A 115,343-nucleotide genomic window follows, 5' to 3' on the forward strand; every position below is an offset into this window, starting at 1 on the left:
TATAGACGGAGCATCCCAACCTTCTCCTAACAACGATTTTGTACCTATTAAAACCTTAATATGTCCTAATTCAAATAACTTAGTAATTACTTCTACAGTGTTTTTTGAAGATGATGAAGTACTGCTTACTAGCACATAATTGCTATCCGATTCTAGGTAAGAAAACTTATAATCTTCAATGCTGTCAATCTGCTCTATTTGTTCAATTAAGGATTGATGAATAATAACAATTGAACCTGATAATACAGCTAGACCTTTAGGGTAAAAAACTTGATTTTTGAGCTGAAGAAATATTGGAATTACTCCAATTTTATCGATTGAGTTAATATTGCTGGTTGGAATATTCAAGTATTCTTTCCTTATATAATCAGTTAGGATAACACAGCGTAACTCTTCCTGTAAATTCTTTTGTTCTTGACGAACAATATCAATAATGCTTTTTAATTTACTCGGACTATTACTTAACGATTTGAATAATTCTTCATTTCCATTTAGATAAACTTTATTCTTGCTAAAGGCTGAAAGTTTTCTCAGTTTTTTTTCGAGTGCTTCCAAGTACACTTCATGTTGTTCGAGGTTTTCTCTATCAGTAACTAATATGCCTTCTAGTAAATTTTCTATCCATTCATAAGATACTTCAGGGAAATCAACATCTTCAGCTTCATCAAAACCTAAAAGTTGAAGTTTGTCTTGAGAAATTTCAATTTTTAATCCATTTAAGAAAATAAGCAGAGCAGAGAAAAAGTCAGGGTTTTTGTATATTTCTTCAAGATAGCTTTCCGTATACTTTATGAAGCGATGATTTTTAATTAATTCTATAAACTCGGTTTCATGAAATAAAGAATAGACAAACTCTTTAATTTTTTCTTTAAAATTTGTAATGTAAATGGACTCATCAGATTCAGGTTTTGAAAGATATATTAAATCTTGATGAGGAGCCAAATTCTTCTCTTTCACTAAATCAGGTATAACAATCTCATCATCAATTTCACCACACAGTTTAAAGTACTTTATAATTTCCGATTTATCGCTATCGTAAGGCGGAGTTGCGGTTAATGCTACTACTGTTTGTAAATGTTGTTCTTTTAAGTCGTATAAACATTTCCACCAAGCATTTTTTAAATGATGTGCTTCATCCAATAGCAAGACTTCTATTTCATGTTTCTTAAAAAAAGTATAGTAATCTTCTTCCTTTTCAAAAGTTTTATAAAAGGTGTGTAAAGCTTGATACGTTGAAAATGTAATATCAGATGGTTCTTTTAAATTAAAAGAAAAATTTTTAAAGTTTTGATGCTCAGTAAAAAAGGTTTGCAAACGATTTTCCCACTGATTTCGGATTGTTAATGTAGGAGCCAAAACCAATGTTTTTTTATGTAGTCGCTTTACAATTTCAATACCTAAAATAGTTTTACCAGATCCAGGAGGAGCAACAATATGAAAATGATTATCCTCAATATGGCTATCAAAGTTTTCAAGTACCGTGGCTTGGTAAGGTCTCCATTTTAGTTTGAAAATTAAATTTTTAAATATCATAGCAAATTTTGTCACAGCATTTTCTTAAACCTTCAGTTTGTTCTGAATAGCAGTATATATAAGTTCTATAGTTTGTTCGAGCGGGTTCTCTTCCTTGATTTCTAAAAATGGATTTTCAGGAACTTCATAAGGCGCATCAATTCCTGTCATATTTTTTATTTCTCCTTTTTTTGCTTTTTCATACAACCCTTTTACATCTCTTTTGATACAAGTATCCAAGCTTGTATTTACAAAAATTTCAAGGTAGTTTTCTTTCCCAACTATTTCTTTAATAACATTTCTACTCTCTTTGTAGGGAGTAATAAATGCAGATAGTACTATAAAGCCTGCATCTAAAAATAAAGAGGCTATTTCAGCCATTCTTCGTAAGTTTTCTTTTCTGTCTTCAGGAGAGAATGATAAATCCTTATTGATTCCTTTTCTTAATATATCTCCATCTAACAAATAGGAAGAAAAGCCATCAGTTTCTAATTTAGATTGTAATGCATTAGCGATGGTAGATTTTCCAGCTCCAGATAAGCCTGTAAAAAGAATTAAAAAAGGATGATATGATTTATTTTGATGCATTGATTAATGTATAGTATTTGGTCAAATATATTAAATCAAAAAAGAAGCTAGATAAAAATACTTTACATAGTAAATTTATATGCATGCTTCTTATGTTAATGCTAGGTTAATGGGAAAGTTGAGTTTCGGAATGTCAAAAACTCGTTTTATTTTTGAAAGATGTCTAGAAAAATTATTCTTCTTATTACAGCTTCTGTTTTTGGCTTAATAGCACTTTCGTTTATTCAAGCTTATTTGATAAAAAACACCTATTATTTAAGGAAGGAAGCTTTTATAGATAAAGCAAACGATCAAGTTACTAAAATAGGAAGCTATGGTACTCCTATTGATTCTATTTTCGATGCCATATCAGATACTTTCATAAAAGATCTTGATAAATACAATGTGAAGAAAGTTTCTAAGGAAGAATTGTTAGATCGTTTGAGACACATATCAGATTCATTAAATCCTAGGTTTATAAAAGAATATGAGAAAGAAATTAATTTTAAAGAGATTGGTTACAATTTAAAATATCATAGACAGCTAAAAGACCTTGTAATACTTGATAGTTTACGAACGGATACAATTTTTAATAATAATAGCGGAAAGGCATTAAAATTAGTAGGTCATAGTTTTGATAGTAATCCGGAATTACTAATTGGAAATTCTACATGGGAAACTAGCAGAACATTTGAAGAAAGAGTTCAAGGGCGAATACAGAAGATTAAGTATCATTTGATTTTTGAAACCTCGAACTATATTAACATAGACGATTGGAAGAAAATCATTTTAAACGAAATGAGAAGTCTATTACTTTTTTCATTTTGCATCTTTATTTTCGTCATAGCACTTTTCTATTATTCAATTAAAAATTTAATCACTCAAAAGAAAATCTCTGATATTAAAACAGATTTCATCAATAATATTACTCACGAATTAAAAACACCGTTATCTACACTTTCATTAGCTACTAAAATCTTAAAGAAGGAAGATAATAATGCATCAGTTATTGAAAATACAATCAATACTATTGAACGACAAAACCTTCGTTTACAGAAATTAATAGATCAAGTACTAAATAACAGTTTAGGCTATCAAGATCTTGAATTACATAAGCTAACAGTAAAAAGTGTTCCTCTTATTTCGGAAATAGTAAACGATTTTAAGATAGCGCATGAAGAAACTATTTTGTTAGACTTAGATGTTTCAGAGGAAAATAATACTCTTAATTTGGATAAATTTTACATTACCACAGCCATTGTAAATATATTAGAGAATGCCGTAAAGTATGGAGCTACAGAAATTAAGGTTTCTAGTTTTGTGAAAAACAATTACTGGAATCTCGAAATTAATGATAATGGTATTGGGATTTCTAAAAAGAATCAAAAACTGATTTTTAATAAATTTTTTAGAGCAGAAAACAAAGATGTTCACAACGTAAAAGGATTAGGATTAGGATTGTATTATACACATCAAATTCTAAAAGCTCATAATGGTTCCATATCTGTAAATAGTGAAAAAGGTAAAGGAACAAGATTCACAATTGTATTACCTATAAATAAGTTATAACTATGAAACAAAATCATGTTTTGTTAGCTGAAGACGATGTAGATTTTGGAAACCTACTACAACAATATTTAGAGATGTCTGGTTATAGAGTTACTTGGGTTAAAGACGGTGAAGAAGCTCTTATCGTATTTAAGCAAGCAGCCTTTGATATTTGTGTGTTGGATGTAATGATACCAAAAAAAGACGGTTTTACATTAGCAGAAGATATTATAAATGAGAATCCAGAAATTCCGTTTGTATTTCTAACGGCAAGAAAATTAAAAGAAGATAAAATTAAAGGGTTAAAACTTGGAGCAGATGATTATATCGTAAAGCCTTTTGATGCAGATGAGTTGGTTTTACGATTAAAAAATATTATTAAAAGAGCTAATAACTCTGTAACTACAATCATCAAAGAAGAGTCAATTGAAATTGGAGCCTATACTTTTAACCAAAGACGTTTAGAGTTAATTTATCAAGATGAAATTCAACAACTAACAGAAAAAGAAGCCAATCTAATACTATTCTTATTCGAGCATAAAAATCAAATGTTGAAACGAGAAGAGATCTTAAAAGAGGTATGGAAAAATGAAGATTATTTCTCAGGAAGAAGTATGGACGTGTTTATTAGTAGACTACGTAAATATTTCAAAAAAGACACCACTATATGTATTGAAAGTTCTAGAGGTATCGGACTAGAATTCAAAGTCTCTTGATAACTAAAGTTAATTGTATAGCATTAACGGTTAATCGAAAGTTAACGAATTAAGATTACTAGTTTTTAGAGTGTTGTCGAACTAATTTTGAGGTATAAATTTTAAAACTATACAATATGAAATTAGTAAGATTAACAACAGGATTAATTTTTATTACGTTAGCGGCTTGTGCACAAACTCCAAGAGTACCAACACCACCACCAACACCAAATACACCTGGTTCTTCGCAAACAGAAGTAGTAACATCATCATCTTCAAGAGTTAACAGTTCTACTAGTGTGTCTGATGCAAACTCTAGTTATAAGTTTCGGTCTAAATTTCATTCTTCAAAAAGAAAGGGAATAGAAGACATTTTGGTAAAAGCTTTAGATGGTATTGAAATGAAAAAGAGAAATAATCGATTAGAATGGGAAATTTTGCAAGAAGGAGAAATTTTATTTGAATGTAGTTTAACTCAGAATAGACTGTCTATTTACGTTAATAAAGAATTGTCTACAGGGAAATTTAATACGATCATCAAGCAATTAGGAGAGGATTTACAAGATTATATATCATCTTACAAATCTCGAAAATATGTAAGTAGAAGTGCTAGTCTAATCTCCAGAGCAGAAGAACGATTAGAAAGAGCAAAATTAGAAATGGAGCGATCTATTAAGAATTTAGAAGAAGTTAGAAGAGAGAATGAACAATAAGCTATGAAATTTTGGTTATTTAGTTACTTGCTTGTTTTTGCTATCTCAGTAAACTCACAATGTAATCAATTTAAAATGTATGAGCATTTTAAAATAATTGAACACAATGATACAATTAATTATCATGCATTTACTCCAGGAGGATTAATAAGCAAGCAAAATTTACTCGTATTTATTCACGGATCAGGAGCACGACCTTTTTTTGAGTTTTTTACTGAGAAAGGAAAAAAATATAGAGGAAGTTCGATGCCATTTAAAGTAGAATCGATTCCTAATGATTATGCTTTTGTAATTATCTCAAAAAAAGGAATTCCTTTTTGTAGTGATTCAGAAGAAGAGTTTAAAGCTTCTGATGCCTATCATGTAAATCTATCATTACAATACAGAGTATTACAGGTAGATAAAGTTATCAATGATATTGTGAAGAATTACATTCCTAAGCCCAAGAAAATAGTTGTAATAGGTCATTCTGAAGGAAGTGATGTTGTAGCAAAACTAGGAACATTAAACTCAAAAATTACGCATATAGGTTTTTGGTCGGGAAGTGGAAATTCTCAATTGTACGATTTTCCATTGTTTATAAGAAAAGACGTTCTTCAAGGTAAATTAACCGAAGAAGAAGGTTTAGTACAAATGGATTCATTATTTACACAATACAAGGCAATGATGAATGATAAAGATGCAGTAGATAAGAAATGGTACGGACACGCGTACAAGCGATGGGTAAATTTTTCGGAACCACCGATTAAGAATTTACTACAGATTAATATTCCGCTATATGTTGCAATGGGAGCAAAAGATACGTCTGTACCAATTGAGTCGACTTATTTGATTCCAGTTGAGTTTATTAGAAATGGTAAAGAGAACTTGACATTTAAAGTATATCCAAATTTAGATCATAGTTTTAATGAACAATTAGTGGATGGTAAAAAGAAAAGACATTGGAATAATGTTTTTGTAGAATTTATGAACTGGGTAAACAAGAATTAAACACCTTTTTCTAATTTGTGTAATTTCTTAAAAAACAGAGATATAAAAGACAGTGAGTTTCTCAATTCATTGTCTTTTAACACATTAAAAATCAACTTTTCCTTGAATAATACATAAAAAACATGTACTCTAAACGATGTTTTTTATAGTTTTCGTAAAAAAAACTAACTTTCTCAATTGATATAATAATAAATAAATCAAATTTATTTACTATTTTTGTGAGGCAATAAAAATCAATCAATAGTATGGCAAGATTTGAATTAAAGCTTCCTAAAATGGGCGAAAGCGTTGCAGAAGCAACAATTACTTCTTGGATAAAAGAAGTAGGAGACATGGTTGAAATGGATGATACCGTTGTGGAAGTAGCTACAGATAAAGTAGATAGCGAAGTACCTAGTGAAGTGGAAGGAAAACTTGTTGAGATTTTATTTCAAAAGGATGATGTAGTTCAAGTAGGTCAAACAATTGCTATTATTGAAACCGAAGGTGAAGAAGGTGCTGAGGTTGTTTCTCAACAAACGGCAAAAGAGGTAGTAACTGAAACTCCAGTAGCTGCAAAAGAAATCGAAAATACCATTGCAGAAGTAAAAGAATCTGTTTCTTCTTTAGATACTTCTTCAAGCGAACGTTTTTACTCTCCTTTAGTAAAGAGTATAGCACAAACTGAAGGAATTTCTTTAGAAGAGCTTGAAAGTGTTCAAGGAACAGGCAAAAAAGGTAGAGTTACTAAGAGCGATATTCTAGGTTATTTAGAAAACAGAGGTAATCAACCAACAAAAACTTCAAGTGCTCCTTCAATTCAGTTTGATATTGAAAAACCTAAGAAAGTTGAAGCTGCTCCAGTTTCTATATCTGGAAAAGATGAAATTATTGAAATGAGTAGAATGGGAAAACTGATTTCAAAGCACATGGTTGCTTCAGTTCAAACATCAGCTCACGTACAATCGTTTATAGAAGTAGATGTTACTAATGTTGTAAACTGGAGAAATAAAGTTAAAAACGCCTATCAAAAAAGAGAAGGAGAGAAGTTAACTTTTACTCCAATCTTTATGCAAGCTGTAGCGCAAACTATAAAAAAGCATCCACTAATAAATATTTCTGTAGATGGCGATAAGATTATCAAAAGAGGAAATATTAACTTAGGAATGGCAGCTGCTTTACCTGATGGAAATTTAATAGTTCCTGTTATTAAGAATGCAGATCAATTAAGTTTGGTTGGTATGACAAAACAGGTAAATGATTTAGCGCAAAGAGCAAGAGCTAATAAATTAAAGCCAGATGAAATACAAGACGGGACTTACACTGTTACTAATGTTGGAAGTTTTGGAAGTATTACAGGAACTCCGATTATTAATCAGCCTCAAGTAGCGATTTTAGCATTAGGTGCTATTATAAAAAAACCAGCTGTAATTGAAACCCCAGAAGGAGATTTAATTGGTATCCGTCACAAAATGATTGTATCTCATTCATATGACCACAGAGTGGTAAACGGAGCTTTAGGTGGAATGTTTATTAAAACGTTTAAAGATATTATCGAAGCTTGGGATGTAAATCAAGATTTTTAGATAAATAATACATGATATTTATAAAAAGGTTTAGAATTTTTTCTAAACCTTTTTTTATTTTGATCTAAAATAGAATTAAAAACTTGTCCCAGAATTAATAAATTTTATCCCTAATATGTTATTATGAAATGTAGAATAAAATAATTTCATAGCTATTTTCCAAGAATACGGCACATTCGTAATTGATAAGTTATAAGTGATTTTTTTAAAGTATAATTTTAGGTTCACCAATTAATCTAAAATATGTTACATATGAAAAAGTATTTCAAATTAGCTTTATCTTTTTTATTTATTAGTTTTTATGGATGTGATAAACAAATAGAAGATTTATCAATAAGTGAATCTGTTTATGTAGAAAAAGGAATTTTAACTTTTGATTCTGAAGCTTCTTTTTTAAACACATTGAAACATTTAAAAGGCTTCTCTGATAATGAAATTTATCTTTGGTTAGATACTATAGGTTTTTCAAATTCTCATTTTCTGTTGCAGTCTTATTATGATCAACTACCAACAGAAGAAGATATTACATTACAAGAGAAACTTGAAGAAGAAAATATATTGTTCATTCCTAGTCCAGCATTTTCAGCTATAATTAATCAAGAAGGTATTTACAAAGTTGGAAATGAGTTTCATAGGATTACAGAAGATATTGAATATATATCAAATGATTATCAAGCATTACTAAGAAGTGATCTTAACAAGAAGCCAACTTCTAAAGTTCAATTATTTTATCTAAAGAAATATGATAATGCCAGTTTGGAGCAAAAGCTAAACTTAAACGGACAAACATTATGTGCAAAGTATCCGGAAAACTCTTATACGGGAACTGGGTTTTATGGAGGTAATTATTTTAATAAATATCATCCCTATCCAGACGACTTTTTTACTTGTGGAGGAGGTATTTACAGTTTTCATACTCAAACCTGGTACATTGCTTACTCTAATTACTTTAGTGTAGGAACTTGGATAAAAGGGAGAAAATATAAAAGGAAAGGACTTAGTACCAAGTGGAGAGATGATACAATGTCCTTTGCTAAAATAAATAATACTTCAGCAACTAATGTAACGAGACATACAGTTTACTTTAATGAACCTAAAGAACTATATGTTCCAGCTATTCAAACTTTCCGAATCGTTTATCAATACAATGATGAAGGTAAAGGATTACGCCAAGTAAACATGACACTTCAAAGTATACCATAAAAAACGGATTTTCCGTAATCTATTTATTATTAATCTAAAACTTAAAATTATGTTAGAAAACATTTTAAAAATTAACGGTGTTCAAAAATTAGAAGGAAGCACACAAAAAAACATTAAAGGAGGCACAAGATTTAATACCAATGGAATTTGTCCTCAAGAGGGAGATTATTGTAATCTAGACATTGGTGCTGATGAAGTACGTTGTCTTGCAGGACCATTTAATCTACAATGTGTTAATAATGTATGGGTAGCACTTCCTAATACTTGTAATACTTGTGCATAAAATAATATAACCTTTTTTAATAGTTATATTGAAGATTTTCATTAATTATCAAACTACTCAAAGTTTAAATTTGGGTAGTTTTTTTATGCAAGAAACTTTCCTTTTGTAGTTGTTTTAATTACCAGTCATCATTTGTGTAATTGATTTAAAATAACTATTTTCCTTTTTGAAAAAGAAAAATATCTCAAACCTCCCACTACCATGGAAATATTGACTAGCTTTAACTCAAAAAGAGTAAAAAATTGTTGTTGCTTATATCAAATTTTTTGTTTTTTTCTGCTTTTTGCAAATTTTACTAATTTAAACTCTCAAAACCAACTTTTTAAGAATTTTACCGCTATAGACGGATTATCTAGTTCTGAGGTGTATGATATAACTCAGGATAATATGGGGTATTTATGGTTTGCTACAGATAGAGGTTTAACACGCTATGATGGAAAAATATTCAAACGTTATTCAATATCAGAAGGATTATTAGATAATACAATTTTAAATTTTTACGAACAGCAAGATGGTACTATTTGGTGTTCAACCTTGAATCATAAAATTTTTTATTTCAAAAATGAAAAAGAAGGATTTAAAGCTTATTCATATAATCAAGTAATAGAAGAAAGTATTCCAAACAATTTTGTAATCAATAATTTAGTAGTCTCAGAAGATAAATCTTTGTTTCTTACATTTAACAATAAATATTTGTTTTTAGAGATTGATGCTAATGGAAAAGTTTTAAGTAAACCTATAAAAGGAAATAAAACAGACAAACAAAAGTTGATTTTAAAAGCGCTAAAAAAAGTTCCAAATTTTATATTTCGTGATAATTTAAATCTTCATAATTCGAATATAGATTTTAGTATAAATACTACTTACTTATTAGGAGCTTCTAGTTTTATTCGAGTACTAAATGATACAAAAAATAAAAGACGATGTGTTTTTTATAAAAATAGATACTTTTTTATTTCACCCGATGGTACTCACGTAACTAATAAAGTGCCAAATGATTCTAGTTTAGCAATTATGGCAGATAAACTAGATGAAGATTATTTTTGGATAGGTTATCAATACGGAGGAGCCATTATTTTAGATACTCAAGGAAACATAAAGTATCATTTTCTTAAAGATGAATCTGTTACAAAAGTATTTAAAGATCATGAGGGAGGTTTATGGATTAGTACTTTAAACTCAGGTGTTTTTTATAATAAAGAACCTATGATTAATCATTATGAATTTGATAGTTTTCCTACAGAATTAGACAAAGACAATGATAATGGTTTATTTATAGCTTTTCATAACGGTATTGTTAGAAAAAAGATTGAGAAAAGTGAAGAATTTTCAAAGTTATATTCTTCAAATAAAAAACATTCTGTATTTATTGGGTTTGACAAGACCGAGAATTATCTATATATAGAGGAATTATATTCAAAAAAAGAACTTGTTAAAGATAATAAAGCATATATAGATCAAGTTTTTGGAATATCAGATGATGAATTTTTTACCAATGGCTTCAGTAAAAGTCATATAAGTTTTTTAGAAGATACTATAAAAAAAGTGGTAAAAGTTCCAGAGCGTATTTATGATATTTCAAAAATAAATGATGCTATCTTAATTGGTACTCAGGGAGGGCTGTACGAGTATAAAAATGATAGTTTAAAATCATTAAAAGACAATTCTTCATTTTTTAATAATCGAATATCTGATATTGATACTGATGATAATCAGGCTGTAATTACTACTATGGGAAACGGTTTAATAGTTAAGAAAAAAGACACCATTTTTTCTATTAATAGTAGAAATGGTTTGTTAAGTGATATTTGTACTGAAGTTTATATAGAAGATTCTTATACTTTATGGGTAGGTACAAATAGAGGTGTTAATAGAGTAACGTTATATAAAAATAACACATTTGATATTGATACTTTATCTCATAAAGAAGGTCTCATTTGCAGCGAAATTTTAGATATTGAGATTGTAAATGGTTTCGTTTGGTTAGCATCAAGAGAAGGTCTTTTTCGTTTTAGTAAAAGTATTTTTGAGAAGGTAAATTCAAGTTATAAAAAATGGTTACACCTAGATAAGGTGATTGTGAATAATAAACCTTTTGCAAAGAATGATGAAATTGTTCTACAATCGCCAGAGTCTAGCTTAAAAGTTTACTACAATACAGTTTCCTTCAAAAACGGAGGTTATAATGAGTACCGTTATAAAATAAAGGACAAAGAAGAATGGAATTACACCACAAATACAGCTATTGATTTGTCTCATTTAACTTATGGAAGTTATCAATTTAGGCTTCAAGTAAAAAATGAAAATCAAGAATGGATTGAGACAATTGAGAAAAATATTCTTGTTGTTTTACCTTTTTGGAAATCAAGTTGGTTTATAAGTTTGATTTTAATATTAATAGGATTATTTATTTTTCTTTTCTTTAGGTTTAGGGTTTTAGTTTTTAATAAAAAACATTTTACAATAATTTATCATGGAATCTTAAATAAATTAAGGCGAAACCAAGAAGAATTATCTGTGTCTATTAAGTCAAATGGTAATACTATAAGATTAATAACAAGTGAAATTGGTTATTTTAAATCTTCTAGAAACTATGTTGAAATTTTTACAGAAGGGAAAAAATATTTAATTAGAAAAAAAATAGACGAGTTTTTTCAAGAGTTACCAGACACTATAGAGTTCTTGAAAGTGCATAGATCTTATTATATAAGAATTGATAAAATTAAAGAGATAAAGGGAAATAAAGAAGTTGTGATATTTGATGTACAAATACCTATAAGTAAGACTTACTTGGAGAATATCAAAAGAACCTTAAAACATAATTTTGGTATTTAGAGAAAATCTCTCTATTAAATTATGAATATTTTACAAGCCTTTTGTTTTTATATATTTGTAGCAACTTAAATTAATAAAAATGAAAAAAATAGCAATTGCATTATTATTGTTGGTTTCAACAATTACGTATGGTCAAGAAAAAGTAAAAATACGTCTTAAGTTTGATAAAGGAGATATCTATAAAACTCATATGGTGATGAAACAAGATATGGGTATGGTAGTAATGGATATGGAAATGTCTATGGAAATGTTAGTGCAAGATGTAAAAGATCAAGATTATAACGTAAAAAATAATTTCACTTATTTCTCAACAAAAATTGAACAAGAAGATAAAAAGTTAAATTATAACTCTAACATGAAGGATGAAGAGTTAGACGATGAAACTAAGGAATTCGCTGATAAAATGAAGCCGTTATTAGAAACTACTATTTTTCTTAGTATGGATAAGCTAGGTAAGAGTAAGTTACTAAAATTAGTGCCTGAGGTAACCGGTGTTACCAAATTAAAGGATCAAATGAGTTCTGTTATTTATCCTGAAGAAGAGGTATCTGTAGGTTCTTATTGGACCAATACTCAAAATACTGAAGGTATTGAAATGGAAACAACTTATAAAGTTACTCAAATCACAGATGATTTTGTTATTGCAGATATATCAGGAAAAATGAGTTTAGTACCAAATGCAAAAATTAATGGTAATGTTAAAATTAATAGAAGCACCGGAATGGTAAGCACCATGAAAATGAACATTGATATAAATATGATGGGTGTTGTGATGAAAACTAATTCTGAAATAACAGTGGAAAAAATTTAATCACTTTGTAACGAGATTTAAAAAAGACCTAACTAAAGCTAGGTCTTTTTTTATGTGTAAATGGCATAAAGCGCCTTTTCTAAATTCTCATATTTATAGTTGTAAGATGCAGTTGTTTTTTCCGCTGAAACTCTACTACCTTCCAACACAATAGCAGCTAATTCTCCTAAAACTATTTTTAATATAAAACCAGGAGCATTTATAGGAAGTACTGGTTTTTTTACAACCTTTGCTAAGGTTTTGGTAAAATCGTTATTTGTTTTGTGTTCTGGAGCTACTGCATTATAGATACCCGTAAAACTATCGTCTTCGATAGCTTTTACATATAAGTTACATAAATCATCTATATGAATCCAAGGAATATATTGTTTTCCTGTACCGAGAGCAGATAAAAACAAAGGAGTATTCATCTTTTTTAAAGCACCACCGTTGCTAGATAAAACAACACCTGTTCTTAGAATTGTAACAGGTATATTAAGTGTTTTAAATTGATTAGCAGCTGCTTCCCATTCAATACATATTTTAGCAATAAAATCATCTGCTGGTTGGTCTTCTTCTGAATAAATTTTAGAGGAAGTTATAGCTCCATAATAACCAATTCCAGAAGCACTGATAAATCCTTTTAAGGGTATATTTAGTTCTTTAATTTTAGAAAATAATAAACCTGAAGATTCAACTCTACTGTTAATTAATACTTGTTTTCTTTCATCAGTCCATCGTTTATCAGCAATACCAGCTCCCGCTAGATGAATTATATAATCAAGGTTGTCAAAAACTTTTTCATCAATATAATTAGCTTTTATGTCCCACTTAAAATGATTGTCAAGTTTTGGTGAACGTGTTAAAATTCTAACTTTATGATTGTTGTTTTCAAGTTGTTTTTGAAGAGTTTGACCAATGAGTCCAGTTCCTCCAGTAAGTAAGATTATAGCCATAGTATAAAAATAAAAAAACCGTGACAATTAGTTATCACGGTTTTAGTTTTATTTCTTTTGAAGAAGATTATTTAACTTCTTTTAAAGTATTTGTGATTAATGTTTTTAATTGAGCTTTGTGCGCTTTTGTCATTACATCACCAGTTCCATTACCTACCCAAGTTTTAATTTTGTTTAGGTTGTATAAAGCCATAGCTTTTGAAGCGTTTGTAAATCTATTTTTGCTTTTACCATCTACCATACTTAAAAGCATTTTTGTATACTGCATTTGTAAGTTTTGACGGAAAGAATTTACAGAACCGTAAATATCAGCTTTAAAAATAGCGTCATTTAATTCAGTCATAAATTCAGAAAGCTTGTATTTGTTTCCGTATAACTCAGAATCTGAAATTCTTTGTAATGTATTTGGGTGTAAAATATGATTAAGTACTCTAGTTTGATAACCTAAAACTTGTGCGTGAATTTTTGGATCTTCAGGTCCACCAAAGAAATTATATCCTCTACGTTGTCTCGCTAAATAAGCGTATAAATCGCTTGGAGCTTTAAAAGCATTTGGAGCAAAAATATACGTTTTTAAAGCATTCATAGCTCTCTTTTGATCTGCATAGCTTACAGGAGTATAAGGTTGTGTAGCTCCTTCTTGACCTTGCATAGCTCTATCAACATATACACCACCAATAAATCTTGAAATCACATCCCCAGCTCTAGCAGATTGTCCGTTTAATACATAATATGCATTGCGTAATTCTTCATACGACTCTCCAGTTTTAGCCATGCTAGACTTTAATTTTCGCATCATGTTGTTTACTAACTTGAATCTGTCTATAGAATAACCAATTTGATCATTAGATAAATCACCAGTCATAACTCTAGGATCAATAGCTTTTCCTGGAGAACGCATATCATCTGCATCATTACCAAAAATTAACTCTGGTTTTGTAGATTGTGCTAGTAAGGCATCCATTTCTGTTTTATTGGTAAATGGAGTATAACCAAATTGAATTGCCCAAATATCATAAGGACCAACAGCCATATCATAATATTGCCCTTGTTTAGTTCTATCTAAAGTTAAGTTGATTCCTGCATAATCCATTACAGAACCAGTTAAACATTTTCCTCTAATTAATTCTGGATTCGCTAGTTCTTCAGGACTAAATAATTGGCTGGCTTTCATGTTGTGGTTTAAACCTAACGTGTGTCCAACCTCATGCATTATTAGCGATTTCATAGCTTCTTTTTTCATTCCTTCCATCTCCATATCTGAAGCGCCAGTAGCAGCTAAAACCGTTTTTCCAAACATCGTGTTTTCATGCATTAAATGTCCTGCAGAACAGAATAGGTGATTATCTTGATTTAAGAACGCATGTTTCATTGTTTCTTCTTCGTTCTCAAAGCTAGATACACTACTTATTATTCTATCTAATTTTACTCTGTTAGTAAAATGAACATATTCTAACATGATATCAGCTCCAAGAATTTCACCTGTTCTAGGATTTACAAAACTTGGCCCATAACCACCGAATGGAGGGTTAGGAGAAGAAGTCCAACGTAAAACATTATAACGAACATCTCCAGCATCCCAATCAGCATCATCTGGTTGTACTTTTACTACCATTGCATTTTTAAAACCAGCTTTTTCAAAAGCTTCATTCCAAGCTAACACTCCTTCAGTAATAGTTTGTCTCCATTCTAGTGGAGTAGAGTTTTCAATCCACCACGTAATAGGAGTTACAGGCTCAGAAACAGCAGCAGTAGGGTCTTTTTTTACTAATCTCCAACGGTGTACTAAATCTCTATAATTAATAGTTTCAGTACTTGTCATATCATTTACTTGAGTAGTAAAGAAACCAACTCTTGGATCATCAAAACGAACTTCATACCCATCTTCTGGTATGTTCATAAAAGTATGGAATACCTTAATAGAAACATATCTACCATCTTTTATTGCTCTAGAACCACCACCTAATATTGTTGGATTGTTGAATACATATTCAGTTTTAATGTTGGTGTTTTCAGGATAGTTCTTAATGTTATTAATTTTAGATTTCTTCTTGTCAAATCTTCCTAGTTTAAAAGCGAAAGGAGATCCGCCAGGAAAGCTAGGTTGCTTAACTCTAGTTAACGTTTCTGATAAAAATAAGTCATTAGCATCGATTAAATACTCACCTTTTTCATCGTCTGAAGCTAAAATTTTAGAACTCTCAATTAATGCATCACTAGTGTTTGCTTCTGCAGATCTAGAGATAGCGTTGTTCTCATCAAAATAAAAAGAAGTATTTGGAGCTACAAATTCGATCTTGTTGAAGTGTTTGTTGATGTGAAAAACCGTAGAACCTCTATAAGAACCTCTAAAGGCATTTGCTTCTGTAACACCATCAGCAATTTGAGAGAAGTAAATAAAGTCTTTATTTAATTGGTCTTTTTTTACTAGTAATTTTACATCACCAGATACAGAATCTTGATAAATAGTAAAAAGCCCTTCAATTTTTGCACTTTTCTTAGTTAAGTCGGCAATTGTTTTTTCAGGCTTTTCTTTTTTCTTAGGCATTTCAGTTTTAGCCTTACTGTCTTTTTCTTTTTTCTTTTTTCTTCTTTGCGCATTTATATCAGAAACACTCAACATAAAAAGCGCCAAGAATGTAGTTAAAACCACTCTTGGTTTGTAGGTAAGCATGTTTACAAATTTTAGTTATTGATTATTAAAACGTGAATTTATTATTATTTTATTTGTTAAGATGTTAACGATTTTATAAATAAATTTAACTACGCTCTTTTTTATTCGCTTCGCATAAAGAAATAATTTCTTCGATTCTTTTAATACGAGTAGTTTTTCGTTTTGCACTATGAAGCCAATAGAGGTAACTTTTTCTATATGAGGGAGCAAAGTTTTTGTAATTGTTATAGGCCTCAACATTTTTATCAAAATGTAATTGAAGGTCTTCAGGAATAACCAAATTTTCCACATGATCTAAATCAAACCAAGCCCCATTTTTTTGGGCTATTTGAATTGAGTTCAATCCGCTTTCATGAATTAAATTCTGAGAAAGAAGTTCTTCTATATAAGTTTTGTTGAGCTTGCTCCAAGCACTTTTGGGCTTTCTAGGGCAAAAATATTGTTGTCTTTTACCGTTACCTAGACTTTTTACGGTGGAATCAATCCAGCCGAAACATAAAGCTACTTTTACAGCTTCTTCCCAAGTCATAGAAGCTTCTATAGCATCTTTTTTATAGAAAATTAAATACGCGCCGCTAAATTGGTTATGATTAAGTATTAACCAATCATACCAATCTATATCGCGCTCAAAATATAGTGTTGGCTTTTCCAATAGGATTATCTAATAATTCTTGAAGGAAAACTAACTAAACTCTCATGTCCATCTTCTCCAACGGCACTTACTCCGAAGAAGAAATTATCAAGAACAATACCTTCTAGTGTATATTCTGTAACGTTTTCAACATATTTGAAGTGATCCCAAGTTGGTGAAGTAGTATCACGCCAATAAATTTTATAACCTTTAGCTCCATCTACTTTTTCCCATGAAAACTTTGCAGAAGCTTCAACAATCCCTCCAATTCCTACATTTTTTGGAGCAAGAGGAGCAGAGGCAATACTAGCTAAATTTATGGCATTTACAGCAGTTAGTTTTTTAGCGTAATCAAAATTTACAAATTTTAATTTATCACCATACTCAATCCCATTTTCAGTTCTAATATCTTGGTGTTGTTGTGTGTAGTTCTCGTGCGCTTCCATAATTCTGATACCTGCAAAACCAGCGTCATTAAAAGGACGGTGATGTCCACCACGTCCAAAGCGATCCAATCTGTAAATCATTTTCGGATTCATCTCAGGCATATAGGTTTTAGTAGTCTTATGAATGTAGCGTGCTAATTGTCTAGAAATCCCATCAACTTCACCACCATAAAAACGTCGAGCAGCTCGTTGTCTTTCTGTTTCAGTTGGAGGTGTTGGTTCTGAAAAAATTCTAAAAGTACGATTGTCAATAACTCCATCCACTCCTTTAATATTTCCAATCATGTCATTGTTCATAACGCCAATAATATCCCAACCTTTTTCTTTAGCATAATTGGCTAAACCTTTTCCACCAAACAAGCCTTGTTCTTCACCAGATAAGCCAACATAAATAATACTATTGTCAAATTTATAGTTGCTCAAAACTCTTGCTGCTTCTATTGAACCTGCCATTCCTGTTGCGTTGTCGTTAGCTCCTGGAGCATCATTTGTAAAATCATTAGGATCAGAAATACGAGAATCGATATCTCCACTCATAATTATAAAGCTATTAGGGTTTTTAGTTCCTCTTTGAATAGCAACTACATTAACAACCCATACATCTTTAGTAATTCTTTTATTAGCACCTTTTTTTACCAAGTCTTTTTGATAAAAAACTTCTAAGCAATTATTACAATCACTAGAAATTTGTTCAAATTCTTTTTTAATCCAGCGTCTAGCAGCACCAATTCCTCTAGTATTAGAAACAGTATCACTTAATGTATGTCGAGTACCAAAATTAGCAAGCTTTGTAATGTCTTTTTCAATCCTTTCTGATGAAATAGTATTTATAATATCATAAATTTTGGGATCAGTTTGTCCGTAACTGTTAGAGATAAAAGTTATAAGAAGCAAAAAAAAAGTAATTGGTTTCATAAGAGTAGTTTGTTTAAATGGTTTGATGTAATAATTAATAATACTTTTCAAAGATTAATCTTTGTAGTACCAAAATGGAATAATTACATCGGTTATTTTAAGCGTATCTTTATCTTTTATATATTTTCTTTTTAATTTCAGAATATGTTTCCCATCAGAGAGGCCTTTGGTTGGAATGAAAGTTTGAAAACCTGTTTGATTCTTTTTGTTTTTAGAAATCAAAAAATCTGAATTAAACTTTGTCGAATCAATAGTTACCTCATACATCTCGTTAAACACTTCAACATATTTTCTAGCTAGACTGTCCCTTTCTTTTCTAGGAATTTTGATGTTATTATTAGAGGTTAGATTGATGCCAGTTTGAAAACCTCTCTTATCTTCTTTTGGCTTCAAAGAAGGATGATAGCTGTAAATCCTATCTTCAACACTTTCATTAAAAACTTTAAAAAACTCAACATACGGAATAGTGATAACTTTTGATTGAATACTGGCAACTTTCACTAAATCTGTCTCTTCTGTTAGTAAATCTTCATATTCTTTATTGTCTAAATAAATATTGGAGTTTAGCTTGGTAAGGTCTAAATAATTAGAAGTTTGAAACTTCACAGAGCTTATAAATGTTATTAATATGTATATAGGAACAAGTAAAAAACTGATTCTTTTTGTGAATTTATTATCTAAAAAATTATAGACTAAAGGACGGTATAAAAATGATAAAGTGATAAAACTAAAAATCCAATAAAAAGGAAAATAGATTCTAGACAACCATTTTTTCTTTTTTAAATATCCTTGCGTAATAAAATCAATAAAAACTAAAATTGAGCCGAATATAATTGTAAATAAAAAAATGATACCAAAAGCAATTCGAAGTCCTTTTGAAATAGCATCATTATCAATTAAATATGTAATTACTGTTAAAAGTAATACTATAATAATTGTTATAGATATTACATAAAAAATCAGTAAGAAAGAAACTGCAAATAAAACACTACAATAATTTTCAAGTATTGCAACATATTTGTCAAAAGAAACAATTTTCTTCTCTAGATAATTTTTAAAGCGGTCGCTATAATTAAGTGTTTCAAAATCAATGTCTCCAGAAACATATCGTAAACCAAGAGCACCAATCCAGAGTCCTCTTAAAGTTACATGAAATAATAAATTAAAGATAAGGATATAACAGGCAATTAAAGCAACTACAGAGATTACAAGAGTTACAACTTGTTTTTCATTTCCTGCAACAGTTAATGCTAAATTAATTTTTGGTAATGCAGTAAATAAACCAAAAATGGCAAAACCAGAAATAATAAGTTCTAATTGCCAACTATCTTGTTGTAAACGATCTAATAATTCTTGAAATTTCTTATTCTTAAAATTATCACTCATGAAGTATGTATTAAACTAAAGGTATAGACTATTTCTTCAAAAATAACAAAAAACCACTTCTCATAAGAAGTGGTTTTCTATTAATGTTACTTTATGTTGTTTTTTTAGCTTTCTTGCTCTAGCTTTTTAGTTAAGAAAAAACCTGAAAATAAGCCTAAACCACCAATTAAGAATATCATTGCTGGATATACAGCTTCTTCATCTAATTGAGTATAGGTAGTTAATAATAAAGCGATGAAAACACCTAATCCAATTCCCATTAACAATAAAGACAGGTTTAAAATAATCATTCTTCCAGTTAAGGTTGTTTTTTTTCTTTCTCCTTGCATAAAGATTTTAGCATCAACTCCTTTTTCTATTAATGCTAATCGTTCTTTGTTTCTTGTTGAATAGAATAAATAAAAGATTCCAAAAATTACCGCGAATAAGAACATAAATACAATTGCTACTTCCATATTATTGTTTTTTTAATATTATTTTTAATGTGTTTGCAGGTATGACAGCTTACTTTCAAAAAAGGTTACAGTTTTTTTAAAAAAAATATTTTTTCAGATTTTTTGTAACCTTTTTTCAAAAAGAGATGTCATAAATAAAAATGACAACTATCAACGATCAAACATACATAGATAAGGTATTAAAAGGAGATACAAATGCTTTTGCTTTTTTAGTAGAAAAGTATAAGGTTATGGTGTTTAGTTTGGCTATGAAAATGTTGAAGAGTAGAGAAGAGGCTGAGGAAATATCACAGGACACGTTCATTAAAGCCTATAAAAATTTGTCTAAATTTAAAGGAGATTCTAAGTTTTCAACATGGTTATATAAAATAGCCTACCGAAACTGCTTAGATAATTTAAAAAAGAATAAAGAGAAATATCAGCTAGATACTATAGATGAAATTACAATAAAAAAGATTCATAGTACTGATACTATTTTAGAGGAAATTTCTCAAAAAGAGAGGGCGATTTTAATGAAAGATTGCCTAAATAAACTGCCGGAAGAAGAAAGAACATTATTGTGGATGTTTTATTACGATGAGCTAAGTTTAAAAGAGATCATTGAAATAACAGAATTATCAGAGTCAAATCTTAAAGTGCGATTACACAGAGCAAGAAAAAGACTTTTAACAATTGTAGAAAAAAATATAGAACCAGAATTCATTAGTCATTATGGGAGAAAATAAACATATTGAAGAATTAGATGCGTTTGCAAAAAAATATATTAAAGAAGCCGATCAAGAAGTACCTTCTTTAAACTTTACATCTAGCATTATGGATGTTATAGCTGAAACTCAAAACAAGAAAGTTTTTAAGCCCAACCCTTTAATTTCCATAAAAGGATGGATTTTATTATTTTCATTACTTACGGTGTGTATTCTTTATGTTTCAAAAGGGAAATCAATATTTGAAACATGGAAACTACCTGAAAAATACAAGTATACTCCAATATTTGAGTTTCCAGATTTGTTTAAGAATATAAGCGTATCTAATACAATGCTAACAGCTTGTTTCTTTTTTACATTACTAATCTTTATACAGATGTATTTGTTTAAAACCAGGTTTGATGAGAAATTGAATTCATAAACTTTAAGTTTCTCAAAAGTTCGAAAAAAATTTATACTTTTAGAGTACTTAAAATTAAAATGTTATGAAAATTCACAAAATTTTAATTGCTTTTGTAGTTGTTGTTTCAGCTAATAGTTTAATTGCTCAAGAATCAGAGAAGCAGCAATATGATGTAATTGAAGCTATAGTCCAAAATAGGTTAAAAGAGAGATGGGAGAGCTTACAATTCTGTGAAAAAATGAATGCAGAAGCAATGGATTTAGTTCAAAAAACAATGAAGCATTTGGTATCTCAAAAAAAATCTGGAGAAATATCTGAAGCAGAATACAATGTAAAAATGAAAAAAGTTAAAGAGTTAGATCTCCGCATAAAAAAGAATCACGATAAGCTTTTTAAGTTGCAATCTAATGTTTTAATTAGTCAAAGGCAAATGAGACGTATGAACGCTGAGATTTCTTTAACTACATATTAAAAAATAAATGGTTTTGCTGTTTATTTTAAACGAACTTCTGCAGTAATAGCTAATTTCGTTCCAATACTATTAACTGTTATTCTAGATATGTTATTGATGTTTTCATCTGAAAACCTATGAAATAACGACCAGTTTTTGTCTTTTGAAGGGTTAAATTGGTAGATAGCATTATTATTAGGAATTAAAATACTTCCGTTTGGTAACCAACAAATATCTTGTGTTTTTCCTGTTGAGGTGATAAATTTAGTTTCTTTACTATCAGGATTTAACGACCAAATTTCCCAGTTTTCACCATTTTTTTTCATAAAGCTAACCAACTTAGAATTTGGAATTTTATGAAAAGAACGACCAACTTCTTTAGCGATTAAAGTATTCGTTTTCTTTTTAATATCACTTACAAATAACTGTAAACTATCATTTACAATAGCTGAACATATTACAGTATTCTTATCATACCACATCGGATATGCAACAACTAAATCTTTAATAAGTTCTTTATCTTTTCCTGTCTTAAAGTTGTATTCATAAAAACGCTGTTTACCATCATTATCTAAACGAACAGCAGAAACATTTTTCGAGTTAGGGATTTTTTGAGGAGAATATTCACCTCCTTGTGGAGTGTTATTTATATAAGATAATTTACTATCTCTAATATTATATTTGGCAATATCTGTTTGTCCGTTTCTAGTTGAGGCAAACAAAACCAAGTTATCATTATAAAAATGAGGTTGACTATCATATCCTTCATTATTAGAAATGTTTTTTCCATTAACAACTTTAAGTTCTCCATTTTCTGAAGTAATATCAAACAAATGGATTTCTGTATTGGTTTGTGCCCAAGAAAGAACGGGAAATAGTAATAGCCCTAGAATTTTTTTCATGATGTGTTATTTGGTGGAATTAAAAGTACAAAAAAACCACTCTGTGAAGTAACGGAGTGGTTTTTATTATTATGATTCGATAGATATTACTTTAAAGAAGCAATCCATTTATCGATTTTGTTTTCTAGTAAAGCTAAAGGAATACAACCAGTTTCTAATACTTGATTATGAAATTCACGAATATCGAATTTATCTCCTAAAGCATCTTTCGCTTTTTTACGAAGTTCTCTAATTTTTAATTGTCCGATTTTATACGATAATGCCTGACCAGGATTTGCCATGTAACGCTCAATTTCAGAAATAATGCTTGCTTCGCTTTCTGCTTCGTTATCTAATGAATATTGAATGGCTTTTTCACGACTCCATCCTTTCGCATGCATACCAGTATCTACTACTAAACGAATAGCTCTATGCATTTCCATTCCTAACATTCCGAAATACTGATATGGATCTGTGTACAATCCTAATTCTTTTCCTAAGTTTTCTGTATATAAAGCCCAACCTTCACCGTAAGCACTGTACCAAAGTGTTTTTCTAAAACCAGGTAAATCTTTATTCTCTTGCGTTAATGAAATTTGATAATGATGTCCTGGAATTGCTTCGTGTAAGAACAATGCTTCATCAGAAAATACATTATATTTTGTGGCGTCTGGAATAGGAGTATAAAATACACCTGGACGAGTTCCGTCTAAAGAACCAGGATTGTATTCTGCACTTGCAGAAGCCTCTCTGAATTTCTCCGTTTGCTTCACAATAAAAGGAGTTTTAGGTTTGTTACCAAATAACTTCTCTAATTGTGGTTTCATTTTTTCATGAATAGCGTTGAAGTTGTCAATAATTTGTTGAGGTTCTGTGTATGGCATTAACTCTTTGTTGTTTCTAACAAAATCAAAAAATGATTTTAAATCACCTTCAAAACCAACTTGCTGTTTTACTTTTTCCATTTCAGATAAAATACGAGCGACTTCTTTTAATCCTAACTCATGAATTTCATCAGCAGTCATGTTCGTAGTTGTATAATTTTTAATGGAATGTTGATAGTATTCTTTTCCTTGAGGAACAGCATCAATACCGCTAACTTCTAATCCAGCATTTAAATAGTCAGATGATAAAAACTCATGTAAAGCTTTGAAAGAAGGAATTAACTTCTCTTCTAAAATATTAGAGTACTGCTTTTCTAATGCTTTTTTGTCCTCGTCAGAAAAGTCAGCAGGAAAGTTGTTGATTGGAGAATAAAATAAGTGCTCTTTTAACGGAGTTTCAGCTAATCCTTGAAACTGAGGAATTACTTTGTTAATTAACGATTTTGGTAATACATATCCTTCTTTAATTCCTTGTTCCATTCTTGATTTAGCAGATTGAAGCCAAGTATTGAACTTGTCTAATCTACTAAACCAATTTTCATAATCTTTTACAGTATTAAAAGGCTGTGCGCTGCTTCCACTTGCTAACTGTCCCATAGTCAAGTTCACAGTCCACATTTGGTTGATTGGCAATAATTGGTCGTTTTTAAAACTTCCTTGAGCTAAAGCCATATCACAATCCCAAGCCAAAACGGCTTTACTCATTTGTTGGCTTTCAGTTAACTGATCGTCAGAAAAGCCCTCAAGTTTAGCTTTGTAATTAGTGAAAAAATCTTTTGATTCTAAAGCGTATTCATCAGACAAAAAGTTTGGAAACTGATCGTTAAATCTGTTATCACCAGCAAAAGTTGCATTTAAAGGATTTAATTTAAGTTTTCCTTCGTTATAATCTACCAATAACTTTTCAAATTCTTGATTGGTTTCAACTTCTTTTTTAGGTTCTTCTTTTTTACAAGAAGTTAATAATGTAGCTGCAGCTACAATAGTTAAAAAGATTTTTTTCATGTGTGTTCTTGATTTTAAACAAATATACCAAAAAGAACCTCGATGTATATAAAAACAAAAACCTCTCTGTTTTCACAAAGAGGTTTAATAATATATTTTGGTGAATGATTATTTTATTAAATCATAAGAACGTTTTATGAAGTTTGTTAATTCTTCACCGTGTAATAAATTCTGAGATAATTTAGCTAAATCAAATGCTTGAGAAATTAACTGTTTTTGTTTGTCCTCATTGGCATTTAAAATATCTGAAACTAACTCATGGTTTGTGTTTACTACAAGATTGTACATTTCTGGTAAATTACCCATTCCCATCATTCCACCACCAGTAGCTTGCATTTCTTTCATTCTACGCATAAATTCTGGAACAGTAATTAAGAATGGAGAAGCTTTAGAATCCATAGCTTCTAATTGAACAGTATAGCTAGAATTATTTACAGCTCCTTCAATAACCGGTTTTAATTTCTCTTTTTCTTCGTCAGAAAGTTTAGAAGTTACTGTATCATCTTTCTTTATTAAATTATCAATATGATCAGCATCTACACGTTTAAATTGAACTTTAGCGTCACCAGATTCCATCTCTAATTTTTGCATTAAATGCGGAACAATAGGAGAGTCTAGTAACAATACTTCATATCCTTTTGCTTTTGCTTCTTCAATGTAACTGTGTTGTGCATCTTTGTTTGCTGCATAAAGAATTACATGATTTCCATCTTTATCTGTCTGAGAGTCTTTTGTTTTTTCAACTAATTCATCAAACGTAAAAAACGAATTATTTACCGTTGGATATAAAGCAAACTTTTTGGCTTTATCAAAGAATTTCTCTTCAGATAACATTCCATATTCGATTATAACCTTGATGTCGTTCCATTTTTGTTCGAAATCTTCACGATTATTTTTAAATAAAGATGAAAGTTTATCTCCTACTTTTTTAGTGATGTATCCAGAGATTTTCTTTACAGCTCCGTCAGCTTGTAAATACGAACGAGAAACATTTAAAGGAATGTCTGGAGAATCAATTACCCCTTTAAGCATCTGTAAGAAGTCAGGAACAATTCCTTCCACGTTATCTGTAACAAAAACTTGGTTTTGATATAATTGAATCTTATCTTTTTGAATATCCATATTTTGTGTCAAACGAGGGAAGTATAAAATCCCCGTTAAGTTGAATGGATAATCAACATTCAAATGAATGTGGAATAAAGGCTCTTCGAATTGCATAGGATACAATTCTCTGTAGAATGTTTTGTAATCCTCTGCTTCTAAGTCAGCAGGTTTTTTAGTCCAAGCAGGCTCAGTATTGTTAATAATGTTATCTACTTCTTTTGTTTCAGGTTTCGCATCTTCAGCTGCATCTTCTGGAAGCGGTAACGTCTCTGTTTTTGTGCCAAATTTAATCGGAATTTGATTAAAGCGATTGTATTTTTTTAGTAAACCAGAGATTTTCGAATCTTCTAAGAAATCTTTTTCATCCTCAGAGATGTGTAAGATAATTTCAGTTCCTCTTTCTTTTTTATCGTGTGCTTCTAATGTGTACTCAGGAGAACCATCACAAATCCAATGTGCAGCAGGTTCATCTTTATAAGATTTAGTAATAATTTCAACCTTATCTGCCACCATAAACGCAGAGTAGAAACCTAAACCAAAGTGACCAATAACTCCAGTTTCGTTATTTGAGTCTTTGTATTTTTCTAAAAATTCTTCAGCACCAGAAAAGGCAATTTGATTGATGTATTTTTCTACTTCATCAGCAGTCATACCTAAACCTTGGTCTGTAATGTGAAGCGTTTTGTTTTCTTTGTTGATTTTGATTTCAATCTGTGGATTACCATACTCAACTTTAGCTTCACCAATAGAAATTAAGTGTTTTAATTTTGTGGTTGCATCTGTAGCATTCGAAATTAATTCACGAAGAAATATTTCGTGATCGGAATACAAGAATTTTTTAATTAATGGAAAAATATTTTCAACCGATACATTAATACTTCCTTTACTCATAATATAATATTTTGATTTTTTAGTCAATGTTAACGGACTACGTTAGTCAAAAAAAATACCAAAAGCTAAAATATGTCAGGATGTCAGAAATGTACTTTTTGATTTAAAAGAGTTGTTCAAGACAATAGAAGCCAATAAACCAATTAGCGAACTTACTAAGAAGAAAATAAATAAATATTGATATCCTAAAGTTCCTCCAACTTCATCTAAGTAATATCCTTCTATAGGACCTAAAAAAATGTCTGGTGAAAAACCTATTACAGAAACAATACCGACAACGGTTCCTGTCATTGTTATAGGGATTTTAGCCTGTTCTAACACGGTGAAATACAACACTCTTAAAGTATAAGCTCCCATTAAAGAACATACTAATGGAATCAATAAAGAAAAACGTAAAAAATCAACATTAAAAATAAATAATAAACTGCCTAAAGTCATCATTGAAAAACCAATGATTAGCCATTTTGAAGGGTTTGAGTTCTTAGCAAAGAAAATAACAAACAGACAAATTAAAGGTCTCATATATGAAAAGTATGTACCCAACTCAGCTGATTCTTTCGAATTATATCCATATATCTCACTGGCGTACTGAGTAAATACATCAGCAACTCTGTAGCCAATATATGAAGTTAAAATGATAATCATTAAGATCCAAACTATAGGATAGCCCAAAGTTCTTGAAATATTTTTTCGGATACTACTTTTGGTTATAATCTTAGAAGGGTTTCCAAAATTTGGTAGAAATAGTACTAAAAAAGCAATTAGCATGGTTAGTATCGAAGTAATTAAATATACTTGATTCATTGCATTTTGGACTACAATTTTAGAATAGTTATCAACTTCAGAAATTGAAGAGATAATATAAACTCCGATAGAACCTATTACAGCAGCTACTAATCCTCTTCCTCCTTCTAGAATACCGAATGCATAAATTTGTTCTTTGTCTCCCCATAACCTCGTAGCTTTAACCAAAGGCGACCAAAAAAGCATAATTGTGGTAAAACCCCAGTACACATATAATGCATAAAGAGTTGGTAAAGAAGGATACATAACCCACACAAAACCACCTATACTTGTTAGAAATAATGCAATACCCATTAAGTATTTGGAAGGAAATCGATCTGCTATTAAGCCACCTATAAAATAGGACACCATAGCTGTTACACCATACAATGTATAACAGAACCCAATATTTTTGTTAGTTATGTCGAACGCACTTAAAAAAGTAGGACGAAAAATTCGTACTAGCACAAAAGGTAATGCATAAATAATTTCTGCTGCTAAAATTAAAAAAGTAATTTGGAGGGCTCTTTTATATTTCATGTAGCACGATAGAATAGTTTAGTATAGTTAGTTTTTCAGGAGTGTTTGGTTGTTTAACTTCTGTTATAAACTAAAAAGGTAAGTATTTTTTAGAGATATTATTTAAAAAAAACACTACTTTTTCTCTTTTGATAAGAACTTAGTTCAGATTGAGACTTTTATATAAGTAGTATATTAAAAGTAGCTACCAAAATGACATGATGACATTCACGGAATATTAATAGCATCCAATTTTGTACAAAAATGATAAAATTCATACTTTTACAGGCTGATAATTTGAAAACAACTAAATTATAACCAATATATATTATGTATAGTTCAAAAATTACTGGTTTAGGTTATTACGTTCCAGATAATGTAGTTACAAATAATGATTTAACCCAGTGGATGGAAACTAGTGACGAATGGATTCAAGAACGAACTGGAATCAAAGAGCGTCGTTGGATTGATCCGAAAACAGAAGACACTACTGCTGTAATGGGAGCTAAAGCTGCTAGGATAGCTATCGAAAGAGCTGGGTTAACTAAGGACGATATCGATTTTATTGTTTTTGCTACGTTAAGTCCTGATATGTATTTCCCTGGAGGAGGAGTACAAATACAAGATATTTTAGATATGCCAACTATTGGAGCATTAGATGTACGTAATCAATGTTCTGGTTTTATCTACTCACTATCTGTTGCGGACCAGTTTATTAAAACAGGTATGTATAAAAACATATTGGTTATTGGTTCAGAAAATCATTCTGGAGGATTAGAAAGATCAACTAGAGGTAGAGGGGTTACTGTAATTTTTGGTGATGGAGCAGGAGCGGCAGTGCTTTCTAGATGTGAAGAAGAAGGGAAAGGGATTTTATCGTCTCACTTACATTCTGAAGGGAAGCATGCGGAAGAGTTAGCGTTAATAGGACCATCAACAAATCGTTGGGTTCCTGAAATTATAGAAGCAAATGATCCAGACGATACTTCATATTTTCCACATATGAATGGACAGTTTGTTTTTAAACATGCTGTAGTTCGTTTTTCAGAAGCAATTGTTGAAGGTTTACAAGCAAACGGTTTAGAAAAGGATGACATCGATATGTTAATTCCTCATCAAGCAAACTTAAGAATTGCACAGTTTATTCAGAAAAAATTTCAGTTACCTGATGATAAGGTTTATAATAACATTATGCGTTACGGGAATACAACTGCCGCATCAATTATTATAGCATTAACTGAAGCATGGGAAGAAGGAAAAATTAAAGACAATGATTTAGTTGTTTTAGCAGCGTTTGGTAGCGGATTCACCTGGGGATCGGTAGTTATTCGTTGGTAAACTTTCCTTTTGTAAGATATTATTTAGCCGAAGATAGTTCTTCGGCTTTTTTTATTCAAAAACAGCAACAGCTCTTACAGGGGAACCGGTTCCTCCTCTTATTTTTAAGGGCAAGCCAATAAAACGAAAACGACCACGACCAATCAGTTTGTAGAGATTAATCATATTTTCATAATGTGTAAAACCTAGCTCACCACAAATATGATGTACTTCTTTATTAGATATTTTAGGAACTCCAGGAGACATAGTTTCTACCCCGAAGGCGACAATTTTTTGGTTTCCCAACCATCGTGCACATTCAGCTGTAATTCCTGGTCCTTTACTCCAGTTTTCTGTATTAAATGCTTTTCTGTAATGATCTGTATATAACAGAACAGTATCTCCTTGTTTAATTTGTAAATTATCTTTTAACAGCGCTTCTTTTATATCTTCAGTACTTATCAGTTCTTGAAAACCTTTATGAGATACATCAATACAAATTCCTTCTGTGTAAAACATAGATAATGGCATAGTATCAATAGATTGTCCTCTATATTGTTTAGCCATATGATTGATAGCATCTACATGAGTACCAGTATGTTCACCCATTTGAATTTTATAAACTGCTGGCGTTTTAGTAGTTGGGTTTATTTCATTATCCCATTCTTCATGGGTATTATGGACTTCCATGGTAACTTGTGGTAAGCTTTTATAAACAGGCATACCTTCATAGATTTCCTGACTTAAATCAATTATCTCCTTCATTTATTGCTATCTTGACATTGTAATTTTCGAGATCTTTTAAATATGTATCTGGAATAAAATCTTCATGATCAAACTCTAATTTTCTGTTTTCTTTCATTTCAATTCTTTTGATAGCTTTTAGAAATCGCCTGATCTCTAAGTCGTTTTTAATGATTAATCCAGGAACGGGAACACTTTTTCCTTCATCATTTTTAGCAACCATTGTAAAATAAGATGAATTACAATGATTTACTTTACCAGTTTGTATATTTTGAGATTCTACTCTAATACCAACCACCATTGATGTTCTACCTACATAATTAATGGATGCTTTCATGGTAACAAGTTCTCCAACTTCAATAGGATTTAAAAAATCAACTGTATCAACAGATGCAGTTACGCAATAAGTGCCAGAATATTTCGCAGCACAAGCAAAAGCAATTTGGTCCATTAGATTTAAAATATAACCTCCATGTATTTTACCACTAAAATTTGTGTGTGATGGGAGCATTAACTCGGAAATAGTAATTCGAGTGTCTTCAACAGCTTTATAATTATTCTTCATCTTTTTTCGATCTTAGTCCACTGAAATGTGGAGAGTTTTCCTCTTCAACTTTGGTTATAAAATATTTAGTATCACCTAACCAAAATAACTTATCAAATCGTTCTATGTAGGTTAATTTTACGTAACGACCTTGAAACTTTTGTAAGTTTTCAACAACCTCTTTTTCTTTGTCTTCAACAGAAAATTTAAAAATTTGAGCTCCAGATATACCTTGGCTAATTTCACCTTCCCATGTTTTAATTAGGATACCTTTTCTACTAAATTTAATAAGTTCACCTGATCTTTCCCCTTTACTGTAAGTTCCATAATACACAATTGCGTAGTAGGCTGCAGCCATCAAAAAGATTCCAATGAGGATATAAGCTAGTACTTTTTTCATGCTAACAAAATTACAATTAAAAAATTTCTCAAGTAAATGGTAATATTTAAATATTCATCAGAGATGTTCAGTTTACTTGTTTTTTTAAAGGATTATTTTCCTTTTCAGCACTGTTTTTTCCTTTTTCAATCTATTTAAAAGTATACAACCGATTAAATGTGTAGTTATTTGTTATAGATACAAATGCTTAAATCGAAAATTATGACTCCAAAAAAAATGGCACTACTATTTTTGTTTGTTTCCGTTTCAGGAATGACACAAGAGAATAAAGCGAATGAAATATTTGATATTGCTCGCAGCGGATCCCTCCAAGAATTAAAAGAATTATTGAAAATTCACCCTCTTTCTATTGATATGCCCAATGAAGCAGGTTATAATGCTCTAACATTAGCTTGTTATAATAGTAATAATGAAGTTGCTAAGTATATTGTAGAAAACACTAAAGATATCAATGCAAATAACGGTTATGGAACTGCACTAATGGCAGCCACCGTAAAAGGTAATGTGGAGTTGGTGGAGTACTTAGTTCAACATAATGCAGATATAGATGTTTCTGACACCAATGGAAAAACTGCCTTACACTATGCTGTAGTTTTCAACTCTTATGAAATTGTGGAGTTTTTAATAAAGTCAGGTGCAAAATTTGATTTAAAAGATAATAGAGGAAACACTGCTAAAGATTACGCAAAATTAAAAAGTAATAAAAGAATATTAACCTTATTTAAAATCTAAACATATTATGAAAACAAAACTACTCTTGGTTTTTGTGTTGGCAAGTTACTGTTTGTCTGCACAAGTATTTTCAACAGGAACACAGACATTAAAGGATAATTTAAGTGTGAATTTAGAGATTGACGGAACAACTACTACATTAACTTTAAATGGTCCTTCAAATGCTTGGTTTGCTATAGGCTTTGATAATGGAGCTACTAATATGTTTAGTAGTACCGATGTTTTTAGAACCGATGGAACTACTATTACAGACGCGACAACAGCAGGTAATCAATTGCCTCCAGCAGATGCTAGTCAAGATTGGAATTTAGTATCAAATACAGTTTCAGGGAACATAAGAACTATCGTAGCAACAAGACCTAACAATTCTGGAGATGCAAGCGATTTTGTTTTTAGTAACTCAGCAGGTAGTATAGATGTTATTTGGGCTTTTGGAAGTTCAACAACTTATGCCTATCATGGAGGCTCTAATAGAGGGGCAACAACGCTTGGAGTAACGTTAAGTACTAAGAAGTTTGAAACATTAGATTTTGTTGTTTCTCCAAATCCTATTTCTAACAATGTGAAAATTCAATTACCAACCTCTGTAGAGAATGCAGATATAAGCTTTTACGATTTATCCGGTAGATTATTGAAAAAGGAAGAAGCTACTTTGTTTAGTAATAATGAGTTTGCTTTAGATGAATTTGGAAGTGGAGTATACTTCATAAAAGTAAGCGCAGAGGGAAAAATTGGAAGTAAAATGATTGTAAAAAGATAACATTCAAAAATAGATTTCAAGAACCGATTGCTTTTATTGTAATCGGTTTTTTGTTGTATGTTTGTGTTGCTTCAAAAAAAACAAAAATGAACTATATTTTATTTGATGGAGATGTTAGAACATCTTTATTACCATTTACGTTTACACGTCCAGTAGCCGATATCAGAGTTGGGATTTTAACAATTCGTGAGAAATGGGAAAAGTATCTGGGGTTAACAACTACCACTATTACTGAAGAGTATTTGGAAGAAAAATTTCCAATGGTAGAAATGGAAGAGAATATTATGATAAATGCTTCGTTTTTACCAGTTCCTGAGTTAATAGAAATGGTAAAAGGATTAAAAAAGAATGAAGCTATTTTTAAAGGTGAAGATGTGATAGCTTTCTATACCTCTCAGGAGCAAGAAGAGGTTGATTTCGATCAATATACTCAAATAGAATTTGAAGAAGATATTATTCAGATTAAAAACACGTGGGATATCTTCTCTAAAAATGATGAAGCTATTCGTCAGGATTTTAAATTACTTACAGAAGGAAGAACATCCCAACCAATTCCAGAGACCGTAAATTGTATTGGTAGAGAACATATTTTTATTGAAGAAGGGGCAAAGCTGACTTTTGCCACTTTAAATGCTACTACTGGTCCTATTTATATTGGAAAAGATGCTGAAATTATGGAAGGTGTTGTGGTTAGAGGTGCATTAGCTATGTGTGAAAATTCAGTTTTAAAATTAGGAGCAAAAATTTATGGAGCAACAACTTTAGGTCCTTATTGTAAAGTAGGAGGAGAGGTTAATAATTCTGTTTTATTTGGGTATTCTAACAAAGGACACGATGGTTTCTTAGGAAACTCAGTTTTAGGAGAGTGGTGTAATTTGGGAGCAGATACGAATAACTCTAATCTTAAAAATAATTATGCTGAGGTAAAATTATGGAATTATGAAACTGGCAGATTCGCAAAAACAGGATTACAGTTTTGTGGATTAATGATGGGTGATCATTCTAAATGTGGTATAAATACGATGTTTAATACAGGAACAGTAATTGGAGTTTCTGCTAATATTTTTGGTAGCGGATTTCCTAGGAACTTTGTGCCATCATTTAGCTGGGGAGGAGCTTCCGGATTTACGGAATATAAAATGAATAAAGTAAGCGAAGTTGCTAATGAGGTTATGAAAAGAAGAAATCTTGAATATAATGAATTAGAAGAAAAAATTCTATCTGCGATTTTTGAAGAGACTAAGAAGTATAGGAATTACTAGGTTTTTCTAGGGGAATAGAATTTTTTAAACATACTGTTAATATCTAAAAGCCAATAATTTGTTCGAAAAATTATTGGCTTTTAAATATAATATATATTTTTGCCCCGAGGAAAAATTTTAGGAATAAATTGTTTATGAAAAGATATTTATATCTAATACTATGCGTATTAATTAGTTCTTGCTATGTATTACCACAAAAAAATAAATTATACCAAGCTTACAGTTCTGTTGACTTGGGTGTTTTAGGTGAACAAAAGAAAACCGTTAGAAAAAATAGTTTTGAGGTTGTTGGAATACCTACATATTTTCATCCTATTAAATTAGATTTTACATCGAGAGAATTTAATAATCAAAACTTCAAGAGTTATCAACGTTTTTTAGAATCTACTACAAAAAAAGATATCATTGTTTATGATGATTCTTTAAAAGTAAAACCAAATTATTTTGAATTAAAAATCAATGATAAAGTTTCTGTTATTGATGAAATTAATAATAGAGGATTTAATCATAAAGTAAAAAACTATCTCTATTATAATCCTGAATTAACTTTGGTTACGCAAATTAAATTTGTGGCTCAACCAAAAGTGTTACAATATTTAAAACAAGCAGATGCTCTGTATTTGTTTACTAAAGATAACAATCAGTCTTACATCTTACTATATAAAGAAGGAAAAGTTATTCATGAATTAAACTCTTCTGAATTACAAGTGTTTCAGTATGAGGTTTCCTCTTTTTGTTGGAATGTTCATAAAATGGGAGGGGCTCGTATTGTAGGATTAGTTGATGAAGGAGAACTATGTGAAAATGGAGCCGCTAGAAATCCAATTAAAGAGATTTATAAAAGAGAAAAACAAAAAATAAATCATTATTAAATCAAGTAAATTAGATTGTATTATGAAAAAGATATTACTAGTATTTTTTATACTTACCACTGCAATCACATTTTCTCAAAATTACAATCCTGTAATTAACTATTACATAAATGGAACTCCAACAAATGGAGTAAAGATTAATACTAACTTACCATTTGCAGACGGATATGGAATGCCTACATTAATAATCGAAGGTTATGATTATCATTCAGGAAACACCATAGGTCTAATTTTAACTTATTACGTTTATAATAATATTTTTTTAAAGAAATCTGTTTCTTCTTTTGGAGGATTTACACCTGAAATAAAGTTGTTTAATGAAAATGGTAAAGTCATAATTTTCATAAATGAGAAAAGATATTTTAGTCGTTTTTCTATAAGAGCTTATGAAAAAGGAAAAGGATTAAATGATACTCATTTTCAAAATTGGACAATAACTGATGAATTACCAACCGGAACAAATGAAACAATTGTACCCTATCAAAATAAATTTGATGGAGATGTTAGGTTTAAAGACGGAATTTGGGATGGTTCAGGTAATGTAGGAATTGGTACTAACACACCAGATAGAAATTTGACCGTTCAAGGGCACGTAAATATCGGCGGTACGACCAATGGACATTTATGGGTTCGTCATATAAATGGTAAAGAGCCGACAACAGCTAATGATGGTAATTTATATTTAAATTATAGTAACGGAAAGAATGTTTGGATTGGTGGTGCTTCTGGATCTGATTTTGTAGTTCCAAAAGGGAGAATTATGATAGGAAGAACATCTGCTGATGCACCTTTAACAGTAAGAGGTACTACTGAAGATATTTTAGGAAGGTTTGAAACAGCAACACCTTCTGATAAAGTGAAAGGTATCAGAATAAATGCTAAAACTACCGGTGATGTGTTTAAATATTTTGATATAGCCTTAGATGCCGAAAGTGATAAAGCCGGCTTAGGTATAGGAACTTCAAGTGGTAATTTGCCTATTGGAAAGACAAACCTAGATGTAGCTCAAATTGTTATTGATAAAAACGGAGGTAAAGTTGGAATTGGAACGTCTAACCCTGATGCAAAATTGGCGGTGAATGGAACTGTTCATGCTAAAGAAGTGAGAGTAGATTTAAATAACTGGCCAGATTATGTTTTCGAAAACAACTATAACCTACCAACATTAGAGGAAGTTGAAAAGCAAATTAAAGAGAAAGGTCATTTACCAAATATTCCTTCTGCAGAAGAAGTGAAAAAAAATGGAGTACAACTTGGAGAAATGAACAAGAAGTTGTTAGAAAAAATTGAAGAGTTGACGTTATATACGATTCAGCAAGAAAAAGATAATAAAAAGTTATTGTCAATTATTAAAAAATTAGAAGAGAGAATATCAAAATTAGAAAATAAATAATGAAGAAGCTCAGTTTAACATTTTTGGTAACAATTTTAGGTTTAACCAGTTTTGCGCAAACCTATACTAGTAATACACATGCAGTGGGGTTAGAGCATAATATGCTATTTAATGCACATAACAGGTATACTGTAACTCAAACAGGAGGGGCTACTTTAAATTTAAGCACTTTATTTGATGGGATATTTGTGCCATCATATACAGCAATTGCACCTTCTATAACTTCACCCACAGAAATATTAATAGAAGGTTTACCAGCAATACATGTTCAAAGTGGAGGTTGGGTTGGATGGTCAACTAGATATTGGCAAGCGAAAAGGTTTAAAATAGAAGGGTATGATCAATATTCAGGAGCAAGTGTATGGAAGACTATTGCAGATTATTCAAATACTGACTATACTGGAGCAACATCTTTCATTAAAAAAATGCCTTCAGGAGCTTACACGAAATTAAAATTTACTTTCTATACTACTCATGGGTTGAATGGAAGATTAGGAGTTTCGGAATTATTCTTTTTGCATCCTGAAGCAACTGCTCCTTATCAAGGTTTATCAGAGAGTTACTGGGAAAAAGCAGGAGATAAATTAGTTCATAATGGACATGTAAATATAGGTGGAACAGTAAATGGACAATTGTGGGTTAGAAATATAAACGGAAAGGAACCAACAACAGACAAACATGATAATTTACATTTAAATTACAGTAACGGAAAGGATGTTTACATTGGAGGGTCATCCTCTGCATCAGGATCTGATTTGTTTATTCCTAAAGGGAATGTAGGAATAGGAACATCTGATACAAAAGGATATAATTTAGCGATAGCAGGAAAGGCAATTGCAGAAGAGGTAGTTGTAAAATTGCAGTCAGCTTGGCCAGACTACGTTTTCGAAAACAATTATAAGTTACCAACTTTGGAAGAGGTTGAAAAACAAATAAAAGAGAAAGGTCATCTATCTAACATTCCTTCTGCTGAAGAAGTAGAAAAAAATGGAGTACAACTTGGAGAAATGAACAAGAAGTTGTTAGAAAAAATTGAAGAATTGACGTTATATACAATTCAGCAAGAGAAAAGAATTAAAGAATTAGAAAAACAACAGGAGAAAATAAGAGAATTAGAGCTTACTATAAAAGCACTATTAAAAAAATAAACTGTTAATAATTAAGATAAAAGAAGTTATAAATAAGGAAATGTAAACAGTACATTTGCCAACTTTTTAAAGGGACATATATAAAATTTAAATCATGAAGAAAATTGCTTTAGTAGTAGCAGTCTTAGCTTTAATAGCATCAATTGCTACATTTTTTTACTCGCAAGAAAAATCAAGCTTAGTTTATGTGGATGTAAATAAATTATTAGAAGGTTACAACAGGACGAAAGTAGTAAGAGCAGAGTTTGAGAAAAAGGCAAAGCTTTTAAGGTCTAACGTAGATAGTTTGGTTACAGATTGGCAAAAAGAATTAAAACTATATGAAAAAGAGCGTTCTAGTTACTCTAAGAAGGAATTAAAGCTGAAACAAGAATTATTGTCTAACAAACAACAACAGATTAATAATTATCAACAAGCTGTTCAGAAACAAATTCAAGAGGAGGATAAAAAATCTACTCAAACGGTTATCAACGATATTAATGATTTCGTAACAGAATACGGAAAGAAAAAGGGTTACAAAATGATTTTTGGTGCTAGTGGAGGTGGAAACATTATGTATGCTGATAAAAGTGCCGATTTAACTGAAAAAGTTTTAGAAGGTTTAAATGCCGAGTTTGAAGGAAAATAGTTGAAATAAACACCATGTTTGACTAAGAAATAATGAATGCAAAACGGAAGTGCTAAGCAAAGCTTTAAGCATGGAGTTTGAAAATGAATGATACAAAGTAATTTCCTGAGTCAAACTTGATTTTTTCGTTTCATTTTTCTCAAAAAAAGAAAAGTAGTTTAATAAAAGGCTATGAAAAATAAGATTTCAATACTAATTTTTAGTATAGTTTTTATGAGTTGTTCGAATACATCTTTCGACAGTAAGGAAAAACTATGGGAGTATCTTAGAGATGTTGATAATGGTTATTTACATCAAAAAAATGTAAATGGCTATGATTTTAGTCTGCTTTACAAACCCACAGATTTATTAGTTACTCAAGAGTTAAATAGTTCTTATACTGAAGAAGATGTTAAGAAGCTTCGAACTAAGTATAAAAACTATATCTACTTCACTTTGTCTATGGCAAAAAACAATAAAGAATTGTTAAGTACAACTCCAAAAAACAGACAAGAGTTTGGCGCTATGGTAAATAACTTAGCTTTTGGTATGGGAGAAAAAGTACATGTATATACAGCAAAAAAAGACACACTAGAACTATTAGATTACGTATATCCAAGAATGTATGGAATGAGTAGATCAACAGATATGTTGTTTGTGTACCCAAGAGATAAAAAGTATTTACAAGACGAATATATAAATATAACAATTGGAGATTTAGGAACCTATACGGGAGAAGTAAAGTTTAAAATACCAACACAAAAAATCAAAAACGAACCAAAAATAAATTTTTAACGTCATTACGAAGGAGGAAACGACTGAAGTAATCTCTTAAAAAGAAATAGTAAATTATGATAAAGAACCTTTTAGAAAAAATTGTAATAATAGGAATACTTATTTTATCAACAAGTAAACTTATTGCTCAAGGTCCAATTGCTCCTGAAGCTGGTACTTTTGAACCATTAGATGCTACTGATATGGTAAATTTGTTAACTGGAGATTTAAGTTATGTTTTGCCTCTTATGGAAGTACCTAGTCCTGAAGGAGGATATCCAATTACCTTAAATTATCACGCAGGAATTTCACTTGATCAAGACGCCTCATGGGTAGGATTAGGATGGAATATCAACCCAGGAGCTATAAATAGAAATATAATTGGAGTGCCTGATGATTGGAATGATGCATTGAATTCATCTATTTCAAGAAGTGTAGGAGGAACTGTTAGAAATACTCAAATTTTTGCAGGAGTAGGATGGGGAGATGATGATAGTAATTCGATAGGACTGCATGCCAATATACAATCACATAAAGCTTTTGGTGGAGAAACCTCTTATGACTACAGTATAGGTATTCAAGCAAATATTGCGGGGCAAAGGTATGGTGCTAGTTACGCAAGTAATGGGTCTTGGGGTATAGATTATAATAGCTTAAGCTATAGTTCGAAATCAGGCTTAGGGTTAAATTTATCATTACCAATAATGGAAAATGAGGTATATGCGGATTTATCTTTATCAGCTAAAGGAGGGTTAGGTATAAGTTTGAGATCTCCAGGAAATGGCTCAGTTAATTTAACAGGAAACGAAGGAGGTAATTCGGGAACAGCTGTAAGTGCTACAAGTAGAGATTATGGAGATATGTTCAGTGTAAATTTGAATTTAGGTTTTTTAAAAATTGGAGCTAAAACTCAAGAGTATGATTATTGGCATTTTGATGAAAAGACATATGGTAGTACTGGGGCTTTATATGTTGGAAAAATGGGACAAACTCTAGATAATAAAATTTTACCTAGATTTCATCAGTTTGATGCTTCTCAAAGTTTAGATGAGTTTAATAGAGTAATAGAAGCTACACAAAATAATTTAACTTATATGTCTTATGACCAGTATAATGTAAATGGGCAAGGGATATCAGGTTCTATTTCTCCCTACTTATTTGATAGCGGTTTTCTCCATTTACCGGCAAGTTACTATATTTTGAGAAAAACAAATCTTTATGGTCAAAACACGGAATTAACACATCAATTTTATGATATTCCAGAATACTACAAGAATTCCATTTCAAAAAGTATAGATAATAGTGAAGGAAGTAGTTCTATTTCTTTTTATTTCAATAATGAATATAGTTCATATGCTAGATTTAAACCTTCAGGCAATAGTTCTTGGACGAATGAAGATAATAACAGAGAGGGGAAAATCATTGAATCAATTCGTATCGAAGGAGAGACCGATGAAAGTGAAGGATTTTATTCAAGAAAGAATAGATTAAAAAGAGGATCATATATAGAAACGTATACAAATAAACAATTACTAGGTAATACGTTTTATAATAGAGGAATCGATCGAACTAAATTAGAAGAAGACGGAATAGGTGCTTTTAAAATTACTAAATCAGACGGAGTAACTTATCATTATGCTATACCAGTATACCAAAAAGAAAAAATTAGTAGAGTTACACAATATGATGAAAATATTAATGATAAGTATACAGAGGAGCAAACTTTAACTCCATACGCTACTCACTGGTTATTAACAGCTATAACTGGTCCTGATTATTTCGATAAAAATAATAACGGATTACTTGATGAAGATGACTATGGATATTGGGTACAGTTCGATTATGGGAAATGGTCTGACGGTTTCGCATGGAGAATACCTAAAAGAGGTTATAATTATGGAGAAGGTTCTAAGAGTTTTTCATGGGGGCTTAAAGAAGTATATTATTTAAATAGTATTAAAACCAGAACTCACACAGCATTATTTGTAAAAGGTAATCGTTTAGATGCTAAATCTACTGCCACAAATCATTATAATTCAACGAGGAACGGATTAAGATATTATGAAGCTCAGTACAATACTTTAGATCAGAATTTACCTAGATATGGAGGTGTCGATGGTAAAACTTATTACCCAGGGGTTTATTCTACTATAGCTCCTGAAGATCTAGCAGAGTATTGGACAACATATAGTATTATTAATATAAAAAATGGAATGTATGCCCAAAGTTTTTCTCAAGAATCTTTGAAGCTTAAGAAGATTATTTTGTTAAAAAATGAGGATATACCGACTAGTTTGACTACTCATTCTGATGGGAAACTTGCTTCAAAATTAGTTTCTGATATTTTCTTTACTGAAAGAACAATTATCGTAAACGACGGACCAGGTTCTGATGATTGGAATTCTGGTTGGATGGATTATGTAGATTCTAAACATTACGGTGAATATTATCATAAATTGTATGATGAACATGACTCATATTTTAACATAGAAGAAAAGGCTATAAAAATTATTGATTTTGACTATGATTATTCTCTTGCAAAAGGATATGATAACACAGGAAGATTAACTTTAAAAAATGTCAATGTAAGAGGTAAGGGAGGAGCTAAAACAATTCCTCCTTACACATTTAATTATGAACAAAATAATATTCCATATCAAAATAATGACAATCAAAACTCTTGGGGGCACTATAAAAACTCTCCTTCTATTTGGAGTTTGAATAAAATTACGACTCCAGTAGGAGCACAAATCAATGTCGAATATGAAAGTGATGATTATTCCAGTGAGGCGGCATTAAAAAGAATTTTCTTTGATAAAAATTTGGAGATAAAATTTGACGAGAATGGTAATGGTGAAAAGTTAGTCAAGTTTAGAAATGCAGTTGATAATGATGCACGTCAGAATATTGTTTTTTCTGATTATTTTAAATTAGGAAAAAGTGAATATCTAGATTTTATTTATTGGCAAAATGATTATATTGTAGACATTGCTGCAGAATGTGAAGTAACTAATGTAGTTAATAATGAAGTTGTATTCAAATTACCAAATTTAAATACAAAAACAGATGTTAGGAAAGATTATACTTGTAGTGAGAAGTCATGGGTCTTTATAAAAAATTACCAGGGAGCTATAGATAGAACATTAAACTGGAAAGAAGAGCTTAATGTAAATCAATGTGATAGTAGGGGGGAAAGAATTAAAATAAGATTGTCATCTTCTTTACAAAGAGAGAATGTTAAAGGAGGTGGAGTAAGAGTTAAGAAGATTGATATAAATGGTAAATATCCAACACAGTATTTTTACAGTAAAAACAATCTTTATGAAAGTACGGATAGTAATTATAAGTCTTCAGGAGTTACAAGTTTCGCGCCGTCTAAACAATTTAAAGAAATCCCATTCAAAGAGCATGTTTCTTCACCTATTGTAATGTATGAAAATGTAGCGGTTTTAAAAGATGATGGTACTATTAAAAAGTATAAATTTAATGTATTAAAGCCTTTTACAATTCAAGGCAACAATTATAAACTAGGGAATTTCTTAGAGGTAACGAAGAGTAATCCAATTATGCAAGATATTCCTAGACATTACATTAATGATTATAGATTTTATAGCGGTTATACCATAAATAAGCAAAATTTTGAAGTAAAGTCAAATTTTGGTTCGTTAGGAGCATTGATTTCCAGTCAAATAACTAATAATAAAGGACAATTACTTAGCAAAACGGAGAACAAATTTAAAAGTCTTACCGATAGCGATATAGGTGTAATTCAGGAGAATTTTTCTAATGTAGAGGAAATACTAGGGTATTATAATAGTAATACTGGAGTAGCTATTAATATTGGGAATACTACAAAATTAAGTTATCCAAGTGTAATTGAAAGTACTTCCCAAACTTCTGGTGGTTTAACAACTACAATGATGTATGATAAATTTGATTTAACTACTGGTGAACCATTAGAAACTATTGTATATGATAGTGAAGGGCGCAAAATAAAGACTGAAAGAGTACCTGCAAATTATGGCTATAGAGAAATGGGATCCAAAGTGGAGGATTATAACTATAAGAACATGCTGTCTCAAAATGCCGCAGAATATGTTTCTGTCTATAAAAATGGGTTTTGGAAACCTTTCGCTGCAAATGTCATCACGTGGAAAAATAATTGGGATTACTCTTTTATTGATGGAAGTGTAACAAATAATAATGACACATGGAGAAAGCATAAAGCCTATATTTGGAATGGAGAAATTGATCAAAACGGAACCTATTTAAACTTTAATACTTTTCAATTCTCAGATACAGCAATGAATGAAAATTGGCTGGAGATTAGTGAAGTTAAAAGATATAATCAATTTTCGCAACCATTAGAGGTTAAGGATATTAATAATAATTACGTTTCTAAGAAATTAGGAGACAATTATACAAAAGTAATTACTAAAGCAAATGCGGCTTATGATGATATGTATTATTCCGGAGCAGAATATCAATATGGTAATTATTTTGATTCTAGAATTTCATCTAATGGGGTTAAATATGTTGGTGAAAAAGAAGCTCATACGGGTGACTATGTAGTAGAGGTCTATCCACAGTCTGGTTTTAACATTCAAGTCCCAGCTAGAAATGGACGTAATACATCATTAAAGCAACGTTTTAAAGTTTCAGTATGGGTTAAAAAAGGAGGAGAAAATAGTGTTTTAATTTATTTAAATAATAACCAAAGAATACCTTTTAAAACTGAAGAAAATGTTTTTGCCGGTGACTGGGTGTTATTAAATGGATATATCAATATTGATGAATTAGGAGCAAGTGTTGGTATTGTATCGACCGAACCTGTTGTATTGGATGATTTTAGATTATATCCAGCCATATCTTCAATGACAAGTTATGTGTATAATAAATGGGATGAGGTTACTCATATCATTGGAGCGAATGGATTAGCTACTCATTATATTTATGATGAATCTGGTAGGTTAATTGAAACTCAAACAGAGTTAGCTGACAAAGTTCCAGGAGATGGTTCAGGCGGTTTTAAAAGAACAAGCACTAATTCATATAATTATAAAAGAAACAACCAATAAGAAATGAAAAAGAAAATTTTAAGTATACTAGGATTCTTTATTTTAGGTATGAATATCTTGGGTGCTCAAACAATTATAACTCAAGAAGGAGGAAATTGTACTGCAACGGTGTCATACAATGGTCAACCAGTTTCGTTAATGGTAGATGTTACAAGTCAGGCTCATAGTTTATATTTTACCGTACAAACTGATTGTCTTTTCTTAAAAGCAACAAGTGCTAACAACCCTAATTGGATAATGCTACCTTCAAACATAGGAAATAATTTTACAATTGGAGTTCAAGAAAATCAAACCCCAAACCTAAGATATGATGTTATTCGTATTGTAGATCGAGATGATAATTTAATTGTAAACTTTAAAATAGAGCAATCTGGAAATCCTGCCTATATAGCATATTATCAAGATTCTGATAGTGATGGTTTTGGAGATTTTAATGCGGAACCAGTATTTGCTATCTCCCAGCCTGCTGGTTTAGTAAATAATAATTATGATTTTTGTCCTAATGAACCAAGTTCAACAAATAATGGTTGTATTGATGCTTCAGGGGATGTATTTATAAATTGGACGAAATCACATATTTATGATAGAGAAGGGAAATTAGTAGGTGCTTCTAAAGGATATTTTGATGATTTAGGCAAGGCTACTCAAGCTCAATCTTATGACATAAAAAAGAAACGCATCTGGGCAACAGAAACACGTTATGATAGTCAAGGAAGACCTGTTTTGAGTACGTTAGGTGCTCCAATTACAAATGAAGTAACTGAAGTTTCTTTTGGGTATAATAGTAATTTTATTAAGAAATCCGATGGTTCTGACTTTACTCCTTCGGACTATGAAATTACTGATACAGACCCACCTGTACTAGGAACTGAGAACCTAACCTTGGGAAGGTACTATAGTGCTGCCAATACAGATGAAAAATTACGTGATATAACCGATCGTCCTTATTCAATATCTAGTTATAGTGATTTGTATCCAGGAACATTAAAAGATGCTAAGGGAGGAAATAAGATTAACGGAGAATGGAAGAAAGGTTATAGTTTCACAATGTCTGCTGCTCAAGAACCGTATTATGTATTAGGATATGATCATTTTGAAACTAACCCAGAAATAGCAAGTACTTATGAAAATATTAGTTCAATAGTAAATGATAATACAAAGCAAATAGTTTGGTTGAAAGCTTCAAAATCGGTTTCTCAAAGTGTTGAAGGAGTTGAGGTAGTTGCTTTTACAGATGTAGACGGAAAGGCTATTGGAGCAGCTCGTTCTGGAGGAGCTAAACAATATGAAGTGCTATCTCTTATTGGAGAACAAAAGTTTATGGATATTCATATTCCAATTGGTTGTGAAAATACAGCAAGTTTACTAACAAGTGTTTCTGATTATAGAATATTTGATTTAAAAACAGAAGAAATTGTTACTGCGGCTGAATTACAAAATGCGGGTTTTTACAGGATAGAATATATCGGTGCAAAAGCATTTACCAAAGTGTCTAATTTATCTTACATAGATAAACAATCAGGAACTATCCAACCTGTAGAAAGCGATGCAGTAGGAGTTCGCTATAAAGTAAATTATTATGATTTTAGCTTAAATGAATATGATGCCGTTGGTCGTTTAACAAAATCATTACAACCTTTAGGGTTTAATGATGCTTGCTTAGATAATTTATCTGCAACAGTGAATCATAATGAAAATTTAAAATCTACTTTTACCTATAATACATTAGGTCAGTTAGTGTCAACAACGAGTCCAGATGAAGGAACAGCTAATTTTAAGTACCGTAAAGATGGTCAAATTCGTTTTTCTCAAAATTCAAAACAATCTCAACCTTCTGTTGGGGAATTTTCATATACCAATTATGATGAGTTAGGTCGTCCTTTTGAAAGTGGTATTTGTATAGGTGATTTTACAAGTTTAAATCCTGATGGCGATAATAATTTTACGGGTACAAGAAAAGAACAGCATTTTACGAAATATGATTTTTTATCAGATAATAGTGAATTAACAATTATTAAAGACAAGGATGATTCTAGTAAAGAACCTTATGCTAGTCCTTCATTTTTATCGGGAAATGTTGCTAAGACCTATAATTTAGATAACGAAGGAAATGAAATATCTGCCACTTATTATAGTTATGATGTATATGGAAGAGTACAATGGATAGTACAAAAAATTCAAGGTGCCGTAGATGCAAAATTGGTTACTATAGATTATGAATACGACCCAACAACAAGTCAAGTAACTAAAGTAATCTTTCAAAAAAACGTACCTAGTGAATTGTTTGTGCACAGATATTCGTACCATGTTGATACCAATGAGTTGATAAAAGTAGAAACATCTACAGATAATACTTCATTTATAACTCATGCAGCGTATGAGTATTATGAAAGTGGAGCGTTAAAAAGAACTACCTTGGCAGAAGGTATTCAGGATATTGATTATGTCTATAATTTTAACGGACAGTTAAAAGCAATAAACCACCCGAGTTTAGCTACTGACCCAGAAATCAATCCGAATGGGACGGATTTATTTGGGATGTCTTTAGATTATTATACAAATGATTATCGTAGAGATGCTAAATTTATTGAGTTTAGCGCAGGACAAGATCAGTATAATGGAAACATTAAAAGTATGACTTGGAATACCGATGTATTGCAAAACGGTCAATCGAGTCCTTTGCAATATAGCTATGAATATGATAAGAACAATTGGTTAACCGCTGCTACTTTCGCGAGTACCAATAATAATTTACCAAGTTCTTTAGTATTGAACCAAGCTATAACTATTTCGGAACATAAAAAAGCGGCAAATAGTATTGTGTTGCAACCTGGTTTTTCAGCGACAGCAACGAGTAGCTTAACATTTAAAGCAGAGGTAACAGGTTCTTCTACCGAATTTGGAGTAAACGATTACAATGTTTCTAACATTACCTATGATGCCAATGGTAATATTGAAAGTTTACATCGTAATAAGAATACAGAGAACGGTACTAACCGAATGGATGAATTGTCATATACTTATAAACAAGATAAGCCGAATCAGTTAGATCATGTTACAGATGCTGCAGGTAATGTAGGAGTTCAAGATATAGGCTCTCAGAATCCTGAAAATTATAAATATAACAAGATAGGACAATTAATAGAAGATTTTGAAAATGTACCTTTAGCAGAAAAACAAGCTTATGAAAACAACCCATCTCAAATTCCAAGTAATCTGATTCGTTACGTATATAATGTATCTGGATTAGTTACTGAAATTAAAAAAGGTCAAAACTTACTAGTTGAATTTGTATATAACGATAAAAACTTTAGAACTAAAAAAATTAGTTACCAAGAAGATGGTGAAACACCACAACAAATAACTGACTATATTAGAGATGCTGCTGGTAGTGTAATGGCAATATATGAAAATGGTGATTTAAAAGAATTACCTATTTATGGAGCAAGCAGATTAGGAGTTTATAATAAAACAACCAATACCAGCGTTTATCAATTAACAGACCATTTAGGAAATGTACGTGCAGTAATTGCAAAACAAGGTACAAATGCAATTGCACTAACTAGTACTACTGATTATTACCCATTTGGAATGCCAATGCCAGGGAGAATAACTCAAGATGGTGAAGTTTATCGCTACGGTTACCAAGGGCAAGAAGTTGATCAAGAGACTGGAAAACCTGCCTTTCAATTACGTTTATGGGATGCTCGAATTGGTAGGTGGCTCAGTCCAGATCCTTATAATCAGTTTTGGTCACCTTATTTAGGTATGGGAAATAATCCTACAAACAAGATTGATCCAGATGGCGGTTTTACTGATTATATTTGGACAGATAGTGAAGGAAATGAACATATAACCCATGTTAACGATGGAATTAATCAAGTAGTCAGAATTGATGGAGCATTAGGTTTTTTAGCTTTAGGTTTATCTAAAAGTGGTATTGAAGACCCAATAAATAAAAGGTTGAATAAAGCTTTGATGGAATTAGGTACAAAAATTAGCAGTACATCCTTTTCATTCAATCAATCAGATATTGAATCTGCATTTAATTATTTTAAAAGAAATATTGCTTTAACATGGGAAAAGAAAGATGAAGAAGATGATTGTTTAACATCAGTTTGTAGAGCCACAAGTAAAATCTTTAAAGGTAAAAAATTAAGATTATATAAGGCCAAGGACATTGATTTACCTGGAAATAAGCCGCATAAAAATAATATGAATAAAACAATGCAGCATTTAATTAATATTGGATTAGCTTCGAGTTCTCAGATAGAAGTTTTTGATGAAGGAGAAGGATATGGTGATATGGCAGGGAGTTTAGTTTACAGAACTGTACCTAATAGTATTTCGATATGGGGTTTAGCGTTGACAAATGCTTACCATAGTGCTATGGTTTTTGTTGATACAACTGGTGACCATCTAAAGATACACTTGGTAGATCAATTTCATATAAAAACATTTAACTCTGAAAGTGAATTTAATAAAGAAATTAATAATCACTGGGTTCATAAATATAAACAAGAAAGAATAAATGGGTTTACTCAATATCAACATTAATTTTATAAAATTATTTAGCGTATTTTTTTTATTTATAATGTTTTCATGTAAAGAAAAAAACGAAACTGAAGATCAAGCGGATGAAATAAAAATAAAAGAAAAATTAAAAACAGTTAAAACAAAAGAAAAGGACTTTTTTCTACAGATAGAAGACTCTATTAAAAAACGTGTTAAAAATATTAGGTTAATTGATATTTTTAATCATAAAAAGCAGAGTTTTAAAAGAAATAAAGGGGGAGCTTTAAGTTATTTTGAAGATAAATTTAAGCTTGATATAAATAAGAATATTTTATCAAGTAGAGAAGCCGTTTTTTTATTTGAGGATAATAATAAGGTGTACATCAGAGAGTTTTTATTTTTTGAAGAGAAGAAGCTTCTAAAATTAAAATTAGAATTTGACGAAAAATTTGATGATTTTGGTCCAATTATTAAAGCTCCTTATTTTAGTTTTTCAAGAAATAAGACTCTCTATATAGTATATGTTGAGGCTGAATTTAACAGAGAAAAACTATCTTTTTTTAGATTTTTGCTTTAAACTCTGCCCCCCCAGCTGGCGCGCGAATGATTGATGGCTAGCGCTCGAATCCCCCCGCTCGCGCTCGAATGAATAAAAGAAAAGGCTAGTGCTCGATTGTATCGAGTACCGTACGAGTTTAGCAAAATAATATATAGAGCTACCTTAATATAAATAATTGAGGTAGTTTTTTGTTTTAGGGTTAAAATGTTGAGATTTTTTCATTACGTACGCAATGACGTTCCGTTTCCGTCATTACGAGGAGGAATCGACGAAGTAATCTTTCTATTCTGAGTTCTACATGTTGAGATTGCTTCACTGCGTTCGCAATGACGTTCAGTTACGGTCATTGCGAGGAATGAAATGCCGAAGTAATCTCCCCCGCTCACGCCCGAATGAATAAAAAGTATTGGCTAGTGCTCGATTGTATCGAGTACCGTACTACCCCGCTCGCGCTCGAATAAATAAAAGAAATGGATAGAACTCGATTATATCGAGTACTGTACCAGTTTGTCAAAACAATATAAAGAACTACCTTAACATAAATAATTGAGGTAGTTTTTTGTTTTAAGTAAGAAACATTAAGATTGCTGCACTACGTTAGTAATGACGTTTTGTTCTCGTCATTACGAGGTATGTACCAAACTTGGTTTGGTAACTAGCCGAAGTAATCTCATTTTCGATTTACAGATTGCTTCATTCCACTGCGTTTCATTCACCCGCTCGCGCTCGAATAAATAAACGTAGCGGTTAGTGCCCCCCGCTGGCGCCAGAATAAATAAAAGTTGCGGCTAGTGCTCGACTCTGTCGAGTACCGTATATGTCAAGCAAAAAAACATAAGTAAACTACCTTAATATACATAATTGAGGTAGTTTTCTGTTTTAAATAAGAAACATTAAGATTGCTTACCCGCTCGCGCTCGAATGAATAAAAGAAATGGCTAGTGCTCGATTGTATCGAGTACTGTACCAGTTTGTCAAAACAATATAAAGAACTACCTTAATATAAATAATTGAGGTAGTTTTTTGTTTTAGGGTTAAAATGTTGAGATTTTTTCATTACGTTCCCCCCGCTCGCGCTCGAACGAATAAAAGAAACGGCTAGTGCTCGATTGTATCGAGTACCGTACCAGCTGAGCAAAGTAAAATAATAATAAATAGGAGCTACCTTAATATTAATAATTGAGGTAGTTTTTATGTTGATAGTAGAAATAATATCACTCGACGGGAGTCGAGCGAGAGCTCTTAGTTTAGCATTACTATTTATATAATTTTTATATATTTAGCAAAGCTATGAGTAGAAAATATAAATTTCACAACAAATCGGGGTTATATTTCGTTAGTTTCGCTACAGTTTATTGGATAGATGTATTTACAAGACAATTATATTTTAATGTATTAGTAAACAGCATAAATTATTGTAGAAAAGAAAAAGGTATGGAATTATACTGTTATTGTTTTATGCCAAGTCATATCCATTTAATATTTCGTTCTTTAAATGACAAGCCAATGGAATTATTAAGAGATTTTAAACGGTATACTTCTAAGTTACTTGTTAATGAAATAACTAATAATCCTCAAGAAAGTAGAAAAGAGTGGTTATTATGGATGTTTAAAAGGGCAGGAAATAAAAAGAGTAACGTTAAGAAATATCAATTTTGGCAACACAATAATCAACCGATAGAATTGTGGAGTGAAAAAGTTATTAAACAAAAGATAGACTAAATACATACTAACCCTGTTAAAAGTGGTTTTGTAACAAACCCTGAAGATTGGAAGTATAGTAGTGCGAGAAATTTTCAAGATGATGATACAGTTTTAGAAATAGATAAGATAGGGTTTATGAATTAGAGTTTATAATATCACCCGAAAGGATTCGGGCGCTAGCGATGAGACAACCAGATTGCTTCATTCCACTTCGTTTCATTTGCAATGACGAGTGTATTTCTTCATGATTTTAGCTTTCGTCATTACGAGGAATGAAATGACGAAGTAATCTTTCTATTCTGAGTTCGGAATGTTAAGATTGCTTCATTTCACTTAGTTTCATTCGCAATGACGTTAGTTTATATTGAAAACCCAATCAACAGCAAGATCAAGCCAATCTGGATTTAAAGTATTAATTAATTGTTCTTTTCTTTTTCTGTTACCAGCTTTTAATTGCTTTTCTCTAATTATAGCTTCTTTTATAGAATTATATTCTTCAAAATATACTAGTTTTTCACAATTGTATTTTGATGTAAAGCCTTTTCTAGTTTTAGTTTTGTGTTCATAAACCCTTTTCTTTAGGTTTGTAGTTACCCCAATATAAATAACTGAGTTATTTTTATTGGTAATAAAATATACATAGCTCTTTTTCATTAATCTAAATTAATAAATTTTCCCGTCATTACGAGGAATGAAATGACGAAGTAATCTTTCTATAGTGAGTTTGAAACATTAAGATTTCTCAATGACGTTGAGTTTCCGTCATTACGAGGAATGTACCAAACTTGGTTTGGTAACTCGACGAAGTAATCTCACTATCGATTTACAGATTGCTTCATTCCACTGCGTTTCATTCGCAATGACTTAATAAAAAAACCGAAACTAGCATGTTTCGGTTTTCTGGTTTTGTAACCTTTTCTTTTGTAATTCATAGCAATCTCCCCCTCAATTTACTTAAAATAGTAAATGATAATTGCATAATAGTAGTTTTTCTGTTAAATAAAAGTTAACAAGAATGATGCCGAAAATCTATTTTTATTAAATAATAGCTGTTAAAAATATCAATTTAATTATAATCAATTGATTTTCTTTTTTTTAATGTATTGTTTAAAGCTGTGTTTTTTTAATGTTTATTATTTAACAATTTAAAAATGAAAAATTACAATCATTTTAGGTGTTTTTAAATGGTATTATTATATTTAAGTTGTATTTATTGAAATATACCAAATAAAAAATCTAAAAATTTATTATTATGTTAAAAAACATTCAAAATTTAGGAAAGTCCCTTAGTAAAAAAGAGCAAAAACAAGTTAGCGGTGGCTGGGGAACAGTTTACTGTAACTCAAACAGAGATTGTTGGGATGCATATCCATTTTTAGGTCCTGGAGACGTTTCTTGTAGAGATAGCGTTTATGGCTGGGGCCAAAGAGTTTGCATCTTCAATTAATGGATAGTCCTCAAAAGTAAAAACCTCGCAATTTGCGAGGTTTCTTTATATAGTAGTAGATGTTTTAAACTTAGTATTTAAAGATTTGGAATAACCAATTCTTGTCCTGGATGAATTAAATCTGCAGATTTTAAAATGTTTGTATTCGCTTCAAAAATCTGTTTGTACTTCATAGCATCACCATAATAATGCTTGGCGATTTTTCCAAGTGTTTCCCCACTTTTCACAGTATGATTAGCATATACTGAGGTATCTGCAACTTTAATATCAGCTACAATATCACTCGGGTTTTCTCCACCAACCTTTTTAATTTCATCCCATAAAAGGTTTTTTTCATACTGATTTTTAGCAGTTCCCGAAACATGTAAAACGCCATTTTCTTCTTTTACATCTCCATTTTGGATTTCTAATTGTTCTCCTAAGTTTAAAACACTTTGATATTTTGCTTTCATTTTATTAAATTTTATTTCACTTAAATATATAAAAAAACCTCGCAATTTACGAGGTTTTGGTGTAGTAAGTTTTAATTTCTATAATTTAAAATCTATACGATAAAGAAAGCTGGGCAGGACTGTTTCCAAAACCAAAGTTATATCCTGAAATATCTCCATTTGTCACAACAGTATTATTGGTTTCAGTAAAGTCTCCAGTACGATAACTGAATCTTGGTAATAACTCTACACCAAAAGCCAAATTATCGTTAAATACGTAATTAACGCCAATTACGCCTGCTACAGAAGGTGTATATACAGTGCTTTCTCGTTCAAAAGAATCAGTAGCTGTAGAATTAGAACTTTTTAAATGCGTGTAGCTAAATGCTACATCAAAACCATATCTAAATTCAAGATTTTTGGTAATGGCTTTACGAAATTCTTTACCTATACTAATCTGAGCACCAATATTACTTTGATCATTTCCAGTTACGTTATCGTCATTTTCTGTTTCAAAACTATTAATGTTTAATGCTAACACATTAAAACGCCATAAATTTTTAGATGTTCCAGTCTTGTAAGTGAATCCAAATGAATTTAATGAAGAAAAGTTGATTCCAACTTCTTGTCTTTTTTCTTCTTCTTGAGCAAATGCTGTGGTAATTGTAGCACCTAATAGCAATAGACTTAATAAAGTTTTTTTCATAATTTCTGGTTTTTAAATTTATTTTATGATTAAGCCTAGAATGGAGCAAGAATAGTACCAAAGAATTCTTTTTTTGAGCTATTGTTTAAGTTTAACAAATTATTATAGTAGAAGTTTTTTTATGCATTTATAAACTAGTTAAATACATGAAAAAAAAGTCATCAAATTTAATTGATGACTTTTAAATATTTTATTGAAATTTATTTCTATTATAAGTGTATTACTTCATCGTATGCATCAGCGACAGCTTCCATAACAGCTTCACTCATTGTTGGGTGAGGGTGAATTGCTTTTAATACTTCATGACCTGTAGTTTCTAATTTTCTACCTAAAACAGCTTCTGCAATCATATCAGTAACTCCAGCACCAATCATATGGCAACCTAACCATTCACCATATTTAGCATCAAAAATTACTTTCACAAATCCTTCAGGAGTTCCAGCAGCTTTTGCTTTACCAGATGCAGAGAACGGGAATTTACCAACTTTAATATCGTAACCAGCTTCTTTTGCTTTTTCCTCTGTTAATCCAACTGAAGCAATTTCTGGAGTTGCATATGTACAACCAGGAATATTTCCATAGTCAATAGATTCTGTATGTAAACCAGCGATTTTTTCAACACAAGTAATTCCTTCAGCAGAAGCAACGTGTGCTAACGCAGGACCAGGAGTTACATCTCCAATAGCATAATATCCAGGAATATTTGTTTGATACCAATCGTTTACTAAAATCTTATCTCTATCTGTTACAATTCCAACATCTTCTAATCCGATATTTTCAATATTGGTTTTAATTCCAACTGCAGATAAAACGATGTCTGCTTCTAAAACTTCTTCTCCTTTTTTAGTTTTAACAGTTGCTTTTACTCCCTCTCCAGAAGTATCAACAGACTCTACAGAAGAATTTGTCATTACTTTAATTCCTGCTTTCTTAAAAGAACGTTCCATTTGTTTAGAAACATCAATATCTTCAACAGGAACAATGTTTGGCATATATTCTACAATAGTAACTTCTGTTCCCATTGAATTGTAAAAGTGTGCAAACTCAACTCCAATTGCACCAGAACCTACAACAATCATAGATTTTGGTTGAGAAGGTAAGCTCATAGCTTCACGATAACCAATTACTTTTTTCCCATCTTGTGGTAAGTTAGGTAATTCACGAGAACGTGCTCCAGTAGCAATGATTATATGATCCGCTGAATACTCAGTTACAGTTCCATCTTCAGCAGTAACATCAACTTTTTTTCCAGTTTTTACTTTTCCAAAACCATCTATTATATCAATTTTATTTTTCTTCATTAAAAACTGAACACCTTTACTCATTCCTTCAGCAACACCACGACTTCTCTTGATTACCGCTTCAAAGTCTTTATCAATAGCTTCGGCTTTTAAACCGTACTCATCAACATGCTTTAAATAATCATATACCTGAGCAGATTTTAATAAAGCTTTTGTTGGGATACATCCCCAGTTTAAGCAAATACCACCTAAACTTTCTTTCTCAATTACTGCTGTTTTAAAACCTAGTTGAGAAGCTCTAATAGCTGTAACATAACCTCCAGGTCCCGAACCGATTACAATGATGTCGTATTTCATATTTTATATTTTATCTATTAGTTGTTTATTTTTATATTCTTATGGATTAAAAACAATGTCTTTTATACCTGATTTTTTAGTGAAAAAGCTAAGTATATTATGAATTGTAAAATGTATTATGATTAAAGCTGCTATAGCTATTAAAGGCACTCCAAAGACTTTATAAGGTAAATGATATGTCCACGTGCCCAAGTTAATTGCTATCATTTCACCAAAAGCTGGAAATAATGCTACAATTATTAATGTTATGTATAGTTTAATATTATCAGATAACTCAGGTAATTCTTTGTAAATCTGCATTTTGATTTGGTAAGTGGTTATAAAAGCACCTCCCCAAGCAAAAAATAACCAAGCAGGAACTTGTCTACTAATATCATGGTATTCCCAATATTTATAAGATGTACCAATATATTCAAAGAATAAACCTACAGCTCCCGTTACTATAAAACCAATTAAAAACATAATGCTAAAAGTATCAGCTTTATAATTTCTATGAAAAGTATGAATTAACTTTAAGAAAATTAATAACGCAATTATCAAATCGTATTTATGTAAAAAGCCTATTAACAATCCAGCAATAATTAATTTGACGGTATTTTTAAATAATATTTTTTGCACTAGTTATTTTAATTTTTCATTGTCATTACGATAAGCGAAATAAAATGTAGCGAAGAAGTAATCTGTTTATCTGAAAAGGAAAGATTGCTTCTTTCGTACCTCAATCGCAATGACTTACATTTAATTACTACATTCTCTCAGGAACATTAATTCCTAATAAACTAAATGCTGATTTAATTGTATCCGCTACTTTCTTAGATAATTGAACTCTAAATACTTTTTTAGCATCATCCTCTTCACCTAAAATTGACACGTTTTGATAAAATGAGTTGAATTCTTTTACCAAATCATAAGTGTAATTAGCAACTAATGCAGGTGAGTAATTTGCCGCAGCTTGCTGAATTACTTCAGGATACAATTCTAACTGCTTAATCAATTCTTTTTCTTTGATATGTAAAGACACTTCGACTCCGCTTAGTGTCCTAGTATAATCAAAATCAGCTTTTCTTAAAATTGACTGAATTCTTGCATACGTATACTGAACAAAAGGTCCTGTATTACCTTGAAAGTCTACAGAAGCTTGAGGGTCGAATAAAATTCTCTTTTTAGGATCTACCTTTAAAATGAAATATTTTAACGCTCCCAATCCAATGATTTTGTACAAGGATTCTTTTTCTTCGTTAGAATAACCTTCAAGTTTTCCTAATTCTTGAGAAATATCACGCGCTGTATTGGTCATTTCATCCATTAAATCATCAGCATCTACCACTGTTCCTTCACGTGATTTCATTTTACCAGATGGTAAATCTACCATCCCATAGCTTAAGTGATATAATTGATCTGCCCAGCTATAACCTAACTTTTTTAAGATTAAGAATAAAACTTTAAAGTGATAATCTTGCTCGTTACCAACGGTATAAACCATTCCGTTTAAATCTGAAAAATCTTTAGCACGTTGTATGGCAGTTCCTATATCTTGCGTCATATAAACAGCTGTTCCGTCTGAACGTAATACTAATTTCTCATCTAATCCGTCTTCTGTTAAATCACACCAAACAGAACCGTCTTCTTTTTTAAAGAAAACACCATTTTCTAAACCTTGTTCAATAATATCTTTTCCTAATAAATAAGTATCACTTTCGTAATACAATTTATCGAAGTCAACTCCAATATTTTTATAGGTTACATCAAATCCTTCATACACCCATCCATTCATCATTTTCCATAGATCAACAGTTTCTGAGTCTCCAGATTCCCATTTACGTAACATTTCTTGAGCTTCAACAAAAATTGGAGCTTGCTTTTTAGCGTCATCTTCAGAAATTCCTTGATTTACTAAATAAGCAATTTCTTTCTTATATTCTTGATCGAATTTTACGTAATAGTTACCAACTAATTTATCTCCTTTTAATCCAGTAGATTCTGGAGTTTCTCCATTTCCAAATCGTTTCCAAGCCAACATCGACTTACAAATATGGATTCCACGGTCGTTGATAATTTGAGTTTTGTATACCTTATGTCCGGCAGCTTTTAAAATTTCTGAAACAGAATATCCTAACAACACATTTCTAACATGTCCTAAGTGTAAAGGCTTGTTTGTGTTAGGTGATGAATATTCAACCATTCTAGCATCAGCGTCAGAACTTACAAAGCCATAAGTTTCGTTTTTAGAAATGTCATTAAAGAAATTGACGTAAAAACTATCATCAATAACTAAGTTTAAAAACCCTTTAACTACGTTGAATTTAGAAACTTCTTGAATGTTTTCAACTAAGTAATTTCCTAAATCTTCACCAATTTGTACTGGATTCCCTTTTTTGTATCGAAGTAATGGAAAAATTACCACGGTAATATCTCCTTCAAAATCTTTTCGTGTTGCTTGAAATTCTACAGACGGGATTTCAGTATCGTATAATTTTTTAAATCCTTCTTTAACGTTCGCTTCTAATAACGATTGTATGCTCATCAGTTGACCTATTTCATTTAAATCGAGTAGCAAAATTACATAATTTTATTGGTTTATGTGGTCGATTTCAATTCATATTCCCGTAGCTTTGCAATATGGATAAAGACCTTGAAAATCTTAAAGAACTGTCGCAAGAAAAGCTTGCCGAAAACAAGAAATATTTTCAAAAATTAAAAAAGCGTACACCGAAACGCCTTGATTTAGTTATGCAAGAGTTGCATGATGAAGAATTTGAGCGTACTGATTGCTTGAATTGTGGGAATTGTTGCAAAACAACTAGTCCGATGTTTTCTTACAAAGACATAGAGCGTATTGCAAAGCATTTAAAAATGAAAGTACCAGATTTTGTTGCTCAATATTTACGTATAGATGAAGATGATTTTCACGTGTTACAAACTTCACCTTGTCCGTTTTTAGATTTGAATGATAACACCTGTTTTATTTATGATGTACGTCCAAAAGCTTGTGCAGAATATCCACATACAAACAGAAAAAAGTTCATTCAATTAACAAACTTAACTATTAAAAACACAGAAATCTGTCCGGCTACTTATAGAATTGTAGAGGAATTAAAGAAGAAATTACCAATCTCTTAGTTTTATTAACGTATTTATATCAAAAAACGGCTGTTTTTTAGTAAACTTGTTATGTAAATAAACATAGCATGGAAGTAATAAAAGCATATTTTGAAAATATGCCAACTGTACATAGAAGTATGTTGTTGGTTGGTGGAATTTCATTTTTTTGGTTATTAGAGAGCGGAGTTCCGTTGTTTAAATTTGGATATAATAAGTGGAAACATGCTTGGCCAAATTTATTTTTTACAGGAACCACAGTAATTATCAATTTCGCATTGGCCTTTTTATTACTACAAACTTCTTATTGGGTAGAAGAAAATCAATTCGGATTGATCAATTGGTTACCAGAAATGCCTCTATGGGCTTATATTATTTTGGGAGTTTTATTCTTAGATTTTTTCGGAGCCTATTTAGCACATTTGGTGGAGCATAAGTTTATTCCATTATGGATGGTTCATTTAGTGCATCATACAGATCATAAAGTAGATACAACAACAGCAAACCGACATCATCCTATTGAAAGTGTAATTCGTTTTGCCTTTACGTTGTTAGGTGTATTTTTGGTGGGAACACCATTTTATATTATCATGTTATATCAATCTTTATCATTGGTGTTTACTCAGTTCAATCATGCGAATTTAAAAATGCCTAGAAAATTAGATAAGATATTGAGTTATGTGATTGTTTCTCCAGATATGCACAAAGTACATCATCATAACCTATTACCATATACCGATTCTAATTTTGGAAATATTTTTTCTATTTGGGATCGTTTGTTAGGAACTTATATGGAATTAGACAGAGATAAAATAGTGTATGGAGTAGATACATTTCCTGATGAAGTAAAAAATTCTAGTTTAACAGAACTCTTGAAACAACCCTTTCAAGGATATCGAAAGCCTACCAATTTAGATGAGTTAAAATAAAAAGAGCGAGCTTTTAAGCTCGCTTTTCATTTTTAGAGTTTAAAACAGATATAACGTCTATCGGTTAAACTTAAATTGGTTTCAGATTTAAAGTATTGTATGTGGTTGTAAGAGGCAGTACCAGATGAATAACACATCCATTGCCAATTTGGTAAGGCTGGACCTTCTGGATTTAACGGTTCCAAAGGTGTTGTATCTATTAGACTTCCATGTGATCCACCTCCTCGGATTTTCTTTTGATTGTTTGATGAAATTACTTCCACTCCCTTTACGTTTAAAATGCTTTTTTTCATTATTTGATTTTTTAATTAATATTGGTTGCAAGATATAATGAGATGAAAGCTAAAGCGCAAGGTGTTTTCCTTAATAAGTATTGGAGAAATCTCCAGTTTTTATGGAGTTAAAAAAGAGAACTTATAGGTTTATTAACTCCGTTCTAATTTTGGCTTTTTTCTTTTTTCCAATCGATTGTAGTTCTTGAGTAAGATGTAAATAATCTTCAATAGGTAAATCAAGGTCAATACTTACTAGATAATGAGAATTTGGTTTGATAGAATTTAATTTTTTGAAGTCTTGTTTTGATTTCATGGTTATGATATCAGGATTGAATTTTGCTAAATAGTCTTTTCTAGAAATATCATGTGGTGCAGGAGGTGGACCATTTTTTAGAAGTTTTTCTTTAAATAAATCAACTCTTATGTTGTAATAATGAAAGAGTCTGTTTGGAAAATCATAATGAGAAAAAACTTTTATTTTTCGAAGGTTTATGACATTCAAATAAACATAAATTTTAGATAAATCTAGAACTGTTATAGCCTTTCCTAAAATTAAATAGGGCTCATAATAATTTGTTGAGTTACCACCAAAACAGTTTCTTACTATGAGAAAAGCAGGTAAATCTTCAGTGGTAGTTACTTTACCATTTAATATTAATTTTAATTCATCACTTTTATTTTTGAATGCTAGAAAAATACTAGAATTAATATTTAAACTATCAGAATGTATGGTTTTTTTGGATTTAATATTTATTAAGTCAAATTTTGTGTGAACCCTTTCTGATGAATCTAAAGAACTAAACCTTTTGTAATATTTAGCATTCTTATATATTAGTAATGAATCCTTTGAATTATATTTCAAATAATCAACCTTAACATTTCCTTCAAAATAAATTATAATGCTATCTTTTTTTAATTCATAGCTTCCAGTATATGGAAGTCCATATCCGTTATCTATTGTAATTGAGTCGTTTTTAAAAGAAAGTTCTCCGTTTCCAGTTCCATCAAAAAACCACCAAACTCCTTCCAAATCTTTTTTTGAAACTTCCTGAGAACATGAAATTAAGATTAAAGCAAATAATAAGAAGAGCAATTTTTTCATTTTCGTAATTTTATCAGAAATATACAAAAACACCATAAAAAAAGCGAACCAAATAGTTCGCTTAAAAAAACTTATAGTTATGAAACTTAAAATTCAGAATAATAACTAGAACGATAACATTTAATATTGTCTCCATTTGACTCATCAATACTTGAGTAATGAGAAAAATACAATGTTGGTCCAATATGTGTAAAATAGCATTCGTATTTTTTATTAGGGTCTCCAACATCTGTTTTACCTGGTGTCAAACTAGTAGCCGAAGTTGCTAAATTACGACCACCTTCAATTTCAATTTGCTCAAACTTTGTTAATTGCTTAACTCCTTTTAAATTTAAAATGTCTTTTTTCATTATTGATATATTTTATGGTTAACACCTTAAAGATATATTCAAGAGAGAGTGGAAGTAGTTATGATTTTCTGAAAAGCTGTTAAGAGTTTCTGATTGGTGGAATTTTTAAGATAATCTATGTTTTTCAAGTAACTCTAGTACTTTTTTTCCTCTTGCTGTACAGCCTTTACCTTCATGAATTACTTTAGTTCTAATAATATGTTCTAATTCAGTATGTACCCAATCTCGATATTTTCCAAATAAAAATAAACTTGTCATTGTATATGCTTTAACGGCTATTTTTTTATCAGTTAACAACCAATCAAAGCCAACTTCAATAATTTGATTAATATGGTTGTCAATAAGAAATTGCTTTGTTTTATTATCTTCTTTGTTAGAATAAGCATGTGCTAAATGTTCACAAATTTTAGCGCTAGTTCTAACTGCTCCGTCTAAATATAAGTTTGGTAAACCGTTAGTAAAAGTCGTTAAATAAGGTAAAATATAATCAATACTATAATGAGTACAAATCCATTCTAAAATCCATGCAGCTTTAATTGATAGTTTATCGTCTACTCTAAAAGTTAAATCTACTAGATGTTTAAACAATTCGGGTTGCTCTAACACAATAATTGCTGCTTTATTTCGATTTATCTTTTTAGGATTTTCTATACTCTGTAAAACAGAAATTAAAAAATCAATACTCATATTGGTATGGTTTATGTACTTTTACATTTATAATTATTAAATATACGGACAAAAGAAAAAAAGAATGGTAAAAGTTAACTTGTTAATTATCTTAAGTTTCGTAGTAAGCTCATTCATTGCATTTAGCCAAAAAACTAATCAGTTGGATGCTAATGGAAAACGCGATGGAATTTGGCGTAAGTTTTATGATAATGGAGACATTAGGTATGAAGGAGAGTTTCAAAATGGAAAAGAAATAGGCACATTTACTTTTTACAACCAGGGTTCTTCATATCCATCAATAGTGAAAATTTTCTCGAAAAAATCTGATACAGCTACTGTAAAATTTTTCAATAAAAGTAGAGTAAAAACTACTGGTAAAATGGTTGGAAAAAAAAGGGTAGGTAAATGGATTTATTATTTTGAAGATGGTAAACGTGTTTTTTCAGAAGAAAACTATAAAGATGGACTTTTGAATGGTGTTGTAAAAAATTTCTACGATAATGGTAATGTTACTGAAGAAACTCATTATAAAGAAGGAAAAAAACATGGTTCTTCTAAAATTTACACTGAAAATGGAGTGTTAATTGAAGATGTAAATTATGTAGATGGTAAGTTGAATGGTTTAGCAAAGTATTTCGATATTAAAGGTGTTATTAAAGAAAAAGGAATCTATGCAGATGGTGCTAGAGCAGGGAAGTGGGAGTATTACATCGATGGCGAAGTTTCTGAAAAAGGAAGACCGAGAAAGAACATGCTAAAAAATGATGAAAAACCTGAAGAAGAGGAAGAGTAATCTAAAAATCTACCGATAACTTTATTCTATAAGCTTATCAATATTACCCATATAAAAAAACAGATTCTTATTCGTAAATTTGCACCCTAAATTTGGCAATATATGAAAAGAGTAGTAGTTGGACTTTCAGGCGGAGTAGATAGTAGTGTTACTGCTTACTTATTACAAGAGCAAGGGTATGAAGTCATTGGGTTATTCATGAAAAATTGGCATGATGATTCTGTTACCATTTCTGATGAATGTCCATGGCTTGAAGACAGTAATGATGCTATGATTGTTGCTGAAAAACTTGGAATTCCTTTTCAAACGGTTGATTTAAGTGAACAATACAAAGAGCGTATTGTAGATTACATGTTTGATGAATATGAAAAAGGAAGAACACCTAATCCAGATGTTTTATGTAATAGAGAAATTAAGTTTGATGTATTTATGGATATTGCATTGAGCTTAGGAGCTGATTATGTTGCAACGGGTCATTATTGTAGAAAAGAAGAGGAAATAATTGATGGAAAACCTGTTTATAAATTATTGGCAGGAAAGGATGGGAATAAAGATCAGTCTTATTTCTTATGTCAGTTATCGCAAGAACAATTATCAAAAGCCTTATTTCCAATTGGAGAGTTAACCAAACCTGAGGTTAGAGAAATTGCTAAAGAAGCGGATTTAATTACAGCTGAAAAGAAAGACTCACAAGGGTTATGTTTTATTGGAAAAGTAAGATTACCAGATTTTCTTCAACAAAAATTACAACCTAAAGAAGGTGTAATTGTACAGGTTCCAAGTTCTTTTGAGGCTTATAACAAACCATTACCAAGATTTGAAAATAAGCAAGCTGAATTGACATACAAATCAAAGAAGTTTGAATATTTAGTTTCTGACGGGAAAGTTGTAGGAAAGCATCAAGGAGCGCATTATTTTACGAAAGGACAACGTAAAGGTTTAGCTGTTGGCGGAACCAAAGAACCACTTTTTGTAATTGAAACAGATGTAGATGAAAATGTAATTTTTACAGGAGAAGGTAAAGATCATAAAGGTTTGTATAGAAACGTATTGTTTGTTTCTAATGAGGAATTGCACTGGGTTCGAGAAGATTTAGCATTACAAACAGATGAAATTATGGAGGTTGAGGCTAGAATACGCTACCGTCAACCTTTAGAAAAAGCAACATTATATAAGGTTGAGAATGGTTTGTTTGTTGAGTTTGAAAATCCACAATCAGCTATTCAAGAAGGACAATTTGTTGCTTGGTATCGTAAGGAAGAACTTTTAGGTTCGGGCGTTATTTCGTAGTTTCGCTATATGCAAAACAAGATTACACAACTTTTTAATATACAATATCCAATTATTCAAGGTGGAATGATTTGGGTATCAGGATGGAAACTAGCTTCAGCGGTTTCTAATGCTGGAGGTTTAGGTTTAATTGGTGCAGGATCTATGTATCCTGAGGTGTTACGAGAGCACATCCAGAAATGTAAAAAAGCAACTGATAAACCTTTTGGGGTTAACGTACCAATGTTGTATCCAGATATTGAAAAAATCATGGATATAATTGTAGAAGAAGGGGTGAAAATCGTTTTTACTTCAGCGGGGAATCCAAAAACATGGACTTCCTTTCTTAAGGAAAAAGGAATTACGGTGGTTCATGTTGTTAGCTCTGTGAAATTTGCATTAAAAGCAGAAGCAGCTGGAGTTGACGCTGTAGTTTGCGAAGGTTTTGAAGCTGGAGGTCATAACGGTAGAGAAGAAACAACAACCTTTACGTTAATTCCAATGGTGAAAGAACAGGTTAAAATCCCTGTAATATCTGCTGGAGGAATAGGATCGGGGAGAGGAATGTTAGCTGCTATGGTTTTGGGTGCGGATGGTGTTCAAATTGGTAGTAGATTTGCAGCTACTGTAGAATCTTCTGCACACGACCATTTTAAAGATACAATTGTAAAGGTTAAAGATGGAGATACCTATGTAACATTAAAAGAGTTAGCTCCAGTTCGTTTGGTACGAAATAAGTTTTTTAATGATGTACAAGAGTTATATCAAAAAGGACCTAGTGTTGAAGAACTAAAAGCTTTATTAGGTAGAGCAAGAGCGAAACGCGGAATGTTTGAAGGAGATTTAGAAGAAGGCGAATTAGAAATTGGTCAAATTGCAGGATTAATTCATGAAATAAAACCTGCTAAACAAGTTTTAGACGAAATTATAACAGAATACCTAGAGGTAAAAAATAACTTATAAAAAAAGAGCTTCATTTAGAAGCTCTTTTTATTTATTAAAAGTTTACGTAATCTACAATTTCTAATCCGTAACCTATCATACCTACACGTTTTTCTTGCTTTGTATTAGACACTAATCGAAGTTTATGAATATTTAAATCGTGTAATATTTGGGCACCAATACCAAAATCTTTATTATCAAAAGCAATGGCAGGAGCTTTCATTTCTCCATTTTCTTGATTTTCTTTCAACCCTTTTAATCGATTCAATAAGTTTAAAGACTGATTTTGTTGATTGATAAATAAAATTGCTCCACGTCCGTCTTCATTAATCACATTAAACATTCTGTCTAATTTCTTATCAGCATCATTGGTTAATGTTCCTAAAATATCGTTGTTTACTAGGTTTGAGTTTACACGAGTAATAATTGGTTCGTTTTTACCCCAAGTACCTCGAGTTAAAGCAATATGAATTTGTTTGTTTGTAGTTTGTTCATAAGCTCTTAATCTAAATTCTCCAAAGCGTGTTTGCACCATAAAGTCTTCTTTCTTTTCAATTAAAGAATCATGTTCCATTCGGTACGCAACTAAATCTTCAATAGAAACAATTTTTAAATCAAACTTTTTTGCAACTTTAATCAACTGCGGCAAACGTGCCATTGTTCCATCTTCATTCATTATTTCCACAATAACACCAGCTGGTTGTAATCCAGCTAATCTAGCAAAATCAATAGCAGCTTCAGTATGTCCAGTTCTACGTAAAACCCCACCATCTTTTGCTTTTAGAGGGAAAATATGTCCTGGTCTAGCTAAATCAAAAGGCTTAGTATCTTTATTTATAAGCGCTTCTATAGTTTTAGCTCTATCAGATGCGGAAATTCCAGTGGTAACACCTTTACCTCTTAAATCAACAGAAACAGTAAAAGCTGTTTCCATTGGATCGGTATTGTTGTTTACCATCATTTCTAACTCTAAATCTTTACACCTATTTTCTGTTAAAGGAGTACAAATTAATCCTCTACCGTGAGTTGCCATGAAATTAATCATTTCTGGAGTAACTTTCTCAGCAGCAGCTAGAAAATCACCTTCGTTTTCACGATCCTCATCATCAACTACAATAATTACTTTTCCAGCTCTTATATCATTGATAGCTTCTTCAATGGTGTTTAATTGAATTTTTTGAGTAGTTTGTGTTGTCATGGTTTTATGATGTTTTCCTTTTTACAGGAAATATTTTGATAAAAAAGTTCTTTATTCGTACAAAAAAGCTGTTGATATCAAACAGTCCTTTGTCTTGTGTTGCTCTAATTGTTAAAATAAGTGCCAAAGGTAGCATAATACAAACAGCTAGCCAAGATCCCGCTATAGCAGATAATGTACTTTCCTCTGCCATATTTCTACCAAAAGTATTGGTGAAAAAATATAGAACATAAATTCCGATAGCTAAAATCATTGGCAACCCCATACCTCCTTTACGAATTATGGAACCTAAAGGTGCACCTATAAAGAATAAAATTAAACAGGATAATGAAAAGGCTACACGATTGTAAAATTCGATATCATATAGGTTTAAAACTTTTCTTCTATATTTAAATGAATTCTTATTGGCACTGTAATTATTAATGGTTCTGTCTATTTTAGATATTGCAGAATTGATAATATCTCGTTGTTTTAAAGGTTCAAAATTGTCTAAAACAGTACTAGATAGCTTTTTATTAATTAAAGAATCAGGTAATCGATATAAATCTTCAGCTTCGCTATTTCTATATAAACTCTTAGCTCTTGAATCCACATATTCATCATAAATATTTTTCAATTTAGGTAAGGTGTCTTTTAGCTGTTTTAAGCTAAGCATATTAAAGTTTTTTGTATGGTTGATTTCATCCAAACGATCATCAGTAAAAGCAGAAATATCAATATTTAAAATATACTCATCAAAATCAGCATACGAAGCTTTCATTCTAAAGCGATCTTTATAGGCAGACTTATCGTTTACATGGTGTTCATAAAAATGACCGTCATTTAACTTTAATGTCATGTATCGGCTACCTTCTTCAGAGATTAATTCTCCGTGCTTAGCTGAAATAATTTTATTATTTCCTTTTTTTGCCGATAGGTCATAAATTAGAACATTTTTTAGCAAATTATTTTCTTCGCCATATTTCTCATCAAACTTAATTTGATAGTTAGGTATATCAGCATTAAAACTACCAGGAACTAAGGCTAAGGCAGGTTGTTTTTTTCGAATATTTATTTTAAGGTTGATTTGCTTTAAAATCGCATAAGGATATACGTAGTTTAAAAACACAAAATTAAGTCCACTCATTATAATAGCAAAAAACACCAAAGGACGAATCATTCTTTGTAATGAAACCCCTGCAGATTTTGCGGCAGCAAATTCATAGTTTTCAGATAAACTACCGAGTGTCATAATTGAAGAGAGTAAAACACCGATAGGCAATGCTTGTGGAGCCACAATAAGTGTGGTATACCATAAAAATTTCAAGATAATTGCAATGCTAATTCCTTTACCGGCTAAATCATCAAAAGCCAACCATAAAGCCTGCATTACCAATACAAACAGAATGATAAAGAAGGTAGCTAAAAAAGGAATTAAAAAACTTTTTAATATATACTTATCGAGTCTTTTCACGAATACAAATGTAATGAGCTTAGCTGTAATAAACACAAAAGTTTTGTTAATTGCCCAAAAAGCTATTAACAAAACTTTGTTAATGTATTTTAAAAGTTGTTAATCTACTAAATAACCTAACTTTTCATACTTCTCTTTATCAAAAGAAAATAAGTTTTCCGATATTGGTTGATTACTTTTAAACTTGTTAATGGTAAAAGTGGTAACGGCTCCGTTCGAACCTATTTGTATTAACTTGTAGATGTGTTTTGTTTTAGCATCAATACCTAATTGAACTTTAACAATATCAGAGTTACTATCTATAGGAGTTAAATCTACATACTGAACCTGACGTCCATTATTATTTTTAATTTCTCCCATTTTATAATTGTAACCATCTTTGTAAAATGTTAACAGCTTAGAAGGATAAATAAAACCATCCTCTTCTTCTAAATCTCCATTTGTTATGGTTACTTCTTTTTCTTCTTTATTAATAACAACCAATTTCTTCCCATTAAACACAAAGTTGTTTCCTAAGTAATCAAGATTGTATTTTTCCCCTGCAATTGTAATATTTCCTCGAATAGGAGGGTCGTTTGTAATACCTGCTTCTTCATTGACTAAAGTAGAAGTAAACCCAATCATCATGTTTTTATAAGCTCCCATCTTAGAAGATACTTCATCTAATAAAGCCTTTGCTGACTCAGAGTTATCCTGCGCTCTAGAAGTAATTCCAATTAATAATGCTATTACTAATAATCCTATTTTTCTCATCGTATTTTGTTTCTTAAAATGGTCTATTTACTTTTCTCGTTTTCTAATAATTGTTCTAAAGCTATTAAATCAGGAACAAGTACTTGCCTTGCTTTACTTCCTTCGAAAGGGCCAACAATTCCTGCCGCTTCTAATTGATCTATTAGCCTTCCAGCTCTATTGTAACCTAGCTTTAATTTTCTTTGCAATAAGGAAGCTGATCCTTGTTGCGCAGTTACAATAACTTCGGCTGCTTCGTTAAATAATTTATCTCGATCTTCAATGTCTATATCAAGATTTGTGCCACCTTCTTCACCAACATATTCTGGAAGTAGATATGCTTCAGGATAAGCTCGTTGCGATCCAATAAAATCTGTAATTTTTTCAACTTCCGGAGTATCTACAAAAGCACATTGAATACGAATTAAATCATTTCCACCAGAAAATAACATATCTCCACGTCCTATTAATTGATCAGCTCCTGGCGCATCCAAAATAGTTCTACTATCTATTTTTGATGTTACTCTAAATGCAATACGAGCAGGGAAGTTTGCTTTAATAATACCGGTAATTACATTTACAGACGGACGTTGAGTTGCTACAATTAAATGAATACCAATAGCTCTAGCTAACTGTGCTAAACGAGCAATTGGAGTTTCTACTTCCTTACCAGCGGTCATAATTAAGTCTGCAAATTCATCAATAACCAATACAATGTAAGGTAAAAATTGATGTCCATTTTCAGGATTTAATTTCCTAGCTTTAAACTTTGCATTGTATTCTTTAATGTTTCTAACCATTGCTAATTTTAGTAAATCATAACGGTTATCCATCTCAATACATAGAGAATTCAGCGTGTTTACAACTTTTGAAGTATCAGTAATAATAGCTTCATCGGTATCTGGAAGTTTTGCCAAATAATGACGCTCAATTTTATTAAATAAAGTAAGTTCTACTTTTTTAGGATCTACTAATACAAACTTTACTTCGGCAGGGTGTTTTCTGTAAAGTAAAGAAGTTAGAATGGCATTTAATCCAACAGATTTACCTTGTCCTGTTGCTCCCGCCATTAATAAGTGAGGCATTTTAGCTAAATCTACCACAAAAGTTTCATTAGAAATAGTTTTACCTAAGGCTAAAGGCAATTGCATTTGACTTTCTTGAAACTTTTTAGAAGTTATTGCCGATTGCATTGAAACTGTTGTAGCTTTTTTATTAGGAACTTCAATACCAATAGTTCCTTTACCAGGTATAGGTGCAATAATACGAATACCTAATGCCGATAATGATAACGCGATATCATCTTCTAAATTTTTAATTTTTGAAATTCTAACGCCGGCTTCTGGTACAATTTCATATAATGTAATCGTTGGACCTACAGTTGCTTTTATTTGAGCAATCCCTATTTTATAATTTTTTAACGTCTCAACAATTTGATTTTTATTGGCTTCTAATTCTTCCTGATCGATAGAAATACTGTCGTTGTATTGCTTTAACAAATTAAAAGTAGGAAAACGGTATTGAGCTAGTTCAAGAGTAGGGTCGAACTCTCCAAAGTCTTTTACTAATCTTTCCGATAAGTTTTCGGTTACGCTTTTTTCCTCAGAAATCTTTTCTATAGCAATTTCAACTTGATTTTCTTCTGCTACAACTTTTTCAGTTTTTTGAATGTTCAATAAATCGTCTTCATCCTCTTTTTTAATTTCCTCTTTAGGAATGCTAGAATGATTACTTATAGTGGGTTGTAAATTTTCTACAGATAATTTGAACTCAGATTTATCTTCTTTGATAGGCTCTTCTTCAATTATTGTATTAGTTTCTATATTTTCAGAAGTCAAATCTCCTTCATTAGTCAATTTTTCATCCTTTTTTAATTTTTCTCCGATTTTCTCAGGAGTAAGTTTGAAACGAACAACTAAATAAGAGATTAAGAAAAAGGCCAATACAATAGCTAGTCCAGTTCTTCCAATAAAAGCTCTTAAATATTCATTTAATTCAAAGCCAACAACACCAGAAAGTAACGCATATTTTTTTTCAACGAAACCTAAGGCAATCGATATCCAAAGCATATTGAATAATCCCCAATTCCATTTGGTTACCATGCTTTTAATGCCTTTTTGTAATAAAAAACTAATACCAGTTAAAAAAATAAGAAAAGGAAGTATAAAAGCAGCTAAACCAAAACCATTGTAGATGAAAATATGACTCAATTTTGAACCAATTTTTCCTAAAAGGTTTTTAGCTTTTAGTTGTTTATTAGAAAATTCACTTAAAATACTTTGATCATCTTGCCATGAAAAGAAAAAAGAAATAAAAGCAATGCATAGGAAAGCAGCAAATAACACAAAAAATGCTCCTAATATGGTTTGCGTTTGTCTGTTTTTAAAGAATTCAGTTAACTGAGTAAAAACAGATGGTTTACTTATTTTTTTTGTCTTTTTTGAAACGTTTTTTTTAGTCATTAAAATTTAAAAAATTAGACCGGTAAATATAGAAATATTACAAAAATAAGGCGATTATTTTTGGAACGTATATAATAGAACCTACAATTAACGAAATTATTGCAGCAAAACCAGCAGCACCTGCAGCAACATCTTTTATAGTGCCAATTTTGTTATGAAATTCAGGATGAATAAAATCGGCAATTTTTTCAACAGCTGTATTAAGAGCTTCAGCAACTAGTACCAATCCAGTAACAGTTAATTGAATCATCCATTCAGTTGCTGAAATATTAAAAACAAACCCCAAGATAACGGCAAAAAGCCCAATAAAAAATTGGGCTTTGATACTATCTTCGGTAGTTGCAAGAATCAGAATACCTTTCAGAGCATACTTAACTCCTTTAATTCTTCTCTTGATAAAACCATCTTTTGTTTCTTTCATTTATAAAGCTTTTAAAGCCTTTTCGTAATTTGGTTCATCAACAATTTCAGGAACTTGTTCTGTATGCGTAATTTCTCCGTTTTCGTTAATTACAACGATACATCGAGAATGTAATCCATTTAAAGGACCATCTATAAATTCTAATCCATATTCTTTTCCAAAGTCTCCTGAAACAAAATCAGATAACATTTCAACATTTTCAATACCTTCAGCACCACAAAAACGACCTTGAGCAAAAGGTAAATCTCTAGAAATACAAAGTACTTTTGTGTTTTCTAATTCAGAAGCTTCTTTGTTAAAATTTCTTACAGAAGTTGCACAGGTTCCGGTATCAACACTAGGAAAAATATTTAAAATTAACTTTTTTCCTTTATAATCATTTAATGTTTTTACTGATAAATCTGTAGCAACTAATTTAAAATCAGGTGCCTTTGAATTAACTTCTGGTAATGTTCCGTTTGTATTTGCTTTACTTCCTTGTAAGGTTACTGTAGCCATGTTTTAGTTTTTTTATTCCAATCAAAAATAACTAAAATCTACTAACTTTAAACTATCTTCGCCTACTTATTGCAAGGAAAAAAATCAGTGAATTTATCAAACTACACATCAGAATTTAAATATAATTGGAAGTTAGCTGCTCCCGTAATGTTAGGGATGTTAGGCCATACTTTTGTAAGTTTTATTGATAATATAATGGTAGGGCAATTAGGAACAGCAGAGTTAGCTGCGGTTTCTTTAGGCAATAGTTTTATGTTTATAGCGATGTCTTTAGGGATAGGTTTTTCAACTGCTATTACACCTTTAATTGCGGAAGCTGATGCAGCTGAAAACTTTAGTCAAGCAAAATCTACATTTAAACATGGTTTATTTCTTTGTACAAGTTTGGGAATATTGATGTTTTTAATGGTTTTCTTTTCGAAACCTTTGTTGTACTTCATGAAGCAGCCTGTTGAAGTAGTTGAGCTAGCGATTCCTTATTTAAACTTAGTTGCTTTTTCATTAATTCCTTTGATTGTTTTTCAGGCCTTTAAGCAGTTTAGTGATGGAATGTCCATGACACGTTATCCTATGTATGCTACTATTGTTGCAAATATTGCTAATGTAGTTTTAAACTACCTTCTGATTTTTGGGAAATTTGGATTTCCTGAGTTAGGAATAGTAGGAGCAGCCTATGGAACCTTATTATCACGTTTTATAATGGTAATCTATTTATGGTGGCTTTTAACCTTAAAAGAGAGAACTAAAAAATTGGTTACTAACATAAAAATAGTTGTCTTAGACAGTAAAATGTTAAGGAAAATAATCAATTTAGGAGCGCCAAGTGCCATGCAAATGTTTTTTGAAGTGGCTATTTTTACAGCAGCTATTTGGTTAAGTGGATTACTTGGAAAAAATCCTCAAGCAGCTAATCAAATTGCATTAAATTTATCGTCCATGACTTTTATGATAGCGATGGGATTAAGTGTGGCAGCAATGGTAAGAGTAGGGAACCAGAAGGGATTGAAAGATTATATTGAGCTACGAAGAATTGCTTTCTCTATCTTTTTATTGGGAGTTTTATTAGCTATTGGTTTTGCAATTATCTTTTTTGTTTTTCATAAGAGTTTACCAAGTATATATGTTGATTTAAATGATGCAAAGAACTACACTGATAATATGGAGGTGCTAAAAATTGCTTCAACATTATTAATTGCAGCAGCCTTTTTTCAAATAAGTGATAGTATTCAGGTAATGGTTTTAGGAGCTTTACGTGGATTACAAGATGTTGCTATTCCAACAGTAATTACGTTTATATCGTATTGGTTAATTGGATTTCCTGTGAGTTATTTTTTAGGAAAAGAGGATGCTTATGGAAGCTTTGGAATTTGGTTAGGACTCTTAGCAGGATTGACATCTGCATCAATATTACTATTTTTACGCTTTAATTACTTAACAAGAAAATTGATTAATACAAAACATAATGAACTTACCTAAATTTTTATTAGCTGATAATAGCAATCACCCAGAAGATATATTTGTATTGCATACCGAGTATCCTCGTTTTTTGATCAATTTGAAAGATGACTCAATAGAATGGTTTGAAGATTTAGAAGGAGAGAACGAGCAAGATTTAGCAAATGAGTTAGAAAATTTAATTGAATTAGCTGGACAATTTTACGATTCAGAAATGGAAGGGCTAGAATAAATTAAAAGGTTAGATTATAAAAAATCTAACCTTTCTTTTTACACTCACTTTTCCCCCAGTAAGCAAAGTGTAATTCAAATGTTTTTAATTTTTTCTATTGCATAATAAGCACTTCGAACAGCTCCTTCCATATAACCTCCATATTCTGGTGAGGTTTCACTGCCAGAAATAATTAGTTTTCCATCATATAAAGATTTATGAAAAAGTGGATGTCCGTTATTTTGATGAGGAATTATGAATGAACCATCATTAACAGTTAGTAAAGATTCTTTTTTCCAAACTTTTTCTTCATAAGAAATAAATTCTGAAGAAACATCACCAAAGAATTTAGTTAGTTGTTGTAAAATCGCTTGTTCTCGTTGCTCTTTATTTAGAGATGAGAGAGAATTAGTAATAAATCCCATAAGCGCATAACCAGAATCTGTGACACAGCAATGATCATATAATTCTGTATATGGCCCAACATTACTGAATGCAACACCAGACAATCCTTGCTTTCTCCAAAAAGGACTTTTAAAAACCACAGAAAACTTAATTGAATCTTGCATCCAAGTATGCGTTTTTTTAGCAATTTCTTGTAGATTTTGAGCTAGTTCAGGTATAAATTGAACAGAATTAACGAGTAATTTTGGAGGAATAGTAGTTATCACCACATCTCCTTTAAACATGTTTTGTGAAGTTTTAATCAAAAAAGTATTATCATATTTAATTTCTATAACTTTTTTATTTAAGTGTATTATTTCTTCACCTAATTTGTTTGATAGTTTATTGATGAGTTTGTTGGTGCCATTAGCTATTCTATAACTTATTTCTTGATTAGGAGGTAATTGAAATCTTTGTACTGGATTCATACTTATAGCCTCAAAAAGTGCATCACCTTCCATTTTTTGTTCGAATAACTCTATCTCTAATTCTTTACATATACTAATAAGTTGTGTGTTGTATTTCCATAACCATGTTGCGCCAAGTTCTATATCCGCACGGCCAATTTTCTTTGTGTAAATTCTACCGCCTAGTCGAGAACTAGCTTCTACTACTTTTATAGAAGAATATCCTTGCTCTTTTAATGAATGGGCAATAATTAATCCAGATAAACCACCACCAATAATTACAATGTGTTTATTCATAAAACTTTTATAATAGGTTGAGTTAAATCATTTAACTCAACCTATTATTATCAATTATTTTATATTAATTTCTTCCAGCAATAACTCCACCATCAACATCCCATATTGCACCAGTTACCCAAGATGATTTATCTGATAACAAAAAAGTAATACTGTAGGCAACATCATCCGCTAAACCATTTCTACCAATAGGATGAAAAGCATTAAATCCTTCTAATGCTTCATCTGCAGCACTTTTACTTCCAAATACACCTTGATATACAGGTGTTTGAACAACAGCTGGAGAAACAGCATTAACTCTAATATTATAATCTGCAAGTTCCATGGCTAAATGTTGTGTTAGAGAATGTAATCCTGCCTTTTGCATTGAATATGCAGAAGAAGGAGTAGCTTTAACTGCTTGTTTAGCCCACATAGAACCTACATTTACAATAGCACCGCCATTATTTTCTTTCATCTTTTTAGCTACTGCTTGTGTAATAAAAAAGAAGCCTCTGTTTAAGTTTAAATATGAATCATAATCTTCTACTGTGTGATCTAAAAAAGGTTTTGGGCCAAATATTCCCGAAGCATTTACTAAATAATCAACTCTTTCTAGTTCATTTATTGTATTTACTAGTAGTAGTACTTCATTACTGTTTGTAATATCTATTTGATGCTTTATAACTCTTTCATGGCTTTGCACTTTATCTATGCTTCTACCAATTATATGAACAATAGCTCCGTCATTCAATAATTGTTGTGCTGTTGCATATCCAATTCCACTTGTACCACCAATAATAATGGCTACTTTGTTGTTAAAATTACTCATGTTTTTTAAGGTTTAAATTAAAATGAACAGACAAGTCTGTCTTAATTGTTGTAAATTTTTTTAAATTATTTTTTCACATATTCCTTTTGCTTGATGAATAGGCCAATCTTGTTGATGTAAGTGACTTTCTGCCACAGCACTTTCATAAAGAAGGTAAATCTGTTTAGCAAGTATATTTGTTTCCTTGTTGTCAATATTTAGATTTTCAGAAATTAAATCATCAATAAAATTAATAAGTTGATTTTTTTGAGTTTGAATTTCATTTCTTATTCTATCATTATCTTTTGGTATTTCTGAAACTGTTTTAATACACCAACAGCCGTTAAAATCTTTCTCTTGAAAGAAGAGTTGTAAAAAGTCAAATACCGCGACTACTTGATCTTTTCCTTTACTTTTAGATAAACAAAACTCTTTTATACTTTGAGAGAATAAAGCATGTTTGTGTTGTAAATAAGCTAGACAAATATCTTCTTTAGATTTGAAGTGATTGTATAGGGTAGCTTTAGCTATTCCAGACTCAGAAATTATTTCATTAATTCCTGTTGAATTATAGCCGTTTCTATAAAAAAGGTCAGAAGCGATACTTATAATATGTTGTCGAACATCACGTTTCATGATACAAATATATAAAAAAATAGACAAGTCTGTCTATTTTTCTAAAAAAAATGGAAATTCCCAGGAATGACTGTCTTTTTTTGCTATCGAAATCATATTTTTTCCACTTTTGAATTTTTCAGTTTCAAGATAAAAAACTGCTCCTAGTTGATTAGTTCTTTCATGTTTAACATTTATATAATCAGGAGAAATAATGTTCTCGTTAACCTTCACAGTTAAATATTCGGTGTAACAAATTCTATTAGCTTCGTTTCTTTCCTCTTTGCTCAATTTTTTATTACTGTTACTACAAAGCTTAGCTAATATTTTATTCTCATACTTAAATATAGGAATGAAAACTTTCATTAGTTTTTTATTAATGATATCAGCATCAATCTCTGGATTAAGTAAATAATCGTTGTTTTTATTATTCGTTTTATAGAAAGTAGGTGAAACGATAGTTTTTTTGAAATATCTAGAATTATTAGCGATGTATTTAATGTTAGTCTCGCTCTCTTGGTAACTTGCAACTAAACTTCCGAAAATTAAAAACACCATTAATAAGTAAATAAGCTTTTTTTTCTTTTTGAAGTTTGAACCAAAAACCATACTAATTTGAAGTATAGATTTGTACAATGGTCCAAAAATTAAAATTGAAATTATGTTATTTGTTTTAAAAGCCATCATTTGAAGTTTAGCTTTATTATGGTTGATCTTAAGATTTGCAACAATTCCAATAACGGTTTGTATTATTAACAGTCCCATTAATCCATATATAGGTACTAATAATAAATAAGTAGGAACTGAATCGACTAAACCATTATAGATGAATAAGTAAATACTAAATATCATTGCGGCATTGGCATAAATCAATAAAAAAGTAAATGCTGCAGAAAAGATTACGCTGCATAATTCATCTACTTTTTCTATCGAATCTTTTACTTTTGGTAGAATAGAAATTATTTTCTCGGTATAAATTTTGGAATAGGCACTGTCTTCAACACTATAATCAGGAAATACAGAGTTTAAACCAACCAATCCTATCCAATAAGCTCGTAGGCAAAAGTGAATTAAGAACATCCCAGCTAATATGCTTATTCCAAATAATCCAAAAAATACAATTAGGAAAGCAAAAGAATATAATTCAGGATTAAGAATGTCTATAAAGACATTTGTTATCCAATTAATAATTACAAACAACTTGAAGGTTCCGAATATTGCAACAGCAGATACCAGCAATTCTGCCTCCCAACTTTCATCTTTTAAACGTTGTAGCCATAGCTTAGATTTTGCTTTTTCAGAGTTTTCCATTGGTTAATTGTTTATACGAATATAATTTTTTTAAAGGAAGATTAAAATTGAATATTCTAACTATCATAATGTTAAATCTTTAATAAAAAAAATCTTTTCTGTTTACTTAATATGTATATTTGTTAAACAAAACTAACGAAATATGAAATCTTTACTATTAAAATCCCTTGCTGTTTTACTTGTTTTAGGGTTTACAAAACCAGAAGAAGTACAACAATTTCAAGGTAAAGCTGTTTATTTTTCTAAAGCTACTTTAGAGTTAGGTAGGTTTGGAGCAAGAATGAGCGAAGCTCAAAAAAAGCAAATTAAAGCTAGATTGAAAAATAGACTTGAAAAAGAATATGTGTTGAATTTCAACAAAAAGGAGTCTTTTTTTGAAGAAGAAGAAAAAATAGATGCTATTTCTGGTGCTACCGATTCATGGGGGAAAAATTTTTCTCAAGGCGATCAATACAAAAACATTCAGGATAATGAACTAATACAAAGTCAGGAATTTTATGGGAAACGATTTTTAGTTAAAGATCAACTCCAAAAAATAACTTGGAAAATAGAGAAAGAGTCTAAAAAAATAGGAAATTATCTATGCTTTAAAGCAACAGCTTCAATTCCAACAAATGAACTAACGTGGTACGATTTTTCATGGAATGATTTAAGAAAAGCTGAAGTGAAAAAAGATTCCCTAGGAAATGATATTCAACCAGAAATAGAAATGACAAAAGTAGAAGCTTGGTACACACCACAAATACCAGTAAGTCATGGTCCGGGAGAGTATTGGGGATTGCCAGGATTAATATTAGAAGTTTCTGCAGGAAATAGGGTGATGTTGTGTTCTAAAGTAATTATTAATCCTAAAGAAAAAATTGAAATCGAAGCTCCTGATAAAGGAAAGGAGATTACTAAATTAGCTTACCAAGAAGTTATCAGAGAAAAAATGATAGAAATGAGAAATAATAGAGGAAGAAGAATTAGGTAGCTTTTTTAGTAAAAAATAAATCAAACTAATCAACATGAAAAAAATTACGTTGCTACTAAGCTTATTTGTACTTCAGAGCTTATTTGGGCAAATAACGATGAAGGGTATTGTAAGAGATACACTTAAAACACCTTTAGATTTGGCAAATATCATAGCTATCAATCAAGATACTAATGTGTTAGAATCTTATGGGATAACAGACGCTCAAGGAGCTTATAGCTTAGCATTGAAAAAGAATAAAAGCTATAAAATTCAAATTAGCTACATCGGAATGAAAACCTATGAAGAAATAATTTCGACAAAAGAAGCAAATTTTACAAAGGATTTTGTGCTACAACCAGATAATTCATTAGATGAAGTTGAAATTACCTATGAAATGCCAGTCACTATTAAAGGAGATACACTTATATATAATGCCGATTCTTTTAAAAATGGTTCCGAACGAAAACTCGAAGATGTATTAGAGAAACTTCCTGGAGTAGAAATAAATGAAAACGGACAGATTGAAGTAGAAGGGAAGGTGGTGAATAAATTAATGGTAAATGGAAAAGATTTCTTTGATGGAGATACAAAATTAGCAACTAAAAATATTCCTTCTAATGCGGTAGATAAAATTCAGGTACTTAGAAATTATGCAGAAGTAGGTCAATTAAGTAGTGTTAGAAACAATCAAGATAATGTGGCTTTAAACATCAAACTAAAAAAAGGAAAAGAAAACTTTTGGTTTGGTAATGTTACAGTAGGAGGAGGTTCTTCTCCAGATGAAGGTTTGTATTTAGTACAACCTAAACTGTTCTATTACAGTCCGAAATATAGTATAAACTTTATAGGAGATGTAAATAACATAGGAGAAGTAGCGCTTAATCGAAGAGATATTCGAGGTTTTGGTGGCGGCTTTAGAGCACCAAGTAGAAGCAGCGGAACGAGTATTAATTTAGGAGATAATAGCTTGAATTTCTTAACAAACCAAAACAATGCTTTAAAAATTGAAAATAATCTAGCAACCGCTAATTTTAGTTATTCACCAAAATCATCATTAGATTTAAGTGGTTTTTTAATTTATAACAATAGTAGAATTTTATCTAGAGAAACAAGTTTTGTTCAATATACAAATGAAGGATTAGGTATTCCAGATGAAGCAACTGAACAATCTAGTACTGAACGCTCTGATCAAGGATTGTTAAAGTTGAGTGCATCGTACAAACCAAATGTTAATAATCAAGTAGATTATGATATTATTGCTAGAGTTTCAAAAGATACTCAAGATCAAAATTTATTTTCTTCTGTAATTGGAAATACAGCTCAGTTTGACGAAGTAACTCCTTACAGTATCAATCAAAATGTAAACTATTATTACACGTTAGATGAAGATAATATTTTCGCCTTCGAAGCTCAGCATTTATTAAAAAATGAAGATCCTTTTTACAATGCAGTATTAACGAATACATCATCTAATACAGACCCTTTTGATTCTACCGCAGATGCTTTAGGATTAGATACTACACAGGATGATTATAATATCAATCAAAATAGAAGAATAAAATCAAATCAGTTAGACGCTAAATTAGATTATTATAACTTAATCAATACAAAGAGTAATATCAATTTGACTTTCGGGACAATCATTAGTAGTCAGCAATTTAACTCTAACATTTTTCAGTTTTTAAATGATGGAACTACTTTTAATCCAACACCAACAATTAACGATTCAAAAATAACGAACGACATTGAGTATAACTTTAGTGATATTTATTTAGGAGTTCATTATCGATTTAAATCAGGTATGTTTACTGTAACTCCAGGTTTTTCATTACATGCTTACGGAAATACTAACACGCAATTCGGGCAAAAATTTGGAGAGGACTTTTTTAGAATTTTACCAGATTTTGAAACCAGGATTCAGTTTAAAAAGAGTGAAGCTTTGACTTTCAGATATGAAATGCGAAATCAATTCACGGATGTTACAAGACTAGCAGAAGCCTTAGTTTTCAACAACTTTAATAGTATTCAGTTTGGAGAACCAGAATTACAAAATGCTTTATCACATAACGTAAGCTTATTTTATAGCAGTTTTAATTTATTCAATTATACAAACGTATTTGCTAGAGCTTCCTATTCAAGTAATATCGATCAGATAAGAAGCTTAACTACATTTGAAAATGTTATTCGTACTAGCACTTTTTTCAATTCTAGTTTTGCAGATGAAAATGTAAACTTATTCGGTAGAGTACAGCGTACGTTTGGGAAATTTAGAACAAGTTTAAATGTAAACTTAAACTACAGTAAAATCAACCAGTTTATTCAAGGAATTCAGTCTTTAAATGAAGGATTTACTCAAACGTATACACCAGGTGTTAGAACAAATTATTTAGAAGCACCAAATGTTAGTGTAAGTTACAGATATAGTACAACGACAAACAATCAAGGAAGTAGAAAGACCACTTTTGTTACGAACGCTCCTTCTGTAGAATTTGATGCGTATTTATGGAAGTCGGTTACATTTAGAACCAATTATACGTATACAAATCAAGATTTAGGGAACGGAAATTCACAATCATTCCAAAATTGGGATGCAACCATATCGTATAGAAAAGATAGAGACGCAAAATGGGAATATGAATTAAAAGCTACCAATTTATTAGATATCGATTCTCAGGTGCGAAATAGTGCGAACAACGTTTCGGTTTTTACATCTGAAACATTTATACAACCCCGATTTATAACATTTAGGTTTGTTTATAACTTATAAACTAAAATATTGGTTTATCTATTTGACTTAATGAAAACTCAGGCCTAAGTAGCTGCCCAATTAGGGCAGCTTTTTTTATTTTAATAAGATATTACTTAGCTTTTTGAACTAATTCTAATTTTTCTATAGAAGTTTTAGTAGTAAATAAACCATAGTTTATGAAAGCATTTTTCTTTTCTATTTTGTCAATAGTTCCAACGGCATTTCCATCTACCAAACGAACTCGATCTCCAGTTTTAAAAATGTAATCAGCTTTTTCTTTAGCAATTTTCTTAGCCTCTTCTTTTTTCTCCTCCCTAACTTTAACTACTTTTTGTAAAACTTCTTGTTCTACTTTTTTAATTGCTTCTTTTTGTTTTTCAGCAATCTCTTTTTCTTTTACTTTTTCAGTCTTGGTCTTTTTAATAGGCGGATTTCTCTTAGTGTATTTGGTTTTTTCAGCCGCTACCCATTTAAAGAAGTTAGTTGATAATTCTTTTTTATTGTTTGTTTGGAAGTACTTATTTAGTAACTCATTGATTCTTCTTCCTAAAGTCAACATACGTTGATTATTATCATACAACTCTTGAAAACCTTCAAGTTTTTCTCTAATCTTAAGTTCTTTCTCTTGTAAACTTTCCAAATGCTCTTGCTCTTTAGATTTTTGTTTCTCTAAAGTATCAGAGGTCTTTTGTAATCGGTTTCGTTCTTTCTGAAGCTTAGAAATGGTTTTATCTAAACGTACCTTTTCACTCTCTACACGTTTTTTAGCTCTGTTAATTAAACTGAACGGAATTCCGTTTTTCTGAGCAACTTCAAACGTAAATGAACTTCCTGCTTGACCAATAAATAGTTTATACATTGGTTCTAAGGTTCGTTCATTAAATTGCATATTAGCGTTGGTTACATTTTCTAGTTCATTAGCTAAAACTTTCAAGTTGGCATAATGAGTTGTTATGATTCCAAAAGATTGTTGTTTATAAAATTCTTCTAAAAATATTTCAGCTAAAGCGCCACCTAATTCAGGGTCAGAACCTGTTCCAAACTCATCAATTAAAAATAAGGTGCTGTCATTACACTTTCGTAAGAAATAACGCATGTTTTTTAATCGATAACTATACGTACTTAACTGATTTTCGATAGATTGATTATCACCAATATCTGTAAGAATGGTACTAAACAAGGTAGTTTCACTTCTTTCATGAACAGGAATTAACAGTCCACTTTGTAGCATTAATTGTAATAAACCTATCGTTTTTAAGGTTATACTTTTTCCACCGGCATTAGGACCAGAAATAACAATAATTTGCTGTTTTTCATTTAGCTCTAATGTTTGCGAAATAGTCTCAATTCCTTGTTGTGTATTTTTCCTCCATAGAATTGGGTGGAATGCATCTCGAAAATAGATTTTCTTTTTTTTCGTAATTTTTGGTAAAAGTCCGTTTATTGCATTTGCATACTTTGCTTTGGCAGCAACTACATCTAAATGAACTAAGAATGAAATATATTCCTCTAATAAAGGAGTATATGGACGAACTTCTTCTGCCAGAGCTCTTAAAATTTTAATAACCTCTTGTTTTTCATCATACAGTAAATTTTGTAGTTCTCTGCTGTATGATAAAGTTGCTTGAGGTGCAATGTAAACTATATTTCCAGATTTTGACGAACCTAAAAGGCTACCTTTTACTTTTCGTCTATGCATAGCTAAAACAGCTAATACACGTTGGTTATCGATAATAGTTTCTTTAATGTCATCAAGATAGCCACTCGCTAAACTACTACTCAAAGCTTTAGAAAAACTACCAGAAATTTTACCTCTTACTTCATTAATATCTTTCCTAATTTGCTTTAAGGTTGGTGAAGCATTATCAGCAATTTCACCATAAGAAGTAATTATTTTCCCAATGGCATCTGAAACAAATGTGGTGAATTCAATTTCTTCACTTAGTTTAAAAAGTGTAGGGTAGTAGTCTTTAAATTTCGTTAAAAACTTTTTTTGTTCGTTAACTGTTTCTGTAACTGAAGCTATTTTTAAAAACGCATCAGGTTCCAAGTAACTATTTTCAATAGTTAATCGCTTAATAGAGTCAGTAATATTGTCAAAACCGTGATTTGGAATTCTATTCTCATTTTGAAACGAAGCCAAATATTCATTTACTAAATATAATTCGAAAAACAATTCTTCGGTATCTTCGTAAGGCTCGATAGTACCAACAGCATTTCTTCCAAGTTCTGATATACAAAACTCGCTAACCTGTTCTAAAACCTTTGCAAATTCTAAATCTTGTAATGTTTTTTCTGATATATTTTTTTTCAATTTCCTATTTTTGAGAACCACAAAAATAACAAGAATGCAAGTAAATATAGCCGAAAGTTGGAAACATATTTTACAACCTGAATTTGAAAAAGCATATTTTCAAAACCTAGTTCAATTTGTAAAAGAAGAGTATACAAATTTTACTTGTTATCCTAAAGGTTCCGATATTTTTGCTGCTTTTGATTACTGTGCTTTTGGTGATGTAAAAGTGGTAATTATAGGACAAGATCCTTATCATGGAGTTGGTCAAGCAAACGGACTTTGTTTTTCAGTTCATGATGGAATATCGCATCCACCGTCTTTAATTAATATTTTTAAAGAAATTGAAACGGATTTAGGAATTCCTTATCCAGAATCTGGAGATTTATCTCGTTGGGCCAAACAGGGAGTTTTATTACTTAATGCAACTTTAACTGTAAGAGCTCATGAAGCTGGAAGTCACCAGAAGAAAGGTTGGGAGCAATTTACAGATGCTGTTATCGCTTCAATTTCTGAGCAAAAAGAAGACGTTGTGTTTTTACTTTGGGGAGGTTATGCTAAGAAAAAAGGAGCGAAGATTGACAAGAAAAAGCATCATGTGTTGACTTCAGGTCATCCTTCGCCTTTAAGTGCAAATCGAGGTTACTGGTTCGGAAACAAGCATTTTTCTCAAACAAATGAATTCTTGACTCACAAAAATTTATCTGATATAAATTGGTAGTTAATTAGTTTTTTTTAGCTTTTGGAGGTAAACATCCACATGGCGGTTTTTTTCTTCTAACTACCTTTAATACGATCTTCTTTTCACCATATTTTTTGTAGTATTCATTTAAGTTGATAGTTTCACTTTTTTTCCCATCTATCATAAAGAATATTTTATGATCCATTAGAATGTCATTCAAAATAGTTACTTTGAATTGTAAATGCTTCTTTTCGTTATTGATATAGTTGTATGGCAAAAATAGTTTATTGATACTATCTCTTTTGTTGAGAGCTCCAACACCTGTAGCTCCTTGTGCGTTTTTAATAACTTTTGTGTTCTTCCATGGAAAATCAGGAGATTCAACTTTAAACGGAATTAAATAAACGTTTAACTTATCAAAAGAATCATCATAATGAACAGGAATGTAATCAATATGTGTTTCTTTTAGAATAGAATAATCAAGATAAATTAGTTGGTTAGGTTTTACACCATCAAAAGTAAAGTTATCAGGAGTAATTAATCCAATATCATACAAATCATCTTCTTTTTTACCTGTCTTAGATTTTTTAACAACAGGAGGAGAGGCGATATAATATTTCGACACATAAAAGTCTTTGAACTTTTTATTGTCTGAATTGTTTTTTTGATATCCAAAAGGAATTCCTGAAACTTCTTGGTTTGTTGTGTTCCAGCTAAATCCATTTAGTTTTTTTACTGAAATGGTTCCATCTTTATATTTCGGACTAACAATTTTACCACTATCGATTATAATACTCGTATTACAACCATATAATGAAATTTGTTGCTTACTCTTGTGTGGTAATGTACTATTCGCGATACTAAAGCTTAGATAGCCAGTATTTTTTACGTTGTAATTGTTTTGTGATTGTACATTGAAACAAAACAAAAACAAAATGCAGCATAACGTACTAATATTCGTAGTTGATTTCATTTTGAATAACTTTTAAATTCAATCAAACTTATTGAATTTAGTAAGAAACTTATAACTAATAGCTATAAAAGTACTTTTTTAGGTCATAAGAAATGAAATTCTAGTAATAAAAACCATTCACAATTATTCAATAATCATTTGAGATAAAATGGTTTCATTATAATAAGGCAATGTAATTGCATCCAAAATGTCTTCTGTTACATCGGGATAATTAACTTCAACAATTTTATCGGATTTTATCCACTTTTCTATTTTAGGTAATTGTCTAGTATTTAATTTCTTTAAAACGGGTACTCCCATTTCTTTTAAAGCTAATGCGTTGCACTGCTGCTCATATTGATTTTTCATAGGAATTACCATCAATTTTTTTTGTAGAAATAATGCTTCAGCAGGTGTCTCAAATCCAGCTCCACAAAGCACTCCATTAGACGAAGCAATACTTTTAATAAATTCATTACCGTCTATAGGTCGAATGATTACGTTATTGTGTAATTGAAATTGGTTCGAATGTTTCGAAAACACTTCCCATTTAATCTTCTTAAACTGAGATAATATTTTAATTAATTTCTTATCCCCATAAGCAGGTAAATAAACCGTATAATGACCTTTTTTAGTAATATTTTTTAACCTAATTTCTTTTCTGATAATTGGTAAAAATGTTGCTGATGAGTAGGTTTTAAAATGAAAACCAAACTTGTTTCTTGCAGGAGCATAATATTTAAGAATTAATCTTTCAAACTTAAATTTTCCATATTTTGGAGCTTTATCATCTGCAACAGCATTTTGGTGACTTAAAGATATAATAGGAGTATTTCTAAGTTTACATGCCCAAGCAGATACAGGCTCAAAATCGTTAATTACCAAATCATAATCTTTAACAGGTAATGATTTAATTTCTTTCCAAAGGTTTCTGAACTTTGTCTTTTTCAAAGTTTCCCACAAATCTATGCCACCTTTTTTACCGAAAATAAAGCTCAACCCGTATAGTTTGTACATAATTTCAAAAGGAAATTTTAATTCACATTGGTATCCGCTGACTAAAATGTCTACTTCGGCTCTTTTTTGTAAATAAGGTACAATTTCTAATGCTCTACTAGCATGGCCGTTTCCTGTTCCTTGGATAGCATAAAGTATTTTCATTATTTGAAAGATTTTTTAATATTGAATTCCAGTAATAAATCTTCAAAAAGTTGGCTGTTAGATTGCTCAGCTTTTATATGTTCTATATCTGATACTTCAATGGTTTCAGGGACATTTTTAGCTTCTTCATCTTTTTCATATTCATATAATTTCCATTGCTTATTACTATATTCTAATGCTGTTAAGTTTTCAATCCAGTCACCCGAATTTAAATATGTTGTTTCTCCTTTTTCATTTTGAATAACTCTCATTTCCGGCTGATGTATATGACCACACACTACATATTCATAACCATTATCAATCGCAATTTCTGATGCTGTAGTTTCAAAATTATTAATGAATTTAACAGCACTTTTTACACTGTTTTTTATTCTTTTACTGAATGACAGTCTATTGTATCCTAAGGTTTCACTTACCCAATTTACAGCTGTGTTTAACATTATTAACGAGTCATATCCTACACCTCCAAGTTTCGCTAACCATTTTGAGTGTTGCATGGTTACATCAAACACATCTCCATGAAAAAACCAAACTTTTTTTCCATCTATATCTAGTACTACTTTGTTAACTATTTCAAAACTTCCTAAGCGAAAACCTTTAAATTTTCGTAGCATTTCATCATGATTTCCAGTAATATAATACACCTTTGTGTCAGAAGTAATAAACGTCATTAATTGTTTAATTACTTTCATATGTGCTTTTGGAAAGTAACGTTTATTAAATTGCCAAATATCTATAATATCTCCGTTTAGAATAAGAATTTTAGGATTTATGGTTTTAAGATAATTATACAATTCTGTAGCTCTACAACCAAAAGTTCCTAAATGCACATCAGATATTACAGCAATATCTAGCTTACGCTTTTTACCTTTTTTCATTCTTTAGTTTGATTAGTTTTCATTTAAAAATTAGTAATCTTCAGAATGAAAACACAATTTGGGTAATTAATTTGTACTAAATTATTGTTTATGTTTCGTGAAAGCGTAAAAACTTAATTAATAGATTGTTATATAAAGTTCAAGGAAAAGTAACGATTGTAAATTTTGTGTAAATAAAAAAGCTTTCTCTAAACTTAAGTTTAGAGAAAGCTTATATAATTAAAAGTTTACTAATTCTTAAACAGCAATTACAGTACCTTGAACTGTAATATCGAAAGTAACTTCAATATCAGTTTCTCCTCCTGCGTTTGCAATATTCCCATCGCTAACACCCGAAGCATCTTTATTAGGCTCGTGGCGTAATGTTACTGTAATTGTACCAGTTCCAGCTGAACCTGATGCTAATGAAAAAGTAATTCCTACTGGATTTCCATTTGAATCATTTGCTCCAGTATAAGTAAATGTTGGATTAATCCCTGTAGCAGTATAGAAGAATTGGTGTTCTTCAGCTTCTGCGGCAACTTCAGTTGTAATGTTTTCTGCTGGATCTTCAGTTTCATTTAATAAAACAATTGTTGCATTATAGGTTGTATTAGCCGATAGTGTACCTCCAGTAACCACAGGAGCATTTGGTCCGTCACCATCTAAATCTTGACTTTCTAAAACAATATCACTTCCTCCTCCAACAGGTGTTAACGTTATTCTCATAGTTGTAATTACTTCTTCCTCATTTGTAGGAGTTGGATTATCATCAGAACAAGAAGCGAAAGTAATTGCAGAAATACATGCGATTGCTAATAATTTAATTGTTTTCATAATTTAATATTTAATTTAAGTGTTTGATGGTTAATAATTAATTTTTAATTGAATTTTAAAATTTCTACCTAAGTCATCTGCAAAAAAACGTTGTCTGTTTAGATAGTCTCTATAAGAAGTATCTAACAGATTGTTTACAGAAAACTGTAGTGCAATATTGGTTTCAGACATGTTAAAATCGAAACCGGATGAAAAATTCAAAAGATGATAACCACTAGGTGGGGTACTTATATCTACTAATTCATTAGTATTTGTGGTAGCTACGAATGTAGTAAAATTGTTATCAGGATATTCATTTTGCCTTGCGTTGAAAATGCTTTCAATAGAGGCAAAAAAGTTATTCCAATTTTCTTTTTTATATAGTATTGAACTTACAGTTTTAAAAGGTGGTATATCGATTAAAGCCCTTGAATTGTCGATATCCTTTCCTTTTAATAATGAAGATTTATTTGATATGATTAAGTTTTCATTAATATTGTAAGTAATGTTAGTATCTATACCTAAAAGATTTGCATTTACTTGCTTATAATCCCAAACAACAAAAGTACCCCTTAGAGTGGTTTCTGTACCTGATGGCTCTAGATAAATAAAATCATTAATTCTATTAAAGAACGCTTCTACAGATAGATTTATTTTTGAACTTTCAAATTTATACGTTCCAGAAAATCTATGGGATGTTTCTGGTTGGATACGCAAATTCCCTAACTCTATTCTTGCTGCAGAATGATGTAATCCATCACTAAATAATTCTGATGGATTTGGAGCTCTGTTAGCTAAACCATAGTTAAATATAAGTGAATTTTTTGGATTCAATTGGTATAATAAACCAGTTGAGGCTGATATATTATGAAAGTTAAATTTGGGGTTAACTAAATATTGTGTTCCAAAATCTTCTATAATAATGTTACTAAAATCTTGATCATAGTTTAATGAATTCCATCTAGATTTTAAGTAAAACTTTTTTGCATTAATATGGTTATAGTCGTATCGTACACCAGCTGACAAAAGAAAACCATTAAAACTAAATTCAGAAATTCCATAAATTCCTGTATTGAATTTGTCATAGTCTGGTATAATTCTACGTACTCCAGTATCTGGATTAGAAAAATTATTTTGGTATCCACCAGAAATCCCAATTTTGTAAATCCTATGCGGATCTGAATCAAATTTCATGTCTGCTGAAACCGTATGAGTTTTTAAAGTAAGGTCTGTTGCAGCAATATCGCTTCTTCCACCTCGTCTTATGTCAAACTCTAATCTTTCGTTATTCTGAAAATCATATTGAATAGATAACTTACCTAGTTCTTCTAGGCGTTTGTACATTTTTGCTTTTACTAACTGATGCTTAACATCTTGTTTTGGATTGTTAATAGTGTAGCTAAAGTCATTTATAACTGAAGGAATTCCACTATTAATAGCATCTACTAAATCACCAGTAGTTCCTATATGCGAAGCTCTTAAGATTCCTATTTCATTAGATAAATAGCTATAGAATATATCAAATCCTTGGTTTGTTTCTTTATAACCTCCAGCCAACGAAAAACCGTAAGAATTAACTCCCGTATTTGTTAGATTGTAATCAGGAGCTTCAAAGTCACCAGCTCTTTTAAAAGAAGCATTTCCATTTACAAACCAACCTTTACTAGTGGTTTTGTTAAGATTTGTACTAAGAGAAAATAATCTACCGTTATTTTGTTGCGATAAAATTGTTTTTCCGTATAAACTATCTTTTCTAATAAATTTAGAAGGATTCATTACAATTACACCTCCTATGGCATCACCACCATATTCTAACGCATTAGCACCTTTAATTACTGAAATGCTACCCGCTGAATTTATATCAACGTTAGGAGCGTGTTCAATTCCCCAATCTTGATCTTGAAGTCGAACACCGTTAACAGAGGTAAGTATTCTGCTACTGTGTAAACCATTAATAACAGGTTTTGTAATTGTATTTCCTGTATTTATTGAAGAAACCCCAGAAACTTCTTTTAAAGCATCGCCTAAGTTAGCATCACTAAAATTGTCTAAAGTTTTAGCATTTATCAAAGTTTCTTGAGAAGTTTTAGTTTTTTTTGCTAATTCAGCATGAACGTTAATTTCCTCAAGTTCTTCAATATGATGCTCTAAATCAATTATTTTGTAAGTGTCTTCAGTTATGATTAACTCAAAATTTTTTGCATTACAGGCTAGATGGGATACTTCTATAATTAGTTTACCTTCACAAACATTATTGATAATGAACTTTCCATTCACACCTGTAGTTGTGTATTTGTTTTGGTTTTTAATATAAACTGTTGCACCAACGATAATTGATTTATCGTGCGAGTCCTCTACAATCCCGGAAAAAGTGTATGTACAATTTTGACCTATTACTGTACTTGTAAATATGTTCAGTAATAAAATCAATAAGATATCCTTTGATTTCATTATGATTTTTAGTTTAACTAAAGTATTTTGTTTTAAATAACTAAGCTAAACTAGGAGGACCACGTAAGTGAAAAGGATTTACACTTTTACTTTTAAATGAGTAGAAAAAAATATGAGGTGAATTGATTTCAGTAAGCTCAATTGAAGGTAATTGAGTAATCGAAGTCACCGAAAAATTATTTAAATGAAAATCACATAACTCACAATCAATTTCATGATCATGATAATGTTGTTCGTCTTTAGAAAGACAAACTTCAGTTTCATGATGTTCCTCTAGAACAATATGAGATAATTGAACTAGAGTAGGAGCTAGCACTAATACTAGCATAAATAATGATATGAGCTTGCGAACTAATTTCATCTAACCAACAAAATAACAGCATTTATTTTATAAATCCAATTTTTACTATTGAATTTTTAACGCTTTGAGGTTTTTATTGATAATTTATCAATTAGACTTACTAATGTAAACCTTTCCTTTGGGTTTAAACTTTGAGTATCCAATTCTAGAGGTAAACTCATAAGAAGAATCTTTTACTTTTGTAATTTGTACAAAAATAATTTCTTTATCCAAGTCTGTCTTCGGACTTTTCATTTTTAGTTGGTAAGCGAAGTTATTCTTCCAAGTAATAAAAAGAGTATCTATTCTTTTAATTTCTTTCTCAGTAACTGTAGTATCTGTTGATACAGTAACCTTTTTTGTATAATATTCAATTTGTAAACTATCTTTTCTTACAATAGTTGTTTTGCTATAGTTATCTCCAGCAGGAATCTCAAATGTTCCATATCTAAAACGTTCAGGATTTCCTGAAGTTTCAATGTTACATGATATCAATGATATGAATAGAATACAAAAAAGGAAACGTAATCTCATTATTAAATACCTGTATAATTAGAAGGTGTTATTTGTTTTAGCTCATTTTTGATAGCATCAGAAACTTCTAAAGTATCAATAAAATTAGCAATTGATTTTTGTGTTATTTTTTCATTAGTACGTGTTAATCCTTTTAAAGCTTCATAAGGATTCGGATATCCTTCACGTCTTAATATTGTTTGAATAGCTTCAGCAGCAACAGCCCAGTTATTTTCTAAATCTTCTTCAAATTTTTCAGCATTAAGCAGTAATTTATTCAATCCTTTTAAAGTTGCTTTGAAAGCTATGATGGTATGCCCGAAAGGAATACCTACATTTCTTAAAACGGTACTATCAGTTAAATCTCGTTGCAATCTAGAAATAGGAAGTTTAGCCGCTAAATGTTCTAAAATAGCATTTGCAATACCTAAATTTCCTTCAGAGTTTTCAAAATCAATAGGATTTACTTTATGAGGCATCGCAGAAGATCCAACTTCACCTTTTTTTATTTTCTGTTTGAAATAATCCATAGAAACATACGTCCATACATCTCTATCTAAATCAATTAAAATATTGTTTATACGTTTCATGGCATCAAACAAACTAGCCATATGGTCGTAGTGCTCAATTTGAGTTGTAGGGAACGAGTGGTGTAAATCTAAACGCTCTTCAACAAAAGAAGTTCCGAACGATTTCCAATCGATTTCTGGATAGGCAACTTTATGTGCGTTGTAATTACCTGTAGCTCCACCAAATTTAGCCGCATTCGGAATGTGTTGTAAGAATAATACTTGTTGATTAATACGTTCTACAAATACAAACAATTCTTTTCCTAAACGAGTAGGAGAGGCAGGCTGACCGTGTGTACGAGCTAACATAGGAACGTTTTCCCATTCTTCACAAAGTTCCGCTAATTTAGACGTTAAGCTATCTAATGTTGGATAATATACTTCTTCAACCGCTTCTTTAATAGATAACGGAATTGCAGTATTATTTATGTCTTGAGAAGTTAATCCGAAGTGAATAAACTCTTTATATTCAGACAAATTCAGTGCATCAAATTTTTCTTTGATAAAGTACTCAACGGCTTTTACATCATGATTTGTTACACTCTCAATCTCTTTAATCTTTAAAGCATCTTCGGTAGTAAACTCGGTGTATATTTTTTGTAATTCAGGAAAAATTTCTGAATTAACATTTTTAAGTTGTGGTAAAGGAATTTCGCATAAAGCAATAAAGTATTCGATTTCAACTTTAACTCTGTATCTAATTAGAGCTTCTTCAGAAAAATAGTTTGTTAATTGATCTACTTTATTTCTATACCTACCATCAATTGGAGAGATGGCATTTAATGTTGTTAAATTCATTTTTTGTTGTTGTGTTGAAAGCGCAAAAATAGGAAATACTTAGAGTTTATCTTACTTATTTTAAATGAATTTATCGATACACTTTTCGTTTTACGATTTTTACTTCTCCTTGCTTTTCAAGTTGTTTAATAGCTCTAATTACGGTTTCAACGCGAAGACCTAATAAATCTGAGATTTGTTGTCGAGTATAGTCAATTTTTAAAGAAAACTTCTCAGGAGATTGGTGTACATCGTGTTTTAAATAATCAAAAAAACGTAAAATTCTATGACTTGGTTCTTGACTAGAGATTTCTGATGCTATAATAGCTTTGTAGTATAATCGTTTTGCTAGACTCTTAGTAATGTTGAAATGAATATCAGAATGTGTTTTTAAAAGCTGAAAGAATTTTTCTTTTGGTAAAATATAAAGAACAGAATTTTCAATAGCTACGGCATTGGCAGGATAATTAATATCTATAAACAATGGAGGCTCTCCAAAACTTTGTTCTTTGTAAAATATACCTTGAATAAATTCTTTTCCATCATCGTTATAATTATTCATCTTTACAATACCACTTTTGATTTGATAATAGTTACGAGCACTATTATTTTCAGAAAAGATGATGTCCTCTTTTTGAAATTCTTTTAATTCAGCATTAAAATCAATTAGAAGTTCTGTAGGTATCATATTGTGATTATAGTCATAAATAAAGCTTATTGTAAAAGTATACTTTTGTAACTGTTAATTTATACTGAATGATTAAGAAACAAATAGAAAATAGAGAAGATGTTTTTTTATTAGTGAGTTCTTTTTACCAGAAGATTAAAAGAGATGAAGTCATTGGCGATTTTTTTACAAAAACAATTCCTGAAAATGAATGGGATGATCACATAGAAAAGCTAACTGATTTTTGGGAAACAAATTTGTTCTTCGTTCGAAAGTTTAAAGGAAATCCAGTTAAAGCTCATAAAGATGTTGATGCCAATTTTAACCATTCAATTCAACAAGAACATTTTGGAAGATGGTTGCAACTCTGGTTTACAACTGTTGATGCATACTTTACTGGAGAAAAAGCCACTCAAGCAAAAGAAAGAGCACGAAACATTGCTTCCATGCTCTTTTTTAAAATATATGAGAATAAACTAAAATAATTTTGGTAATTGTATGATTACTAGTAATGTGTTAGTAATAATGCTAATCATTCCCAACCAAACTACATACTTAAATGGACTTTGACTGAATGCTGCGGCATTTGTTGCCATAGCTGTCATTGATGATAGCGCTACAATAGGATAGGAAAATCCACCGTGTAATGCTAAGCCAATAGAAATAGAAGAAATCATGGTGCTAATCATTACAAATAGCATTGAAATTCCAAAACTGTTTTCTTGCTCTTTTTTAATTTTATCATTAATCATTTCAATTAGTGAAATGTTTTTTCTTTCTGTAGTAGTTGTAACTGTAATATTTTTAGCGGTAATCATAATTATTAATTTTATTACAAAGTTAGATTGGTACTACTTCTTAAAATATGATTTTGGTCATATTGGTTAAAAAAGTTCTATTTGTTAAAGGTTATTTATATCTTCACATTTCAAATCAAAAAATGTGTCAACACAAATAGTTTTATATATAATTTTAGCTTTATTAGTAGGAGTTGTTGTAGCTTACTTTCAATACTTTTTTAAGGTTAAAAAAACCGCAAAACACACTATTGTATTATTTACATTAAGGGCGTCGAGTGTGTTCTTTTTACTACTATTGTTAATCAATCCGCAAATTAAAATTCAAAAAACTAAGAATAGCAAACCTAAACTGTCTATTCTTGTAGACAATTCGTTATCTACTTCTTTTTTTAAAGAGGAAAAAAAAGTTGTTGAATTAATTAATGGCTTTAAAAGTTCTAACAAATTAAATAACAAGTTTGATATTGATTACTTCTCTTTTGGAAAAGATATTCAAGCAACAGACAGCCTAACTTTTAATGATGCTCATACCAATATTTACAATGCAGTAAAATCGATTAATAATCTTACTAAGGATGAAATTGGTGCAATGATTGTAATCTCTGATGGTAATCAAACAATAGGAGAGGATTATGAATTTGTAAATTCTAAACAAGCAGTGTATCCTGTTTTAATTGGAGATACCGTAAAATATCAAGATGTAAAAATAGCTCAACTTAATGTAAATAAATACAGTTACATCAATAATAAATTTCCTGTAGAAGCTATTCTATATTATGATGGAGAGAAAGCTATAAATACAGAGTTTGCTATTTTTAAAGCAGGGAAAAAGGTTTTTTCGAGACCTATTAGTTTTTCAAAAGACAACAAATCGGTAACAGTTTCTACAAATTTAGTTTCAGATAAAGAAGGTATTCATTATTACTCAACAACTATTGGTAAACTAGAAAATGAGAAGAATATAAAAAATAACTCGAAAAGCTTTTCGGTAGAAGTAATAGACGAACAGGCAAAAATATTACTATTAACTTCGTTGCTTCATCCCGATTTAGGTGCTTTTAAAAAGGCTATTGAAAGCAACCAGCAAAGAAGTATTACCATTACAGATATTAATGAGTTTAAAGGAAATTTAGACGATTATCAACTTGTTATAGCGTATCAGCCAACTATTTATTTCAAGCCATTTTTTAATAAACGAAAATCTAATTTCTTAGTTGTTACTGGCTCTAAAACCGATTGGAGTTTTATAAATTCTTTAGACTTAGGAATTGAAAAATCGTATATAAATCAATCGGAAGATTATAGTATTTCTTACAATACTAATTATTTAACGTTTATTCAAAAAGATATTGGGTTTACTAATTTTCCACCTTTAAGAGATAAGTTTGGAGCTATAAACGCAAAAAATCATCAAAGTTTATTATTTCAAAAGCTACAAGGAATTACGACCGAAGAACCACTTTTAGCTACGTTTGAAAAAGGAGAAGAGAAGTTTGGTTTTTTATTAGGAGAAGGAATTTGGAAATGGAGAGCAGCAAGTTATTTAAATGAAACTAGTTTTCACGAGTTTGATGCATTTGTTAATAATTTAGTTCAGTTTTTATCTTCAACTAAGAAAAGAAATCGATTAGAGGTTAAAGTAGATAATTTGTATTTGGCAAATCAAACTATTGATATTTCTGCATTGTATTTAGATAGCAACTACAAGTTTGATCCAAGAGCATCGATTCAAATAGGAATTTCTAACGAGACAACCAAAGAGCAAAAAGTGTATCCTTTTTCCTTAGTTACTACTTCATATAAAGTTCAAATAGAAGGCTTAGTACCAGGTGATTATTCTTATGTTGTTTCAGTTGAAGGAGAATCGGTAAAAAAGTCAGGGAAATTTAAAGTAGCTGATTTTCAAATCGAAGAACAGTTTACAAATGCTAACAAAGAAAAGCTAACCGCACTTGCTAATGCTACAAACGGAAAGTTATTTAATAGCCAAGAACAGGATGACTTAATTGATAATTTAGTTCAGAATAAAAATTACTACACCTTGCAAAAATCTATAGAAAAAAAGCAAGGAATTATTCAGTGGCAATGGTTACTTTTTTTAATAATAGGTTTATTAACCTTAGAATGGTTTTTAAGAAAATATTACGGTAAATTATAATGTTAGAACATTTTTTTCAATGCCCTTATTGTTGGGAACAAATTTCAATGTTGTTAGATCGAAGTGTTTCTGAAACATACATTGAAGATTGCGAAATTTGTTGTAATCCTATGCAAATTACAACAGTTTTTGAACAGAATGAATTGGTTAATTTTGAAGTAAATAATATAGAACAATAATGAGATTTCATACTAGAAAATGGGTAAAACCAGAAGATTTAAATCCAAACGGAACGTTATTTGGCGGAAGATTACTTCAGTGGATAGATGAAGAAGTAGCTTTGTATGCTATCATTCAACTAGAAATACCTAAAACGGTAACAAAGTTTATGTCTGAAATAGACTTTGTAAGTTCTGCAAGGCAAGGAGACATCATTGAAATAGGAATTGATGTTGTAAAGTTTGGAAGAACGTCTATAACATTAAACTGTAAAGTAAGAAACAAGCTTACCCGAAAAGAGATTATTACAATTGATAAAATTGTAATGGTGAGTTTAGGAGAAAATGGTGAAACTGTACCGCATGGAAAAACTAGGATTGAATACGTAAAAGATCGACTAGATAATCAATAAATTTTAAATTATGAGTAAACAAGCAAATTTTGATTTCCCAAAAAAGGGAGTTTTTATAATACCAATAATTGTCTTCTTTTTTATTTTTTTAATAAAATCAACAGAAACGATTAATTCAGGAGAAGCAGGAGTCGTTTGGCGTTTTTTTGGAGGAGTAGATCCTGATCAAAAGCCACTAGGCGAAGGATTTCATATTATAGCTCCATGGAATAATGTATTTGTCTATAACGTAAAGCAACAATCTATTTCTGATGTAATGAAAGTACTTTCTGTTAATGGATTAGAAGTTACGGTAAATGGTACAGTATGGTTTAAGCCAGATTTAGAAAGGTTAGCGATACTTCATAAAACGAGAGGAAAGAATTATGTGAAAGATATTTTGGATCCTGCTATTAATGCGGCAGCAAGAAGTGTTGTTGGACGTTATACACCAGAGCAACTATATTCTAGTAAACGAGATGTAATTGAAAAGGAAATTTTAGAGGAAGTAAGTAAAGAGCTAGAAGATCAGTTTATAAAAGTGAATAAGGTTTTGGTAGAAGATGTTCAATTACCAAAAACAATTAAAGACGCAATCGAAAGAAAGTTGAAGCAAGAACAAGAAGCTTTAGAGTATGAATTTAGATTAGCTAAAGCACAGAAAGAAGCAGAACGTCAAAAAATTGATGCAGAAGGTAAGGCAACTGCAAATCGTATTTTAAGTGCTTCACTTACTGACAAAATTTTACAGGAAAAAGGAATTGAAGCAACGTTGAAACTAGCAGAGTCACCAAATAGTAAAGTAGTACTAATAGGTTCAGGAAAAAACGGGATGCCAATCATTTTAGGTAACCAGTAAAAAGTTAAAAAGTGTTTAAATAGATTGATTTAGACGATAATTGTCTTAAAAAAAAGTTAATAGCATTTTAAAGATGTAACAAGTTTAAAATTAACTCGTCAATTATATAAATTACTTCCTTAAAAGTTAGTGATTAGTTAGTTTTTGATAGTTGATTGAAAGAGCTCGAGATTTTATAGTCTCGAGCTTTTTTTATATGTCAAATTAATTTTTAAAAACCTGTTTTTTAGGTGTTTATAAAATTGTGCTATTTTTAAACCAATTTGTCCTCTTTTTGGTTTTTACTTTTTTTATTTTAATTAAAGTGATTCTTTTGTTTTAGCGAATTGAAAAAATCAATTCAACTAAATCAACTTTTTAAACCCTAAATCTTTAATCAAAAGATCATGAAAAAAATTACCCTTTCATTTATTTTTTCTATGTTTTTTGTGCTTTCATTTTTTGCTCAGGAGTATGAAATAGAAAGCTTTACAAAAACATTTACAGATTCTAATCGACGTAATAGGAGAGTTACGGCTAAAATCTACTATCCTAAGCAACTATCAACTACTACTGAAAATTATCCAGTAATTGTTTTCGGTCATGGTTTTGTAATGAATTATGATGCTTACGAAAACTTTTTCGACACTTTAGTGTCTAAAGGATATATTGTAGCTTTTGTTACTACAGAAGGATCAGTTTTTGCTAATCATAAGGCATATTCGGAGGACTTAGCTTTTATGATTAACGAAGTTAGAAATGAAGCAAATAATAGTAGCTCTCCTATTTTTAATTTAGTAGGAAACACCAATGCTTTATTAGGACATTCCATGGGTGGAGGAGCCGCAATTGTAGCAGCTTCTATGGTAGATGTTAATACCTTAGTAACATTCGCTCCTGCTAAATTGCGTTTTAACACTATAACACCTGCTACGCAAGTTACAGAAGAAGCGTTGGTTTTTTCGGGTAGTGCAGACGGTGTTACTAAGCCTAACGAAAATCACATTCCTTTGTATAATAGCTTAGGTTCTAATTGTAAATATTTTATTAGTATTACAGGAGGAGCTCATTGTTATTATGCAATGCCTAATGGGTATTGTGATTTTGGAGAGCGTTTTTCATCAAGAGATGTTTCTGTAACCAGAAGCGAACAACAGGAAATTATGTTCACTTATGTAATTCCTTGGTTAGATTACAAACTAAAAAATAATGGAGCATCTTATCAATTATTTAAAGATACGTTAAACAACGATTCGAATGTTACGTATGAGAATGGTTGTAATAACGAATTCAATTTATCAACTGAAAAATTACCAGAATCTAGCTTTAGTGTTCAGGTAGGCCCTAACCCAACCAAATCTTTTGTCAACATTAATACATCAGATGAGTATGAGGTGGAAAAAGTGGAAGTGTATAACCAATATGGAAAGCTTTTCTTAGACTCAAAAAGTAAGCAGGTAGATTTATCTAGTTTACAACGAGGTATTTATTTGATAAAAGTTTACTCAAAAGGAAAAACTATTACTAAGAAAATAGTTGTTGAGTAACAAAAAAGCGCTCTTTAAGAGCGCTTTTTTTTATTTTAATGGATAACCATCTTTTTGGTAGTAAAATTGGTTTCGCTTATAATTTTAAGTAAATAAATTCCTGATTTTAGATTATTAATAGTGTATTTGTTATTAATAAACGAAGGATTTTTTACTGAATAAACTTCTTTTCCTAAAACAGAATAAATTTTTATTCCAGAAATGGTACTTCTTGGAGAAACAATTGTAATGTTTCCATTAACAGATGGATTAGGATAGGCACTTACATCTGTTAATTTAGTAAAGTCATTTACACTTGCTGTAGCCCATCTGTTTTCTGCCACAGGACCACCCCAGATTTGAGTTGCCAAATTAGGATTATCAATAAAAGGATTTCTATTTCCTTGTGCATATGTATTAGCCACATTTCCATGATAGTTATTTCTATTATCTTCTATAGTAGAAACAGGATCTTCAGCATTCCATTCTAAAAATAGATCAATCATTTCATCAGGTGTAGTAGCAGAACTTCCAACACCAACAACAGAAGGTAAGCATTGATCTCCATAACGTAAATACATGTACATCATCATACGAGCTACATCTCCTTTCCATTCATCTCCAGGATACCATCCACCAGTTACATCACCTGAGTTACCAGTACCATCAGCAAAAGCTTTATTTCCTCTTGAACCGTTATATTGTACGTCTGAAGGACGTAAATGATGCGCGTCAGCTCCTGGACCAGAAGAACCTAAATTTGGATTTCCTAAACTTCTTGGGTATACATGTTCTCTGTTCCAATCTCCAGTGTTTCCACCATTATCATTAATACCTCTGGTTCTAGCTGTAGTTCCTGAACTAGAATATCCATAAATTAAGAGTACTTCACTACCATTATCAGGATTAACATCAGTAGCTTTAGAAGCTTCCCAAACACCTGGAGTATAACTTAAAAAGTTACTGTGTGTATTGATGATTTTTGTAGCTAATTCTTGTTTTAATGCTAAACCAGATTTAGTTAAATCTACATCATTATAATAACTCTGTTGTGCATAAATTGATAATGCAAATAAACCAACAAATAGAATGAGTAATTTTTTTACCATATTCATATCACTATTTTTTTTGTAAAAGGGCCATATAAAATCCATCAAAACCAGATTCGTGTGATAAAACCTTTTTATCAGATATAAAGGTGAAATCTTTACCTGATTCAGATGCTAGAAATTGTACAACTTGTTTTTGATTTTCTGATGGTAATACAGAGCAAGTAGCGTAGACTAATTTACCACCGCTTTTTACCATTTTAGAATAACTTTGTAGTACGTCTTGTTGTACTTTTTTAATGTTATCTAGGAATTCTGGTTGCAACTTCCATTTACTATCAGGATTTCTTCTAATAACTCCTAATCCGGAACATGGAGCATCAATTAAAACTCTATCGGCTTTATTGTATAGCTTCTTTATAGGTTTTGTTGAGTCGATAACTTTCGTATCCATATTATGAACACCATTTCTACGAGCTCTTACTTTTAACTTTTTAAGCTTACTCTCGTAAATATCCATTGCTATAATCTGACCTTTATTTTTCATTAAAGAGGCTAAATGCAATGTTTTACCACCAGCTCCAGCACAAGTGTCAATCACTTTCATTCCTGGTTCAACATCAAGATAAGTAGCTACTAATTGAGAAGATGCATCTTGAACTTCAAACAGCCCTTTTTTAAAGCTTTCAGTTTTAAATACATTGGCACGTTCAACCAATTTTAAGGCATCATCATATCCTTTAATAAATTCAGTATCTATGCCTTCTTCTCTTAATTGTTTTTGTAAAAGTTCTTTAGTAGTATTTAAGGTGTTTGTTCTTAGTATCACTTCTGCTTGTTTGTTAAGAGAAGCAATTTCTTTTGTCCATACTTTTTCACCTAATTCTTCTGCACCTACTGCATCAATCCAATCTGGAATAGATTCTCTGAATTTTCTAATTTTAGATAATTCATCAAACTTTCCTTTAATTCTTCTTGTAGGTGTTGGTTCTATTTGGTTCCAGTCTGGTAATTGAATTCCTCTTAAAACACACCAAACCGAAAATAAACGCCATAAATCTTGTCTAGAAAAAGGTTCTTTTACGTTAGCAATTTCAGCATACAAACGTTTCCAACGAACAATTTCATAGATAGTTTCTGCAACAAACTTTCTATCTCTTGCTCCCCATCTTTTATCTCTACGTAAGGCGGTTTCTACAGCTTTATCGGCGTAAACTCCTTCATTGAATATGTCTCTAAGACTATCAATTACGGCAAAAACTAAATTTCTATGTAATCTCATTAGTAATATTTAGGACGGCAAAGATACTACGATTTATTGGGTTTTTGTATTTTCGTTTGCAACATAAATCAAAGTCTATGAGAAATTATGTTTTGGTAACTTTCTTTTGCTCCATTTTTAACTATACTCTTTCCCAAGAAGTTAAATATATTGAAGTTGAAAATGTTCATTTTCAGTCAAATGAAAAAGTATACTTATTTGGAAATGATGTTAAATTGAGAGCAAAACCATCTACATCTTCGAAGGTTTTAGATGTTTTAAGAATTAATTCAGTTGTTGATGTTATTGCAGAGGAGGATATAGTTTTTAACTATAATGGTATTAATTGGAATTGGATTAAAGTTAGTAGTAACAATAAAGTAGGTTATATAATAGGAGGTTTGTTATCATTAGATAATAAAGTAATTGGTGATTCAGTTTATTTGATTAACCTTAAAAAAATAGATGAAAATTTTCAATTATTGATTCGTTTAGTAAATAAAAACACTTTAGAATATATTGAGTTAGCTTACGATTTAAACAATACAGATACGTTTTCAGTAGAGGTATATGGTAATAAGGGACTTGAATCTGTGAAAGATATGCTTTTAGTAAATTTTATGGCTGAAGCATGCGGAATTGATGGAGGTGGATGCTATTTTTTCAATGATGGAAAATCGTTAACTAAAGCAATACAATATTCCCAAATAGCTGATGGAGATTTATATTGGTTGAACGAGAAAGTAGTGTTTCCTAATAACTATAAAGGAGTTAAAAATAAGATTCTTTTTATAAGTGAGCATGGAGAGACCATTAATGAAGAGAAAAATTATCAGAAAATAACTACCGAGTCTATTGAATGTGTATGGGAAGGAAAGTTTCTTGATATTGAAAAGATAAAAAAAAGTAGTACGGATTAATGAATTTAAATCAACCAATTACATATATCAAAGGAGTAAGTGTTGCGAGGGCAGAATTGTTATATTCTGAACTAGGCGTTCGTACATGTAATGACTTACTTCACTTATTTCCGTATCGTTACATTGATAAAACTCAGTTTTATACCATTAATCAATTACACCAGAATAGTGCAGAAGTACAAGTGGTGGGAAAAATTATAGCAATTAAAACTGTAAAACAAAAAAGAGGAAGCAGATTAGTAGCAACATTTGCTGATGCAACTGGTCAAATGGAGTTGGTTTGGTTTAAAGGAGTAAAATGGATTAAAGACAGCTTAAAAATTAACGTTCCTTATGTAGTTTACGGAAAATTAAATTGGTTTAATAATGTTGCTAATATGGCGCATCCAGAAATGGAATTGGTGTCAGAATACAAAAAGAAGCTGCAATCTGCAATGCAGCCTGTATATCCATCTACAGAAAAATTATCTAACAAAGGAATAAGTAATAAAGTAATGCGCTCAATGATGCAGAATTTATTACAGCAAACATTTGAAGGGATTCAAGAAAGTTTTTCTCCATTGTTTAAAAAAGACTATCAACTACTAGATAAAAGAGAATCTTTATTAAATATTCACTTTCCAAAAAATCAGGAAATATTGGCGAAAGCACAATACCGATTAAAGTTTGAAGAATTGTTCTTTATTCAATTGCAATTATTAGTAAAAAAACTAATTAATAAATCTAAAATTAAAGGATTTGTCTTCGAGAATGTTGGGGAGTATTTCAACGATTTTTACCAAAATCATTTGCCTTTCGATTTAACGAATGCTCAAAAACGAGTGCTTAAAGAAATTCGAAAAGATTTAGGTAATGGAGCTCAAATGAATAGATTACTACAAGGTGATGTAGGTTCAGGAAAAACTATTGTTGGACTTTTAGTAATGTTGTTGGCTATAGACAACGGTTTTCAAGCTACCTTAATGGCTCCAACAGAAATTCTTGCAACGCAACATTATAACGGTATTCAAGAATTATTAAAAGATACAGCTATTAATGTTGAGTTGTTAACGGGTTCAACAAAAACTAAAAAAAGAAGAGAAATTCACGAAGGTTTAGAAGCAGGAACCTTACATATTCTTATAGGAACTCATGCTATTATAGAAGATAAAGTTCAATTTAAACGATTAGGATTGGCTATTATTGATGAGCAACATCGTTTTGGTGTAGCACAGCGAAGTAAATTATGGAATAAGAGTTCAGAAGAAGGTGTTCCTCCGCACGTACTGGTAATGACAGCTACGCCTATACCTAGAACGTTAGCGATGTCTGTTTATGGCGATTTAGATATTTCGGTTATTGATGAATTGCCGCCAGGGAGAAAAGAAGTAAAAACAGTCCATCGATATGATAGTCATAGGTTAGGCGTGTTTAAATTTCTAAAAGATGAAATAGAAAAAGGAAGACAGGTTTATGTAGTGTATCCATTAATTCAAGAATCTGAGGCTATGGATTACAAAGATTTAATGGATGGTTATGAGAGTATTTCCAGAGAATTTCCTTTGCCAAAGTATCAAATTAGTATTGTTCATGGTAAAATGAAAGCTGCGGATAAAGAGTATGAAATGGAACGATTTGTTCGTGGAGAAACACAAATAATGGTAGCAACTACAGTTATAGAAGTTGGTGTAAATGTACCAAATGCTTCTGTAATGGTTATAGAAAGCTCAGAGCGATTTGGACTAAGTCAGTTACATCAATTAAGAGGTAGAGTAGGACGTGGAGCAGACCAGAGTTATTGTATTCTGTTAACGAGTTTTGAATTATCAAGTGATGCAAAAACCAGACTCAAAACAATGGTAGAAACTTCGGATGGTTTTAAAATTGCTGAAGTTGATTTAAAATTAAGAGGTCCAGGAAATATAATGGGAACACAACAAAGTGGAGTACTGAATTTAAAAATAGCAGACATTGTAAAAGATAGTCCTATTTTATTTCAAGCCAGACAAGCAGCTATTAAATTGTTAAATGATGATCCTAGTTTATCTTCAGATGAAAATAGCTTAGTTTTAAAAAGATTAACACAGTTACAACGTACCAGTGGTATTTGGAGTAATATTAGTTAGATAATACTAATTCCACCCATTCATCTGGTGACTCTAACATTGGAAAGTGTCCAGAATTTTCTAAAGGCAAAAGCTGATTGTTTTTAATTTCCGTTGTAAGTAGTTCCGCAATCTTAAAAACCGCAACTGGGTCATTTTTAGCCCAAACTATTTTAGTTGGTACTTCAGTTTCTTTTAATGCACCAATCCATCGATACCAAAAAAAGTAACGTTCGTTTATGTAGTTTGAAAGTCGATGAATTACTTTTTTTCCATCGTTGTGAATTAATTGTTGCCACATTTCTTTTAGTTCTTCATTTGATACTTTTTGTTTGTTGAAATATACATTTCGAATGTTTTTAGAAAAGATAAATTCGTTCGATAATTTGGCAACATACTTTCCGGTAATCTTATTTTTTAAAAGCTTTTGAATCAGCCTTAATTGTGAAAGTTCAATATGCATACTTCCATTACAAAGAATTAGTTTTTCAATATTTACATTCAGTTGCTTTTTGTTATGTCGTGCAATTATTTCAGTAGCCACACTTGTTCCATAGTCGTGGGCTAATAGTGTAAAATTTGTCAATCCAAGTTGTTTCCATAATTCAAGAGCAATATCAGCTTGTTCTACAAGTGAATACGAATAATTTTTAGGTTTATCAGAAAAACCAAAACCTAAATGATCATGAATAATAATACGATATTCACTAGTAAGTCGATCTAAAACTTTATAGTAATCATATGAAGACGTAGGGTAACCGTGAAGAATAACCATAGTTTTTAGGTTTTGTTTTCCTTCATCAATCACAAAAACCTCATTATTAAATAGCTTGATAAAATTTCCCTTTTGTTTCCATTGATTGGCCGTCATAATCTTAGTTGTTTATACTAACAATGTAGTGAAATTTGCTTAGATTTGATATCGATTTAAATACGTTTACCATTTATTTTATTGATGTAATATTACCTATTCCGATACAAAAAACGTTTACGTATTCGGTAACTAAAGAAGAAGCAGACTTCCTTCAAAAAGGAATGAGAGTTGCAGTGTCTTTTGGTCAATCTAAAATGTATTCAGCACTTGTTTTTAACATTCATCAGACTGCACCAACGTTATATGAGGCAAAAGAAATTCATCAAATCTTAGATGAAAAGCCAATTGTAAATCCAACACAATTAAAGCATTGGGAATGGATAGCCTCATATTACATGTGCTCTTTAGGTGATGTATATAGAGCTGCTGTACCTTCTGCATTTTTATTAGAAAGTGAAACGATAATTCATAAGAATGAATCGTTCAGCAATACCGAATTATTATCAGATCAAGAGTATTTAATTTACGAAGCATTACAGCGTCAGCCTCAATTAACGCTTCACGAAATTTCGGAGGTTTTAGATAAGAAAAAAGTTTTTCCAGTAATCAATCAGCTAATAGATAAATCGGTTTTATATATTAAAGAAGAGATATATGAGACATATAAACCTAAATTGGTTAAGTATATTAGGTTGCATAAAAACTACCAATCAGACGCAAGTTTGCAGGAGTTATTGTCAAAGTTAGCTAGAGCAAAAAAACAACGAGATGTTGTGTTAACTTTTTTTCAGCTTAAAACAGAAAAAAAACCAATTAAAGCTAAAGTCTTATCCGAAAAGTCAGGTATTTCTCCTCAAATAATAAAAGCTTTAGTAGATAAGGAAATATTTGAGTTTTACCACATTCAAACTGATAGAGTTCAGTTTAAAGGAGAAGAAAATCCACTTAAAAATTTAAACCAGTATCAAGTTAAAGCCTTAGAAGAAATTGAAACGAGTTTTCAAGATAAGGATATTGCATTACTTCATGGTGTAACCAGTTCAGGTAAAACTGAAGTATACACAAAGTTGATTGAAAAGGTTTTAGCACAAGGAAAACAAGTGTTGTTTTTATTGCCAGAAATAGCTTTAACTACTCAAATTATAAAACGATTACAAAATTATTTTGGAAATCAAATATCAGTATTTCATTCAAAATATTCTGTAAATGAAAGAGTAGAAGTTTGGAATAATGTGTTGAATACTAAAGTAAAAGCACAAATTATTTTAGGAGCTAGATCAACGATATTCCTGCCATTTTCGAATTTAGGTTTAATTGTGGTTGATGAAGAACATGAAGTTTCTTATAAACAATTTGAACCTTCGCCTAGATACAATGCTAGAGATGCGGCAATAGTTTTAGGAAAATTGCATAAAGCAAAAGTATTATTAGGTTCTGCAACTCCTTCAATTGAAACTAAGTTTAACGCTACTCAAAATAAATACGGATTGGTGAATTTGAACAGACGCCACGGAAACGTTCAAATGCCAAAGATAGAATTGATCGACATCAAAGAAAAACGTAGAAAGAAAGAAATGATTGGTCATTTTTCTGATAGATTAATTCAGTTAATGAACGATGTTTTGGAAGAAAAGAAACAGATTATTTTATTCCAAAATCGAAGAGGTTTCTCTCCAATTGTTGAGTGCACAACTTGTGGAAATTCGCCTCAATGTCCAAATTGTGATGTTAGTTTAACCTATCATAAATATAATAACCAATTAAAGTGTCATTATTGTCACTATCATCGGGCAATGCCTAATTTTTGTGGCGCTTGTGGAAATGCTTCTTTAGACACCAAAGGTTTTGGTACTGAGCAAATAGAGTTGGAATTAAAAGAGTTATTCCCAAATCATTCAATTGGAAGAATGGATTCTGATACCACTCGCGGAAAGTTTGGTTACCAGAAAATAATTGAAGCTTTTGAAGCTCAAGAAATTGATATTTTAGTTGGTACACAGATGCTTTCTAAAGGGTTGGACTTTGACAATGTTTTGTTAGTGGGAATTTTGAGTGCAGATACGATGTTAAATTACCCAGATTTTAGAGCACACGAGAGAGCTTTTCAATTAATGGTTCAAGTATCGGGTAGGGCAGGACGTTCTGAAAAGCAAGGAATGGTGGCAATTCAAACCTACAATCCTTACCATCAAATATTACAGCAAGTTTCAACTAATAGTTATGAAGAAATGTATGCTGAACAATTGCAAGATCGTTGGCAGTATCATTATCCTCCATATTATAGATTGATTAAAATTACCTTAAAGCATAGAGATTACAACAAGGTAAATGATGGGATTAATTGGCTGGCAAAAGCATTGCAAAATGTTTTTGGAGAACATGTTTTAGGTCCTACAGCGCCTGCAGTTTCTAGAGTAAGAAATCAATATATTAAAAACCTAATGATTAAAATTCCACCGAGACAATCATTGGTGAAAACTAAAGAACAGCTACAAAAAATAAAAATTACGTTTGAGTCGGTTAAAGAATTCCGTCCAATACGTTTTATCCTAGATGTGGATGCTTATTAGAATTGATCATTTAAAATTTAAGACATAACAAAATTGCTTTATGATATTCGAATATTTTAACTTAAAAAAAGAAAAAACATCTATTGAGTTACCAGTAAGTAAAGAGTTATTTAATAAAACTATTCAAGAAGTAAAGGGTTTAGATTTGATAAATATGAACTATAACTGGTTGTTTTGGGATTTAAGAGATTATCTATTTGAGAAGATAATTATTGATTCTTTTCAAACAAAGGTAGAGTCTTTTTGTAGAAAAATTCAGGAATCAAAATTTGATTTTTTAACTAATGTTGATTCTGAATCTCTTAAGGTTGTTCAAATATATTATCATGTGTATTATTGGAGTGAAATTTTCATAGCATCAGAACCAGAAAACTCATTCCACAAAAATGAAATGGTTGAGGATAGATTAGAGTTAATCCTAGAATTTGATTTAAAGGAATTAAGACATTTGTTAATTGAGTTGTTAATTGTTTTTAATGTAGATTATAAAGAGTTTATTGAGGATGAAAGTATAGAGACTCATGAGTTAATGGTAGATGAATTAGTAGAGAATTTATTGAGAAAATCCTGGGCTAAAATAAAAAAAGAAACAAATTCTAAAATAGTCGGAACTTTATTTGAAGGGACAGGTTTAGGTTCTACAATTGATATAGATACAAGTGAAAAAATAGGTGATACAGAAGATGAAATTATTGATTTTTTCAATAAGAAAATATAAAGATTTAAGATTATGAACTTCGAGAAAGAATACGATTTAATCTGTGTTGGAGGCGGTATCATGAGTGCCAACTTAGCATTATTGGCTAAACTTTTAAATCCTTCAATTAGAATACTGATTCTAGAACGTTTAGATGCTGTAGCGCTCGAAAGTTCTGCTGCTTGGAATAATGCAGGAACAGGTCACTCAGCTTTATGTGAATTAAATTATTGTCCCGAACAAGAAGATGGTTCTATTGCTATTGACAAAGCGATTAAAATTTGTACACAATTTGAAATTTCAAAACAATTGTGGGCGTATTTAACTGAGGTGGGTTTAATTGAGAATCCGAATAGTTTTGTGATGCCTGTAAAACATCATAGTTGGGTAACAGGTAAAGAAAATAGTGATTATTTAGAAAAACGATTCAAGGCTTTTAAAGAGCATTTTATGTTTAATAGTATTGAATTTACTAGAGATTTTGATAAAATGCGTGAATGGTTTCCTTTGATAATGCAAAATAGAGAAGAAGGGGAAATTATGGCTGCTTCAAGAATGGATAGAGGTACTGAGTTAAATTATGGTGAACTCACAAAAGAACTATATAGAATTTTAGAAGAGGAATTTGATACAGTAGTTTATTGTAATCAAGAAGTTTTAGATCTTGATCCAGATTCAGATATTGATTGGACAGTTAAGGTTAAGAATACTAAGACTAAAGAGATTAAACATATAGATGCAGAGCTTGTTTTTATCGGAGCTGGAGGAGGAAGTTTATTGTTACTACAAAAAGTAGAAATTGAAGAAAAAGAAGGGTATGGCGGTTTTCCTGTTAGTGGAGAATGGTTAGTTTGTAACAATAAAGAAATAATTAATCAACATAACGCTAAAGTATATAGTAAAGCAGGTGTAGGTGATCCACCAATGTCAACCCCTCATTTAGATACTCGATATATTGATGGTGAAAAATCTTTATTATTCGGGCCTTTTGCTGGATTCAGTCCTAAATTTTTAAAAGAAGGTTCGAACTTAGATTTGTTTAAATCTATCAAGTTAGATAATATTTCTCCTATGTTGGGCGCATTTTGGCATAATTTACCGCTTACCAATTACTTAATTCATCAGGTTATGATGGATAAAGAAGATCGTATGGAAACATTGAGGAAGTTTATTAAAAATGCGAAAAGTGAAGATTGGGAGGTTGTAAAAGCTGGCCAAAGAGTGCAAATCATAAAAAAAGACGAGTTTGAAAAAGGTAAACTTCAATTCGGTACTGAAGTTATTAGTAATAAAGATGGAAGTATTACCTGTTTATTAGGTGCTTCTCCTGGAGCATCAACTGCAACTGCAATAATGTTAGAAGTTTTAGAAAAAGCCTTTCCTGAATTATTGAGAAATTCCAATACTCAACAATTACTAAAAAAAATGATTCCGTTTTACAAGGAAAAAGTTAACGAGCAATTGTTTAAAAGTGAGTTATTTAGGGTGAATTCAATATTGAATTTATAAAGAATGTTAAAATTGTTTAACCCGTTTTCTAAAAAAAATAAGAATAATGAAAATCTAAGCTGTTGAAATTCAGATTTATTTAAAATTTTCTTATTTTTTAAGGTATAGTAAAAAGTTAAACAAACCCTTTGTTTTCAAGGAGTTAAAAGGGGTTTTTCCTGTTTTATTACAAGGAGAATTCACTTAATTTTGAAATATATAAATTCATTCCCCCTTCAGTCACTGTTTTTCTACCAAGTGACATTCAAACCTTCTAGCCCTCACTAGAAGGTTTTTTTGTAGTTTTTTTTAGCTTCAGGCAACCTTTTTTAAATTTAAGTCGTCTTTATATTTGTAAGACCGAATTATAAAAAACTTGAAAATAATTTCTTTACATAAAACTCAGGCACAGTTAATAAGGCAAGCTACAAAACAAAGTAGAGAAGCTCAGCAACAATTGTTTGATATGTATTCTCCGAAAATGTTAGGAGTTTGCAGGCAATATGTGAAAGATTTGCATCATGCTGAAGAATTAATGCTTTCAGGTTTTTTAAAAGTGTTTACTAATTTGAAGTCTTACCAAAACGAAGGAAGTTTTGAAGGTTGGATTCGAAAGATTATGGTAAATACGTGTATTACCTATCTTAGAAAAAAGAATGTAATTACGTTAACAGATGAAGAGTATGTGTTTTCAGATGCTGCAATTCAAAATTTAGAGAATACCTCTGTTGAAGACATTCAAAACCTGATTGATAAATTACCTGAAGGTTATAAAATGGTATTCAATTTATATGCTATAGAAGGTTATAAGCATTCTGAAATTGCAAAGAAACTTCATATTTCAGAAAGTACGTCTAAGTCGCAATTATTTAAAGCAAGAAAATGGTTGCAGGAAAATTATATAAAAATGAATGAAGTGAGTCATGGAGGAAAATAAGATAGATAAAATAATTAAAGAAAAATTTGAGAATAGAGCATTAACTCCATCTGTTTCTTCTTGGGAACGTATGGAGAACATGTTGGATGTTCAGCAATCACAAACCAGAAAAAAACGTTATTATTTTATAGGTATAGCTGCTAGTATTGTTATGCTTTTAGGAATCTTTTTTGGCTTGACTAAAAACCAAATGGATGAAATAAAAAATCCACCAACTCAAGAGCAAATTATAGTAACAGTTCCAGAGAAAAAACCTGCTATAAAAACTGATAATGTTAAAGATGTCGAAGAATTAGTTAAGGAGTTATCTACAGATAACGCTGTTGCATCAGTAACTAAGAAAAATAAAGAGTTTAAGATGCCTCAATCTAGCTTAAAAAGCCTAGAGAAAACGGAATCAATTATTGCTAGTAATGAAAATTCGAATTCAAGTATAAAAAACGAGGTAGTTAGTATTGATAATATAAATAATAACGCTAGAATTAAAGAACCAATAAAAAGTAATGCTAGAATACAAGTTAATAGTGATGATTTACTCTATGCAGTAACACATTCTCCAGAAGAAGTTAAAGAATACTATGCCAATTTAAAACTCAATAGAAGTGATGTTTTAGATAGTATAAAAATCAAACTAAAAAAATCAAACTTAAAAATTAATCCAGAGGTTATTCTTGCAGAAGTAGAACGTTCTATTGAAGACGACACCTATCAAGGTAATTTTAGAAATAATTTAGGAAGAAGAATTTCTACTATAATAGTTGCGGTAGCAAACAGAAACAAATAAGTACTTTACAAAAGGTGGCCAACCAAATAAGTTTACATTAAAATTTAAAAATTATTACAATGATGAAAAGAATACTAATTTTATTAGTGCTTCTAAGCACAACTTTTGTCCAATCTCAAGAGAAAACTTTTGAAAAAGAAGTAAGTAAAATTTCTAAAGAGATAGATAGAATTACAAAAAAGCATAAAGATTCTTTAAAGATTAAAGTTAAAGAGATAAATGAAAGACTTGATAAAAAAGAAATCAGTTTTACCGAGGCTGAAGAATTAAAGAAAGAAGCTGCTGCTTATCATGCAAATCAAATAGAACAATTAGTAAGTGCTCAGGAATTAAAATTACAGCAGTTAGTTCAAGATAAAACGGATGGAAAAATCGCAAGTGAAAGTGAAGAAGATTATGATACATTTACTATTGGTAAGAAAACATTTAAATTTAGAATGTTTGATGATGACGATGATGAAGATGACAATTGGTTTGAAAGAAGAAAACGAAGAAATAAAAGAACTACTACACAATTTGTTTTTGCTTTAGGTGTAAATAATGTATTAGTTGATAATGATTTTGGTTCTTTAAATAATTCAGATTATAGATTTTGGCAATCACACTTTTATGAGCTTGGTTTTACATGGAAAACTAGGTTGTCTAAAGAGCCTTCAAAAGCATATTTTAAATATGGATTCTCTTTTCTTTGGAATAATTTGAGAGCAGATGAAAATAGATATCATGTTGTAAATGGTGATCAAACAGATTTAGTTATAAATCCAAATCCGTTAACAGAAAGCAGGTTGAGACATGTTCAAATGACTTTTCCAATGCATTTTGAGTTAGATTTTTCAAAAAACAGAGTATATTCAGACGATGAGGTTGTAGATAGAACACATCAAGATGTACGTATTGGATTAGGTGGTTTCTTTGGATTTAAACTAGGAACACGTCAGTACTTAGAGTATACTAATCCACAAGGTGTTAGAGTAGAGGAGGTGCAAAAAAATGATTTTAATACCAACACAGTTAACTATGGATTAAGTGCTTACATAGCTTATGAAGGTATTGGATTGTATGCTAAATATGATTTGAATCCATTGTTTCAAAATACAGATATACGAAATATTTCACTTGGATTACGTTTTGATATTAATTAGAATTTGAATTAAAACAAAAAAGAGAACAGTTATTGTTCTCTTTTTTTATTCTCTTCCCATTCTTTTCTTAAATCAGTAGAAAGTATTCCGCTTCCATCATGCCTCCAACCTGGAGGTTTCAAAAAATATTGCATTCTTTTTGAAAGAGAAGTTTTACTTTTAAATACGTCTTTTAACATATTATACCATTCAATAAAGGCAATTTTAACTGGATTATAAGTTTCTATATTTTTTACCAACCCATACACAGGTTTTTCAACTTCAGGTTCAAAAGTTCCGAAAAGTTTATCCCAAATTATAAAAATTCCAGCATGATTTCTATCTAGGTACTGTGGGTTTGTAGCATGATGAACTCTATGGTGACTAGGAGTATTAAATACTGCTTCAAACCACTTTGGAAGTTTATCAATAAGTTCAGTATGAATCCAGTACTGATATAGTAAACTGATACTCATTTGCACGAGTACCATCACCGGATGAAAACCAATAATAATTAAAGGTAGCCAGAAAATAAACGTGTAAAAACTACCAGTCCATGTTTGTCGTAAAGCAGTACTCAAATTATATTTTTGAGAGGAGTGATGAACTACATGGCTAGCCCAAAACAATCGACTTTCATGTGCAATTCTATGATTCCAATAATACACAAAGTCTTCAGCAAATAATAAAATAAGCCAAGCCCACCATGTAAAAGGAATCGTAAATAATCGAAATTGATATAGCCAATAAAAGGCAGCTAAAATTAATAACTTAGTAAATAATCCTATCGCAACATTACCTAATCCCATGGTAATAGAGGTTATGGCATCTTTAAATTCGTAGTCTTCAAGTTTAATTTTAACTGTTAATATAGCTTCTATAATTACAGTAATTACAAAAACAGGAATAGCATAATGTATTAAATTTGGTATTTCTGGAATTTCCATTTGAAAACGTTTTACTATGGGAAGATACTAAAAATGAAAAATAAAACAAGTTTATTATGTAATCAACATAAAAACTAGTATATTTGCAGCCTTTAAAAATAAATTAATAATTATGAATCATTACGAAACTGTTTTCATTTTGAATCCCGTTTTATCTGAAGGTCAGATAAAGGAAGCAGTAAAAAAGTTCGAGGACTATTTGGTTTCTAAAGGTGCAGAAATGATCCACAAAGAAGATTGGGGACTTAAAAAATTAGCGTATCCAATCCAAAAGAAAAAAAGTGGTTTCTATCACTTATTTGAGTACAAAGTAGCTGGTGAAGTTATCGCTCCGTTTGAATTAGAGTTTAGACGTGACGATAGTATTATGCGTTATTTAACTGTAAAGTTAGACAAACATGCTGCTGCTTGGGCTGAAAAGAGAAGAGAACGAGTTAAAACTGCAAAAAAGTAATCAATTATGTCATCAATTGAACAACAAGCAAAAGGAAGCAAGCAAGGTGAAGTACGTTACTTAACTCCGCTTGACATTGAAACTAAAAAAGAAGCTAAATACTGTCGTTTCAAAAGAAACGGTATTAAGTATATCGATTACAAGGATCCTGATTTCTTAATGTACTTAGTAAACGAGCAAGGTAAAATTTTACCAAGACGCTTAACAGGAACTTCATTAAAATATCAACGTAAAGTTGCGCAAGCTATCAAAAGAGCTCGTCACTTAGCTTTAATGCCATACGTTGGTGATATGTTAAAATAATAAAGAAGTAGAAACATGGAATTGATATTAAAACAAGACGTAGAAAATTTAGGTTTCAAAGACGACGTAGTAACTGTTAAGAATGGTTATGGGCGTAACTACCTAATTCCTCATGGATATGCAATTTTAGCTACTACTTCTGCTAAGAAAGTATTGGCTGAAAATTTAAAGCAACGTGCTTTTAAAGAAGCTAAATTAGTTGAAGATGCTAACAAATTAGCTGAAACAATTAAAGGTTATGAATTAAAAATCGCTTCTAAAGTAGGTTCAGGTGATAAATTATTTGGTTCTGTTGGTAATGCAGACGTTGCTGATGCTTTAGCAAAAGAAGGTACAGAAATCGAAAAGAAATTTATCAAAGTTACTGGAGGTACTGTAAAGAGATTAGGAAAATACAATGCTGCTGTTCGTTTACACAGAACTGTAGTTGCAGATATTACATTTGAAGTAGTAGCTGAAAAGTAAGATAAAAGTTAACTTCGTGTTAATAAAAATAAAGGCATGTTCGTAATGAACATGCTTTTTTGTTTAATTTTAAATGTAATTCAAAAAGATTTTAACAAAATTAAACTATATGATGAAAAAGCTTTTACTTTCATTTTTATTAACAATGTTGTGTTACTCTGTAAATGCTCAGGTAACAACTTCAAAGATTAGAGGAACAGTTACAGATAAATCAGGGGAAGGTTTGTTTGGTGCAAATATTGTTGTTTTGCATGTTCCAACGGGTACAATATCTGGTGCTGTAGCACAAGATAATGGTAAATATACAGTTGCAAACTTACGTGTTGGTGGTCCATATAAGGTAACATTTAGTTATGTCGGATTCGAATCTCAAGAGGTTGAAAATGTATATTTAACGCTGGGAAAAACAACGAATATTGATGCTTCTCTTGCTGAAGGTGGAGAGGAATTAAAAGAAGTTGTAATTTCAAGTTCTAGAAGCAAGGTTTTTAATAGTGATAGGACCGGAGCGCAAACAAGTGTTTCTTCTAGACAATTAAAAACATTACCTACAATTTCTAGATCTGCTGATGATTTTACTAGATTAGAGCCTACTGCTAGTAATGGCTCTTTTGGTGGTAGAAATGACCAGTTTAACAACTTCTCGTTAGATGGTTCTATCTTTAATAATCCATTTGGTTTAGATGCAGCAACTCCTGGAGGACAAACAGGTTCTCAACCAATTTCTTTAGATGCTATTGAGCAAATTTCAGTTTCAGTTGCACCGTATGATGTTACGTTAGCCGGTTTTACTGGAGCTTCTGTAGATGCGGTTACTAAAAGTGGTACCAATGAGTTTTTTGGAACTGCGTATAGTTTTTATAGAAACGAAAATTTTACTGGAGGGAAAATCCAAGGGCAAGATGTGTTTAAGCCTAAGTTGAATCAGGTTCAATACGGAATGAGTATTGGTGGAGCTATCGTAAAAGATAAATTATTTTTCTTTGCAAATTTTGAAAAAGATGATAGAACTGATTTAGGTTCAAACTTTCAACCAAGCACAGGTGGTACTTCTGGTATAAATGATTCTAGAGTTTTAGAATCTGATTTACAGTTAGTAAGTAATATTTTAAGTCAAGTTGTTATCGGACAAGACGCTCAAGGTAATGATGTGTTCTATAATCCAGGAGCTTATAAAGGATTTACTTTTGATCAAGAATCTACTAAAGGGATTTTTAAATTAGACTGGAATGTAAATGACAAACACCGTCTAGCTTTTATTTATAACTTCTTAAGAGCTTCGAAAGAGAAGCCTGCACATCCTTCTGCATTAGGATTTAGAGGTCCTAGTGCAACTACACTTCAATTTGAAAATGCAGGTTACCAAATTAATAATAACATAGATTCTTTCTTGGTAGAATTAAACTCAAATTTTAATCAAGAAACATCTAATAAATTACAAATTGGTTATACACATTTTGACGATTTTAGAAATCCATTATCAACACCAGCACCGTCAATTACATTACTAGATGAGTTTAATGGATCAAATTATATTATCGCTGGTCATGAGCCTTTTTCAATTAATAATAAATTAGATCAAAAGGTATTACAGATTACTAATAACATGAACTTTTACAAAGGAGATCATACATTTACAGTAGGTTTTTCATTTGAAAAATTCATGTTTGATAACTCTTTTAATTTAGGTGTT

103 protein-coding genes and 1 pseudogene (2 of these 104 running past the window's edge) are annotated in these 115,343 nt (G+C 30.7%); 54 read left to right on the forward strand and 50 right to left on the reverse strand.

The features are described 5' to 3' along the window. On the reverse strand, positions 1 to 1,533 hold the 5' portion of the coding sequence (locus EV195_RS09335; RefSeq protein ID WP_132794683.1) for a DEAD/DEAH box helicase family protein. Its footprint begins 1,095 nt before the window's first position; the window shows 1,533 of its 2,628 coding nt (coding positions 1-1,533); it begins with the start codon at positions 1,531 to 1,533; its stop codon lies off the left edge, out of view. 24 nt (positions 1,534 to 1,557) lie between these two features. Then, positions 1,558 to 2,100, reverse strand: a complete 543-nt coding sequence (cysC, locus tag EV195_RS09340; protein ID WP_132794684.1) for an adenylyl-sulfate kinase — start codon at positions 2,098 to 2,100, stop codon at positions 1,558 to 1,560. A 159-nt stretch (positions 2,101 to 2,259) separates the two neighbouring features. On the opposite strand from cysC, the gene EV195_RS09345 reads away from it, so the two are divergent. From EV195_RS09345 to EV195_RS09385, 9 genes are all read left to right on the forward strand, one after another. Further along, on the forward strand, positions 2,260 to 3,648 hold the full coding sequence (locus EV195_RS09345; protein ID WP_132794685.1) for a sensor histidine kinase: 1,389 nt from the start codon (positions 2,260 to 2,262) through the stop codon (positions 3,646 to 3,648). 2 nt (positions 3,649 to 3,650) lie between these two features. Then, a complete protein-coding gene (locus tag EV195_RS09350) occupies positions 3,651 to 4,343 on the forward strand; it encodes a response regulator transcription factor (RefSeq protein ID WP_132794686.1) in 693 nt (230 codons plus the stop codon). 116 nt (positions 4,344 to 4,459) lie between these two features. Beyond that, positions 4,460 to 5,035 carry a hypothetical protein gene (locus EV195_RS09355; protein ID WP_132794687.1) on the forward strand — a complete coding sequence of 192 codons (576 nt, stop codon included), beginning with the start codon at positions 4,460 to 4,462 and terminating at the stop codon, positions 5,033 to 5,035. A 3-nt stretch (positions 5,036 to 5,038) separates the two neighbouring features. Beyond that, complete coding sequence (locus EV195_RS09360; protein ID WP_132794688.1) at positions 5,039 to 6,025, forward strand: dienelactone hydrolase family protein; 987 nt, start codon at positions 5,039 to 5,041, stop codon at positions 6,023 to 6,025. A 245-nt stretch (positions 6,026 to 6,270) separates the two neighbouring features. Next, positions 6,271 to 7,590, forward strand: a complete 1,320-nt coding sequence (locus tag EV195_RS09365) for a dihydrolipoamide acetyltransferase family protein (protein WP_132794689.1) — start codon at positions 6,271 to 6,273, stop codon at positions 7,588 to 7,590. Positions 7,591 to 7,842: 252 nt separating this feature from the next. Continuing rightward, positions 7,843 to 8,793, forward strand: a complete 951-nt coding sequence (locus tag EV195_RS09370) for a hypothetical protein (RefSeq protein ID WP_132794690.1) — start codon at positions 7,843 to 7,845, stop codon at positions 8,791 to 8,793. Between the two features lie 49 nt (positions 8,794 to 8,842). Further along, positions 8,843 to 9,076 carry a hypothetical protein gene (locus EV195_RS09375; protein WP_132794691.1) on the forward strand — a complete coding sequence of 78 codons (234 nt, stop codon included), beginning with the start codon at positions 8,843 to 8,845 and terminating at the stop codon, positions 9,074 to 9,076. A gap of 201 nt (positions 9,077 to 9,277) precedes the next feature. Continuing rightward, a complete protein-coding gene (locus EV195_RS09380; RefSeq protein WP_132794692.1) occupies positions 9,278 to 11,911 on the forward strand; it encodes a ligand-binding sensor domain-containing protein in 2,634 nt (877 codons plus the stop codon). A gap of 79 nt (positions 11,912 to 11,990) precedes the next feature. Continuing rightward, positions 11,991 to 12,722 carry a DUF6263 family protein gene (locus EV195_RS09385; protein WP_132794693.1) on the forward strand — a complete coding sequence of 244 codons (732 nt, stop codon included), beginning with the start codon at positions 11,991 to 11,993 and terminating at the stop codon, positions 12,720 to 12,722. A gap of 50 nt (positions 12,723 to 12,772) precedes the next feature. On the opposite strand, the gene EV195_RS09390 is transcribed toward EV195_RS09385, so the two are convergent. The 6 genes from EV195_RS09390 to EV195_RS09415 all read right to left on the reverse strand — a co-directional run bounded on the left by EV195_RS09390 (position 12,773) and on the right by EV195_RS09415 (position 20,164). Continuing rightward, the gene (locus EV195_RS09390; protein WP_132794694.1) at positions 12,773 to 13,657 is read right to left on the reverse strand and encodes a TIGR01777 family oxidoreductase; all 885 of its coding nucleotides are present in this window, start codon (positions 13,655 to 13,657) and stop codon (positions 12,773 to 12,775) included. Between the two features lie 67 nt (positions 13,658 to 13,724). Further along, on the reverse strand, positions 13,725 to 16,331 hold the full coding sequence (locus EV195_RS09395) for a zinc-dependent metalloprotease (RefSeq protein WP_132794695.1): 2,607 nt from the start codon (positions 16,329 to 16,331) through the stop codon (positions 13,725 to 13,727). Positions 16,332 to 16,416: 85 nt separating this feature from the next. Continuing rightward, a complete protein-coding gene (locus tag EV195_RS09400; RefSeq protein ID WP_132794696.1) occupies positions 16,417 to 16,983 on the reverse strand; it encodes a YdeI/OmpD-associated family protein in 567 nt (188 codons plus the stop codon). Positions 16,984 to 16,988: 5 nt separating this feature from the next. After that, entirely contained in the window at positions 16,989 to 18,323 is a 1,335-nt protein-coding gene (locus EV195_RS09405; RefSeq protein WP_132794697.1) for a M28 family peptidase, read from the reverse strand. A gap of 54 nt (positions 18,324 to 18,377) precedes the next feature. Continuing rightward, positions 18,378 to 19,709: a hypothetical protein gene (locus EV195_RS09410; RefSeq protein ID WP_132794698.1), complete on the reverse strand. Its 1,332-nt coding sequence runs from the start codon at positions 19,707 to 19,709 to the stop codon at positions 18,378 to 18,380. A gap of 104 nt (positions 19,710 to 19,813) precedes the next feature. Continuing rightward, positions 19,814 to 20,164 (reverse strand): DUF6249 domain-containing protein, encoded by a 351-nt coding sequence (locus EV195_RS09415; protein WP_132794699.1) that lies wholly within the window; start codon positions 20,162 to 20,164, stop codon positions 19,814 to 19,816. 140 nt (positions 20,165 to 20,304) lie between these two features. Between EV195_RS09415 and EV195_RS09420 the strand changes: the two genes are divergently transcribed. The 3 genes from EV195_RS09420 (at position 20,305) to EV195_RS09430 (ending at position 21,743) form a co-directional block, all read left to right on the forward strand. Beyond that, positions 20,305 to 20,889 (forward strand): RNA polymerase sigma factor, encoded by a 585-nt coding sequence (locus tag EV195_RS09420; protein ID WP_132794700.1) that lies wholly within the window; start codon positions 20,305 to 20,307, stop codon positions 20,887 to 20,889. Further along, positions 20,876 to 21,289, forward strand: a complete 414-nt coding sequence (locus tag EV195_RS09425; RefSeq protein ID WP_132794701.1) for a hypothetical protein — start codon at positions 20,876 to 20,878, stop codon at positions 21,287 to 21,289. Before EV195_RS09420 ends, EV195_RS09425 begins: the two co-directional genes overlap by 14 nt. 64 nt (positions 21,290 to 21,353) lie before the next feature. Next, on the forward strand, positions 21,354 to 21,743 hold the full coding sequence (locus EV195_RS09430; protein WP_132794702.1) for a hypothetical protein: 390 nt from the start codon (positions 21,354 to 21,356) through the stop codon (positions 21,741 to 21,743). A 20-nt stretch (positions 21,744 to 21,763) separates the two neighbouring features. Here EV195_RS09430 and EV195_RS09435 read toward each other — a convergent pair whose 3' ends face one another. The 4 genes from EV195_RS09435 to EV195_RS09450 all read right to left on the reverse strand — a co-directional run bounded on the left by EV195_RS09435 (position 21,764) and on the right by EV195_RS09450 (position 27,810). Beyond that, on the reverse strand, positions 21,764 to 22,624 hold the full coding sequence (locus tag EV195_RS09435; protein ID WP_132794703.1) for a TolB family protein: 861 nt from the start codon (positions 22,622 to 22,624) through the stop codon (positions 21,764 to 21,766). A gap of 86 nt (positions 22,625 to 22,710) precedes the next feature. Further along, positions 22,711 to 24,492, reverse strand: a complete 1,782-nt coding sequence (locus tag EV195_RS09440) for a DUF885 domain-containing protein (RefSeq protein WP_132794704.1) — start codon at positions 24,490 to 24,492, stop codon at positions 22,711 to 22,713. A 108-nt stretch (positions 24,493 to 24,600) separates the two neighbouring features. Beyond that, on the reverse strand, positions 24,601 to 26,487 hold the full coding sequence (gene htpG, locus EV195_RS09445) for a molecular chaperone HtpG (protein ID WP_132794705.1): 1,887 nt from the start codon (positions 26,485 to 26,487) through the stop codon (positions 24,601 to 24,603). A gap of 75 nt (positions 26,488 to 26,562) precedes the next feature. Next, positions 26,563 to 27,810, reverse strand: coding sequence for an MFS transporter (locus EV195_RS09450; protein ID WP_132794706.1), 1,248 nt, complete (start codon positions 27,808 to 27,810; stop codon positions 26,563 to 26,565). Positions 27,811 to 28,119: 309 nt separating this feature from the next. Between EV195_RS09450 and EV195_RS09455 the strand changes: the two genes are divergently transcribed. After that, complete coding sequence (locus EV195_RS09455; protein ID WP_132794707.1) at positions 28,120 to 29,127, forward strand: 3-oxoacyl-ACP synthase III family protein; 1,008 nt, start codon at positions 28,120 to 28,122, stop codon at positions 29,125 to 29,127. Positions 29,128 to 29,178: 51 nt separating this feature from the next. On the opposite strand, the gene EV195_RS09460 is transcribed toward EV195_RS09455, so the two are convergent. From EV195_RS09460 to EV195_RS09470, 3 genes are read right to left on the reverse strand one after another with little or no spacing between them, the layout of a single operon-like run. Then, positions 29,179 to 29,871 carry a cyclase family protein gene (locus tag EV195_RS09460; protein WP_132794708.1) on the reverse strand — a complete coding sequence of 231 codons (693 nt, stop codon included), beginning with the start codon at positions 29,869 to 29,871 and terminating at the stop codon, positions 29,179 to 29,181. Next, a complete protein-coding gene (locus EV195_RS09465; protein ID WP_132794709.1) occupies positions 29,855 to 30,415 on the reverse strand; it encodes an acyl-CoA thioesterase in 561 nt (186 codons plus the stop codon). Before EV195_RS09465 ends, EV195_RS09460 begins: the two co-directional genes overlap by 17 nt. Next, complete coding sequence (locus EV195_RS09470) at positions 30,405 to 30,794, reverse strand: 6-phosphogluconate dehydrogenase (RefSeq protein WP_132794710.1); 390 nt, start codon at positions 30,792 to 30,794, stop codon at positions 30,405 to 30,407. The genes EV195_RS09465 and EV195_RS09470 overlap by 11 nt, the downstream gene beginning before the upstream one ends. 201 nt (positions 30,795 to 30,995) lie before the next feature. Between EV195_RS09470 and EV195_RS09475 the strand changes: the two genes are divergently transcribed. The 12 genes and pseudogenes from EV195_RS09475 to EV195_RS09530 all read left to right on the forward strand — a co-directional run bounded on the left by EV195_RS09475 (position 30,996) and on the right by EV195_RS09530 (position 50,342). Next, complete coding sequence (locus EV195_RS09475) at positions 30,996 to 31,526, forward strand: ankyrin repeat domain-containing protein (protein WP_165915708.1); 531 nt, start codon at positions 30,996 to 30,998, stop codon at positions 31,524 to 31,526. 7 nt (positions 31,527 to 31,533) lie between these two features. Then, a complete protein-coding gene (locus EV195_RS09480) occupies positions 31,534 to 32,286 on the forward strand; it encodes a T9SS type A sorting domain-containing protein (RefSeq protein WP_132794712.1) in 753 nt (250 codons plus the stop codon). 86 nt (positions 32,287 to 32,372) lie between these two features. Beyond that, complete coding sequence (locus EV195_RS09485) at positions 32,373 to 33,548, forward strand: GlmU family protein (protein ID WP_132794713.1); 1,176 nt, start codon at positions 32,373 to 32,375, stop codon at positions 33,546 to 33,548. Positions 33,549 to 33,682: 134 nt separating this feature from the next. Then, entirely contained in the window at positions 33,683 to 34,420 is a 738-nt protein-coding gene (locus EV195_RS09490) for a hypothetical protein (RefSeq protein ID WP_132794714.1), read from the forward strand. Between the two features lie 22 nt (positions 34,421 to 34,442). Next, a complete protein-coding gene (locus EV195_RS09495) occupies positions 34,443 to 35,813 on the forward strand; it encodes a hypothetical protein (protein ID WP_132794715.1) in 1,371 nt (456 codons plus the stop codon). After that, complete coding sequence (locus EV195_RS09500; RefSeq protein ID WP_132794716.1) at positions 35,813 to 36,961, forward strand: prefoldin domain-containing protein; 1,149 nt, start codon at positions 35,813 to 35,815, stop codon at positions 36,959 to 36,961. Before EV195_RS09495 ends, EV195_RS09500 begins: the two co-directional genes overlap by 1 nt. 94 nt (positions 36,962 to 37,055) lie before the next feature. Then, positions 37,056 to 37,589, forward strand: a complete 534-nt coding sequence (locus tag EV195_RS09505) for an OmpH family outer membrane protein (RefSeq protein WP_132794717.1) — start codon at positions 37,056 to 37,058, stop codon at positions 37,587 to 37,589. A 171-nt stretch (positions 37,590 to 37,760) separates the two neighbouring features. Then, positions 37,761 to 38,363: a hypothetical protein gene (locus tag EV195_RS09510; RefSeq protein ID WP_132794718.1), complete on the forward strand. Its 603-nt coding sequence runs from the start codon at positions 37,761 to 37,763 to the stop codon at positions 38,361 to 38,363. 56 nt (positions 38,364 to 38,419) lie between these two features. After that, on the forward strand, positions 38,420 to 43,420 hold the full coding sequence (locus EV195_RS09515) for an RHS repeat domain-containing protein (protein ID WP_132794719.1): 5,001 nt from the start codon (positions 38,420 to 38,422) through the stop codon (positions 43,418 to 43,420). A 3-nt stretch (positions 43,421 to 43,423) separates the two neighbouring features. Continuing rightward, positions 43,424 to 47,977 (forward strand): RHS repeat domain-containing protein, encoded by a 4,554-nt coding sequence (locus EV195_RS09520; protein ID WP_132794720.1) that lies wholly within the window; start codon positions 43,424 to 43,426, stop codon positions 47,975 to 47,977. After that, on the forward strand, positions 47,952 to 48,512 hold the full coding sequence (locus EV195_RS09525; protein ID WP_132794721.1) for a hypothetical protein: 561 nt from the start codon (positions 47,952 to 47,954) through the stop codon (positions 48,510 to 48,512). Before EV195_RS09520 ends, EV195_RS09525 begins: the two co-directional genes overlap by 26 nt. Before the next feature lie 1,272 nt (positions 48,513 to 49,784). Further along, a pseudogene (locus EV195_RS09530) lies at positions 49,785 to 50,342 on the forward strand (REP-associated tyrosine transposase). Between the two features lie 210 nt (positions 50,343 to 50,552). On the opposite strand, the gene EV195_RS09535 reads toward EV195_RS09530, so the two are convergent. Next, positions 50,553 to 50,852, reverse strand: a complete 300-nt coding sequence (locus EV195_RS09535; protein WP_132794722.1) for a GIY-YIG nuclease family protein — start codon at positions 50,850 to 50,852, stop codon at positions 50,553 to 50,555. A 598-nt stretch (positions 50,853 to 51,450) separates the two neighbouring features. Here EV195_RS09535 and EV195_RS09540 point away from each other — a divergent pair. Next, entirely contained in the window at positions 51,451 to 51,645 is a 195-nt protein-coding gene (locus EV195_RS09540) for a hypothetical protein (protein ID WP_132794723.1), read from the forward strand. Positions 51,646 to 51,722: 77 nt separating this feature from the next. Here the strand turns inward: EV195_RS09540 and EV195_RS09545 are convergent, their stop codons facing one another. The 5 genes from EV195_RS09545 to argS form a co-directional block, all read right to left on the reverse strand. After that, positions 51,723 to 52,097, reverse strand: coding sequence for a LysM peptidoglycan-binding domain-containing protein (locus tag EV195_RS09545; protein ID WP_132794724.1), 375 nt, complete (start codon positions 52,095 to 52,097; stop codon positions 51,723 to 51,725). An 85-nt stretch (positions 52,098 to 52,182) separates the two neighbouring features. Then, the gene (locus tag EV195_RS09550) at positions 52,183 to 52,782 is read right to left on the reverse strand and encodes a hypothetical protein (protein ID WP_132794725.1); all 600 of its coding nucleotides are present in this window, start codon (positions 52,780 to 52,782) and stop codon (positions 52,183 to 52,185) included. Positions 52,783 to 52,991: 209 nt separating this feature from the next. Beyond that, entirely contained in the window at positions 52,992 to 54,380 is a 1,389-nt protein-coding gene (gene lpdA, locus EV195_RS09555; protein WP_132794726.1) for a dihydrolipoyl dehydrogenase, read from the reverse strand. Positions 54,381 to 54,419: 39 nt separating this feature from the next. Continuing rightward, positions 54,420 to 54,998, reverse strand: coding sequence for a hypothetical protein (locus EV195_RS09560; RefSeq protein WP_132794727.1), 579 nt, complete (start codon positions 54,996 to 54,998; stop codon positions 54,420 to 54,422). 127 nt (positions 54,999 to 55,125) lie between these two features. Then, complete coding sequence (gene argS / locus EV195_RS09565) at positions 55,126 to 56,904, reverse strand: arginine--tRNA ligase (protein ID WP_132794728.1); 1,779 nt, start codon at positions 56,902 to 56,904, stop codon at positions 55,126 to 55,128. A 95-nt stretch (positions 56,905 to 56,999) separates the two neighbouring features. Here argS and EV195_RS09570 point away from each other — a divergent pair, with 95 nt between their 5' ends. Continuing rightward, positions 57,000 to 57,500: a YkgJ family cysteine cluster protein gene (locus tag EV195_RS09570; protein WP_132794729.1), complete on the forward strand. Its 501-nt coding sequence runs from the start codon at positions 57,000 to 57,002 to the stop codon at positions 57,498 to 57,500. Positions 57,501 to 57,568: 68 nt separating this feature from the next. Beyond that, entirely contained in the window at positions 57,569 to 58,408 is an 840-nt protein-coding gene (locus EV195_RS09580; protein WP_132794731.1) for a sterol desaturase family protein, read from the forward strand. Between the two features lie 32 nt (positions 58,409 to 58,440). Here EV195_RS09580 and EV195_RS09585 read toward each other — a convergent pair whose 3' ends face one another. From EV195_RS09585 to EV195_RS09600, 4 genes are all read right to left on the reverse strand, one after another. Next, positions 58,441 to 58,701, reverse strand: coding sequence for a hypothetical protein (locus EV195_RS09585; RefSeq protein ID WP_132794732.1), 261 nt, complete (start codon positions 58,699 to 58,701; stop codon positions 58,441 to 58,443). A 121-nt stretch (positions 58,702 to 58,822) separates the two neighbouring features. After that, entirely contained in the window at positions 58,823 to 59,785 is a 963-nt protein-coding gene (locus EV195_RS09590; protein WP_132794733.1) for a hypothetical protein, read from the reverse strand. An 86-nt stretch (positions 59,786 to 59,871) separates the two neighbouring features. Beyond that, entirely contained in the window at positions 59,872 to 60,135 is a 264-nt protein-coding gene (locus EV195_RS09595; RefSeq protein ID WP_132794734.1) for a hypothetical protein, read from the reverse strand. Positions 60,136 to 60,240: 105 nt separating this feature from the next. Beyond that, positions 60,241 to 60,822, reverse strand: coding sequence for an adenylosuccinate lyase (locus EV195_RS09600; protein ID WP_132794735.1), 582 nt, complete (start codon positions 60,820 to 60,822; stop codon positions 60,241 to 60,243). A gap of 64 nt (positions 60,823 to 60,886) precedes the next feature. On the opposite strand from EV195_RS09600, the gene EV195_RS09605 reads away from it, so the two are divergent. The 3 genes from EV195_RS09605 to EV195_RS09615 all read left to right on the forward strand — a co-directional run bounded on the left by EV195_RS09605 (position 60,887) and on the right by EV195_RS09615 (position 63,829). Next, the gene (locus EV195_RS09605) at positions 60,887 to 61,597 is read left to right on the forward strand and encodes a toxin-antitoxin system YwqK family antitoxin (protein ID WP_132794736.1); all 711 of its coding nucleotides are present in this window, start codon (positions 60,887 to 60,889) and stop codon (positions 61,595 to 61,597) included. A gap of 102 nt (positions 61,598 to 61,699) precedes the next feature. Beyond that, positions 61,700 to 62,887 carry a tRNA 2-thiouridine(34) synthase MnmA gene (gene mnmA / locus EV195_RS09610; RefSeq protein WP_132794737.1) on the forward strand — a complete coding sequence of 396 codons (1,188 nt, stop codon included), beginning with the start codon at positions 61,700 to 61,702 and terminating at the stop codon, positions 62,885 to 62,887. A gap of 9 nt (positions 62,888 to 62,896) precedes the next feature. Continuing rightward, the gene (locus EV195_RS09615; RefSeq protein ID WP_132794738.1) at positions 62,897 to 63,829 is read left to right on the forward strand and encodes an NAD(P)H-dependent flavin oxidoreductase; all 933 of its coding nucleotides are present in this window, start codon (positions 62,897 to 62,899) and stop codon (positions 63,827 to 63,829) included. 34 nt (positions 63,830 to 63,863) lie between these two features. On the opposite strand, the gene ribB is transcribed toward EV195_RS09615, so the two are convergent. The 6 genes from ribB to tpx form a co-directional block, all read right to left on the reverse strand. Further along, positions 63,864 to 65,006, reverse strand: coding sequence for a 3,4-dihydroxy-2-butanone-4-phosphate synthase (gene ribB / locus EV195_RS09620; RefSeq protein ID WP_132794739.1), 1,143 nt, complete (start codon positions 65,004 to 65,006; stop codon positions 63,864 to 63,866). Between the two features lie 4 nt (positions 65,007 to 65,010). Then, positions 65,011 to 66,459 carry an LptF/LptG family permease gene (locus EV195_RS09625; protein ID WP_132794740.1) on the reverse strand — a complete coding sequence of 483 codons (1,449 nt, stop codon included), beginning with the start codon at positions 66,457 to 66,459 and terminating at the stop codon, positions 65,011 to 65,013. Between the two features lie 99 nt (positions 66,460 to 66,558). Continuing rightward, positions 66,559 to 67,212, reverse strand: a complete 654-nt coding sequence (locus EV195_RS09630; RefSeq protein WP_132794741.1) for a LolA family protein — start codon at positions 67,210 to 67,212, stop codon at positions 66,559 to 66,561. Between the two features lie 23 nt (positions 67,213 to 67,235). After that, complete coding sequence (locus EV195_RS09635) at positions 67,236 to 69,653, reverse strand: FtsK/SpoIIIE family DNA translocase (protein ID WP_132794742.1); 2,418 nt, start codon at positions 69,651 to 69,653, stop codon at positions 67,236 to 67,238. A 37-nt stretch (positions 69,654 to 69,690) separates the two neighbouring features. Then, positions 69,691 to 70,074: a diacylglycerol kinase gene (locus EV195_RS09640; RefSeq protein WP_132794743.1), complete on the reverse strand. Its 384-nt coding sequence runs from the start codon at positions 70,072 to 70,074 to the stop codon at positions 69,691 to 69,693. Further along, positions 70,075 to 70,572 (reverse strand): thiol peroxidase, encoded by a 498-nt coding sequence (gene tpx / locus EV195_RS09645; protein ID WP_132794744.1) that lies wholly within the window; start codon positions 70,570 to 70,572, stop codon positions 70,075 to 70,077. Positions 70,573 to 70,659: 87 nt separating this feature from the next. On the opposite strand from tpx, the gene EV195_RS09650 reads away from it, so the two are divergent. Next, entirely contained in the window at positions 70,660 to 72,048 is a 1,389-nt protein-coding gene (locus EV195_RS09650) for an MATE family efflux transporter (RefSeq protein ID WP_132794745.1), read from the forward strand. Next, positions 72,035 to 72,259, forward strand: coding sequence for a hypothetical protein (locus EV195_RS09655; protein WP_132794746.1), 225 nt, complete (start codon positions 72,035 to 72,037; stop codon positions 72,257 to 72,259). Before EV195_RS09650 ends, EV195_RS09655 begins: the two co-directional genes overlap by 14 nt. A 74-nt stretch (positions 72,260 to 72,333) precedes the next feature. Here the strand turns inward: EV195_RS09655 and EV195_RS09660 are convergent, their stop codons facing one another. The 4 genes from EV195_RS09660 to EV195_RS09675 form a co-directional block, all read right to left on the reverse strand. Then, a complete protein-coding gene (locus tag EV195_RS09660) occupies positions 72,334 to 73,386 on the reverse strand; it encodes a flavin monoamine oxidase family protein (protein WP_132794747.1) in 1,053 nt (350 codons plus the stop codon). Positions 73,387 to 73,450: 64 nt separating this feature from the next. Beyond that, positions 73,451 to 74,197, reverse strand: coding sequence for an SDR family NAD(P)-dependent oxidoreductase (locus EV195_RS09665; protein ID WP_132794748.1), 747 nt, complete (start codon positions 74,195 to 74,197; stop codon positions 73,451 to 73,453). Positions 74,198 to 74,257: 60 nt separating this feature from the next. Then, a complete protein-coding gene (locus tag EV195_RS09670; RefSeq protein WP_132794749.1) occupies positions 74,258 to 74,812 on the reverse strand; it encodes a TetR/AcrR family transcriptional regulator in 555 nt (184 codons plus the stop codon). Between the two features lie 33 nt (positions 74,813 to 74,845). Further along, on the reverse strand, positions 74,846 to 76,102 hold the full coding sequence (locus EV195_RS09675; RefSeq protein ID WP_132794750.1) for a hypothetical protein: 1,257 nt from the start codon (positions 76,100 to 76,102) through the stop codon (positions 74,846 to 74,848). A gap of 142 nt (positions 76,103 to 76,244) precedes the next feature. Here EV195_RS09675 and EV195_RS09680 point away from each other — a divergent pair, with 142 nt between their 5' ends. Beyond that, positions 76,245 to 77,075 (forward strand): GLPGLI family protein, encoded by an 831-nt coding sequence (locus tag EV195_RS09680; RefSeq protein WP_132794751.1) that lies wholly within the window; start codon positions 76,245 to 76,247, stop codon positions 77,073 to 77,075. A 34-nt stretch (positions 77,076 to 77,109) separates the two neighbouring features. Then, positions 77,110 to 79,824, forward strand: a complete 2,715-nt coding sequence (locus EV195_RS09685) for a carboxypeptidase regulatory-like domain-containing protein (protein WP_132794752.1) — start codon at positions 77,110 to 77,112, stop codon at positions 79,822 to 79,824. A gap of 91 nt (positions 79,825 to 79,915) precedes the next feature. Here EV195_RS09685 and EV195_RS09690 read toward each other — a convergent pair whose 3' ends face one another. Then, a complete protein-coding gene (locus tag EV195_RS09690) occupies positions 79,916 to 82,120 on the reverse strand; it encodes an endonuclease MutS2 (RefSeq protein ID WP_132794753.1) in 2,205 nt (734 codons plus the stop codon). A 34-nt stretch (positions 82,121 to 82,154) separates the two neighbouring features. On the opposite strand from EV195_RS09690, the gene EV195_RS09695 reads away from it, so the two are divergent. Next, the gene (locus tag EV195_RS09695; protein ID WP_132794754.1) at positions 82,155 to 82,820 is read left to right on the forward strand and encodes a uracil-DNA glycosylase; all 666 of its coding nucleotides are present in this window, start codon (positions 82,155 to 82,157) and stop codon (positions 82,818 to 82,820) included. A gap of 4 nt (positions 82,821 to 82,824) precedes the next feature. Here the strand turns inward: EV195_RS09695 and EV195_RS09700 are convergent, their stop codons facing one another. From EV195_RS09700 to EV195_RS09740, 9 genes are all read right to left on the reverse strand, one after another. Further along, positions 82,825 to 83,754, reverse strand: a complete 930-nt coding sequence (locus EV195_RS09700; RefSeq protein WP_132794755.1) for a hypothetical protein — start codon at positions 83,752 to 83,754, stop codon at positions 82,825 to 82,827. A gap of 123 nt (positions 83,755 to 83,877) precedes the next feature. Continuing rightward, positions 83,878 to 84,894 carry a glycosyltransferase family protein gene (locus tag EV195_RS09705; protein WP_132794756.1) on the reverse strand — a complete coding sequence of 339 codons (1,017 nt, stop codon included), beginning with the start codon at positions 84,892 to 84,894 and terminating at the stop codon, positions 83,878 to 83,880. Further along, on the reverse strand, positions 84,894 to 85,772 hold the full coding sequence (locus EV195_RS09710) for a UDP-2,3-diacylglucosamine diphosphatase (protein WP_132794757.1): 879 nt from the start codon (positions 85,770 to 85,772) through the stop codon (positions 84,894 to 84,896). Before EV195_RS09710 ends, EV195_RS09705 begins: the two co-directional genes overlap by 1 nt. 237 nt (positions 85,773 to 86,009) lie before the next feature. After that, entirely contained in the window at positions 86,010 to 86,588 is a 579-nt protein-coding gene (locus EV195_RS09715; protein WP_132794758.1) for a type 1 periplasmic binding fold superfamily protein, read from the reverse strand. A 30-nt stretch (positions 86,589 to 86,618) separates the two neighbouring features. Next, positions 86,619 to 89,018, reverse strand: a complete 2,400-nt coding sequence (locus EV195_RS09720) for a TonB-dependent receptor (protein WP_132794759.1) — start codon at positions 89,016 to 89,018, stop codon at positions 86,619 to 86,621. A 40-nt stretch (positions 89,019 to 89,058) separates the two neighbouring features. Continuing rightward, complete coding sequence (locus tag EV195_RS09725) at positions 89,059 to 89,379, reverse strand: hypothetical protein (RefSeq protein WP_132794760.1); 321 nt, start codon at positions 89,377 to 89,379, stop codon at positions 89,059 to 89,061. Between the two features lie 87 nt (positions 89,380 to 89,466). Next, positions 89,467 to 89,892, reverse strand: a complete 426-nt coding sequence (locus tag EV195_RS09730) for a hypothetical protein (RefSeq protein WP_132794761.1) — start codon at positions 89,890 to 89,892, stop codon at positions 89,467 to 89,469. A 2-nt stretch (positions 89,893 to 89,894) separates the two neighbouring features. Beyond that, positions 89,895 to 91,238 (reverse strand): adenylosuccinate lyase, encoded by a 1,344-nt coding sequence (gene purB / locus EV195_RS09735; RefSeq protein ID WP_132794762.1) that lies wholly within the window; start codon positions 91,236 to 91,238, stop codon positions 89,895 to 89,897. A gap of 70 nt (positions 91,239 to 91,308) precedes the next feature. Further along, complete coding sequence (locus EV195_RS09740; protein WP_132794763.1) at positions 91,309 to 91,905, reverse strand: Crp/Fnr family transcriptional regulator; 597 nt, start codon at positions 91,903 to 91,905, stop codon at positions 91,309 to 91,311. A gap of 68 nt (positions 91,906 to 91,973) precedes the next feature. Between EV195_RS09740 and EV195_RS09745 the strand changes: the two genes are divergently transcribed. Then, entirely contained in the window at positions 91,974 to 92,369 is a 396-nt protein-coding gene (locus EV195_RS09745; protein WP_317128221.1) for a group III truncated hemoglobin, read from the forward strand. Here EV195_RS09745 and EV195_RS09750 read toward each other — a convergent pair. Beyond that, a complete protein-coding gene (locus EV195_RS09750) occupies positions 92,361 to 92,702 on the reverse strand; it encodes a hypothetical protein (protein WP_132794764.1) in 342 nt (113 codons plus the stop codon). The genes EV195_RS09745 and EV195_RS09750 overlap by 9 nt on opposite strands. Before the next feature lie 124 nt (positions 92,703 to 92,826). On the opposite strand from EV195_RS09750, the gene EV195_RS09755 reads away from it, so the two are divergent. From EV195_RS09755 to EV195_RS09775, 5 genes are all read left to right on the forward strand, one after another. After that, positions 92,827 to 94,842: a VWA domain-containing protein gene (locus EV195_RS09755; RefSeq protein ID WP_243693097.1), complete on the forward strand. Its 2,016-nt coding sequence runs from the start codon at positions 92,827 to 92,829 to the stop codon at positions 94,840 to 94,842. Further along, positions 94,842 to 95,021: a CPXCG motif-containing cysteine-rich protein gene (locus EV195_RS09760; RefSeq protein ID WP_132794765.1), complete on the forward strand. Its 180-nt coding sequence runs from the start codon at positions 94,842 to 94,844 to the stop codon at positions 95,019 to 95,021. Before EV195_RS09755 ends, EV195_RS09760 begins: the two co-directional genes overlap by 1 nt. Further along, complete coding sequence (locus tag EV195_RS09765) at positions 95,021 to 95,413, forward strand: acyl-CoA thioesterase (RefSeq protein WP_132794766.1); 393 nt, start codon at positions 95,021 to 95,023, stop codon at positions 95,411 to 95,413. Before EV195_RS09760 ends, EV195_RS09765 begins: the two co-directional genes overlap by 1 nt. 10 nt (positions 95,414 to 95,423) lie before the next feature. Next, positions 95,424 to 96,251 carry a prohibitin family protein gene (locus EV195_RS09770; RefSeq protein ID WP_132794767.1) on the forward strand — a complete coding sequence of 276 codons (828 nt, stop codon included), beginning with the start codon at positions 95,424 to 95,426 and terminating at the stop codon, positions 96,249 to 96,251. Positions 96,252 to 96,637: 386 nt separating this feature from the next. Further along, entirely contained in the window at positions 96,638 to 97,777 is a 1,140-nt protein-coding gene (locus EV195_RS09775) for a poly(ethylene terephthalate) hydrolase family protein (RefSeq protein WP_132794768.1), read from the forward strand. Between the two features lie 35 nt (positions 97,778 to 97,812). Here the strand turns inward: EV195_RS09775 and EV195_RS09780 are convergent, their stop codons facing one another. Together EV195_RS09780 and EV195_RS09785 are read right to left on the reverse strand one after the other, a co-directional pair. Beyond that, on the reverse strand, positions 97,813 to 98,871 hold the full coding sequence (locus EV195_RS09780) for an endonuclease (RefSeq protein ID WP_132794769.1): 1,059 nt from the start codon (positions 98,869 to 98,871) through the stop codon (positions 97,813 to 97,815). A 4-nt stretch (positions 98,872 to 98,875) separates the two neighbouring features. Beyond that, positions 98,876 to 100,087, reverse strand: a complete 1,212-nt coding sequence (locus EV195_RS09785) for an RsmB/NOP family class I SAM-dependent RNA methyltransferase (protein ID WP_132794770.1) — start codon at positions 100,085 to 100,087, stop codon at positions 98,876 to 98,878. A 77-nt stretch (positions 100,088 to 100,164) separates the two neighbouring features. On the opposite strand from EV195_RS09785, the gene EV195_RS09790 reads away from it, so the two are divergent. Beyond that, positions 100,165 to 100,986, forward strand: a complete 822-nt coding sequence (locus tag EV195_RS09790; RefSeq protein ID WP_132794771.1) for an SH3 domain-containing protein — start codon at positions 100,165 to 100,167, stop codon at positions 100,984 to 100,986. Then, positions 100,986 to 103,091, forward strand: a complete 2,106-nt coding sequence (gene recG, locus EV195_RS09795) for an ATP-dependent DNA helicase RecG (RefSeq protein ID WP_132794772.1) — start codon at positions 100,986 to 100,988, stop codon at positions 103,089 to 103,091. Before EV195_RS09790 ends, recG begins: the two co-directional genes overlap by 1 nt. Here recG and EV195_RS09800 read toward each other — a convergent pair. Next, on the reverse strand, positions 103,084 to 103,941 hold the full coding sequence (locus tag EV195_RS09800; protein ID WP_132794773.1) for an alpha/beta fold hydrolase: 858 nt from the start codon (positions 103,939 to 103,941) through the stop codon (positions 103,084 to 103,086). The two genes, recG and EV195_RS09800, sit on opposite strands and share 8 nt — an antisense overlap. A gap of 35 nt (positions 103,942 to 103,976) precedes the next feature. Here EV195_RS09800 and priA point away from each other — a divergent pair, with 35 nt between their 5' ends. From priA to EV195_RS09830, 6 genes are all read left to right on the forward strand, one after another. Next, the gene (gene priA / locus EV195_RS09805) at positions 103,977 to 106,454 is read left to right on the forward strand and encodes a replication restart helicase PriA (RefSeq protein ID WP_243693098.1); all 2,478 of its coding nucleotides are present in this window, start codon (positions 103,977 to 103,979) and stop codon (positions 106,452 to 106,454) included. Between the two features lie 40 nt (positions 106,455 to 106,494). Further along, positions 106,495 to 107,172 (forward strand): hypothetical protein, encoded by a 678-nt coding sequence (locus EV195_RS09810; RefSeq protein WP_132794774.1) that lies wholly within the window; start codon positions 106,495 to 106,497, stop codon positions 107,170 to 107,172. 12 nt (positions 107,173 to 107,184) lie between these two features. Next, positions 107,185 to 108,660, forward strand: a complete 1,476-nt coding sequence (mqo, locus tag EV195_RS09815; protein ID WP_132794775.1) for a malate dehydrogenase (quinone) — start codon at positions 107,185 to 107,187, stop codon at positions 108,658 to 108,660. 355 nt (positions 108,661 to 109,015) lie between these two features. Continuing rightward, the gene (locus EV195_RS09820) at positions 109,016 to 109,576 is read left to right on the forward strand and encodes an RNA polymerase sigma factor (protein WP_132794776.1); all 561 of its coding nucleotides are present in this window, start codon (positions 109,016 to 109,018) and stop codon (positions 109,574 to 109,576) included. Beyond that, positions 109,563 to 110,360 (forward strand): hypothetical protein, encoded by a 798-nt coding sequence (locus EV195_RS09825; protein ID WP_132794777.1) that lies wholly within the window; start codon positions 109,563 to 109,565, stop codon positions 110,358 to 110,360. Before EV195_RS09820 ends, EV195_RS09825 begins: the two co-directional genes overlap by 14 nt. A 59-nt stretch (positions 110,361 to 110,419) precedes the next feature. After that, a complete protein-coding gene (locus tag EV195_RS09830; protein ID WP_132794778.1) occupies positions 110,420 to 111,502 on the forward strand; it encodes a hypothetical protein in 1,083 nt (360 codons plus the stop codon). Between the two features lie 29 nt (positions 111,503 to 111,531). Here the strand turns inward: EV195_RS09830 and EV195_RS09835 are convergent, their stop codons facing one another. Then, positions 111,532 to 112,428, reverse strand: a complete 897-nt coding sequence (locus EV195_RS09835) for a sterol desaturase family protein (protein WP_132794779.1) — start codon at positions 112,426 to 112,428, stop codon at positions 111,532 to 111,534. Positions 112,429 to 112,540: 112 nt separating this feature from the next. Between EV195_RS09835 and rpsF the strand changes: the two genes are divergently transcribed. The 4 genes from rpsF to EV195_RS09855 all read left to right on the forward strand — a co-directional run. After that, positions 112,541 to 112,882: a 30S ribosomal protein S6 gene (gene rpsF, locus EV195_RS09840; protein WP_132794780.1), complete on the forward strand. Its 342-nt coding sequence runs from the start codon at positions 112,541 to 112,543 to the stop codon at positions 112,880 to 112,882. A gap of 3 nt (positions 112,883 to 112,885) precedes the next feature. Then, positions 112,886 to 113,185 carry a 30S ribosomal protein S18 gene (gene rpsR / locus EV195_RS09845; RefSeq protein WP_207899784.1) on the forward strand — a complete coding sequence of 100 codons (300 nt, stop codon included), beginning with the start codon at positions 112,886 to 112,888 and terminating at the stop codon, positions 113,183 to 113,185. 15 nt (positions 113,186 to 113,200) lie between these two features. Further along, positions 113,201 to 113,650, forward strand: a complete 450-nt coding sequence (gene rplI / locus EV195_RS09850; protein WP_132794782.1) for a 50S ribosomal protein L9 — start codon at positions 113,201 to 113,203, stop codon at positions 113,648 to 113,650. A gap of 109 nt (positions 113,651 to 113,759) precedes the next feature. After that, on the forward strand, positions 113,760 to 115,343 hold the 5' portion of the coding sequence (locus EV195_RS09855; RefSeq protein WP_132794783.1) for a TonB-dependent receptor. 1,632 nt of this gene lie beyond the right edge of the window; the window shows 1,584 of its 3,216 coding nt (coding positions 1-1,584); it begins with the start codon at positions 113,760 to 113,762; its stop codon lies beyond the right edge, outside the window.

Origin of the sequence: Tenacibaculum skagerrakense (assembly GCF_004345825.1) — a bacterium.
Taxonomy (GTDB): domain Bacteria; phylum Bacteroidota; class Bacteroidia; order Flavobacteriales; family Flavobacteriaceae; genus Polaribacter; species Polaribacter skagerrakensis.

Coding starts and splice junctions, on each gene's coding strand:
- EV195_RS09770 (WP_132794767.1), top strand. CDS start 95,424: ATGAGTAAACAAGCAAATTTTGATTTCCCAAAAAAGGGAGTTTTTATA.
- EV195_RS09675 (WP_132794750.1), bottom strand. CDS start 76,102: ATGGAAAACTCTGAAAAAGCAAAATCTAAGCTATGGCTACAACGTTTA.
- EV195_RS09385 (WP_132794693.1), top strand. CDS start 11,991: ATGAAAAAAATAGCAATTGCATTATTATTGTTGGTTTCAACAATTACG.
- EV195_RS09520 (WP_132794720.1), top strand. CDS start 43,424: ATGAAAAAGAAAATTTTAAGTATACTAGGATTCTTTATTTTAGGTATG.
- EV195_RS09695 (WP_132794754.1), top strand. CDS start 82,155: ATGCAAGTAAATATAGCCGAAAGTTGGAAACATATTTTACAACCTGAA.
- EV195_RS09355 (WP_132794687.1), top strand. CDS start 4,460: ATGAAATTAGTAAGATTAACAACAGGATTAATTTTTATTACGTTAGCG.
- EV195_RS09720 (WP_132794759.1), bottom strand. CDS start 89,018: ATGAAATCAAAGGATATCTTATTGATTTTATTACTGAACATATTTACA.
- EV195_RS09780 (WP_132794769.1), bottom strand. CDS start 98,871: ATGAATATGGTAAAAAAATTACTCATTCTATTTGTTGGTTTATTTGCA.
- EV195_RS09830 (WP_132794778.1), top strand. CDS start 110,420: ATGATGAAAAGAATACTAATTTTATTAGTGCTTCTAAGCACAACTTTT.
- EV195_RS09405 (WP_132794697.1), bottom strand. CDS start 18,323: ATGAAACCAATTACTTTTTTTTTGCTTCTTATAACTTTTATCTCTAAC.
- EV195_RS09775 (WP_132794768.1), top strand. CDS start 96,638: ATGAAAAAAATTACCCTTTCATTTATTTTTTCTATGTTTTTTGTGCTT.
- EV195_RS09430 (WP_132794702.1), top strand. CDS start 21,354: ATGAAAATTCACAAAATTTTAATTGCTTTTGTAGTTGTTGTTTCAGCT.
- argS (WP_132794728.1), bottom strand. CDS start 56,904: ATGAGCATACAATCGTTATTAGAAGCGAACGTTAAAGAAGGATTTAAA.
- EV195_RS09380 (WP_132794692.1), top strand. CDS start 9,278: ATGGAAATATTGACTAGCTTTAACTCAAAAAGAGTAAAAAATTGTTGT.
- ribB (WP_132794739.1), bottom strand. CDS start 65,006: ATGACAACACAAACTACTCAAAAAATTCAATTAAACACCATTGAAGAA.
- EV195_RS09585 (WP_132794732.1), bottom strand. CDS start 58,701: ATGAAAAAAAGCATTTTAAACGTAAAGGGAGTGGAAGTAATTTCATCA.
- purB (WP_132794762.1), bottom strand. CDS start 91,238: ATGAATTTAACAACATTAAATGCCATCTCTCCAATTGATGGTAGGTAT.
- EV195_RS09670 (WP_132794749.1), bottom strand. CDS start 74,812: ATGAAACGTGATGTTCGACAACATATTATAAGTATCGCTTCTGACCTT.
- EV195_RS09835 (WP_132794779.1), bottom strand. CDS start 112,428: ATGGAAATTCCAGAAATACCAAATTTAATACATTATGCTATTCCTGTT.
- EV195_RS09540 (WP_132794723.1), top strand. CDS start 51,451: ATGTTAAAAAACATTCAAAATTTAGGAAAGTCCCTTAGTAAAAAAGAG.
- EV195_RS09605 (WP_132794736.1), top strand. CDS start 60,887: ATGGTAAAAGTTAACTTGTTAATTATCTTAAGTTTCGTAGTAAGCTCA.
- EV195_RS09490 (WP_132794714.1), top strand. CDS start 33,683: ATGAAAAGATATTTATATCTAATACTATGCGTATTAATTAGTTCTTGC.
- EV195_RS09600 (WP_132794735.1), bottom strand. CDS start 60,822: ATGAGTATTGATTTTTTAATTTCTGTTTTACAGAGTATAGAAAATCCT.
- EV195_RS09390 (WP_132794694.1), bottom strand. CDS start 13,657: ATGGCTATAATCTTACTTACTGGAGGAACTGGACTCATTGGTCAAACT.
- tpx (WP_132794744.1), bottom strand. CDS start 70,572: ATGGCTACAGTAACCTTACAAGGAAGTAAAGCAAATACAAACGGAACA.
- EV195_RS09410 (WP_132794698.1), bottom strand. CDS start 19,709: ATGAGTGATAATTTTAAGAATAAGAAATTTCAAGAATTATTAGATCGT.
- EV195_RS09440 (WP_132794704.1), bottom strand. CDS start 24,492: ATGAAAAAAATCTTTTTAACTATTGTAGCTGCAGCTACATTATTAACT.
- EV195_RS09630 (WP_132794741.1), bottom strand. CDS start 67,212: ATGAGAAAAATAGGATTATTAGTAATAGCATTATTAATTGGAATTACT.
- EV195_RS09640 (WP_132794743.1), bottom strand. CDS start 70,074: ATGAAAGAAACAAAAGATGGTTTTATCAAGAGAAGAATTAAAGGAGTT.
- cysC (WP_132794684.1), bottom strand. CDS start 2,100: ATGCATCAAAATAAATCATATCATCCTTTTTTAATTCTTTTTACAGGC.
- recG (WP_132794772.1), top strand. CDS start 100,986: ATGAATTTAAATCAACCAATTACATATATCAAAGGAGTAAGTGTTGCG.
- EV195_RS09475 (WP_165915708.1), top strand. CDS start 30,996: ATGACTCCAAAAAAAATGGCACTACTATTTTTGTTTGTTTCCGTTTCA.
- EV195_RS09740 (WP_132794763.1), bottom strand. CDS start 91,905: ATGATACCTACAGAACTTCTAATTGATTTTAATGCTGAATTAAAAGAA.
- EV195_RS09500 (WP_132794716.1), top strand. CDS start 35,813: ATGAAGAAGCTCAGTTTAACATTTTTGGTAACAATTTTAGGTTTAACC.
- EV195_RS09350 (WP_132794686.1), top strand. CDS start 3,651: ATGAAACAAAATCATGTTTTGTTAGCTGAAGACGATGTAGATTTTGGA.
- EV195_RS09470 (WP_132794710.1), bottom strand. CDS start 30,794: ATGAAAAAAGTACTAGCTTATATCCTCATTGGAATCTTTTTGATGGCT.
- EV195_RS09425 (WP_132794701.1), top strand. CDS start 20,876: ATGGGAGAAAATAAACATATTGAAGAATTAGATGCGTTTGCAAAAAAA.
- EV195_RS09615 (WP_132794738.1), top strand. CDS start 62,897: ATGCAAAACAAGATTACACAACTTTTTAATATACAATATCCAATTATT.
- EV195_RS09535 (WP_132794722.1), bottom strand. CDS start 50,852: ATGAAAAAGAGCTATGTATATTTTATTACCAATAAAAATAACTCAGTT.
- EV195_RS09545 (WP_132794724.1), bottom strand. CDS start 52,097: ATGAAAGCAAAATATCAAAGTGTTTTAAACTTAGGAGAACAATTAGAA.
- EV195_RS09480 (WP_132794712.1), top strand. CDS start 31,534: ATGAAAACAAAACTACTCTTGGTTTTTGTGTTGGCAAGTTACTGTTTG.
- EV195_RS09660 (WP_132794747.1), bottom strand. CDS start 73,386: ATGAATAAACACATTGTAATTATTGGTGGTGGTTTATCTGGATTAATT.
- EV195_RS09590 (WP_132794733.1), bottom strand. CDS start 59,785: ATGAAAAAATTGCTCTTCTTATTATTTGCTTTAATCTTAATTTCATGT.
- EV195_RS09750 (WP_132794764.1), bottom strand. CDS start 92,702: ATGATTACCGCTAAAAATATTACAGTTACAACTACTACAGAAAGAAAA.
- EV195_RS09345 (WP_132794685.1), top strand. CDS start 2,260: ATGTCTAGAAAAATTATTCTTCTTATTACAGCTTCTGTTTTTGGCTTA.
- EV195_RS09705 (WP_132794756.1), bottom strand. CDS start 84,894: ATGAAAATACTTTATGCTATCCAAGGAACAGGAAACGGCCATGCTAGT.
- EV195_RS09365 (WP_132794689.1), top strand. CDS start 6,271: ATGGCAAGATTTGAATTAAAGCTTCCTAAAATGGGCGAAAGCGTTGCA.
- EV195_RS09810 (WP_132794774.1), top strand. CDS start 106,495: ATGATATTCGAATATTTTAACTTAAAAAAAGAAAAAACATCTATTGAG.
- EV195_RS09715 (WP_132794758.1), bottom strand. CDS start 86,588: ATGAAAACAATTAAATTATTAGCAATCGCATGTATTTCTGCAATTACT.
- EV195_RS09510 (WP_132794718.1), top strand. CDS start 37,761: ATGAAAAATAAGATTTCAATACTAATTTTTAGTATAGTTTTTATGAGT.
- EV195_RS09570 (WP_132794729.1), top strand. CDS start 57,000: ATGGATAAAGACCTTGAAAATCTTAAAGAACTGTCGCAAGAAAAGCTT.
- EV195_RS09455 (WP_132794707.1), top strand. CDS start 28,120: ATGTATAGTTCAAAAATTACTGGTTTAGGTTATTACGTTCCAGATAAT.
- EV195_RS09745 (WP_317128221.1), top strand. CDS start 91,974: ATGATTAAGAAACAAATAGAAAATAGAGAAGATGTTTTTTTATTAGTG.
- EV195_RS09465 (WP_132794709.1), bottom strand. CDS start 30,415: ATGAAGAATAATTATAAAGCTGTTGAAGACACTCGAATTACTATTTCC.
- EV195_RS09485 (WP_132794713.1), top strand. CDS start 32,373: ATGAACTATATTTTATTTGATGGAGATGTTAGAACATCTTTATTACCA.
- EV195_RS09435 (WP_132794703.1), bottom strand. CDS start 22,624: ATGAAAAAAATTCTAGGGCTATTACTATTTCCCGTTCTTTCTTGGGCA.
- EV195_RS09700 (WP_132794755.1), bottom strand. CDS start 83,754: ATGAAATCAACTACGAATATTAGTACGTTATGCTGCATTTTGTTTTTG.
- EV195_RS09595 (WP_132794734.1), bottom strand. CDS start 60,135: ATGAAAAAAGACATTTTAAATTTAAAAGGAGTTAAGCAATTAACAAAG.
- EV195_RS09395 (WP_132794695.1), bottom strand. CDS start 16,331: ATGCTTACCTACAAACCAAGAGTGGTTTTAACTACATTCTTGGCGCTT.
- EV195_RS09685 (WP_132794752.1), top strand. CDS start 77,110: ATGAAAAAAATTACGTTGCTACTAAGCTTATTTGTACTTCAGAGCTTA.
- EV195_RS09375 (WP_132794691.1), top strand. CDS start 8,843: ATGTTAGAAAACATTTTAAAAATTAACGGTGTTCAAAAATTAGAAGGA.
- EV195_RS09415 (WP_132794699.1), bottom strand. CDS start 20,164: ATGGAAGTAGCAATTGTATTTATGTTCTTATTCGCGGTAATTTTTGGA.
- EV195_RS09550 (WP_132794725.1), bottom strand. CDS start 52,782: ATGAAAAAAACTTTATTAAGTCTATTGCTATTAGGTGCTACAATTACC.
- EV195_RS09800 (WP_132794773.1), bottom strand. CDS start 103,941: ATGACGGCCAATCAATGGAAACAAAAGGGAAATTTTATCAAGCTATTT.
- EV195_RS09360 (WP_132794688.1), top strand. CDS start 5,039: ATGAAATTTTGGTTATTTAGTTACTTGCTTGTTTTTGCTATCTCAGTA.
- EV195_RS09580 (WP_132794731.1), top strand. CDS start 57,569: ATGGAAGTAATAAAAGCATATTTTGAAAATATGCCAACTGTACATAGA.
- rpsF (WP_132794780.1), top strand. CDS start 112,541: ATGAATCATTACGAAACTGTTTTCATTTTGAATCCCGTTTTATCTGAA.
- rplI (WP_132794782.1), top strand. CDS start 113,201: ATGGAATTGATATTAAAACAAGACGTAGAAAATTTAGGTTTCAAAGAC.
- mnmA (WP_132794737.1), top strand. CDS start 61,700: ATGAAAAGAGTAGTAGTTGGACTTTCAGGCGGAGTAGATAGTAGTGTT.
- EV195_RS09420 (WP_132794700.1), top strand. CDS start 20,305: ATGACAACTATCAACGATCAAACATACATAGATAAGGTATTAAAAGGA.
- EV195_RS09710 (WP_132794757.1), bottom strand. CDS start 85,772: ATGAAAAAAGGTAAAAAGCGTAAGCTAGATATTGCTGTAATATCTGAT.
- EV195_RS09765 (WP_132794766.1), top strand. CDS start 95,021: ATGAGATTTCATACTAGAAAATGGGTAAAACCAGAAGATTTAAATCCA.
- mqo (WP_132794775.1), top strand. CDS start 107,185: ATGAACTTCGAGAAAGAATACGATTTAATCTGTGTTGGAGGCGGTATC.
- EV195_RS09725 (WP_132794760.1), bottom strand. CDS start 89,379: ATGAAATTAGTTCGCAAGCTCATATCATTATTTATGCTAGTATTAGTG.
- EV195_RS09370 (WP_132794690.1), top strand. CDS start 7,843: ATGAAAAAGTATTTCAAATTAGCTTTATCTTTTTTATTTATTAGTTTT.
- htpG (WP_132794705.1), bottom strand. CDS start 26,487: ATGAGTAAAGGAAGTATTAATGTATCGGTTGAAAATATTTTTCCATTA.
- EV195_RS09730 (WP_132794761.1), bottom strand. CDS start 89,892: ATGAGATTACGTTTCCTTTTTTGTATTCTATTCATATCATTGATATCA.
- EV195_RS09515 (WP_132794719.1), top strand. CDS start 38,420: ATGATAAAGAACCTTTTAGAAAAAATTGTAATAATAGGAATACTTATT.
- EV195_RS09655 (WP_132794746.1), top strand. CDS start 72,035: ATGAACTTACCTAAATTTTTATTAGCTGATAATAGCAATCACCCAGAA.
- EV195_RS09790 (WP_132794771.1), top strand. CDS start 100,165: ATGAGAAATTATGTTTTGGTAACTTTCTTTTGCTCCATTTTTAACTAT.
- EV195_RS09825 (WP_132794777.1), top strand. CDS start 109,563: ATGGAGGAAAATAAGATAGATAAAATAATTAAAGAAAAATTTGAGAAT.
- lpdA (WP_132794726.1), bottom strand. CDS start 54,380: ATGAAATACGACATCATTGTAATCGGTTCGGGACCTGGAGGTTATGTT.
- EV195_RS09495 (WP_132794715.1), top strand. CDS start 34,443: ATGAAAAAGATATTACTAGTATTTTTTATACTTACCACTGCAATCACA.
- EV195_RS09460 (WP_132794708.1), bottom strand. CDS start 29,871: ATGAAGGAGATAATTGATTTAAGTCAGGAAATCTATGAAGGTATGCCT.
- EV195_RS09525 (WP_132794721.1), top strand. CDS start 47,952: ATGGGTTTACTCAATATCAACATTAATTTTATAAAATTATTTAGCGTA.
- EV195_RS09760 (WP_132794765.1), top strand. CDS start 94,842: ATGTTAGAACATTTTTTTCAATGCCCTTATTGTTGGGAACAAATTTCA.
- EV195_RS09635 (WP_132794742.1), bottom strand. CDS start 69,653: ATGACTAAAAAAAACGTTTCAAAAAAGACAAAAAAAATAAGTAAACCA.
- EV195_RS09505 (WP_132794717.1), top strand. CDS start 37,056: ATGAAGAAAATTGCTTTAGTAGTAGCAGTCTTAGCTTTAATAGCATCA.
- EV195_RS09785 (WP_132794770.1), bottom strand. CDS start 100,087: ATGAGATTACATAGAAATTTAGTTTTTGCCGTAATTGATAGTCTTAGA.
- EV195_RS09450 (WP_132794706.1), bottom strand. CDS start 27,810: ATGAAATATAAAAGAGCCCTCCAAATTACTTTTTTAATTTTAGCAGCA.
- EV195_RS09665 (WP_132794748.1), bottom strand. CDS start 74,197: ATGAGTAATTTTAACAACAAAGTAGCCATTATTATTGGTGGTACAAGT.
- EV195_RS09680 (WP_132794751.1), top strand. CDS start 76,245: ATGAAATCTTTACTATTAAAATCCCTTGCTGTTTTACTTGTTTTAGGG.